The 115,343-nt window shown below is 36.6% G+C and carries 121 protein-coding genes and 1 tRNA gene (1 of these 122 running past the window's edge); 83 read left to right on the top strand and 39 right to left on the bottom strand.

Translation table 11 applies throughout. The features are described 5' to 3' along the window. From H0173_RS14900 to H0173_RS14865, 8 genes are all read left to right on the top strand, one after another. Positions 1–817 carry the 3' portion of an ABC transporter permease gene (locus H0173_RS14900; protein ID WP_221847323.1) on the top strand. Its footprint begins 101 nt before the window's first position, so only the last 817 of its 918 coding nucleotides appear in the window; its start codon lies off the left edge, out of view; the stop codon is at positions 815–817. A gap of 8 nt (positions 818–825) precedes the next feature. Next, positions 826–1,734, top strand: coding sequence for an ABC transporter permease (locus H0173_RS14895; RefSeq protein ID WP_221847322.1), 909 nt, complete (start codon positions 826–828; stop codon positions 1,732–1,734). A gap of 2 nt (positions 1,735–1,736) precedes the next feature. Next, complete coding sequence (locus H0173_RS14890) at positions 1,737–2,726, top strand: ABC transporter ATP-binding protein (RefSeq protein WP_221847321.1); 990 nt, start codon at positions 1,737–1,739, stop codon at positions 2,724–2,726. Further along, positions 2,726–3,733 carry an ABC transporter ATP-binding protein gene (locus H0173_RS14885; protein ID WP_221847320.1) on the top strand — a complete coding sequence of 336 codons (1,008 nt, stop codon included), beginning with the start codon at positions 2,726–2,728 and terminating at the stop codon, positions 3,731–3,733. The genes H0173_RS14890 and H0173_RS14885 overlap by 1 nt, the downstream gene beginning before the upstream one ends. Continuing rightward, positions 3,714–4,892, top strand: a complete 1,179-nt coding sequence (locus tag H0173_RS14880; protein ID WP_221847319.1) for a M24 family metallopeptidase — start codon at positions 3,714–3,716, stop codon at positions 4,890–4,892. The genes H0173_RS14885 and H0173_RS14880 overlap by 20 nt, the downstream gene beginning before the upstream one ends. 70 nt (positions 4,893–4,962) lie before the next feature. Further along, positions 4,963–5,808 carry a M55 family metallopeptidase gene (locus H0173_RS14875; protein WP_221847318.1) on the top strand — a complete coding sequence of 282 codons (846 nt, stop codon included), beginning with the start codon at positions 4,963–4,965 and terminating at the stop codon, positions 5,806–5,808. Between the two features lie 404 nt (positions 5,809–6,212). Beyond that, positions 6,213–6,332, top strand: coding sequence for a DUF4023 domain-containing protein (locus H0173_RS14870; RefSeq protein WP_221847317.1), 120 nt, complete (start codon positions 6,213–6,215; stop codon positions 6,330–6,332). 248 nt (positions 6,333–6,580) lie between these two features. Beyond that, positions 6,581–8,305: a sulfate adenylyltransferase gene (locus tag H0173_RS14865; RefSeq protein WP_221847316.1), complete on the top strand. Its 1,725-nt coding sequence runs from the start codon at positions 6,581–6,583 to the stop codon at positions 8,303–8,305. Positions 8,306–8,447: 142 nt separating this feature from the next. On the opposite strand, the gene H0173_RS14860 is transcribed toward H0173_RS14865, so the two are convergent. Further along, the gene (locus H0173_RS14860) at positions 8,448–8,840 is read right to left on the bottom strand and encodes a nuclear transport factor 2 family protein (protein ID WP_221847315.1); all 393 of its coding nucleotides are present in this window, start codon (positions 8,838–8,840) and stop codon (positions 8,448–8,450) included. 737 nt (positions 8,841–9,577) lie between these two features. On the opposite strand from H0173_RS14860, the gene H0173_RS14855 reads away from it, so the two are divergent. Then, on the top strand, positions 9,578–10,813 hold the full coding sequence (locus tag H0173_RS14855) for a PAS domain S-box protein (RefSeq protein ID WP_260631201.1): 1,236 nt from the start codon (positions 9,578–9,580) through the stop codon (positions 10,811–10,813). A gap of 15 nt (positions 10,814–10,828) precedes the next feature. Beyond that, positions 10,829–11,008 carry a cupin domain-containing protein gene (locus H0173_RS14850; protein WP_221847314.1) on the top strand — a complete coding sequence of 60 codons (180 nt, stop codon included), beginning with the start codon at positions 10,829–10,831 and terminating at the stop codon, positions 11,006–11,008. A gap of 81 nt (positions 11,009–11,089) precedes the next feature. On the opposite strand, the gene H0173_RS14845 is transcribed toward H0173_RS14850, so the two are convergent. Together H0173_RS14845 and H0173_RS14840 are read right to left on the bottom strand one after the other, a co-directional pair. Next, complete coding sequence (locus H0173_RS14845; protein ID WP_396021242.1) at positions 11,090–11,383, bottom strand: HNH endonuclease; 294 nt, start codon at positions 11,381–11,383, stop codon at positions 11,090–11,092. 17 nt (positions 11,384–11,400) lie between these two features. Then, positions 11,401–11,541 (bottom strand): hypothetical protein, encoded by a 141-nt coding sequence (locus H0173_RS14840; RefSeq protein WP_221847337.1) that lies wholly within the window; start codon positions 11,539–11,541, stop codon positions 11,401–11,403. 31 nt (positions 11,542–11,572) lie between these two features. Here H0173_RS14840 and H0173_RS22780 point away from each other — a divergent pair, with 31 nt between their 5' ends. Beyond that, positions 11,573–11,818, top strand: a complete 246-nt coding sequence (locus tag H0173_RS22780; RefSeq protein ID WP_396021241.1) for a CPBP family glutamic-type intramembrane protease — start codon at positions 11,573–11,575, stop codon at positions 11,816–11,818. A gap of 80 nt (positions 11,819–11,898) precedes the next feature. On the opposite strand, the gene H0173_RS14830 is transcribed toward H0173_RS22780, so the two are convergent. Beyond that, on the bottom strand, positions 11,899–13,314 hold the full coding sequence (locus H0173_RS14830) for a LysM peptidoglycan-binding domain-containing protein (RefSeq protein ID WP_221847311.1): 1,416 nt from the start codon (positions 13,312–13,314) through the stop codon (positions 11,899–11,901). Positions 13,315–13,521: 207 nt separating this feature from the next. Here H0173_RS14830 and H0173_RS14825 point away from each other — a divergent pair, with 207 nt between their 5' ends. Both H0173_RS14825 and H0173_RS14820 read left to right on the top strand, forming a co-directional pair. Then, on the top strand, positions 13,522–14,460 hold the full coding sequence (locus H0173_RS14825) for a 3-hydroxyacyl-CoA dehydrogenase family protein (RefSeq protein ID WP_221847310.1): 939 nt from the start codon (positions 13,522–13,524) through the stop codon (positions 14,458–14,460). Between the two features lie 499 nt (positions 14,461–14,959). After that, positions 14,960–15,033: transfer RNA gene (locus tag H0173_RS14820), tRNA-Gly, on the top strand. 75 nt (positions 15,034–15,108) lie between these two features. Here the strand turns inward: H0173_RS14820 and H0173_RS14815 are convergent. Beyond that, entirely contained in the window at positions 15,109–15,777 is a 669-nt protein-coding gene (locus H0173_RS14815; RefSeq protein ID WP_221847309.1) for a B3/B4 domain-containing protein, read from the bottom strand. Positions 15,778–15,886: 109 nt separating this feature from the next. Between H0173_RS14815 and queG the strand changes: the two genes are divergently transcribed. The 6 genes from queG (at position 15,887) to yhbH (ending at position 23,575) form a co-directional block, all read left to right on the top strand. Then, positions 15,887–17,014 carry a tRNA epoxyqueuosine(34) reductase QueG gene (gene queG, locus H0173_RS14810; RefSeq protein WP_221847308.1) on the top strand — a complete coding sequence of 376 codons (1,128 nt, stop codon included), beginning with the start codon at positions 15,887–15,889 and terminating at the stop codon, positions 17,012–17,014. A 182-nt stretch (positions 17,015–17,196) separates the two neighbouring features. After that, the gene (locus H0173_RS14805) at positions 17,197–18,075 is read left to right on the top strand and encodes an amidase domain-containing protein (RefSeq protein ID WP_221847307.1); all 879 of its coding nucleotides are present in this window, start codon (positions 17,197–17,199) and stop codon (positions 18,073–18,075) included. A 109-nt stretch (positions 18,076–18,184) separates the two neighbouring features. Further along, a complete protein-coding gene (gene trmL / locus H0173_RS14800; RefSeq protein WP_221847306.1) occupies positions 18,185–18,664 on the top strand; it encodes a tRNA (uridine(34)/cytosine(34)/5-carboxymethylaminomethyluridine(34)-2'-O)-methyltransferase TrmL in 480 nt (159 codons plus the stop codon). Positions 18,665–18,744: 80 nt separating this feature from the next. Beyond that, the gene (gene nfsA, locus H0173_RS14795) at positions 18,745–19,494 is read left to right on the top strand and encodes an oxygen-insensitive NADPH nitroreductase (RefSeq protein ID WP_221847305.1); all 750 of its coding nucleotides are present in this window, start codon (positions 18,745–18,747) and stop codon (positions 19,492–19,494) included. A gap of 369 nt (positions 19,495–19,863) precedes the next feature. Further along, positions 19,864–21,759, top strand: coding sequence for a PrkA family serine protein kinase (locus H0173_RS14790; protein WP_221847304.1), 1,896 nt, complete (start codon positions 19,864–19,866; stop codon positions 21,757–21,759). Positions 21,760–22,405: 646 nt separating this feature from the next. Beyond that, positions 22,406–23,575 carry a sporulation protein YhbH gene (gene yhbH / locus H0173_RS14785; RefSeq protein ID WP_221847303.1) on the top strand — a complete coding sequence of 390 codons (1,170 nt, stop codon included), beginning with the start codon at positions 22,406–22,408 and terminating at the stop codon, positions 23,573–23,575. An 80-nt stretch (positions 23,576–23,655) separates the two neighbouring features. Here the strand turns inward: yhbH and H0173_RS14780 are convergent, their stop codons facing one another. Then, a complete protein-coding gene (locus H0173_RS14780) occupies positions 23,656–25,251 on the bottom strand; it encodes a glutathione ABC transporter substrate-binding protein (protein WP_221847302.1) in 1,596 nt (531 codons plus the stop codon). A gap of 305 nt (positions 25,252–25,556) precedes the next feature. Between H0173_RS14780 and H0173_RS14775 the strand changes: the two genes are divergently transcribed. The 8 genes from H0173_RS14775 to H0173_RS14740 all read left to right on the top strand — a co-directional run bounded on the left by H0173_RS14775 (position 25,557) and on the right by H0173_RS14740 (position 32,690). Continuing rightward, positions 25,557–26,459 carry an ABC transporter permease gene (locus H0173_RS14775; protein ID WP_221847301.1) on the top strand — a complete coding sequence of 301 codons (903 nt, stop codon included), beginning with the start codon at positions 25,557–25,559 and terminating at the stop codon, positions 26,457–26,459. A 21-nt stretch (positions 26,460–26,480) separates the two neighbouring features. Continuing rightward, on the top strand, positions 26,481–27,404 hold the full coding sequence (locus H0173_RS14770; protein WP_221847300.1) for an ABC transporter permease: 924 nt from the start codon (positions 26,481–26,483) through the stop codon (positions 27,402–27,404). Between the two features lie 15 nt (positions 27,405–27,419). Then, positions 27,420–28,436, top strand: a complete 1,017-nt coding sequence (locus H0173_RS14765) for an ABC transporter ATP-binding protein (protein WP_221847299.1) — start codon at positions 27,420–27,422, stop codon at positions 28,434–28,436. Continuing rightward, positions 28,429–29,442 carry an ABC transporter ATP-binding protein gene (locus H0173_RS14760; protein ID WP_221847298.1) on the top strand — a complete coding sequence of 338 codons (1,014 nt, stop codon included), beginning with the start codon at positions 28,429–28,431 and terminating at the stop codon, positions 29,440–29,442. Before H0173_RS14765 ends, H0173_RS14760 begins: the two co-directional genes overlap by 8 nt. Positions 29,443–29,524: 82 nt before the next feature. Next, positions 29,525–30,370, top strand: coding sequence for a tryptophan 2,3-dioxygenase (gene kynA, locus H0173_RS14755; protein ID WP_221847297.1), 846 nt, complete (start codon positions 29,525–29,527; stop codon positions 30,368–30,370). Between the two features lie 17 nt (positions 30,371–30,387). Continuing rightward, complete coding sequence (gene kynB / locus H0173_RS14750; protein WP_221847296.1) at positions 30,388–31,017, top strand: arylformamidase; 630 nt, start codon at positions 30,388–30,390, stop codon at positions 31,015–31,017. 73 nt (positions 31,018–31,090) lie between these two features. Further along, positions 31,091–32,044, top strand: a complete 954-nt coding sequence (locus tag H0173_RS14745) for an MBL fold metallo-hydrolase (protein WP_221847335.1) — start codon at positions 31,091–31,093, stop codon at positions 32,042–32,044. A gap of 28 nt (positions 32,045–32,072) precedes the next feature. Next, complete coding sequence (locus tag H0173_RS14740; protein ID WP_221847295.1) at positions 32,073–32,690, top strand: NUDIX hydrolase; 618 nt, start codon at positions 32,073–32,075, stop codon at positions 32,688–32,690. A 93-nt stretch (positions 32,691–32,783) separates the two neighbouring features. On the opposite strand, the gene H0173_RS14735 is transcribed toward H0173_RS14740, so the two are convergent. Next, positions 32,784–33,683, bottom strand: a complete 900-nt coding sequence (locus tag H0173_RS14735) for a helix-turn-helix domain-containing protein (protein WP_221847294.1) — start codon at positions 33,681–33,683, stop codon at positions 32,784–32,786. Positions 33,684–33,916: 233 nt separating this feature from the next. On the opposite strand from H0173_RS14735, the gene proC reads away from it, so the two are divergent. Beyond that, positions 33,917–34,726 carry a pyrroline-5-carboxylate reductase gene (proC, locus tag H0173_RS14730; RefSeq protein ID WP_221847293.1) on the top strand — a complete coding sequence of 270 codons (810 nt, stop codon included), beginning with the start codon at positions 33,917–33,919 and terminating at the stop codon, positions 34,724–34,726. A gap of 51 nt (positions 34,727–34,777) precedes the next feature. On the opposite strand, the gene H0173_RS14725 is transcribed toward proC, so the two are convergent. Beyond that, entirely contained in the window at positions 34,778–34,987 is a 210-nt protein-coding gene (locus H0173_RS14725; protein WP_221847292.1) for a hypothetical protein, read from the bottom strand. 341 nt (positions 34,988–35,328) lie between these two features. Between H0173_RS14725 and H0173_RS14720 the strand changes: the two genes are divergently transcribed. Then, positions 35,329–36,681: an L-cystine transporter gene (locus tag H0173_RS14720; RefSeq protein WP_260631202.1), complete on the top strand. Its 1,353-nt coding sequence runs from the start codon at positions 35,329–35,331 to the stop codon at positions 36,679–36,681. A 57-nt stretch (positions 36,682–36,738) separates the two neighbouring features. On the opposite strand, the gene H0173_RS14715 is transcribed toward H0173_RS14720, so the two are convergent. Next, positions 36,739–38,637 carry a beta/alpha barrel domain-containing protein gene (locus tag H0173_RS14715; protein WP_221847290.1) on the bottom strand — a complete coding sequence of 633 codons (1,899 nt, stop codon included), beginning with the start codon at positions 38,635–38,637 and terminating at the stop codon, positions 36,739–36,741. Between the two features lie 194 nt (positions 38,638–38,831). Between H0173_RS14715 and H0173_RS14710 the strand changes: the two genes are divergently transcribed. From H0173_RS14710 to H0173_RS14700, 3 genes are all read left to right on the top strand, one after another. Continuing rightward, positions 38,832–39,542 carry a response regulator transcription factor gene (locus H0173_RS14710; RefSeq protein ID WP_313770653.1) on the top strand — a complete coding sequence of 237 codons (711 nt, stop codon included), beginning with the start codon at positions 38,832–38,834 and terminating at the stop codon, positions 39,540–39,542. 38 nt (positions 39,543–39,580) lie between these two features. Beyond that, positions 39,581–40,921: a sensor histidine kinase gene (locus H0173_RS14705; protein ID WP_260631198.1), complete on the top strand. Its 1,341-nt coding sequence runs from the start codon at positions 39,581–39,583 to the stop codon at positions 40,919–40,921. A 118-nt stretch (positions 40,922–41,039) separates the two neighbouring features. Continuing rightward, a complete protein-coding gene (locus H0173_RS14700) occupies positions 41,040–42,722 on the top strand; it encodes a DL-endopeptidase inhibitor IseA family protein (protein WP_221847287.1) in 1,683 nt (560 codons plus the stop codon). Positions 42,723–42,823: 101 nt separating this feature from the next. Here the strand turns inward: H0173_RS14700 and H0173_RS14695 are convergent, their stop codons facing one another. Further along, the gene (locus tag H0173_RS14695) at positions 42,824–43,822 is read right to left on the bottom strand and encodes an inorganic phosphate transporter (protein WP_221847286.1); all 999 of its coding nucleotides are present in this window, start codon (positions 43,820–43,822) and stop codon (positions 42,824–42,826) included. 13 nt (positions 43,823–43,835) lie between these two features. Next, positions 43,836–44,453 (bottom strand): DUF47 domain-containing protein, encoded by a 618-nt coding sequence (locus H0173_RS14690; protein WP_221847285.1) that lies wholly within the window; start codon positions 44,451–44,453, stop codon positions 43,836–43,838. A gap of 541 nt (positions 44,454–44,994) precedes the next feature. Here H0173_RS14690 and H0173_RS14685 point away from each other — a divergent pair. Continuing rightward, complete coding sequence (locus tag H0173_RS14685) at positions 44,995–45,255, top strand: GlsB/YeaQ/YmgE family stress response membrane protein (RefSeq protein WP_221847284.1); 261 nt, start codon at positions 44,995–44,997, stop codon at positions 45,253–45,255. Between the two features lie 43 nt (positions 45,256–45,298). On the opposite strand, the gene H0173_RS14680 is transcribed toward H0173_RS14685, so the two are convergent. Beyond that, on the bottom strand, positions 45,299–46,228 hold the full coding sequence (locus H0173_RS14680; protein WP_221847283.1) for an RluA family pseudouridine synthase: 930 nt from the start codon (positions 46,226–46,228) through the stop codon (positions 45,299–45,301). A 133-nt stretch (positions 46,229–46,361) separates the two neighbouring features. Here H0173_RS14680 and H0173_RS14675 point away from each other — a divergent pair, with 133 nt between their 5' ends. Beyond that, positions 46,362–46,760, top strand: a complete 399-nt coding sequence (locus H0173_RS14675; protein ID WP_221847282.1) for a YhcU family protein — start codon at positions 46,362–46,364, stop codon at positions 46,758–46,760. A 48-nt stretch (positions 46,761–46,808) separates the two neighbouring features. On the opposite strand, the gene H0173_RS14670 is transcribed toward H0173_RS14675, so the two are convergent. Continuing rightward, complete coding sequence (locus tag H0173_RS14670) at positions 46,809–47,279, bottom strand: thioredoxin family protein (protein WP_221847281.1); 471 nt, start codon at positions 47,277–47,279, stop codon at positions 46,809–46,811. A gap of 1 nt (position 47,280) precedes the next feature. Further along, on the bottom strand, positions 47,281–47,715 hold the full coding sequence (locus H0173_RS14665) for a disulfide oxidoreductase (protein WP_221847280.1): 435 nt from the start codon (positions 47,713–47,715) through the stop codon (positions 47,281–47,283). Between the two features lie 285 nt (positions 47,716–48,000). Here H0173_RS14665 and H0173_RS14660 point away from each other — a divergent pair, with 285 nt between their 5' ends. The 3 genes from H0173_RS14660 (at position 48,001) to H0173_RS14650 (ending at position 50,505) form a co-directional block, all read left to right on the top strand. Beyond that, a complete protein-coding gene (locus H0173_RS14660) occupies positions 48,001–49,122 on the top strand; it encodes a GAF domain-containing sensor histidine kinase (protein WP_313770652.1) in 1,122 nt (373 codons plus the stop codon). 12 nt (positions 49,123–49,134) lie between these two features. Next, positions 49,135–49,776 (top strand): response regulator, encoded by a 642-nt coding sequence (locus tag H0173_RS14655; RefSeq protein WP_221847278.1) that lies wholly within the window; start codon positions 49,135–49,137, stop codon positions 49,774–49,776. A gap of 201 nt (positions 49,777–49,977) precedes the next feature. Beyond that, positions 49,978–50,505, top strand: coding sequence for an NADPH-dependent FMN reductase (locus H0173_RS14650; protein ID WP_221847277.1), 528 nt, complete (start codon positions 49,978–49,980; stop codon positions 50,503–50,505). Between the two features lie 111 nt (positions 50,506–50,616). On the opposite strand, the gene H0173_RS14645 is transcribed toward H0173_RS14650, so the two are convergent. Then, on the bottom strand, positions 50,617–50,868 hold the full coding sequence (locus H0173_RS14645) for a YhdB family protein (protein ID WP_221847276.1): 252 nt from the start codon (positions 50,866–50,868) through the stop codon (positions 50,617–50,619). 207 nt (positions 50,869–51,075) lie between these two features. On the opposite strand from H0173_RS14645, the gene H0173_RS14640 reads away from it, so the two are divergent. From H0173_RS14640 to H0173_RS14595, 10 genes are all read left to right on the top strand, one after another. Further along, positions 51,076–51,384: a DUF3889 domain-containing protein gene (locus H0173_RS14640; RefSeq protein WP_221847275.1), complete on the top strand. Its 309-nt coding sequence runs from the start codon at positions 51,076–51,078 to the stop codon at positions 51,382–51,384. A 159-nt stretch (positions 51,385–51,543) separates the two neighbouring features. Next, positions 51,544–52,239 (top strand): response regulator transcription factor, encoded by a 696-nt coding sequence (locus tag H0173_RS14635; protein ID WP_221847274.1) that lies wholly within the window; start codon positions 51,544–51,546, stop codon positions 52,237–52,239. Continuing rightward, positions 52,236–53,588, top strand: coding sequence for a sensor histidine kinase (locus tag H0173_RS14630; protein ID WP_221847273.1), 1,353 nt, complete (start codon positions 52,236–52,238; stop codon positions 53,586–53,588). Before H0173_RS14635 ends, H0173_RS14630 begins: the two co-directional genes overlap by 4 nt. A gap of 76 nt (positions 53,589–53,664) precedes the next feature. Then, the gene (locus H0173_RS14625) at positions 53,665–54,393 is read left to right on the top strand and encodes a PepSY domain-containing protein (protein WP_221847272.1); all 729 of its coding nucleotides are present in this window, start codon (positions 53,665–53,667) and stop codon (positions 54,391–54,393) included. A gap of 108 nt (positions 54,394–54,501) precedes the next feature. Continuing rightward, a complete protein-coding gene (locus tag H0173_RS14620; protein WP_221847271.1) occupies positions 54,502–55,065 on the top strand; it encodes a PepSY domain-containing protein in 564 nt (187 codons plus the stop codon). 107 nt (positions 55,066–55,172) lie between these two features. Further along, the gene (locus H0173_RS14615; protein ID WP_221847270.1) at positions 55,173–56,588 is read left to right on the top strand and encodes a SpoVR family protein; all 1,416 of its coding nucleotides are present in this window, start codon (positions 55,173–55,175) and stop codon (positions 56,586–56,588) included. Positions 56,589–56,882: 294 nt separating this feature from the next. Further along, positions 56,883–57,821, top strand: coding sequence for a ring-cleaving dioxygenase (locus H0173_RS14610; protein ID WP_221847269.1), 939 nt, complete (start codon positions 56,883–56,885; stop codon positions 57,819–57,821). 107 nt (positions 57,822–57,928) lie between these two features. Next, positions 57,929–58,888: a ring-cleaving dioxygenase gene (locus H0173_RS14605; protein WP_221847268.1), complete on the top strand. Its 960-nt coding sequence runs from the start codon at positions 57,929–57,931 to the stop codon at positions 58,886–58,888. Further along, the gene (locus H0173_RS14600) at positions 58,872–59,483 is read left to right on the top strand and encodes an alpha/beta hydrolase (protein WP_221847267.1); all 612 of its coding nucleotides are present in this window, start codon (positions 58,872–58,874) and stop codon (positions 59,481–59,483) included. Before H0173_RS14605 ends, H0173_RS14600 begins: the two co-directional genes overlap by 17 nt. A 358-nt stretch (positions 59,484–59,841) precedes the next feature. Next, the gene (locus H0173_RS14595; RefSeq protein ID WP_221847266.1) at positions 59,842–60,375 is read left to right on the top strand and encodes a hypothetical protein; all 534 of its coding nucleotides are present in this window, start codon (positions 59,842–59,844) and stop codon (positions 60,373–60,375) included. Positions 60,376–60,403: 28 nt separating this feature from the next. Here the strand turns inward: H0173_RS14595 and H0173_RS14590 are convergent, their stop codons facing one another. Together H0173_RS14590 and H0173_RS14585 are read right to left on the bottom strand one after the other, a co-directional pair. Beyond that, the gene (locus tag H0173_RS14590) at positions 60,404–61,300 is read right to left on the bottom strand and encodes a YitT family protein (protein ID WP_221847265.1); all 897 of its coding nucleotides are present in this window, start codon (positions 61,298–61,300) and stop codon (positions 60,404–60,406) included. A 327-nt stretch (positions 61,301–61,627) separates the two neighbouring features. Further along, positions 61,628–62,257: a hypothetical protein gene (locus tag H0173_RS14585; RefSeq protein ID WP_221847264.1), complete on the bottom strand. Its 630-nt coding sequence runs from the start codon at positions 62,255–62,257 to the stop codon at positions 61,628–61,630. Between the two features lie 184 nt (positions 62,258–62,441). Between H0173_RS14585 and H0173_RS14580 the strand changes: the two genes are divergently transcribed. Both H0173_RS14580 and H0173_RS14575 read left to right on the top strand, forming a co-directional pair. Beyond that, entirely contained in the window at positions 62,442–63,146 is a 705-nt protein-coding gene (locus tag H0173_RS14580; RefSeq protein WP_221847263.1) for a response regulator transcription factor, read from the top strand. Then, the gene (locus H0173_RS14575) at positions 63,136–64,545 is read left to right on the top strand and encodes a sensor histidine kinase (protein WP_221847262.1); all 1,410 of its coding nucleotides are present in this window, start codon (positions 63,136–63,138) and stop codon (positions 64,543–64,545) included. Before H0173_RS14580 ends, H0173_RS14575 begins: the two co-directional genes overlap by 11 nt. A 176-nt stretch (positions 64,546–64,721) precedes the next feature. On the opposite strand, the gene H0173_RS14570 is transcribed toward H0173_RS14575, so the two are convergent. From H0173_RS14570 to H0173_RS14560, 3 genes are all read right to left on the bottom strand, one after another. Next, a complete protein-coding gene (locus H0173_RS14570; protein WP_221847261.1) occupies positions 64,722–66,065 on the bottom strand; it encodes a hemolysin family protein in 1,344 nt (447 codons plus the stop codon). 62 nt (positions 66,066–66,127) lie between these two features. After that, entirely contained in the window at positions 66,128–66,529 is a 402-nt protein-coding gene (locus H0173_RS14565) for a MerR family transcriptional regulator (RefSeq protein ID WP_221847334.1), read from the bottom strand. 356 nt (positions 66,530–66,885) lie between these two features. After that, positions 66,886–68,187, bottom strand: coding sequence for a hemolysin family protein (locus H0173_RS14560; protein ID WP_221847260.1), 1,302 nt, complete (start codon positions 68,185–68,187; stop codon positions 66,886–66,888). A 247-nt stretch (positions 68,188–68,434) separates the two neighbouring features. Between H0173_RS14560 and H0173_RS14555 the strand changes: the two genes are divergently transcribed. Together H0173_RS14555 and H0173_RS14550 are read left to right on the top strand one after the other, a co-directional pair. Next, the gene (locus H0173_RS14555) at positions 68,435–68,830 is read left to right on the top strand and encodes an ArsR/SmtB family transcription factor (RefSeq protein WP_221847259.1); all 396 of its coding nucleotides are present in this window, start codon (positions 68,435–68,437) and stop codon (positions 68,828–68,830) included. Then, complete coding sequence (locus tag H0173_RS14550; RefSeq protein WP_313770651.1) at positions 68,799–70,928, top strand: heavy metal translocating P-type ATPase; 2,130 nt, start codon at positions 68,799–68,801, stop codon at positions 70,926–70,928. The genes H0173_RS14555 and H0173_RS14550 overlap by 32 nt, the downstream gene beginning before the upstream one ends. A 757-nt stretch (positions 70,929–71,685) precedes the next feature. Here the strand turns inward: H0173_RS14550 and H0173_RS14545 are convergent. Continuing rightward, positions 71,686–72,225 (bottom strand): GNAT family N-acetyltransferase, encoded by a 540-nt coding sequence (locus H0173_RS14545; RefSeq protein ID WP_221847257.1) that lies wholly within the window; start codon positions 72,223–72,225, stop codon positions 71,686–71,688. Positions 72,226–72,373: 148 nt separating this feature from the next. Further along, positions 72,374–73,507 (bottom strand): histidine kinase N-terminal domain-containing protein, encoded by a 1,134-nt coding sequence (locus H0173_RS14540; RefSeq protein ID WP_221847256.1) that lies wholly within the window; start codon positions 73,505–73,507, stop codon positions 72,374–72,376. 258 nt (positions 73,508–73,765) lie between these two features. On the opposite strand from H0173_RS14540, the gene H0173_RS14535 reads away from it, so the two are divergent. The 11 genes from H0173_RS14535 (at position 73,766) to fumC (ending at position 82,410) form a co-directional block, all read left to right on the top strand. Further along, complete coding sequence (locus tag H0173_RS14535; protein ID WP_221847255.1) at positions 73,766–73,990, top strand: FeoA family protein; 225 nt, start codon at positions 73,766–73,768, stop codon at positions 73,988–73,990. Next, positions 73,990–75,993, top strand: coding sequence for a ferrous iron transport protein B (gene feoB, locus H0173_RS14530; RefSeq protein ID WP_221847254.1), 2,004 nt, complete (start codon positions 73,990–73,992; stop codon positions 75,991–75,993). The genes H0173_RS14535 and feoB overlap by 1 nt, the downstream gene beginning before the upstream one ends. Then, the gene (locus H0173_RS22775) at positions 75,900–76,181 is read left to right on the top strand and encodes a FeoB-associated Cys-rich membrane protein (protein WP_396021238.1); all 282 of its coding nucleotides are present in this window, start codon (positions 75,900–75,902) and stop codon (positions 76,179–76,181) included. The genes feoB and H0173_RS22775 overlap by 94 nt, the downstream gene beginning before the upstream one ends. A 118-nt stretch (positions 76,182–76,299) precedes the next feature. After that, positions 76,300–76,761 (top strand): helix-turn-helix transcriptional regulator, encoded by a 462-nt coding sequence (locus tag H0173_RS14520; RefSeq protein WP_221847252.1) that lies wholly within the window; start codon positions 76,300–76,302, stop codon positions 76,759–76,761. A gap of 148 nt (positions 76,762–76,909) precedes the next feature. Further along, positions 76,910–78,955, top strand: coding sequence for a transglycosylase domain-containing protein (locus H0173_RS14515; protein ID WP_221847251.1), 2,046 nt, complete (start codon positions 76,910–76,912; stop codon positions 78,953–78,955). Positions 78,956–79,136: 181 nt separating this feature from the next. Beyond that, positions 79,137–79,661 (top strand): RNA polymerase sigma factor SigY, encoded by a 525-nt coding sequence (sigY, locus tag H0173_RS14510; RefSeq protein ID WP_221847250.1) that lies wholly within the window; start codon positions 79,137–79,139, stop codon positions 79,659–79,661. Further along, positions 79,654–80,001, top strand: coding sequence for a YxlC family protein (locus tag H0173_RS14505; protein WP_221847249.1), 348 nt, complete (start codon positions 79,654–79,656; stop codon positions 79,999–80,001). Before sigY ends, H0173_RS14505 begins: the two co-directional genes overlap by 8 nt. After that, on the top strand, positions 79,998–80,204 hold the full coding sequence (locus H0173_RS14500) for a sigma-Y antisigma factor component (protein ID WP_221847248.1): 207 nt from the start codon (positions 79,998–80,000) through the stop codon (positions 80,202–80,204). The genes H0173_RS14505 and H0173_RS14500 overlap by 4 nt, the downstream gene beginning before the upstream one ends. A 14-nt stretch (positions 80,205–80,218) precedes the next feature. Further along, on the top strand, positions 80,219–80,422 hold the full coding sequence (locus H0173_RS14495) for a hypothetical protein (protein WP_221847247.1): 204 nt from the start codon (positions 80,219–80,221) through the stop codon (positions 80,420–80,422). Beyond that, a complete protein-coding gene (locus H0173_RS14490; protein WP_221847246.1) occupies positions 80,403–80,717 on the top strand; it encodes a YbjQ family protein in 315 nt (104 codons plus the stop codon). The genes H0173_RS14495 and H0173_RS14490 overlap by 20 nt, the downstream gene beginning before the upstream one ends. 310 nt (positions 80,718–81,027) lie before the next feature. Then, entirely contained in the window at positions 81,028–82,410 is a 1,383-nt protein-coding gene (fumC, locus tag H0173_RS14485) for a class II fumarate hydratase (RefSeq protein WP_221847245.1), read from the top strand. 72 nt (positions 82,411–82,482) lie between these two features. Here fumC and H0173_RS14480 read toward each other — a convergent pair whose 3' ends face one another. Next, positions 82,483–82,701 carry an alpha/beta-type small acid-soluble spore protein gene (locus H0173_RS14480; protein ID WP_221847244.1) on the bottom strand — a complete coding sequence of 73 codons (219 nt, stop codon included), beginning with the start codon at positions 82,699–82,701 and terminating at the stop codon, positions 82,483–82,485. A 279-nt stretch (positions 82,702–82,980) separates the two neighbouring features. On the opposite strand from H0173_RS14480, the gene H0173_RS14475 reads away from it, so the two are divergent. Further along, positions 82,981–83,223, top strand: a complete 243-nt coding sequence (locus H0173_RS14475) for a hypothetical protein (RefSeq protein WP_221847243.1) — start codon at positions 82,981–82,983, stop codon at positions 83,221–83,223. A gap of 52 nt (positions 83,224–83,275) precedes the next feature. Here the strand turns inward: H0173_RS14475 and H0173_RS14470 are convergent, their stop codons facing one another. Further along, on the bottom strand, positions 83,276–83,458 hold the full coding sequence (locus H0173_RS14470; protein ID WP_221847242.1) for a hypothetical protein: 183 nt from the start codon (positions 83,456–83,458) through the stop codon (positions 83,276–83,278). Between the two features lie 62 nt (positions 83,459–83,520). Beyond that, entirely contained in the window at positions 83,521–83,733 is a 213-nt protein-coding gene (locus H0173_RS14465; protein ID WP_221847241.1) for a YheE family protein, read from the bottom strand. Positions 83,734–83,871: 138 nt separating this feature from the next. On the opposite strand from H0173_RS14465, the gene H0173_RS22360 reads away from it, so the two are divergent. Beyond that, positions 83,872–83,997: a hypothetical protein gene (locus H0173_RS22360; RefSeq protein ID WP_260631196.1), complete on the top strand. Its 126-nt coding sequence runs from the start codon at positions 83,872–83,874 to the stop codon at positions 83,995–83,997. 22 nt (positions 83,998–84,019) lie between these two features. Here the strand turns inward: H0173_RS22360 and H0173_RS14460 are convergent, their stop codons facing one another. Genes H0173_RS14460 through H0173_RS14445 form a run of 4 tightly spaced genes read right to left on the bottom strand, consistent with a single transcriptional unit; the run spans position 84,020 to position 89,036 of the window. Then, positions 84,020–85,195, bottom strand: a complete 1,176-nt coding sequence (locus tag H0173_RS14460; protein WP_221847240.1) for a YheC/YheD family endospore coat-associated protein — start codon at positions 85,193–85,195, stop codon at positions 84,020–84,022. After that, on the bottom strand, positions 85,192–86,550 hold the full coding sequence (locus tag H0173_RS14455; RefSeq protein WP_221847239.1) for a YheC/YheD family endospore coat-associated protein: 1,359 nt from the start codon (positions 86,548–86,550) through the stop codon (positions 85,192–85,194). Before H0173_RS14455 ends, H0173_RS14460 begins: the two co-directional genes overlap by 4 nt. Further along, on the bottom strand, positions 86,528–87,619 hold the full coding sequence (locus H0173_RS14450; RefSeq protein WP_221847238.1) for a YheC/YheD family endospore coat-associated protein: 1,092 nt from the start codon (positions 87,617–87,619) through the stop codon (positions 86,528–86,530). The genes H0173_RS14455 and H0173_RS14450 overlap by 23 nt, the downstream gene beginning before the upstream one ends. Before the next feature lie 46 nt (positions 87,620–87,665). Next, a complete protein-coding gene (locus H0173_RS14445; RefSeq protein WP_221847237.1) occupies positions 87,666–89,036 on the bottom strand; it encodes a YheC/YheD family endospore coat-associated protein in 1,371 nt (456 codons plus the stop codon). A gap of 119 nt (positions 89,037–89,155) precedes the next feature. Here H0173_RS14445 and H0173_RS14440 point away from each other — a divergent pair, with 119 nt between their 5' ends. Together H0173_RS14440 and H0173_RS14435 are read left to right on the top strand one after the other, a co-directional pair. Beyond that, a complete protein-coding gene (locus tag H0173_RS14440) occupies positions 89,156–90,304 on the top strand; it encodes a DUF445 domain-containing protein (protein WP_260631195.1) in 1,149 nt (382 codons plus the stop codon). A gap of 94 nt (positions 90,305–90,398) precedes the next feature. Beyond that, positions 90,399–90,749 (top strand): YlbF/YmcA family competence regulator, encoded by a 351-nt coding sequence (locus H0173_RS14435; RefSeq protein ID WP_221847236.1) that lies wholly within the window; start codon positions 90,399–90,401, stop codon positions 90,747–90,749. Positions 90,750–90,820: 71 nt separating this feature from the next. Here the strand turns inward: H0173_RS14435 and H0173_RS14430 are convergent, their stop codons facing one another. Continuing rightward, positions 90,821–91,021 carry an alpha/beta-type small acid-soluble spore protein gene (locus tag H0173_RS14430; protein WP_221847235.1) on the bottom strand — a complete coding sequence of 67 codons (201 nt, stop codon included), beginning with the start codon at positions 91,019–91,021 and terminating at the stop codon, positions 90,821–90,823. Between the two features lie 188 nt (positions 91,022–91,209). Between H0173_RS14430 and H0173_RS14425 the strand changes: the two genes are divergently transcribed. The 4 genes from H0173_RS14425 (at position 91,210) to H0173_RS14410 (ending at position 96,668) form a co-directional block, all read left to right on the top strand. Further along, positions 91,210–92,076 carry a Cof-type HAD-IIB family hydrolase gene (locus H0173_RS14425; RefSeq protein WP_221847234.1) on the top strand — a complete coding sequence of 289 codons (867 nt, stop codon included), beginning with the start codon at positions 91,210–91,212 and terminating at the stop codon, positions 92,074–92,076. Between the two features lie 400 nt (positions 92,077–92,476). Continuing rightward, complete coding sequence (locus H0173_RS14420) at positions 92,477–93,988, top strand: coproporphyrinogen III oxidase (RefSeq protein WP_221847233.1); 1,512 nt, start codon at positions 92,477–92,479, stop codon at positions 93,986–93,988. A gap of 145 nt (positions 93,989–94,133) precedes the next feature. After that, positions 94,134–95,759 carry a long-chain fatty acid--CoA ligase gene (locus tag H0173_RS14415; RefSeq protein ID WP_221847232.1) on the top strand — a complete coding sequence of 542 codons (1,626 nt, stop codon included), beginning with the start codon at positions 94,134–94,136 and terminating at the stop codon, positions 95,757–95,759. A 123-nt stretch (positions 95,760–95,882) separates the two neighbouring features. Next, the gene (locus H0173_RS14410) at positions 95,883–96,668 is read left to right on the top strand and encodes an enoyl-CoA hydratase (RefSeq protein ID WP_260631194.1); all 786 of its coding nucleotides are present in this window, start codon (positions 95,883–95,885) and stop codon (positions 96,666–96,668) included. 44 nt (positions 96,669–96,712) lie between these two features. Here the strand turns inward: H0173_RS14410 and H0173_RS14405 are convergent, their stop codons facing one another. Beyond that, positions 96,713–96,898 carry a YhzD family protein gene (locus H0173_RS14405; RefSeq protein WP_221847230.1) on the bottom strand — a complete coding sequence of 62 codons (186 nt, stop codon included), beginning with the start codon at positions 96,896–96,898 and terminating at the stop codon, positions 96,713–96,715. A gap of 147 nt (positions 96,899–97,045) precedes the next feature. Here H0173_RS14405 and H0173_RS14400 point away from each other — a divergent pair, with 147 nt between their 5' ends. From H0173_RS14400 to H0173_RS14375, 6 genes are all read left to right on the top strand, one after another. Continuing rightward, entirely contained in the window at positions 97,046–97,945 is a 900-nt protein-coding gene (locus H0173_RS14400) for an ABC transporter ATP-binding protein (protein WP_221847229.1), read from the top strand. After that, complete coding sequence (locus H0173_RS14395; RefSeq protein WP_221847228.1) at positions 97,938–99,191, top strand: ABC transporter permease; 1,254 nt, start codon at positions 97,938–97,940, stop codon at positions 99,189–99,191. Before H0173_RS14400 ends, H0173_RS14395 begins: the two co-directional genes overlap by 8 nt. 74 nt (positions 99,192–99,265) lie before the next feature. Further along, positions 99,266–100,486 (top strand): metallophosphoesterase family protein, encoded by a 1,221-nt coding sequence (locus tag H0173_RS14390; protein ID WP_221847227.1) that lies wholly within the window; start codon positions 99,266–99,268, stop codon positions 100,484–100,486. 11 nt (positions 100,487–100,497) lie between these two features. Beyond that, positions 100,498–103,503: an AAA family ATPase gene (locus H0173_RS14385; RefSeq protein WP_221847226.1), complete on the top strand. Its 3,006-nt coding sequence runs from the start codon at positions 100,498–100,500 to the stop codon at positions 103,501–103,503. 97 nt (positions 103,504–103,600) lie between these two features. After that, positions 103,601–104,545: a 3'-5' exoribonuclease YhaM gene (gene yhaM, locus H0173_RS14380; RefSeq protein WP_221847225.1), complete on the top strand. Its 945-nt coding sequence runs from the start codon at positions 103,601–103,603 to the stop codon at positions 104,543–104,545. A gap of 102 nt (positions 104,546–104,647) precedes the next feature. Continuing rightward, positions 104,648–104,830: a sporulation YhaL family protein gene (locus H0173_RS14375; protein WP_221847224.1), complete on the top strand. Its 183-nt coding sequence runs from the start codon at positions 104,648–104,650 to the stop codon at positions 104,828–104,830. A gap of 122 nt (positions 104,831–104,952) precedes the next feature. Here H0173_RS14375 and H0173_RS14370 read toward each other — a convergent pair whose 3' ends face one another. Further along, a complete protein-coding gene (locus H0173_RS14370; protein WP_221847223.1) occupies positions 104,953–105,822 on the bottom strand; it encodes a peptidylprolyl isomerase in 870 nt (289 codons plus the stop codon). Positions 105,823–106,118: 296 nt separating this feature from the next. Here H0173_RS14370 and H0173_RS14365 point away from each other — a divergent pair, with 296 nt between their 5' ends. Both H0173_RS14365 and H0173_RS14360 read left to right on the top strand, forming a co-directional pair. Continuing rightward, on the top strand, positions 106,119–106,202 hold the full coding sequence (locus tag H0173_RS14365) for a YjcZ family sporulation protein (protein WP_064503397.1): 84 nt from the start codon (positions 106,119–106,121) through the stop codon (positions 106,200–106,202). A 36-nt stretch (positions 106,203–106,238) separates the two neighbouring features. Beyond that, positions 106,239–106,334, top strand: coding sequence for a YjcZ family sporulation protein (locus H0173_RS14360; RefSeq protein WP_221847222.1), 96 nt, complete (start codon positions 106,239–106,241; stop codon positions 106,332–106,334). Positions 106,335–106,417: 83 nt separating this feature from the next. On the opposite strand, the gene H0173_RS22355 is transcribed toward H0173_RS14360, so the two are convergent. After that, entirely contained in the window at positions 106,418–106,600 is a 183-nt protein-coding gene (locus H0173_RS22355) for a hypothetical protein (RefSeq protein WP_313770650.1), read from the bottom strand. 206 nt (positions 106,601–106,806) lie between these two features. Next, positions 106,807–107,349, bottom strand: a complete 543-nt coding sequence (locus H0173_RS14355) for a DUF3267 domain-containing protein (protein WP_221847221.1) — start codon at positions 107,347–107,349, stop codon at positions 106,807–106,809. Positions 107,350–107,617: 268 nt separating this feature from the next. On the opposite strand from H0173_RS14355, the gene H0173_RS14350 reads away from it, so the two are divergent. Beyond that, positions 107,618–107,953 (top strand): DUF1878 family protein, encoded by a 336-nt coding sequence (locus H0173_RS14350; RefSeq protein ID WP_221847220.1) that lies wholly within the window; start codon positions 107,618–107,620, stop codon positions 107,951–107,953. A 3-nt stretch (positions 107,954–107,956) separates the two neighbouring features. Here the strand turns inward: H0173_RS14350 and H0173_RS14345 are convergent, their stop codons facing one another. Then, positions 107,957–108,532, bottom strand: coding sequence for an HTH-type transcriptional regulator Hpr (locus tag H0173_RS14345; RefSeq protein WP_221847218.1), 576 nt, complete (start codon positions 108,530–108,532; stop codon positions 107,957–107,959). A gap of 285 nt (positions 108,533–108,817) precedes the next feature. Continuing rightward, complete coding sequence (locus H0173_RS14340; RefSeq protein ID WP_221847217.1) at positions 108,818–109,186, bottom strand: YtxH domain-containing protein; 369 nt, start codon at positions 109,184–109,186, stop codon at positions 108,818–108,820. A gap of 174 nt (positions 109,187–109,360) precedes the next feature. Between H0173_RS14340 and yhzF the strand changes: the two genes are divergently transcribed. Further along, positions 109,361–109,552, top strand: coding sequence for a membrane protein YhzF (gene yhzF / locus H0173_RS14335; RefSeq protein ID WP_221847216.1), 192 nt, complete (start codon positions 109,361–109,363; stop codon positions 109,550–109,552). Positions 109,553–109,578: 26 nt separating this feature from the next. Here the strand turns inward: yhzF and H0173_RS14330 are convergent, their stop codons facing one another. From H0173_RS14330 to H0173_RS14320, 3 genes are all read right to left on the bottom strand, one after another. Beyond that, the gene (locus H0173_RS14330; RefSeq protein ID WP_221847215.1) at positions 109,579–110,115 is read right to left on the bottom strand and encodes a tryptophan transporter; all 537 of its coding nucleotides are present in this window, start codon (positions 110,113–110,115) and stop codon (positions 109,579–109,581) included. A 129-nt stretch (positions 110,116–110,244) separates the two neighbouring features. Further along, entirely contained in the window at positions 110,245–111,327 is a 1,083-nt protein-coding gene (gene serC, locus H0173_RS14325) for a 3-phosphoserine/phosphohydroxythreonine transaminase (protein ID WP_221847214.1), read from the bottom strand. Positions 111,328–111,543: 216 nt separating this feature from the next. Next, a complete protein-coding gene (locus H0173_RS14320; RefSeq protein WP_221847213.1) occupies positions 111,544–111,972 on the bottom strand; it encodes an HIT family protein in 429 nt (142 codons plus the stop codon). A 618-nt stretch (positions 111,973–112,590) separates the two neighbouring features. On the opposite strand from H0173_RS14320, the gene H0173_RS14315 reads away from it, so the two are divergent. From H0173_RS14315 to H0173_RS14305, 3 genes are read left to right on the top strand one after another with little or no spacing between them, the layout of a single operon-like run. Next, positions 112,591–113,331, top strand: a complete 741-nt coding sequence (locus tag H0173_RS14315; protein WP_221847212.1) for an ABC transporter ATP-binding protein — start codon at positions 112,591–112,593, stop codon at positions 113,329–113,331. Then, entirely contained in the window at positions 113,324–114,538 is a 1,215-nt protein-coding gene (locus tag H0173_RS14310) for an ABC transporter permease (RefSeq protein ID WP_221847211.1), read from the top strand. The genes H0173_RS14315 and H0173_RS14310 overlap by 8 nt, the downstream gene beginning before the upstream one ends. A 56-nt stretch (positions 114,539–114,594) precedes the next feature. Continuing rightward, positions 114,595–115,317 carry an EcsC family protein gene (locus H0173_RS14305; RefSeq protein ID WP_221847210.1) on the top strand — a complete coding sequence of 241 codons (723 nt, stop codon included), beginning with the start codon at positions 114,595–114,597 and terminating at the stop codon, positions 115,315–115,317. Positions 115,318–115,343: the final 26 nt, after the last annotated feature.

Raw genomic sequence — 115,343 nt, 5'->3', positions numbered from 1 at the left:
AGTTCTGTTTTTACCTCCTGATGCACCTAGAGAACAAATTGAACAATATAGTGAGATGTTAGGGTTTAATCGTCCTCTTTATATTCAATATGGAGAATTCATGTTAAATGCAGTACAGGGTGACTTTGGTCAATCCTTACGAAGTCGAGATGATGCACTACCTCTAGTGTTAGATCGTTTACCTGCAACATTTCAGTTGGCCATATCAGCATTAATTCTATCTTTACTGATCTCCATTCCTTTAGGAGTACTTACTGCCTTTAAAAGAAATTCAATTTTCGACCGTATTGGCGTAGCTCTTACCGTGGTAGGGCAAGCTGTACCAAGTTTTTGGCTGGGCCTATTACTCATTTTTTTATTTGCTGCTCAACTAAATTTTCTTCCTTCCGGAGGCGGGGGTTCACCTGTTCATCTAATTCTTCCTACGATTACACTTGCTGCTTACAGCATAGCAAGATTTACTCGTTTTACAAGATCCACGATGTTAGATGTGTTAAGAAAAGATTACATTCGTACCGCAAAAGCTTCTGGAGTTCCAACATTTCGGTTAGTTTCACGATATGCACTTAAAAATTCATTAATTCCTATTATCACCTTAGTAGCTCTTGATTTAGGCACATTACTTGGGGGTGCTGTTATAACAGAAGTTGTTTTTGCATGGCCGGGAATTGGCAGGCTATTAATGCAATCTCTTTTGAATCGTGACTTTCCAATAGTTTTAGCTGGTGTATTTATCATTGCTCTAATTTATGCGGTTATTAATTTTATTGCGGATGTTTTATATGCATATGTTAATCCGCAAATTCGAGTGAAGTAGGTGAGAGTATGACAGTTAATGTTCCGAAAGTACTTCACGACCAAAATAAAGTCCATTTGAAATCTATTAAACAATCAGCAATATCTACTTTATTCTCTAGTTTGATGAGAAGTTGGACGGGGATGATCGGGTTTTTAATTATTATTTTTTTACTCTTAATTAGTATTTTTGGTCAGTTGATTACTCCTTACGATCCACTTTATGCAGATTTTAGCAAGAAACTTACGCCTCCAATGACAGATGGTCATTTTTTAGGAACAGATCAATTAGGGAGAGATATTCTTTCACGAATTATTATGGGTGCAAGAATATCTGTAATAATTGGCATTACTACAGTGTTAATTGCAGGAACATTCGGAACAATAATAGGAATTATTTCAGGCTATTTCAGAGGATGGATAGATGCTATTTTAATGCGTATTGTTGATGTTCAATTAAGTTTTCCTTTTATCCTTTTAGTCCTGGTCATTAATGCCATTATCGGTTCGGGTCTTCGAAATATAATCATTTCATTAGCAATTGGAGGATGGGTGATTTTTGCACGCGTTATTAGAAGTGAAGTTCTGGCACTGCGTGAGAAAGAATTTATTACTGCCTGTATAGCAACAGGTGTTTCAAGAGTGGAAATATTATTCAAACATATTCTTCCTAATTTATTTACACCTATAATTATTCTTTCTTCACTTCAAATCGCGACATATATTATTGCAGAAGCCTCAGTAAGCTTTTTAGGATTTGGAGTTCAACCTCCCGAACCGGCATGGGGTAACATGTTGAATGAAGGTAAAGATTATATTTTTAGTTCTTGGTGGTTAATAACATTCCCTGGAATCGCTATTATGATTACTGCTCTTGGTGTTAATCTTTTCGGAGATTGGCTACGTGATACGTTAGATCCAGAATTGAAGGGGGAATGATAATGACTCAGGAAATTCTAAAAGTCAAAAACCTACGAATTCAATTTAATAGTAGCAAGGAAAAAGTCCAGTCCATACGTGGTGTGAATTTTCACGTTAATAAGGGAGAAACTCTAGGTATTGTAGGTGAGTCTGGGTGTGGAAAGAGTGTAACTTCTTTAGCAATTATGGGGCTTCTACCGGAGAAAACAAGTGAAATAGTTTCAGGAGAGATTTTATTTAATGAGAAAGATTTAACGAAATCAAAAGAAAAACAATTTCGTAGACTTCGAGGAAATGATATTTCTATGATTTTTCAGGAGCCTATGACTTCTCTAAATCCTGTATTTACAATAGGCGAACAATTAAGTGAGCCATTAAGGCAACATAAAAAAATGACAAAATCCCAAACACGGAAAGCAATTATTGCCATGTTAAAACAGGTTGGCCTTCCAAGGGCTGAACAGATAATTGATGAATACCCTCATCAATTATCAGGTGGGATGAGGCAAAGAGTGATGATTTCACTTTCTTTATTATGCCAACCAAAACTGATGATTGCAGATGAACCTACAACAGCATTAGATGTTACAATTCAAGCTCAAATTTTGGAGTTATTGAAAGAAATAAAAAATAAAAATGATATGAGTTTGATGCTGATAACACATGATTTAGGTGTTGTTGCTGAAATGTGTGATCGTGTAGTAGTAATGTATGCTGGAGAAGTAGTAGAAGAGGCAGAGATAAAAAGATTATTTGATCAACCTCTACATCCATATACACAAGGATTAATGAAATCATTACCTTCAAATAATGCTCGGAAGAGTAAGCTATTTTCTATAAACGGACAAGTTCCTAGACCGTCAGAAATTAGTGAAGGCTGTGCATTTGCTAATAGATGCACATTTGCATTTGAAAGATGTTTCAAAGAAGATCCACCATCTTTTAATAAGGAAATGCATATTTGTAAGTGTTGGTTATATAATTCTACCTCTGAGGAGGTAAAGCATTAATGGAAAACCAAGTTTTGTTACAAGTTAAAAACTTAAAAAAATATTATGAAATTCCCCAGGGCATGTTCAAAGAAAAGATTATTGTAAGAGCTGTTGATAATGTTAACTTTTCAATTATTAAAGGTGAAACCTTTGCGTTAGTGGGAGAATCAGGATGTGGTAAATCTACAACAGGTAGAACAATTTTAAGATTGACTGAACCAACGGATGGGGAGGTCATATTTGATAGGCAAGATATAACTACTTTACCTTATGAACGAATGCGATCTCTGCGAAGTAGGATGCAAATGGTTTTTCAAGATCCATATGCTTCACTTAATCCGAAGAAAACCATTCGTCAAATCTTAATGGAACCATTGAGAGTTCATAATAAATTTGATAAAGAAGAAAGACTACAAAAAATTATCTCAATGCTTCAGATTGTAGGGTTATCTGACTTTCATTTAAATCGCTATCCTCATGAATTCTCTGGTGGACAAAGACAGCGAATAGGAATTGCAAGAGCAGTTATCCTTCAACCCGATTTCATTATCGCTGATGAACCAGTATCCGCTTTGGATGTATCAGTACAATCACAAGTAATAAATTTAATGCTAGAGCTACAGAAAGAGTTTGATTTAACTTATTTGTTTATTTCGCACGACCTCAGTGTGATCCAACATATGACTGATCGCGTAGCTGTAATGTATTTAGGGAAAATTGTGGAAGTTGCTAAAACAGAAGATTTATTTTTAAATCCAAAACATCCATATACACAGGCTTTATTATCTGCTGTACCTATCACCCATCCGGATGAAAAGAAAGAAAGAATTATATTAAAAGGAGATGTTCCTAGCCCAGTAAATCCACCATCAGGCTGTACATTTCATCCTAGATGTCAGTTTGCGATGGATATTTGTCGCAAGGAAATACCCAATTTGACAGAATTCGAAAGAGGCCATACGGCAAATTGCCATTTATATTCCCAATACAAGGAGGAAGATTCACATGCTATTAGCTATTCCTAAAAATGAGTTTAAGGATCGTCAGAAAAAATTCTTTGAAAAGTTAAGTGAAAATAAATGTGACTCTGCAATAATTTTTGCAGTAACAGATATCTTTTATTTATCAGGATTTCACTTTTATCCCACGGAACGACCAATTGGTTTATTATTCGATACAAATCATAAAGTTCATTTATTCGTACCTGCATTGGAACATGAACATGCAGAGGAATATGGAGTAGTTGATTATGTTCACTCCTATCCAGAATATCCGGGAATTAAACATCCAATGGAGTATTTTAAAGAATTATTAAAACAATATGGTTTTGAAAATAAGAGAGTGGGGTATGATGCAATTGGTTATGGTTCATCAATGGGATATCGTGGACCTTCTATTGACAAATTAATTTCCGTTCAGGAATTTGTAACATTAAAAGGAATAGTTGAGGAGTTACGCTTTATTAAATCTGAAAATGAAATCGAACTAATAAAAGAATCATGTCGTTGGGGGAATCTAGCCCATAGATTACTACAAAAATACACTAGATCTGGGTTAAGCGAAATTGAAATTACGAGTAAAGCCTCTATGGAAGCGACAATGGCTATGATTGAAACATTAGGTCAAGATTATAAGCCTCATGGAAGCACTGCGTATGCAATTTTTAGAGGACAAATTGGACCGGAATCTGCATTTCCGCATGCTGTTACTCAAAATATTGTATTGAAAAAAGGTGACACTTTAGTCACAGGGGCTGCAGCAGATGTTTTTGGATATACAAGTGAATTGGAACGAACAATGTTTGTAGAAGAAGTAAATAAAGAACAAGAAAAATATTTCCATTATATGTATGAAGCGCAAAATGTGGCCTTTTCAGCAATTAAACCAGGTATACCTTGCTCAGCAGTTGAAGAGGCTGTTCAAAAATATTTTAAAGAAGAAGGAATAACAGAATTAACAAGCCATCATACTGGACATAATATTGGATTACTTGGCCATGAAGCTCCATTTTTTGATTTAGGTGATCATACGGTAATACAGCCAGGAATGGTATTTACTGTCGAACCAGGTATTTATGTAAAAGGATTAGGTGGATTTAGACATTCTGACACAGTTTTGGTGACTGAAAATGGGATGGAAATGTTAACTTACTACCCTAGGGATTTGGAATCTCTTATTTGTTAAACTGATTAACATTAAACACTTGGCCATTGGTCAAGTGTTTTCTACTAAACTTTATAAGGAGAATTAGTCTATGAAAATATATATTTCTGCAGATATTGAAGGGATTTCAGGTGTTGCGACCATTCAACAATTAGTAAATAATTCTGAGTATCAGCGCTTTCGAAAGCTCATGACTGAAGAAGTTAATGCAGCGATAAGAGGCGCCCATAATGGGGGGGCAAATGAAGTTGTTGTGGCTGATGGTCATGGAAATATGTCAAACATAATAATCGAGGATTTGGATCCAAGAGCACGTCTGGTTTCAGGAAATAACCGTGTAATGTGTCAGTTAGAAGGTCTTGACGAGACATTTGATGGTATTATTTTTATTGGCCATCATGGAAGAGAAAGTGCAAGCCAAGCGGTAATTAGCCATACATTAGCTGGTATTTGCGTTAAAGAAATAATGATTAACAATAAAGTTGTCGGTGAAACTGAAATGAATGCCTTGGTAGCCGGTAGTTTAAAAATTCCTGCAATTTTTATAAGTGGTGACGATCAATATGTATCTGAAGTAAAAGAAACCTTACCTGATGTAGAATCAGTGGTAGTAAAATATGCACGAGACCGTTTAGCGGCAGAGCTTATTCATCCACAAGTTGTCCATGAAGAAATTGAAAAAAGGGTAGCATGTTCACTCAAAAAGGCAAATGAAATTAAACCGATAACAATGGAAGGACCGATAACTTTTGAAATTGAGTTTAAAGGCCCTCAGCAAGCAAACATGACAACAACTCTTCCTACTGTGCAAAAAATTAGTTCAACAAGAATTAAGTTTACTTGTGATGATATGATTACAGCGTATAAACATATGTGGGGGTGTGTAATTATAGCTATGGCTGCAACTAATGGCGTTTTAGGTAGTGCTAATGCTTAAGTTTATTAGTTGTTTTATTGATTAAAAAGGAAGAATAATAGAATTAATAGATGTTTATGATTTCGCATTTAACACTTTAAATGTTGAAGAAATTCATGCTCAGGCATGGGAGAACAACGTTAATTCATGTCTATCTATGGAAAGCAATGGGTTTAAGTTAAGTAAACAGGAGGAAAAAATATTTCCAAAAAGGAATTGTACCTTTATACAGAATTACTATAAACTCTACAAAAAACACGTGGATTAATAATAATGACCTATTATCGTTAGATTAGTTATTATTAAAAGTTAACAGTTGCTTAAAACTCAAATAGTTCAATTTAGAATCTATAACTTAATTACACGAATGATTCCCTCACAATAGGAGAAATTAAAACCATGCTTACTGTAAAGGAGGGGTTATCATGGAAAGCACAAATGAATTTGTAGAAAAGCTTCATGATCGGCAGCAAAAGGATGAGCAAAACCGAAAGCGCCAAGGAAAGGGGCATCCCGAGAAAAAGCTGCCTAATAAGCAGCATTAAAAATTATATTCTAAAACAAAATTCTAAAGGCCGCGGACTTATCCTGGCCTTTTTTTAATTACCTCTTGACTAAAGTCCTCCCTAAACACTATTTAAAGGCTTGAGGATTCTTCCGTAATTTATTATCGTGATTAGAAAAGCTAACACTATTCCTATATATTATCTAATTTTTCTAAATATTAGGAGGATTTTATACGTTTATATAGAATATTATTTATGGAATATAAGTGTATTGGGAGTGTGTTTGGATGAATCACTATACTGATGTGTTGGATGAGGAAAAATTTGCGAGTTACCCACAGCAACCTCATGGTGGGAAATTAGTCAATCGTGTTCTTACGGGTCAAGAACTTGATGAAGCGATGGAGAAAGCGAAGCAGCTGCCAATGATTATGGTAGACCTGGAGGCTGTCATAACACTTGAAATGATCGCTACAGGGGTATTGTCTCCTAATGAAGGGTTCATGGTTGAAGAGGATTATAAGTCCGTTCTATTAAATGGCCGCTTAAAAAATGGAGTAGTCTGGCCAGTTCCATTGAGTTTTGCGCCAATTGGCGACCGGAATAAACAGATTATTCAGTCGTTGTCAGTTGGAGATGAAATTGCTCTCGTAGATGATTCGAGAGAGCCAGTTGCCATACTAAAATTGGATGATATTTTTCATTACGACCGTGACTTCCGTGCAACACACCTTTTCGGTACAACAGACCGCAATCATCCAGGTGTAGATGCCATTTACCGCCGCATGGGTGATACTGCTTTAGCTGGTCCCATTTCATTGCTGCGAAGAGTGCATTGGGGTCCCTTTGAGAATATAAGAATGGAGCCAAAAGAAACGTGGAAACTATTTTACGAAGATAAAAAGTTTAAAACAGTTGGAGGATTTATTACTGGAGCAAATCCTTTACACCGTGGACATGAGTATATTCATAGAAATGCGTTAGAAGAGTTAGATGGCTTGTTCGTACAGCCGTTAGTTGAGCTGGCTAAGCGTGAATATACCCGTCATGAGTTTCGGATGTTATCTTACCGAAGTGTTTTGGATACATATTACCCAACAGAAAGAACGATTCTTGCACCATTAAGGGTTACGTATATCTTTGCGGGTCCTCGTGAAGCGGTTCTTCATGCTTTAATTATGAAAAACTATGGCTGTACTCATGCGCTAATTGGACGGGATCATGCTGGCGTAGGTGACTTCTACGATAAATATGCGAGCCATACGATTTTTGATGAGTTTACTGCAGATGAATTAGGAATTGATATTCGTCTGTTCCATGAAGTATTTTATTGTACTCGATGTGATAGTTTGGCAAGTGAGCAAACGTGTCCGCATGATATGAAGTACCGGATTAATATTTCTGGTACTGGTATTAGGGAATTACTGCGTTACGGAGTACTGCCGCCGAAGGAAATTGTTCGTCCGGAATCGGCTAGAATTGCCATGCAGGGAGTTCAGCCAAAAGGTGTGGATGAGAACTTCCAAGCTATATCACCAGTTGGCAAAACAATCAAAAGTATCTTCCCATATTACTTAAATAGATCTAGATTGGGTGGGCCAGAAAGAAATACTCCACTTCAGGTTGAACAGCTAACAATAGAAGATCTAGAAACAGCTATTATGGATGTAAGGGCGAATGCCGACCAGATTTATAAAGGCATTTTTGAAGAGTTCAGCTATGTTGCTGATACGCTTCGTTCTACACAGCCTGATTGGGTGGCGGCTGCTCGTGAATCTATTTATAAGCAGCAAGAAATGGTTGTCGAGTATTTAGAAGAAAAGGTGGATAAAGCCCCTGATCAAGCATCGGATGAATTTATGTATCAAGATAAGGGCGAAGCTGAGCGCGAACTAGAAGTCGCCCGGAAAATCTTTGACGATATCCCGTCTCCGCTTCGTGCTGAGGACCTGCAATATCGTGTTTGGAATCCGCTTCCATACAAACGCTACCGAGGCAGTGACGAAGAGTAAGTTAAATTATTTAAAAGAAGTTATGATGTAAAGATTCATTATAAGTATAAAAGGATTGCACTTATGGTCTTTATGACTAAAACTGCAATCCTTTTTATATTACCACCATCTTTAAAAACAGCCTCGTTGAAGCCGTTTCAAATTAGAACACGCCATTCTCATTAGGGGAATCCTCAGGTATTGGCTGGCCAATATCCCACATTTCAACAATCTTATTGTTTTGGAATCGAAAAATATGTACCACAGCGCCTCCAACATCATTTGGATGTTGCTTTACATGGGAGTGAACCACAACAGTGTCTTTTTCTTGAATAGCTCGTTTAATAACAATTGTCTTGTTAGGAGATTGGGTTGCACTTTGTTCCATCGCAAGCATGAGTGAATCTGCATCTCCTCGAAAAAAGGGATTGTGATGTCGAAAGTTATGCCCTATGTATCTACTGTATGCTTCTCGAACATTTCCAGATGCTGAGAGTTGAAGAAATGACATGGCAATTTCTTTTAGAGAAGCCGGTGACTTAATTTGCTGATCCATATTAATTTCAAAACATCCTTTCATTTCAAATGTTTTCATTTCTGAATTAATAGGAGTTTATAGTATAAGCAATTCTATGTCAATTGTTGGAATGCATATTGAAACTGATATTCTTAATTCATCAGTAAGAAGACATTTAATAGTTTGCAAACAGAAATAAAATTGGGATTTAAAAACAAAAGGCAACCGATAGTTGGTACTGGAGAAATATTGAGTATTGATGAAAGGCTTGTTATTTAATAAATAAAAATACGTGACCATTACATTTTTTCAATAATAAATATGCCATCGTTTTCATTTTCTTTAGAAGAAGGTAGAAGTTAAGTAATATGCACTTCTATTTTTCAATGAAAACGGTGTTTTTTTATTCTCTTAAATAATTTTTGAAAGTAGGAATATTTAGAAAGATATTGTAAGAATATTTAGGAATAAATGTTAAAATGAGTTAATGGGGGGAATTCATTTTATAAATTTTCTTCCTAATGAAGGATTAAACAATTGTTGATCTTTATAATAAAACTCAAAATAATTGGATGTTAATGTAGGTGGTGAGCTTTTTGAATAATACAGAATTGAATGCGATTCAAATACTAGAGAGGATAACAGATGGTTTTTTCTCGATAGACCATGAGTGGAATTTTACATATGTAAATAAAGAGGCGGCAAGGCTGTAGTTTCGAGACCGTGAAGATCTAATTGGAAAGCATATATGGAGTGAGTTTCCAGAAGCGATACAATTGCCATTTTATTATATGTATCATAAATCTGTGAACGAACAGAGTTCGGTAACCTTTGATTCATATTTTCCCCCTCTACAAACATGGTTTGATGTAAGAACTTATCCATCAGAAAATGGATTATCCGTATTTTTCCAGGATATTACCGATAAGAAGCAAGCTGCATTAAAAGATGAACAGCATTATAAGTCGTTGTTTGATAATCATCCTGATGCAGTATTCTCATTGGATCTTGAAGGGAAATATTTAAGCGTTAATCAAGGTATGGAAAGATTACTAGGCTATACTGCTCGTGAATTTTTAACATTGTCCTTCGCACCATTAGTAGCCGAAGGATATTTGGAACAAACAAATACATACTTTGCAAAAGCTACTGATGGAATTACTCAGCACTATGAGACGATTGCTTTACATAAAAATGGTCACCAGGTCCCGGTGAGTGTAACAAATATTCCAATAGTCGTTGATAATAAGGTTGTCGGTGTATATGGAATTGCAAAAGATTTGACACAGCAGAAGAAGTCAGAAGAAATGCTAATTCGTTCAGAGAAATTGTCAGTTGTTGGAGAACTATCGGCTTCCATCGCACATGAGATAAGAAATCCTCTAACTTCTCTTAAAGGTTTTCTACAATTGCTTAAATCCTCAATGGACCAAGTTCCCGCATATTTTGACATAATGACGGATGAAATATCAAGAATAGAAAGCATTACAGGAGAATTGTTATTGCATGCAAAACCACAGGCACATCAATTTCAGGAAGAGAGCATTACAGAAATCACGAAACAGGTTGTTGTTCTCCTTAGTTCTCAGGCTTTAATTAATAATATAGTGATTAATACTAGGTATGATGATTTTCCTAAAATTCGCTGTATCGATAGTCAAATCAAACAAGTTTTGATTAATATCATAAAAAACTCCATTGAATCAATGCCAAAAGGCGGGGAAATAAATATTCACCTAAAGAAAATCTCAGAACAGGAAATTTGCATACATATTGCTGATGAGGGATGTGGAATCCCTGAGGAACTATTGAATAAAGTTGGTCTTCCTTTCTATACAACAAAGGAAAAAGGAACAGGACTTGGAATGCTGACGACCTTAAAGATTATAGAAACCCATGGAGGCAGATTAGATATTGCCAGTGAGGTAGGAAAAGGGACTGTAATTGATATTTATCTCAATAGAGAACCTCTAGTATCTGAATATATTTCAAATATATTCATAAATAAATAGAAGATCCTCAAAAATGTGATTCAAGGGAAAATGAAGGTGGCTTTAGGGGAGGATGAGATTTTCCTTCAAGCTGGTGATAGTATTTACTTTCAGAGTTCAACTCCTCATAGATATGTAAATGTTGGGGAAGAGAAGGTTGTGTCTCTTTGGGTAATGAAAGAAGCAGAAGTTTCATTTTTGCAAAACGGACAATGATCAACAAGGTTTATTCATACACTATTCTTTTATGAGCCTGTCCTATACTTCGCCTTTTTTAAAAAGGTAAGGACAGGCTTTTTAATGTTTCCTCCTACGATTATTAGATTTTTTTATTTTCATTAATTTCGTTGAAGGCTGCTTGCGAATCCATTTGAGGAAGCTAGAAATTTGTGCATCTCCTTTTAATTCTAGTATTGTCGTTAATCGTGCCGCAATTTCTTGATTTGTGTAAAGAGCATGGATTTGTTTATGGCATGGAATACATAAATTAGCAGTCGGTCCAAATGTACCACCCATCTCTTTTGGGACTAGGTGATGAACAGTTGTCTCAACATCCTCTCGCTCACAAAGCTCACATGTATCCATAATCATTCCTCCTGACTTTTTGATCACTTATATACAATATCTTGAACCTTCATTATATATAAAAGGGTGATTTCTATTTTTACTTTAGATACAACAAGGAATAGAACAATCGTCTTATTGTCCCCCATATTCATTATTTTCATCGTCCATTGGTTAGCCACCATTACTTATCAGTACTCCCCTAACTTTTGCTGGGTGATCACAGCTATAATCTATTTATTTTTTGTCTTGAGTCACCCTTTCATGTGGGGAGTCTTTTCAATAGCAAACCGGTCATATCAAATGTATATTAGTTTATTTGTAATGGGGGTCATTTGGTCACTTATTCGTTATAGAACTAAGAGTTTAAGGTGGTGTGTTTATTCCCATATGCTTGTCGACTTTGGGAATTTATCTGTATTTGTTTTCTTAAATTTGTATATTCCACCAGGGATGTCTTAGCTTATTGAAGATTATTAAAATAGTTTGCATTTCTTATTAATAGGTAATCCCTTAGCTTGACAATGCTAAGGGATTATTACTTATATAAGCTTTAGTACTCTGAAATTCCACTCTTGTACAAGCCAATTTTGAGGAAATGGACTTCCTAATACCCAGTAACTAACACCTCTTAACCCATATCTCTTTACCGTATCGAATTTTGCCTGAGCACTACGGGCATCTTCGAACCAGACTTCATGCTGCTGGCCAGTTTCATCAGTATATCGGAAAAACGGGGATTGGTAGGTTTGGTCGTACTGAATGGCTACTCCATATTTAGCAGCAAGACGGGTGGCTTCTTGCGGGCTGACTGTCCGAGCGAAGGTGCCTTGTACCCATGGGATATTCCAATCTCGTCCGTATAATGGGAAACCCATTATAATTTTATTTCGCGGGATGACTGTAACTGCATAGTCAAGCACCCTTTGAACCTCATTTATTGGGGCAATTGCCCATGGTTTTCCACCAGCCCATCCCCATTCGTAAGTCATTAACACAACGAAGTCACAAATTTCTCCATGTGCCTGATAATCATGTGCCTCGTATAATAGTCCTTTTTGATCTCCGCTAATTTTCGGAGCTAGGGCTGTTGAGAGAGATAAACCTTCAGGCCGTAGTCTTGCTGCAGCCCGTCTTAAAAAGGCATTATAGTTTTCGCGATCCTCAGGATAAACATATTCCAGGTCCAGGTTCAAGCCAGTATAGCGTTTTGCTCTTATAGTATTAAGGACATTCGTTAATAGAGTTTCTTGAAGATTAGGGTTGCGTAAGATCGTTGCTGCCAAATCAGAATTAAACTTATTACCGGAAAAATTCGTTAGAACAAGCTTCGGAGCTACATGTCTTGCGCGTGCTGCTTCAATAATGGCTTCTTCATTTCTTGTTGTGATCGTGCCATCTTCCTTCATTGAATAAGTAAAGGGGGAAAGATAGGTAAAAAATCTTCCTAAATTAAGTACTTCTTGCCGGCCTGATTCTGAGGATGAGGTCGTATAGGAGTTGACTTCAATAATAGGCCGTGCTCTTTCGGGGATTCTTAATATCAAGCCAGGATAAATAAGGGAAGGATTTGTAATCTGATTGGCTTCAGTAATGGCTTCGATTGTGGTCCCGTAGTTTCTAGCAATTTGCCAAAGGGTTTCGCCAGTTTTTACAGTATGAAAAATAACAGGAATGGTTAACACTTGACCAATATAAATAATAGATGGGCCGGAAATTTGATTTGCCTCTGCTATTGCTTCAATGGTTGTTCCATAACGCCTTGCAATGGCTGCAAGAGTATCACCGAGTTGAACCAAGTATGTTTGATAAGGTGTGGGAATGACCAACGCTTGGCCGACGACTAAAAAATTGGGATTATCCAACTGATTAGCCAAAGAAATTTGATTAAAATTCACACCATAACGCTGCGAAATTATCCAAAGGCTTTCTCCAGGCTGCACGACATGTATTTGCATAGATAGCCTCCTTTATTTATGTTCTTTACACTTTATTCCATGAAATGGTGATTATGATTGTTTACGCTATACCCTATGAATGTACGGAACTGCTTATCAAATGGTGGATTTTCAGATAATTCCTTAATTGAATATGGTAACCTATAATTAACAACTTTTGCTAATTTCATAGAAAGAATGAAAATTTGTCCAGTGGGAGGGAAAGTAGTGATAAAAAAAATAGCAGTTATTGGATCAGGTGTAATGGGGAGCGGTATTGCTCAAGCATTTGCGGTCAGAAGCTATACGGTTACACTCAATGATGTAACAAATGAGTTCTTATCTAAAGCGCAGGAAAGAATCATAGACAATTTAACTTTGCTTGCGAGTGAAGGTGTAGTAAATGAGGAGAAAAAACAGGCAGCATTAGACAATATTTATTTCACACAAGACCTAAGGACTGCGGTTCAGGAGGCAGATTTCATTATAGAAGCGATCCCAGAAGTGATCGAGCTAAAGTGGGAGCTTTTTGAAAAATTAGAGCTAATGATGAAACGAGATGCGATTGTTGCCTCTAATACATCTACTCTATTAATTTCACGATTAATGGAAAAAGCGGGCTTTGCTGAGCGCATGGTAATCACTCATTTTTTCAACCCAGCCCATTTAGTACCATTAGTTGAAATTGTTCAGCATGAGAAAACAAAGCCGGAAGTGGTTAAAACAACAATTGAGCTTATTCGCAGTATTGGTAAATCACCTATTCTGCTAAAAAAAGAGATTAATGGCTTTATTGCTAATCGATTGCAAACCGCATTAATGCGTGAAGCCTTTTATTTATTAAAAGAAGGGGTCGCCAGTGCAGAAGATATTGATACAGCAATTACAGCGGGCCCTGGATTTAGATGGGCGTTTACTGGCCCAATTGAAATTGCCGATTTTGGAGGATTAGACACATGGCAGCGAGTTTTCGATAATATTGCTCCGGAATTGGATGACAGTAATGGTGCTCCGGCGATTATTCAAGAATTAGTCAGTAAAGGAAATTTGGGTACTAAAACGGGTAATGGAATTTTTACATATGAGGAATCAACAGCACTAGAAAAAATAAACAATCGGGATCGTCGATTTATCCAGCTGCAGAAAATAAAAGCAAATATGGATTAAGTGGAATTGAAATGGAAAATGCAATTAGAATGGGCACTTCGTAAGCGAAATTGGGGAGAAGTGTCCGTTTTTTTGGATGATGACGGTCAAGTGGGTAGAAAGAGTAGTCGGATGTGTCCATCATCGTGGTGATGACGGTCAAGTGGAAGGGAAAAGTAGTTGAATGTGTCCGTCATCGTGGTGATGACGGTCAAGTGGAAGGGAAAAGTAGTTGAATGTGTTCGTCATTGGTGATGACGGTCAAGTGGGTAGAAAGAGTAGTCGGATGTGTCCGTCATTGAGGTGATGACGGACAAGTGGAAGGGAACAGTAAATAAGATGTCCGTCTATAACTAGAATTCGACTAATTTCAGTTCAAAAGACCTACTCAGGTAAGAAAAAGCGAAAAAAATGTCGAAAAAACCTTGACCTTATATAAAAAAGATTATATTATGTAATAGTTGTTATTATTCAGTAACAAAATTTACAGGGTAACCTGTTTTTTTATTTATTCTAATATGCGGGTGTAGTTTAGTGGTAAAACTACAGCCTTCCAAGCTGTTGTCGTGGGTTCGATTCCCATCACCCGCTCCATACATATCAACGCAGTGTTTCGTTTCACAGATTAAACGAGGTATTGCGTTTTTTTATGTAAAAAAAAGGTGCATGCTAGCACCCGACTATACTTACTTCGCCTTGACCGCCATGAATTTGATTAAACATGTTCATTAATGATGCCGTCATTTCATTTGCTTCTTCTAATCCTAGGGAAGGACGTAAATAAATAATATGTAAGGCGTTCTTGGTTGCTTCGGATACACACGTTCTTTCTGAATCAACGAAAGGACTGCCGAAAGGACCTTGATCGTCACTTGTAATAATTAAATTTTGTAATGAATTTGGTCTTCCGTTAAGTCCAAGGTATTCTTCACTTTCTTCACCAACCCTCATTATTATATTTCCTTCAAGCTTGTCCGCGTCATAAATGCCAATCGGCACTTGATACTGTAAGGAGAAAAAATTATTCAAATCAGTTGCGCTGTTGACGGGTTGTAGATAGTTTTGTTTTTTTACCCTACGGTATAGCGCTTCAGCCGAATGGCGGTAACGGTTTGGATCTTTTCCCCCTGTTTTAAAGATCTGTCTCCACTCTTTTATACCTTCTAAGTCGGTTACATTTTTATCTTCTAAATCAAAATAAAGCGATTCTTGAAATAGTTGCAGACGTCCTTTTACCATTTGTGGGGATTCGCCTACTTCTATATTTGTATAACGAATAACCCCTATTTTAAAATTGGGAACAAGCTCGCAAAGCTTTGAAGAAATTTGAATTTCCAAGCTTTCCACCTCCAAAATGAATTAAAAATAGTTTATCATAAGAAGCGATGATTCAATAATATTATAAACCTTAATTATAGATACCCCATTACAGAGAGGAGGGTTTAATATGAATACGTCTCAATTGAAAAAAGAACTCATCCAGTACAGTAAACAAATTGGAATCGATAAAATCGGTTTTACAACCGCTGCTCCTTTTGAAGAAATGAAAAATCGTCTCATTCGGCAGCAGGAACTTCAATATCAATCAGGATTTGAAGAGAAGGATATCGAAAAAAGAGTAAATCCTTCTTTGTTAATGGAAAAGCCTCGTTCTATTATTTCTATTGCCCTTGCTTATCCTTCTAAAATGAATGAAAGAGTGATTAGTAAAAAAGGAGAAAGACGAGGAATTTTCTGCAGAGCTTCCTGGGGAGTCGATTATCATCATATCTTAAGAGAACGCCTCAACATGCTGGAAGAATTTATTAAAGAAAAACTTCCAGGATCCAAATGCAAGTCAATGGTTGACACAGGCGAATTGGTGGATAGGGCCGTTGCCGAGCGTGCTGGCATAGGCTGGAGCGGAAAGAATTGTTCTATAATTACGCCCGAGTTCGGTTCTTACGTTTATTTAGGCGAAATGATTACATCAATTCCCTTTGAGCCCGATCAGCCAATGGAGGATCGATGTGGAACGTGTAATAAATGCATCGAGGCTTGTCCGACCGGCGCATTAGTTCAAGGGGGACAACTTAATTCCCAAAAATGTATCGCTTTCCTTACCCAGACTAAAGGGTTTCTTCCCGAAGAATTTCGAGACAAATTAGGTAACCGGTTATATGGCTGTGACTCTTGTCAAACGGCTTGTCCTGAAAATAAAGGGAAGGATTTTCACTTCCATGAAGAAATGGAGCCAAATCCTGAAGTTGTGAAGCCTTTGCTTAAGCCTCTCCTAAATCTGGGCAATCGAGATTTTAAAGAAAAATTTGGTCCAATCTCAGGATCTTGGAGAGGAAAAAAGCCGATTCAGCGTAATGCCATCATTGCGTTAGCTCATTTTAAAGACGAAACTGCAGTTGATGAACTTATTCAATTATTGAAAACAGATTCTAGGCCAGTTATTCGTGGAACAGCTGCATGGGCTCTAGGGAAAATTGGCGGAACTAACGCACGTCTTGCATTGGAAAAAGCGAGACAAGAAGAAAAAGACGAAGCAGTTTTGAATGAAATAAATGTAGGATTAAGTTTTTTATAGAAAAATATTTATTTTTTGGAAAAAATCCCAATAATAGTCATCATTTTGTATTCGACTTTTTTTCTACAAAAGAAGAAAGACAAATTTTCTAGTTACGAGCAACGCATGTGAAATTCTCCAAATTTAATATGAAAAACATCTAACTCCTTTCATATATATATAGATGAAAGGAGAGGTTGCAAGTGAGAGAGCAGCTTCAAGAGCTTTTAGAAAAAAGGACTCAGCAATGTGTTACTCAAAAATATAGGGGCTCAACTCATTTCTGCCCGAAAATTGAACAAAAAAAAGAGAGTCTGACAAAGCGAACTGGTGAAATCGTTAAAGCTTTGGCTACGGGAAAAGTAAAGTCCCTTGACCATGGAGAGGACCAAAAGAGTGCTGTTCACTACCATGTTCACTTTAAATATTTAATTAATCATAAGGGTATTCTTTTCTTGGAGGAAGAAATTGAGGAGCGAAGAGCTGAATTTTATAAAGGTATTTTGGTGGAAGATAAAGAGATCCTTCGTCTTGAAGAAGCTGTTAATGAAAATGAGATAAGAATTGAAGTTGAAGACTCGGATGAAAGAATAACGTATCAATATGACCGTCTGAAAGCAATTCAATATGCTGAAAGATGGTGGAACAGCTACAATCCAGCTTATAAAACGTTTGAAGTTGATTGTACGAATTATATTTCACAGTGTCTCCATGCTGGAGGGGCTCCTATGAGAGGATACCCAAACCGGAGCGGGGGCTGGTGGATGATGAATCAGAATTGGAGCTTTAGCTGGTCGGTCGCTAATTCTTTAAGATCGTATTTGCCGGGCTCGAAAAGAGGGCTTCGAGCAATAGAGGTTTCAAGTCCTGAGGAATTGCAGCTCGGAGATGTCATCTGCTATGATTTTCAAGGCGATGGCCGTTTTGACCATACGACTATTGTTACCGCTATGGATGCAGATGGAATGCCTTTAGTTAATGCGCACACAACAAACAGCCGGATGAGATATTGGGCCTATGAAGACTCGACCGCTTATACTCCAAATATTAAATATAAATTTTTAACGATTAAGGATGACTAAAATAGAAGAACCATATTTTTAATAACGCGAAGAGTCACCTTTTCCTGTAGAGAGATAATAATCAGTGCTATAATAACGAATATAGTTAATTTATTTAGAGGTGAAAAACGTGGCTTTGCATGTAGTATTATATCAACCAGAAATTCCGTCAAATACAGGAAATATTGCCCGTACTTGTGCGGGGACAGATACGACTTTGCACTTAATCCGTCCACTTGGCTTTTCGACTGATGATAAGATGTTAAAACGTGCCGGCTTAGACTATTGGCAATTTGTAAATATTATATATTACGATTCAATAGATGAATTTTTTGAAAAAACAGCTGGCGGGGAATATTTTTATTTAACGAAATTTGGCACAAAGCCTCATTCATCTTTTGACTATAGTCAAAAGGAAAAGGATTATTATTTTATATTTGGCAGAGAAACAACAGGCTTGCCTAAAGATATTATCGAAAATAATAAGCACCGTGCTTTGCGGATCCCGATGAACGATAATATACGTTCATTAAATCTGTCGAATACTGCAGCGATTCTAATATATGAAGCATTGCGCCAGCAGGATTATATACATTTGCGTAAGGAATAGGACCTGTATACTCAGGTCTTTTCTTTTGGAGAATTTAGGGAATTTTGGTTACAATGGATGTAATGAAAGGAAGGGAATGTATGAATCCAAATATAGAGCTTCTTCTGAATCATCGATCCGTTAGGAAATTTGAAGACAAGCTTTTGACAAGAGAACAGATTGAGACGATTGTTGAATGTGCACAAGCTGCTTCTACTTCAAGTTTTATTCAAGCATACTCCATTATAGGTGTAACAGACCAGGAAAAGAAAAATAAATTGGCTGAGCTCGCAGGTGAACAAAGCTATGTTGCCAAAAATGGGCATTTCTTTGTGTTTTGTGCAGATTTATCAAGGCACGAGCTAATTGGAGAAATGGAAAATAAAGATGTCATTCCATCCATTGAAAGCACTGAAAAGTTTATGGTTGCTTTAATAGATGCGGCTTTAGCGGCTCAAAATGCAGCAATTGCGGCAGAATCAATGGGTCTTGGAATTTGCTATATTGGCGGTTTACGCAATAATCTTGAAGAAGTATGCAAGCTGCTTAAAACTCCTATACGTGTGCTTCCATTATTCGGCTTGGCTGTTGGATATCCTGCTCAGGATACTGCAAAAAAGCCAAGATTGCCGCTTAAATCTGTCTATCATGAAAATGAATATACACAAAATGAGGACGAAATTCGCCAGCTGCTTGAAGAGTATAATCAAGGAATATCAGAGTATTATTTCGAAAGAACAAATGGTAGAAGAAATGATACGTGGACAGGCCAAATGGCAAATATGCTTGAAAAGCAAACAAGAATGTATATGAGGGATTTTGTAGAAAAATTAGAAATGAACCTCAAATAAAAAAAGCTGCCGCGGCAGCTTTTTATTTATTACTTGTTCCTGGCTTGTCTTCGTATCCAGCTGTGAAAATTGCAGCAAGGAATGCAACCATAACACCGAGAATAATTACTAAACCCATGTTTATGTATTCCTCCTTAATTTTTTAAGTAAAATCAAGCATATAAATATATTATAGCCCAATAAAATGAAAGTGTGAACAAAATCTGTGGAAAATTTTTAACACTTTAAGTTTTCTATTGATAATTAAACTTATACATTATTTGATTTGTAAAAAGGACAACTCAATCTAATCTCTCGTTAGCATGTTCATTTACAGGAGCGCATACAGTATATTAATCGTCTCTGATAATGCGACAAGGGGAGGTCCTTATGGATATTCTAAAAAAAATTGAGATGTATCGCCATGAAGAGGAAAAGCTTAAATGGGAAGGGACATTTGGAGAGTATCTAGAAATTATTAAAGAGAAGCCATGGGTTGCCCAGTCCGCGCACTCCCGGGTATATAATATGATAAAAGATGCCGGTGTAGAGGATGTGAAGGGGCAGAAACGATATCGTTTTTTTAGCAACCAATTGTTTGGTTTAGAGGAAGCGTTAGAAAGGCTCGTTGAGGAATATTTCCATCCGGCAGCTAAAAGATTGGATGTTCGAAAAAGAATTCTCTTATTAATGGGACCTGTCAGCGGAGGTAAATCAACTTTAGTGACGATGTTAAAAAGAGGGTTAGAAGCTTATTCTCACCAGGAAAGGGGTGCCGTCTTTGCGATCAAAGGCTGTCCAATGCATGAAGATCCTCTCCATCTTATTCCGCATCATTTAAGACAGGACTTCTTTGAAGAATACGGTATCCGTGTTGAAGGAAATTTATCGCCATTAAATATGATGCGTTTAGAGCAAGAATATGGCGGCAGAATTGAGGATGTACTCGTCGAGAGAATTTTCTTTTCAGAAGACCGCAGGGTAGGAATAGGGACATTTAGTCCGTCAGACCCGAAGTCACAGGATATTGCAGATTTGACGGGAAGCATTGATTTCTCAACCATTGCGGAATATGGATCTGAATCTGATCCAAGAGCATATCGATTTGACGGAGAGTTAAATAAAGCTAACCGCGGAATGATGGAATTCCAGGAAATGCTGAAATGTGATGAAAAGTTTCTATGGCATTTATTATCCTTAACACAGGAAGGGAATTTCAAAGCGGGTAGATTTGCGCTCATTTCAGCCGACGAATTGATTGTCGCTCATACGAATGAAACAGAATATCGGTCCTTCATTTCGAATAAGAAAAATGAGGCACTACACTCAAGGATTATTGTAATGCCGATTCCATATAATTTAAAGGTTACAGAAGAAGAAAAGATTTATGATAAAATGATTCGCGAAAGTGATGTTTATGATGTTCATATTGCTCCGCATACATTAAAAGTAGCTGCGATGTTCACAATCATGACTCGCTTGAAGGAGCCGAAAAAAGGCGATATTGATTTAGTTAAGAAGATGCGCTTATATGATGGGGAAAATGTTGAAGGCTATAATCGTGCTGATGTCGAGGAGCTGAAGAAAGAATACCCAGATGAAGGCATGAGTGGAATTGATCCGCGATATGTGATTAACCGAATTTCTTCTACAATTATTCGTAAAGAGGTTACCTCGATTAATGCATTGGATGTCTTAAGATCATTGAAAGAAGGGCTTGATCATCATCCATCCATTACGTCAGAATTAAGAGAAAGATATCTGAATTTCATTTCTCTTGCCCGGAAGGAATATGATGAAATTGCCAAAAAAGAAGTACAGAAGGCATTTGTCTATTCCTATGAAGAATCAGCGAAAACCTTAATGGATAACTACTTAGATAATGTAGAAGCATATTGCAATAAATCTAAACTTCGTGATCCATTAACAGGTGAAGAAATTAATCCAGATGAAAAGCTGATGCGCTCTATAGAGGAACAAATTGGCATCTCTGAAAATGCGAAAAAGGCATTCAGAGAAGAAATTCTTATCCGTATATCAGCTTACGCACGCAAAGGGAAGAGGTTTGATTATAATTCCCATGATCGCTTGCGTGAAGCAATACAGAAAAAATTATTTGCCGATCTCAAGGATGTCGTAAAGATAACTACATCCACTAAAACACCAGATGAACAGCAGCTGAAGAAGGTTAATGAAGTTGTAGCACGCTTAATTGATGAGCATGGCTACAATTCAACATCTGCAAATGAATTGCTTCGTTATGTAGGAAGCCTATTAAATAGATAAAATAGAAAGGACTGACATTTGTCGGTCCTTTTTCCTTCAAAAAAGAAGGGATTCTCATCAATTCGATGTTAATCCCCAACTTATTACTATTTACCTTTTAATCACTTCACAACGGGTAGATTGTATTACTAAGTTATTTTCTTTTTGACAAGAAACGCAAACAGGTTTGTCATTAATATAAACAACTACCGAAAACATTGAGAGCTCCCCACACTGATCACAACAAAGAAATTCGCTCATGAAATCACCTCAAAAATGAATAATTATTAAAGTTTATTATGTTTGGTGTCTGTATATGAGAGATTTATTTGTCAGCAGGCTTGTCCACTATATTTACGTGAATTTATCTATTATCAAAATTATTTGTAAATTATTTTTAGTTGTTGCATAGGATAAAGTAATAAACATTCTTAACCCTAAGTTGTCCAACAGGAGTTGGGGATAAGATGGTTACTGTCAATTGGATTTGTAGAAAAGCAGAACGTTTAGTTTATTAGCTCATTTGTCCACTGTTTAGATGCAAGGTGAATTTAGCTACTATGAAATTATTTTTGAAAAGCTAAGTCGCCATTCTTTTGACACTCTCGATATTGTATGTTGTTTCGTACGAAATGTGCGCTAAAAATTTAATAAAGGAGGGCTTAATATGACCGATATGAATAACCATCAGTTTGTGATTTCTCAAGAAGATTGGTCCCTCCATCGCAAAGGCCATGATGACCAGCAGCGCCATCAGGAAAAAGTACAGGATGCCATCCGTAATAATTTACCTGATCTAATAACAGAAGAGAGTATTGTAATGTCGAATGGAAGGGAAGTAGTGAAAATCCCGATTCGATCACTGGACGAATATAAAATTCGCTATAATTATGATAAGAATAAACATGTTGGCCAAGGAGATGGAGACAGCCGGATTGGTGACGTTGTGGCCCGTGATGGATCAAGCAGTCAAAAAGGACCTGGAAAAGGTCAAGGAGCAGGCGATCAGCCAGGTGAAGATTACTTTGAAGCAGAAGTTTCATTAATGGAAATTGAAGAGGCACTCTTTAAACAGCTGGAGCTGCCAAATATGAAAAGAAAAGAACAAGACGAATTGCTCATCGCAAATATTGAATTTAATGATATTCGAAAAACTGGATTAATGGGGAATATCGACAAAAAACGGACGATGATGACGGCCTTCAAAAGAAATGCGATGGCCGGAAAACCGAGCTTTCATCCAATTTATAAGGAAGATTTGAAATTCAAAACTTGGAATGAAGTTGTTAAGCCGGAATCAAAAGCAGTCGTTTTAGCGATGATGGATACGAGCGGCTCTATGGGAATATGGGAGAAATATATGGCAAGAAGCTTTTTCTTCTGGATGACCAGGTTTTTAAGAACAAAATATGAATCAGTCGAGATCGAATTTATTGCTCACCATACAGAAGCAAAAGTTGTTACAGAGGAAGACTTCTTCTCGAAAGGAGAAAGCGGCGGCACCATTTGTTCCTCGGCCTACCGTAAAGCACTTGAACTCATCGAAGAAAAATATAATCCACGACGATTTAATATTTATCCATTCCACTTCTCAGATGGTGATAACTTAACTTCTGATAATGCCCGCTGTGTCAAGCTTGTTGAGGAGTTAATGAAGGTATCGAATATGTTCGGGTATGGAGAGGTAAACCAGTATAACCGTCACTCCACCCTTATGTCAGCCTACAAAAACATCAAGCATGATGACTTCCGCTATTATATTCTGAAACAAAAGTCGGATGTGTTCCATGCGATGAGGAGCTTTTTCAAGAAGGAAGAGGATAAGATGTACGCCTAAAAAAGAGGGGGAAACCTCTCTTAAATTATTTTAATAGAACACCCCCATTTCCAATGAAATGGGGGTGTTCCTAGTTGATATTATTTTAATTTAATATCTTTAAAGAATGGAGTTCCACTGAAGTTTACGAATAAACCAGACTCAACTCCGTTTGTAGCATGAACGAAGTCAGGATGATGCAGGTATACCATTGGTGCTTCTTCTACAAGAATTTCAGAGATTTCTTTGTATGCTGCATTACGATCATCTTGATTTGTGCTTGTACGTCCTTTGTCAAGTAACTCATCCACTTTAGGGTTTGTGTAAAATGAACGGTTACCAACTGATCCATGATTAGCAGAATGGAATAATGCGTATAAGCCGTAGTCAGCATCACCTGTTACAGTAGTCCAGCCAAGAACGAATAATTCGTGCTCGCCAGCAGCTGTTTTCTCTAAGAATGTACCCCACTCAATAACTTCGATATCTACTTCGATATTAAGTTCAGCTAATTGAGCTTGAACTAGTTCAGCGATATCTGCTCGCTCTTTACTTCCTTCGTTTACATAGATTGTTGTTTTGAAGCCATCAGGATAACCAGCTTCAGCAAGAAGCGCTTTAGCTGCTTCTACATCATATGGAAGCGGCTTTAAGTCTTGGGAGTTACCAACAACATTAGGAGCTAGTGGACCAACAGCTGGAACCCCTTGACCATCTAGAATTCCGTTTACGACATCATCTTTGTTAATAGCCATTGCAATCGCTTGACGAACTTTAACGTTGTCATAAGGCGCTTTATTCAAGTTGAAACTTACGTAGTCCATACGAGTACCGCGAACACGGTCGATTGTAATGCCGTCCATTGCCTCTACACGAGAAACATCAGAAGCACCGACAAGCATAAGATGAGCTTCGCCTTTTTCAATCATTGCTACACGTGTAGCTTGCTCTGGTACAACTTTGATCGACACTGTTTCAATTGAAGGTTTTTCTCCCCAATAGTCATCATTTTTAACAAACTTAAGTTCTGCACCACGGTTCCAAGATTCAAATTTGAAAGGACCTGTACCGATTGGATTTTCGGCAATCGTCTTACCGCCATCGTTTTCTGCTTTAATTGCAGCAGGAGCGATGATAGAACCAGCGTTATGTGCTAAGTGAGCTGGCAGCGGAGCAAAAGGCTTCTCTGTAATGATTTGTACTGTGTAATCATCAATAACCTTAATTTCAGAAATCATGTTAAGAATAACCGCTTTTGGTGAAGCAAATTCTGGATCGATTATTCTCTCAAAACTCATTTTGACAGCTTCAGCAGTGAAATCTGAGCCGTCATGGAATTTAACTCCTTCACGAAGCTTGAATTCCCAAGTAGTATCATCTACTGATTTATATTCAGTAGCAAGTAAAGGAACAACAGATCCATCTGCTGCATAATCTGTCAAACGCTCATAAAGCTGAGTTGTTGCAGTATTAGATGCAGTGTCATTCACTCCATGCGGATCTAAAGTTGGTGCATCTGATCCTGTAACATAGACAAAGTCCTTGCTCCCAGTTGATGGCTCTTCTGTTTTAGGTTTTTCGCCTTCTTTTGCAGGAGCTGCTTCTTCAGCAGTATTGCTGCTTTTTCCACTGCATGCTGATAGCACTAACACAAGTGAAAGCGCTAACATGAGTAGAAGATTTTTCCTTTTCTTCAAAAAAATGACCCCCTTGTTTAGTCGTACAATTTTTATAATAGTTTAAAAATTATTAATTTACAAGATTCTTTTTGGAAAAATTTAATTTATATGTTAATATTGTCATAAAAATGTAATCTATCTCCATCAATTCTATCATTTTCCATTTAATGGTGAAAGCGGTGATAAAAGCGCATTTTGATTTAAGGATATTAAAATCCCGCTAATTAAAAGGCAATGCAAAATAAAACTAAACTATATTTAATATTTTTAAGGTTTCTGAATTTACAAAACGTAAATCTATTGTGAAAGGATGATAATAGGATATGAATCAGCAGCCGCAGCTACAAACGACTACAGCTATTCCTGTTGAAGAGTACAACCATAAGATCGCAAGAGCAAAGGCTTTTTACAAAAAACTGGCGAAAAATAAGTCAGCAATGTGTGGAGCAGCCATTGTTATTATCATTATTTTATTAGCCATTTTTGCACCTCTGCTTGCACCGTATAATCCAACGGAAATTGTCATGAGCAAAAAATTGCAAGCGCCTTCATCTGACCACTGGCTTGGAACAGACGATAAAGGACGAGACATTTTAAGCCGTCTATTGTATGGAGCGAGAGTGTCATTAATAGTTGGATTTCTATCTACTATTTTAGGAGCTTTTGTAGGTATTTTGTTAGGACTCATTTCCGGGTATTACGGCAGAGGGATGGATTCTTTGATTATGAGAATTTGCGATGTAATATTGGCATTTCCTGGTATTTTACTGGCTTTAGCCATTGTTAGTGTGCTTGGAGCTAGTACTACAAATGTGATTATTGCTGTGGCGTTTTTTGCTGTACCGACTTTTGCAAGGATTGTTCGCGGCTCAACTTTAAGTGTGAAAAAGCTCGAATACATTGATGCGATCAAAGCAATGGGCTCAAGTGATTTTAGAATTTTATTTAAACATATTCTTCCAAATATCCTTTCGCCAATTATTGTACAAGCTACTCTTTATATTGCATCAGCTATTATTACAGCCAGTGCGCTTTCCTTCCTTGGTTTGGGGACAAAGCCTCCAACACCTGAATGGGGATCGATGCTAGCGCAAGGAAGATCTTATCTAGCCCAAGCACCACATGTTACTCTTATTCCTGGATTTGCAATTTTACTAGTAGTTGTGGGCTTTAACTTATTTGGTGATGGATTACGTGATGCACTTGATCCAAAATCTAAGAAATAATCTGAGAGAAGGTGAGCCGATATGTTTATATATATTTTGCGAAGAATTATTCAAACAATCCCTGTCATGATTGGGGTAACACTGGCAGTATTTTTATTGATGCATCTTATTCCCGGGGACCCTGCACAAATTATGGCAGGGGAGAATGCAAATCCAGAGCAAGTTGAAATAATGAGAGAAAAGCTTGGATTGAATGATCCATTATACGAGCAATATTTTAGATATATTGCCAATGCGGTACAAGGTGATTTAGGAACATCAATTAGAACGAATAGGGATGTAACGAAGGAAATCTTTGAAACACGATTTGGCATTACTGTTCAGCTGGCGGTCATTGGTACCGCATTAGCAGTTATCGGAGGATTAATTGCCGGAATTGTTTCAGCAACTAGAAAAGGTTCATTTCTTGATTTAATTTTAATGCTAATTGCATTAATAGGCTTCTCAATGCCCAATTTCTTATTAGGGATCCTGCTTATATATCTTTTTGCTGTTAAAATAGGCTGGCTTCCAGTTGTTGGATGGGGTTCTTTTGAACATATTATTCTGCCGGTCATTACATTAGGAACCGTCGGTGCAGCAATAATTGCCCGGATGACTCGTTCCAGTATGCTAGAGGTTATTGATCAGGATTATATCCGTACAGCCTATGCAAAAGGTGTCAACGATCGATTAGTTATTTATAAGCATGCTTTGAGAAACGCTTTAGTTCCTGTTGTTACGGTTGTCGGACTTCAGTTTGGGAGTCTTTTAGGAGGAGCGGTTATCACAGAAACCGTTTTTGCTATTAACGGTTTGGGGCGTTTAATTGTTGATTCCATAAGGGCGCATGATTTCCCAATGGTACAAGGAACCATTCTTGTATGTGCGGTGCTATTCGTATTCGTTAATACACTTGTAGATATTACATACCGTTTTATTAACAAACGGATTGATTTGAATTAAGGCTGGTGAGGACTTATGACGACTGAAAATATTTTAGAAGTAAGAAATCTTCGAACATCTTTTTTTACCGATGAAGGCGAAGTTAAAGCAGTAGATGGTGTTGACTTTTCAATCGAAAAAGGCAAGACACTTGGGATTGTAGGGGAATCAGGATCAGGAAAAAGTATTACATCTCTTTCCATTCTCCGCCTGCTTCAAGAGCCAATAGGTAAAATTGTTGGTGGTGATGTCCTTTTTAAAGGAGAAAATTTATTAGAAAAAACGAAGAAGCAGATGATGAACATCCGTGGAAATAATATCTCGATGATTTTCCAAGAGCCGATGACTTCATTAAATCCAACATTAACATGTGGCGAACAAATTGCTGAATCCATTCGTATTCATCAAAAGCTGAATCGAAGAGAAGCATGGATAAAAGCGATTGATATGTTAAGTTTAGTAGGAATTCCATCACCTGAAAAACGAGCGAAACAATATCCATTTGAACTTTCTGGTGGAATGCGTCAGCGTGTTATGATCGCTATCGCACTCGCTTGTAATCCAGAATTGCTAATTGCAGACGAACCGACTACTGCACTTGATGTAACGATACAAGCGCAAATTCTTGAGTTAATTAAAAAACTTCAGCGTGAGCTTGGAACTTCATTGATGATTATTACACATGATCTTGGTGTAGTCGCAGAGATGTGTGATAAGGTAGCGGTTATGTATTGTGGAAAAGTTGTTGAATATGCTGATATTCAAACAATCTTCACTGATCCAAAGCATCCATACACTATTGGTCTATTAAACTCTGTTCCAAAGCATGATGAAGATATTGAAGGAGATTTATCAGTTATTCGGGGACAAGTGCCGAGCCCATTTAATTTGCCGCTTGGCTGCCGATTTGCTCCAAGATGTCCTCACGCCAAGGAAATTTGTCATTCACAACTGCCTGAGCTACAGGAAATTAAGGACGGAGATAAAGTCCGCTGCTGGATATATACAGATAAATGGGAGAAACAAGAGGGGGTTGAAGCTAGCCATGAGTGAGCAAGCATTATTAGAAGTAAAACAGCTAAAGCAGTATTTCCCAATTAAAGGCGGTATTCTTGGACGGACAGTTAATCATGTAAAAGCAGTTGATGATATTAGCTTCAATATATTTGAAGGAGAAACGGTCAGTATCGTCGGAGAGTCAGGCTGTGGGAAATCTACGACTGGCAGAGCGATCCTTCGTTTGGATAATCCTTATTCTGGTGAAGTATATTTCCAAGGTGAAAATTTACTTTCTCTAAGCAAGTCTCAAATGAGGAAAAAACGTAAGGACCTGCAAATTATTTTCCAAGATCCTTATGCATCATTAAATCCTCGTCAGACTGTGAGTCAGATTTTAGAAGAAGCACTTGAGATACAAAATGTTGTACCTCCAAAAGAGAGAAGACAAAAAATAACTGAACTTTTGGAAACTGTAGGAATAGGGGCTCACCAAATTGATCGTTATCCACATGAATTTAGTGGAGGACAGCGTCAGCGCATTGGAATTGCTCGTGCTCTATCTGTTAATCCAAAGCTTATCATTTGTGATGAAGCAGTTTCGGCACTTGATGTGTCCATTCAAGCTCAGGTGCTGAATCTTTTAAAGGACTTACAAAGAAAATTCAAATTAACTTATTTATTTATATCTCACGACCTTGGGGTTGTTCGACACATATCTGATCGAATTATCGTTATGTACCTTGGGAAAATTGTTGAAATCGCTGATAAAAAATCTTTGTTTGATAATCCTCAACATCCATATACGAAGGCATTATTATCGGCTATTCCGAGTACGAATATATTAGAGAAGAAAGAGCGGATTATTCTTAAAGGGGATGTTCCGTCACCGATTAATCCGCCAACAGGCTGCCGTTTTCATACGCGCTGTCCTTATGCATTTGATCGCTGTGCGAAAGAAGAGCCTGCTTTGCATACGTTTCCAGGACAAAATCATCAGGCAGCTTGTCATTTAGCGCAAGACGGTACGATAGATTTCTCTAAAATAAAAGCAAATTATTGATCTTTTTCAAAAAAGCCTTCTCTTCGAGAGGGCTTTTTCAACCGCTAATAAGCTAAATATAATAGAAGGAAAGAGGGGTTCAATGGAAAAAGAAAATAAGCACCAACCAGATTTAGAAAAGGAAATTAAAACAGAGTTTCAAAATGATATGTCATATGGTGATTATCTTTGCTTAGAAAAAATCTTATCCAGTCAGCATCGTTTATCCGATCATCATGATGAAATGCTATTTATTATAATCCATCAAACGAGTGAGCTTTGGATGAAGCTAATCATTCATGAGCTTTCAGCAGCGACCGAATGTATCCAAAACAACCGCTTAGACTCTTCCTTTAAAATGCTTTCCCGTGTATCTAGAATCCAGCATCAATTAATACAATCATGGCAAGTCTTATCAACATTAACTCCAGCCGACTACTTACAATTTCGCTCGAAACTTGGTCATTCCTCAGGTTTTCAATCCTATCAAAATCGGCTTATTGAATTTTTGCTTGGACAAAAAAATCCACAAACACTCCTAGTCTATCAGCATAATAAAGAATTATATTCACAGCTTCAGAATTCCCTTAATAAACCTAGTATTTATGATGCATCTATTCAAGCCTTAGCAAATCGCGGTTTTTCCATAAATGATTCCTCCCTAAACAGAGACTGGTCACAGCCGTATGAGCTGAATGAACATGTAGAGGCAGCATGGCTAAAGGTATATCGCAATGTCGACCAATATTGGGATCTTTACGAGTTAGCTGAGAAGCTAGTTGATATTGGAAGCCAGCAGCAGCTCTGGCGATATCAGCATATGAGTACAGTCGAAAGAATTATAGGAAATAAGAAAGGAACAGGCGGGTCTTCAGGAGTAACCTATTTAAAAAGACTGCTAGAATATCAATTCTTTCCAGAGTTATGGAGCTTAAGAACAAAACTTTAAGAATGGAGATAATGTAAATGAACAAGTGGATCGATATTTCACAAAGGCTAGATAATGGACTTGCTGTTTGGCCAGGTGATACTCCTTTTTCTCTTCAAAATAAATGGAGTATTGCATCAGGTTCATCTGTTAACGTCGGGGAACTAACGATGAGCACACATTCTGGGACACATATTGATGCACCATTTCATTTTGACAACTTAGGGAAAAAAGTCATCGATCTTGATATTAATTTGTACATTGGACCGGCACGTGTGATTCATTTACAGGACGTGTCTAGTATAGGGGAAAAGGAGTTAAGCAACTATGAATTATCAGGAGTAACTCGTCTATTAATTAATACAGGTGCATGGGGAAACCGGACAGTGTTCCCAGACAAGATCCCCTATCTTGAAAAAGATGCAGCCCAATATCTCTCAACTATAGGTGTGAAGTTACTAGGTTTGGATTTGCCTTCCGTTGATCCATTAGACAGCAAAGAATTGCCTGCCCATCATGCACTTCATCATTGTGAAATACATATTTTAGAGGGGCTAGTCTTGGACTCAATTAGCGAAGGAGATTATGAACTTGTTGCATTGCCTTTACCAATTGTAAATGGGGATGGCAGTCCTGTGCGTGCCGTTTTGAAAAAAATAGGTGTTTAGAATAGAGGATTTTCCTCTGAAAAAATCGAACCATTCAATATAGTTATTAATAGAGTTTTGAAAGGCGTGTTAACTGATGCAAGTCATTGATTTAGGTTTCAATATTTCTCTTATTGATACGTTTGATCTTGGAAAAGAAAGAAGAACAGGCTCTTATGTTCTTCACGCAGAAGAATTAACCATTATTGAAACAAGTGCGAGTCCTTCGATCCCATATGTGTTAAAAGGGTTAGATCAGCTAGGAATTGATTTAGAAAAAGTAAAAAATATCATCGTCACACATATACATCTGGATCATGCAGGCGGAGTTGGGCTGCTGCTAAAGCATTGTCCAAATGCAAAAGTCATTGTCCATCCAAGGGGGAAACGGCATCTTGCCGATCCAGCTAAGCTCATTCTTGGAGCACAGGCCGTATATGGAGATAAATTTAAGGAATTATTTGATCCCATCTTACCTGTTCCAGAAGATCGATTAATGATTAAAGAGGACGGAGATATTATAAAAATTGATGAAGAGCGAACGCTAACTTTTTACGATACACCAGGTCACGCTAAGCATCATTTTTCAATTCATGATTCCTTAAGCAATGGAATTTTTACAGGGGATACGATTGGTGTTTACTACCCGCAGCTTATTGAACATGGAATGGAATTATATCTTCCCTCAACTTCACCAAATCAGTTTGATCCTGATGCCATGCTCCAGTCAATAGATAGAGTTTCTAAACTTCATGTAGATAGGATCTATTTTGGCCACTATGGTATGACAGAACATCCAGCTCATGTATATGAGCAAATTCAGTATTGGCTTCCTATTTTTGTGGCTGCTGGGAAAAAGGTGTGGGAAGAATATGCAAATGCTTCCTTCGATGCTAAGCAACATGCTCTTTTCCAATTATTATTTTCAGAGGTTAGCCGTTATGCTGAAGAAAATAATATTGTTTTAGAGGGGGATATTTTAGACATTATTGGGCTGGACTTAAATGTTTGCTCGATGGGAATGCTGGATTATTTAGCTAAATTATAATAAATAATAAAAAATGGAGGTGTGGATCATGGAGCTAAAGAAAATCATGAATAAACTTGAAAATCGTACACCTGCCATTTTAGGAAGTGATAAGTTCTCTAAATATGCCATTTTAATCCCATTAATTCAAAGGGATGATGGCCTTCATATTTTATTTGAGGTCCGCTCTCTACAGTTAAGAAGGCAGCCTGGAGAAATTTGTTTCCCAGGAGGACGAGTCGATAAGACAGATAAAGATGAACGTCATACTGCTATTAGGGAGACTTCTGAGGAACTTGGGATTAGTGAGAGTTCGATTGATGATGTTTATCCGTTAGACTATATGATATCACCATTTGGAACTATGATTTATCCTTTTGTCGGACTAATTCGAGATTCTGAGGAGATTGAATTCAATCGGAGTGAAGTGGAAGAGATTTTCACTGTACCGCTTTCGTTTCTAAAGAATACGAAGCCTGAAACTTTTCAAATTCAATACCGGGTAGAGCCCGAAAAAGGTTTCCCTTTCAGCCAGATTGCAGGAGGCGAAAATTATAATTGGCAAATTCGCAATATGGAGGAATGTTTCTATTATTATGAGGACAGGGTAATTTGGGGATTAACAGCAAGAGTACTTAAACATTTTATCGAAATCGTCCAATCCTGATAGGCTAACTAAATAAATAAGGTCCCGACTGTAATTTTTTCACTTCAAAGAAATAAGAGATGATGCATTGCAGGCATCATCTCCTTATTTAGATTAACTTAGAGAAAGTTCAATATTTAAACTCTTAAGCTTGTTACAAAGATCCTCGTAATTTTTATGATCATTGCTGTTTTCAAAAACCCATAATGCCTGCTTGTAATTCATTATTACATCGGCTGTTACTTGCTGTTCAAGGTCATATAGAATTTGAGCCTTTTGATAATATAGACTGCCTAATAAGTAATAAGTTTTTATTTCCTTACACATCGTTATGCCTTTATTGCAAAGATAAAGAGCATGGTCATAGTTTTTTATTTTAGCAGAGGCTTGTGAAAAATTATAATAAATATTGATGAAGATCGTTCTGTCAGTTAAATAAGGAAGTTTGTCCGCATAGTTTAATATTTTCGTATATAACTCACGAGCTAGCTCCCATTGATTTAATTCCCCATAAATAATTGCTTTGCTAATTAAAATATCAAGTTCGCGTAATGAGTATATTTTGTCACCAGTTTTTGAATAAGAAAGAGCCTCATTAATTAGCTTTAAAGCTTTTTCTTTATCTTTTTCCACATAGTTAATACAAATGGCTTCACGCCATAATAAGAATTGTTTTAAATGAGGTTTTTTCTCGAAACTAGGATTATTTTTTTGCAGTTTAACATATGGATAGGCTTCTTCATATTGTTTAGAGCGAATCAGTTCCGTTATCTGATCGCATATGTCATTAATATAACTAAGTCTTGGCAGATCAGATTCGAGGAAGAAGTATTCAATAGACACACCTAGCCGTTGGCTAATTTGGTGCAGAAGCTGGGCTGATAAATGAATTTCTTCATTTTTTTCAATTTTGCTGATTAATCCTTGAGAACAGATTCCGTCAGCGAGCTCTTCCTGTGTCATATGCCAATACTTTCGCAATTCTTTTATTTTCTTGCCTATTTGATACTCCATTTGAATCCCCCTGTAACCTTTGTTCTTTCGTATTATGGGTGATCATGATAAACTGAAATCTTAGTTATTAGTAGTAGAGGTACTTAGTCTACATTAATTATTTATGACTATAATAGCACAATATGGAGTTAGATTATAATAGCGCTTTCAATAATTTCATTACTAGAAGCAACTCTATATTGCTTTACTTGTTGTTATATTATAATAGTTTAAAAAGTCAGGATGTGAAAGTTTTGAGTAAAAAAATTGGCTTTATAGGTGCAGGAAAAATGGCTCAGGCAATTATAGGAGGGATAATCCACGCAGGAACTGTCTCGTCTGAAGATCTGGTGGCCAGTGCAGCTTCAAATGAAACTATTTCAAAAGTTCAACAAAAATTTTCAATTGATACAACAACAGATAATAAAATAGTCGCGGAGCATGCTGATATCCTTATTCTTGCTGTTAAACCGAATCTTCACATGGCTGTAATTGAAGAAATTAAAGAGTTCATTAAACCACATACAATAGTTATTACAATAGCAGCAGGAATTAGCTTGAAATTTCTAGAAGAAGCATTTGCCCGTAATATTAAGGCAATCCGTTCAATGCCAAATACTCCTTCGTTAATTGGGGAAGGAATGACTGTTCTTTGTGCAAACAAGTTTGTAACGGAGGAGGAGCTAAGAGAGGTAGTTGACATCCTTTCATGCTTTGGTAAAGCAGAAGTTGTGCAGGAAAGCCTAATGGATTCAATTCCTGCAATTAGTGCTTCATCACCAGCTTATGTCTATATGTTCATTGAGGCATTGGCTGATGGCGGAGTGAAAAACGGATTAACACGTGATCAATCATATACATTAGCAGCACAAGCCGTTTTAGGAGCTGCAAAAATGGTCCTTGAAACTGGGAAGCATCCTGGAGAACTGAAAGATGAAGTTTGTACACCAGGAGGAGCAACGATTGAGGCTGTTGCAGAGCTCGAGAAAAAAGGCTTTCGTGCAGCAGTTTTATCTGCAATGGAAAAGTGTACAGAAAAGACAAAAGCACTTGGAAAAGATTAATCGTACATAAAACAGGAGGAGCAGTGAATAAAAGCTGCTCCTCCTGTTTTATTATAGGGATGAATTTCCGCCAATATTTGTTTTGACTAAAGATTGATTTAAGCCTGAGTATAGATCTTTCATTTGAACAGTAACAATTTTAGCACCAATTTGGACGTGTACCATGTTGTCAAAAACAGCAGTAACAAGACCATTAAGGGATACTTTTGAACCAATATTTACGTGTTCCTTTTCGTTTTTATCCTTTTTGCTATCTGCCATTATTACACCATCCTTTTCATGAATAAATTTTTAATATTATAAAAAGAATATATCCTTTTAATTGTAAAATAAACCTCAAAATAAAAAAAGTATTATGCAATGTAAAAATGGGGAAAAATAATAAATGAGAAAAAAATAAAAACTTGTTATTAAACCCCAGTATATTACTAGGATAAAAGGACATTCAATTAGCTAAATAGCATGATAGAATCATACAAAATAAAAATATCATTAATTCCTACTTGACTCATAGGATTACATGATATATATTTTTATCATTATCGATTTTCAAGGAGGATTTTAAAGTGACAACAGGGCTTGTTATTGTGAATATTGCAATTATGTTATTAATTATTATTGGCCTGTTCTTCATGCAGAAAAAGCATGTATCATTTTCTAAACGTGTATTTACTGCTCTAGGACTAGGAATTGTTTTCGGTTTTGCACTACAGTTCATTTATGGTCCAACATCTGAGGTAGTAACGAAGTCTTCAGATTGGTTCAATATTGTTGGCGGAGGCTATGTGAAATTTCTACAAATGATCGTTATGCCTCTTGTATTTATTTCGATTTTGACTGCATTTACAAAATTGAAATTAAGCAATAATATTGGCAAAATTAGTACACTTATTCTTGGTTTACTGCTTGGAACAACGGCTATTGCAGCAGCAGTCGGTATTGCGACTACAGTTGGATTCCATTTAGAATCTATCCAGATAAACCAAGGGGATGCTGAAGTAGCTCGTGGTCAGATGCTTGAACAGAAAAATCTAGAAATGGGAGGAAAGAATTTCCCACAGCAGATTATTGAATTACTGCCTGCCAACCCATTTTTAGATTTAACGGGGGCTCGCCCAACATCAACCATTTCTGTCGTGATTTTTGCGGCATTTATTGGATTTGCGTTTTTAGGTGTTAGAAAGAAGGCGCCTGAGCAAGCGGAGCTTTTCTCGAAGATTGTTGATGCTTTATATACAGTCATTATGCGTGTTGTAACGATTATTTTACGTTTAACTCCATATGGTGTTCTAGCGATTATGACGAAGACTGTTGCATTGAGTGATATTGATGCTATTCTTAAGCTCGGTAAATTTGTTCTTGCATCATATACTGCCTTGATCATTATGTTTATCATCCATTTATTATTGCTGACGATTGCTGGACTAAATCCAGTAACATATGTGAAAAAGGCATTTCCTGTTTTAACATTTGCCTTTACTTCTCGTACAAGTGCGGGGGCTCTGCCATTAAATATCAAAACGCAAAAGTCTCTTGGTGTTCCGGATGGAATTGCCAACTTCTCTGGCTCATTCGGCCTTTCTATTGGGCAAAATGGATGTGCTGGTATTTATCCGGCAATGCTTGCAGTGATGATAGCACCAACAGTAGGTATTGATCCTTTAACTCCATCCTTTATTGCGACTGTTATTGCTGTTGTAGCAATTAGCTCCTTCGGTGTTGCCGGTGTTGGTGGCGGTGCAACCTTTGCTGCAATCTTAGTATTATCAGCGCTAAATCTTCCTGTTGCTTTGGCTGGTCTATTAATTTCTATTGAGCCACTAATTGACATGGGACGTACCGCTCTTAATGTAAGCGGGTCTATGACTTCTGGAATTTTAACTAGCCGCATTACGGGTGAAATTGACTCAAATCTATATAGCAATATGAACGAGAAAGTTGAAGCTGAAGTATAATAATATAAAAAAAATCGGCAAATGCCTTCGAAGGGCATCTGCCGATTTTTATATTGTTTAATAAGATTTTTTTATTCTTTCAGGCATGTAAATAGTGTCTCTTTTTTCATTAGCTTGTAAAAAATCTTTCGATAGAATTAGTCCCAAAATATAAATAACTAAGGCAAAGTAAGCAGGCAGAAGGTGGATAAAAGTTGTATAACCAATAAAAAAGTGTGTTAATATTCCGGCACAAAATGCTGGAATGCCTCCAAATAATAATGTATTCCATATCCATTTAGCACCTTCATTATATCCCCACAAGGCGGTCATTAGAACTAGTAATCCTACACTAAATAAAGCACTGCCAAAGCCTGCTCGATCATGGGCAATTACCGGAATAAGACGGTTATTGATTTCACTTAGTATTTCAGGAGGGATACATATATAGTCAATATCAGTCGGTACAAAAATACTTGTTGTACCAATTATTGAGATCACAATTCCTCCAATAACAAATGAAAAACCAAGAATGACAAAGCAAAGTTGTCCCCACAGAGCACGTTTCCATTCAGACGTATTTCTGCGATTTTTCGAGATTGGTGAATCGAAGACTCTATTTGTTTTGATAAACCCCACAATAAAAAAGGGAAGAAGAATTAGCCAAAACAACCCATGAAGCCAATCAAAATATCCATAACCGATAAATAGGAGAATCCCCAAAAATCCAGAAATTGCCGCAATATTAATGGCCTTCCTTGTCCAATGCAAACCAAATCGTACACCATTTTTGGCTAGCTGCATATAAAGAATTGACCCGGAAATCATAGTGCCTGCAAGGGTCATTCGATCATGTGCCATAAATTTAATTATACTTGGATTTATAGCAAATAATTCATCTCTTGTCATTTTTAAAAATGTTTCATCGTACTGCAGAATTACTCTTGTCATACTGAAAAAAAGAGCAAGAAGACCTCCGCAGAAAATGATCATCCCAAATAGCCAATACCATTTCCAGCCAAGAATTTCATCTTTCCCATATGTTGGGGTAATAGAATCCAGTAGTGCCTCATTTATCCGTTTTGGGAGACCAGGACCAGAAGAAACATAGCCATCCTCTAACATAATTAAATCGGCTCCTAATTGCTGAAGAACAACAGCATCTTCAGGTTCATATACTCCGCCAGAGATAATTATTGGAATTCCTGTCAGCCCGTTTTCATAGAGTATCTTTACTGAAGCAGTTAATTCATCTGTTTGCTTACTTTCAAACGAAGCTTCCTGGGCCAGTTCAACTAATAATCCTTTTAGTGATTGTGAGCTAATTAGTGATTGAATGGAGGGAAGGTGATCCAAAATTTTATGATGACTAACAGCCAGAATAACTGGTCTACTGCTTTCTTCTGCTACTAAATTAAGGAGATCTATACAGTTGTCTAGGTTATTTAACTCTATAATAAATGCTTCGGCAAAGGGGCTCAGCAGATTTGTTAGCTTCTTTAATTCTTCTGATCCTTCATCTTTATGAATCCTCAACCGAAATAATAATGGGATAGTCGGCTGCTGTTTTTTTATTCTTATTATTGTTTCCTTAAGACCTATTGATTCTGGCATTTTTGGATAGTGAATCAACCCTTTTTTACGATTAAATCGGGCTGCTTCTTTTGAATTAGAAGGCTTGAGTGTGACAGGGCCGACTTCAATAAACCCAAAGCCCAGATAAGAAAAAGCCTTTGTTCCAGATAGTAATGGATCAATTTTTCCACTTAAACCGACCGGGCTGGCAAAGGTACAGTTAAATAGCTGCTTGCTAATTGCCGGGGAAGGCTTCATATGGCCTAAAAATTCAATCATTTGTTTTCCACCAGGCAACGCTGAAATGATATTCATTCCCCGATGAATAAACTCTCTGCCTGCAATACCTGGCAGCGCAGTAATCCAATGCTTAAATAACGGGTGATAGGACCAGTCAGGCATTATGAATATCCTCCCTCATGTATATCTTTCATTTTCTATTCTACAGGAAGTACATGTAAATAAAAGGGGAAAAAGGGAGGTCAAGAGGGAATTTTAATTACATAAAAATATTAATGGGAAGTTGTTACATTATTGGTGTTTCTTACGTCTAATATAAGATGTCAAAAATTTAATAAATTACAGGGTGAAAAATGATGACAACAAACGGAAAAATATTAATTGTTGAAGATGAGCTGTCTATACGTAAATTAATTGCATTTAATTTGCAGAGATCTAATTTCGACGTAATAGAGGCAGGCGAAGGAAAACTTGCTATTAAGCTTGTCGAGGAGCATAATCCTTTACTCGTGATAATTGATCTAATGCTGCCGGATATGGATGGATTTGAGATTTGTACAACAATTAGAGAAAAGAATCCTCAGCTGCCGATTATTATCGTTTCAGCTCGAGGACAGGATATGGATAAAATAATGGGTCTTGAATTAGGTGCAGATGATTATATTGTTAAGCCATTCAATCCGCTGGAGCTAGTAGCTAGAATTAGAACTGTATTAAGACGCACAACCTTTTTATCTAAGCAAGATAAAGAGACAAAATTAGAAGTAGGTCCTTACTCTTTAGATTTAATAACTCAAAGAGTATACAAATCTGGGAAGCTGTTAAAATTAACACCTCGTGAATTTCAAATTATGAAATTCTTCTTTGAAAAAATAAATATTCCTATTACCAGGGATGAATTTCTTGATGAAGTATGGGGTTTAAACTACTTTGGAGATCCTAAAACCGTGGATGTTCATATTAGAAGATTAAGAGAAAAGATAGAAGATGACCCATCAAATCCATTATATTTAAAAACGATATGGGGATTTGGGTACTGCTTTGAGGAAGGCGAGAAACTTGGATGAAAAAAGGAATAAAAAAGCGCCTCGTATGGAGTTATTTATTGTTAATCATATTTACAGTTGTTCTATATGAAACGATCATTCTTTCAGCTCTTTACACCTATTATATGGGGGGAGTAAAACAAGTTCTTCGGGATCAAGGAAAGATGTTTTCTTCTTTTTACGAGCAGTATTTCGAGACGGGCATGCTATCAGATCAAGCTGAAGGGCTACTAAGGCAGTATCACTTTAATGTAGGGGCACAGGTGCAAATTATTGATATGGATGGAAGTGTTTTGGCGAACACACACGAACAAGGGCCGCTCATTTTGACGGCTCTTGAGGATGTAAAGGCAGCTTTGGGAGGAACAACCGGATATTGGACAGGAAGTAATGGAAAAGAAAAACTGCTTGCTGTCACAGAGCCTTTATTCGTTCATGATGAGCCTATTGGTGCCATTCGCTTAATTTCTTCAATTGACAATTTATATTCAGTATTTATACACAACTCTTTGATATTAGCTGGAATCGGATTCATTGTCATCGTGCTTGTTGCTATTTTTAGCTTTTTCCTTGCTGTTTCGATTACAAAGCCGATAAGTGAAATTACGTTCGCTGCAGAGCAAATGGCAGCTGGATTTTTTTCAACTAGGATTCCGAAGAAAAAAGATGACGAAATTGGCAAGCTAGCTGATACGTTAAACTTCATGGCCCGAGAGGTAGAAAAGCATGAACAGTTGAAAAATGAGTTTATTGCATCTGTTTCTCATGAATTGAGAACACCGTTAACATCAGTGAAAGGGTGGGCAGTTACTTTGCATTCCCTATCAGAAGATCAAATGTTTAAAGAAGGTCTTGAGATTATTTCAAATGAAAGTGACCGGCTCAATATGATGCTAGGGGATTTGCTTGATTTGTCCAGTTTATCAACTGGTAAGGTGGAATATGTCTTTGCTGAAGAAGATTTGTCGAAGTTGGTAACTGAAGTAACTGGACAGATTATCCCTCGTGCTAATAGGCAGAAGGTTAGCTTGGAAACAATGTCTATGCCTGATTCATTAATCGTTAAGCTGGATCGAAACCGAATGAAGCAAGTTTTAATCAATATTTTGGATAATGCTCTTAAATTTACGCCCCAGTATGGCAAGATCACAGTTAAGATTTATACAAAAGAAGCTTTTACGATGATTGAAATTGCTGATACAGGAAAAGGTATTTCCCCAGAAGACCTGCCAGAAATAACGAAAAAGTTTTATAAAGGAAAGCTACGTGAGTCAGGAACAGGTCTTGGACTAGCCATTTGCAATGAAATAATTCAAGCCCACGGTGGAACTCTTGAGCTAAAAAGTGAATTAGGAAAAGGAACAACAGCGGTCATTTCCTTGGATAATGGCAAGAAGTAAACCTATATTATTCTATTAGATTTGTAATCATTTTTAATCATTTAGTAACCAGTAAATAACAATTTTCGGAGCTATCTATTGTAATGTAGGATTTAACAGAAGGGAAAGGAGTGGAATAATGGGAAAAGGCGGCTTGCGTTTTTATACTCTGCTTCTTTGTAGTGTGTTTATGATTGGAGGATGTAATTTTCTACAAGAACCTGTTACGTTAATACAGGCACCACAATATGCAGAAGCTGCAAGTGAATTAGAAAAAACATTGCTAATAAAATCAAAAGATTTATTGCCAATAGGAGCTGTCTTAACGACCGCCAGTCAGCCCGCAGGAAGTGAAGCTGTTATAAAAGCCGATCTAAATGGTGACGGTACAAATGAAATGATATATCTATACCAGTCTATTGGGAATAAAGAGCAAATTGGCGCCTTTATATTAATGAATGATAAAGGAGAATGGAACAAAGCTGCAGAAATTAAAGGGACTGGATATGAAGTAAGCTGGGCAAGCTCTGCAGATATAACGGGTGATGGCAAGCCTGAATTATTATTAGGATGGAAAATTGGTGCTTCAGCGGGAAATGTTCTTGATATTTTTTCATGGGGCGAATCTGGACTGGAGAAGTTAGCTCAGCTTAATTATCATGAACTGGAAGTGCTGTTACCAGAAGACAAAAAGGATTCACAGGCTAGACTTGCTATTTGGAACAGGGAGATGGCAGACGTCTATAAGACAGATATTTTGAAGTGGGAACAAACAGCTTTTCATTCTGATTTAGACTATTATCCGGCTTATTTTGCTAACGTTTCTGATTATTATGAAGAACGAGCGAAGCATGTTCCCAGTGCACCTTATTATTGGTATTATCTTGCAGACGCAAGGCTAAAAGAGGGATATCCAGAGCTTGCTTTACAGGCCATTGAAAATGGAATGAATTTAAAAATAACTTTTCCATCCAGAACAGAGTTTGAAGATTTGAAGCTGAAGATAGAAGATAGACTTAAAAACAACGGGACGGTTCCTTTCTATAATAAAGAAGCTGATTTTACTATGGATATTCCGAGAAAATTTGCCAATAATCTCATGATAAATGGGGTTGAAGGAGTGAAGAGTAATTATATCATTGGAGTAAGCAAAGCCATGGAAACGGGACAAACAGATTTATTATTCACGATTGAAGTATATCCAAAAGAATGGATTAGCAGCATAGAAGATTACGGATTAACTCCGTTATTAGAGACTGAAAAATTATCTTACGGCATTCGTAAGGAGAATATTAAAGATCCTAAAGATTTAGAATTAGCAAATCAAATTATAGCAACTATTAGACCTGGAGCATATTTCCCGAAATTAAAAAGCCAAGAAGAGCAAATCTTGCTTAAACTGATTCAATTAGCAGTAAGGAAATACTGGTATGTGACTAGCGGCGGAAAAATGGAAGAAGGTTTAATTGAAAACTTTCCAATCAATGATATGGATTACCGTTATATGGGCAGCGATTTGGATACGAAAGAAAAATTAATTGAATATTTATCAAGTGCGTATTCAATTGATGCAATAAATCAATATATGGAGAGTGCAGGAATCGTTGAACATAATGGTAAGCTTGCTCAGCCTAATGCTGACGGCGGTTCAATAGCAAGTTATGAGAAATCAGCAATTTATTTAACAAAGGATGTCGGTTCAGAGAAAGAATTTGACCTAAAGATTCCTTTAGGTGATAGTTTGGTTACGGTAATGGTGCATGTAGTATTAAAGAAGACAGATAAAGGATGGAGAATTGACTCCCTTCCAGGAAGCTTTTAATTTATTGCAGGCAGAATGAGCCTGCTATTTTTTTGTAAAAAAAATATGGTTTTAAGAAGCATGGAAGTATTCCGAACTTCTTAAAACCAGCCATTTGGGTTCTAGAATATTGCATTTAATAGTAAATAAATAAGCCCAGCAATTGTTGCTGAAATAGGTAAAGTAATAACCCATGTAATTAACATTCTTTGAGCGGTGCCCCATTTAACTCCTTTTAGTCTATGAGCTGAACCAACCCCTAAGATTGATGAAGAAATAACATGTGTTGTACTTACCGGCAAATGAATAAAGGTAGCACCAAAAATGATCATTGCTCCTGTTATATCAGCAGCTACTCCGTTTACTGGACGGATCTTCATTATTTTTCCGCCAACGGTTTTAATGATCTTCCAGCCCCCAACAGAAGTTCCTAGACCCATTGCAAGTGCACAGGAGAATTGTACCCAAAATGGAATATCTGTACTTGTAACATAATTATTGGCAATTAATGCCATAGTGATAATCCCCATTGCTTTTTGAGCATCATTCGTTCCATGAGTATAGGATTGCAAAGCGGCTGTGAAAATCTGGAATAAACGGAAATTTCGATTTGTTTTCGGTAAGTTATTATGCTTGAAAACGACTTTAAAAATACTATATACAATATATCCAATGACAAATGCAAGGATTGGCGAGAAAATGAGTGCTTCGAGAATTTTGAGAAATCCTTGATAATGAATTGCAGAAAACCCTGCAGCTGCAATGGCGGCACCTGCAATCGACCCAATAATTGCATGAGAAGAACTGCTAGGAATGCCATAATACCATGTAAGTAAGTTCCAAAAGATAGCTGAGATAAGTGCGGCCAGGATAACTAAAGATCCATTTTGCAGTGTAAATGGGTCAACGATATCTTTTGTAATGGTTTTTGCAACACCTGTAAATGTCATGGCTCCAGCAAAGTTCATGAATGCAGCTAAGATAATAGCATGTCTAGGCTTTAAAGCTTTCGTTGATACAGCTGTAGCAATGGCATTAGCCGTATCATGGAAGCCATTAATAAAATCAAATGCCAAGGCTCCGATGACAATCAAGACTGTAATAATAAATATTCCATCCATATGTTATGGCTCCTTACGCATTCTTCATGATGATGGTTTCAAGAGTATTGGCAACTTCTTGGCAGCTATCTGCAATCTCTTCCATATTCTCATAAATCTCTTTATACTGAATAATTCTGATAGGATCCTTCTCCACAGAGAACAGATGTTTAATTGATTGGCGAAGTATGATATCGCATTGTGATTCGTAATCTTTAATTTTTATGGCATGCTCACGCATTTGCAGTAATTTTTTATTTGCTAGCAGCTCGATTGATTTTTCGATCTCGTATGAGCAATTTTTTATAGCATCAACAAACTTCAGCATATAATCATCTGCCTGAGTTATCGAGTACATTTCAAATAAAGCGGCACAATGTTCAATTCCATCAATTACATCGTCCATACTCATAGCAAGAAGAAGAATATCTTCGCGTTCAATAGGTGTAATAAAAGCATTATTTAATTCTTTTATTACTTCGTGAACATATGTATCTCCCTTTGATTCATACGCCTTCATTGTTTCAGCAAATGGTTTTAAATCACTTACATTGTTTAGTTTATAATCGGCAAAATAATTTGCTCCCTCTTTCACATTTACGGCGATGTTACTTAACAGTGTATTAAATTTATCTTTCTTTTTAAAAGCCATTCTTTAACCTCCATTTGAAAAAATATCACCCAAACGAAATCATTTTATACGAAAATTGGCGAATTAGATAGTTTTAAGTCGTAAAAAGATAAAAAATTATTATAAATCAGCAAAATACTTGTTTTTTATTACAAATTTGGGAGCTGATTAATGTTTAGGCTGATTTTAATTGTTTTTTTTAGTATGCGAAACTTAACCAATTATAATCATTTTAGTGAATGCCCAGTTTTGGACAAATGCTTCTCGGGTATTAGATATATAAATCCCGGCAGTAGCCGTTTATATAGATTTGAGCGATTGCATGAAGGCAATCGCTTTATTATTTTTTACATATATGGAAGTGTTATTTATGCAACTGATTCTTCATGAGGATCAGTTGTTTTCAAATTTTTTTAAAGAAAAAAGTGTAATTTACTCAGAACTGGGTACCTTACATATAAAGCTTCAAGCTTGTACAAAGTAATATTTGGTCACAACATTAAGCTGAATGAAAGAGACAATTTAGAGCAAAACTACACTAAAAAGTAAGGAGAGTGTAATTATGTTTAGTTTCTTATGGTCACTAATTATTGGTGGAATTATTGGTTGGATTGCCGGAATGATTGTTGGAAAAGATATTCCTGGAGGAGTATTTGGTAATATTATTGCTGGATTTATTGGGGCATGGCTAGGAACTGCTATCTTTGGTAACTGGGGTCCAGAAATTGCGAACTTTGCCATTATTCCTGCGATAATCGGTGCAGTCATTCTAGTCTTTTTACTAAGCATGGTTATGAGAGCATTTAGAAAAACAACTGATTAATTATATTTTAAGGCCGTCTCAGCAGATGAGGCGGCCTTTATTTTTATTTCAAATCAATTGGTGCGACATTTAGAAAATCAGCTAGCTTTGCATCATCGGAAACTTTTGCGTAGCAGATAATTTTTTCCATTGTAAAAGGATGTGGGAACTCAAGCTTTGCTGCATGCAGCGCCTGACGATTGAAAATGGGCTTGCCCCCGTATAAAAGATCACCTGCTAACGGATGGCCAATATGGCTTAAATGAACACGGATTTGGTGTGTTCGACCAGTCTCTAAACGGCATTGAATTAATGATAAATTCTGTTTTCCGTATGTTTTTATTAATTTGTACTGGGTAATAGCCGGCTGACCGCCAGAGGATACTCGACGTCTTGTAGCATGATGGCGATCTCGTCCAATTGGCTCATTAATCATTCCACTCTTTGTTTCAATGATACCGTGAACAAGTGCTACATACGTTCGTTTAATAATTCTCTCCTCCAGCATTCTATCCAAGATACTGCCTGCAAACGGATGCTTAGCAAAAAGAACAGCACCAGATGTATCACGGTCTAGCCTATGAACATGCCTTATTCCCTGAATTTCTCCTTGTGATTGCAGATGATAGGCAGCAGCATTCAAAAGCGTGTTAGATTGTTCAGGGGCGTTTGGATGAGTATCCATCCCTGCAGGTTTATTAAAAACAATAAGATGATCATCCTCGTACAAAATCTCCACGTCATGAAAGGCTGGAATGACCCCAAATTCCTCATGGGCAAAAAATTTTAGCTGCAATTTATCTTTTTCTTTTAATGGTGAGGTCCAGCTAATATGATCTCCATTTATTTTTACTTGTTTTTCCATTCGCATAAAATGTATTTGTTTCTTTGGTAATTTCCAAATATTCCTAAGAATATAATCGATAGTAAAACCTTCCCATTCATGGGGCAAAGTTAATTCAAACCATTCTCCGTACCTCTTGGTCTTTATCATGTTTCATCTCCTTCTTTATTGCAAAAATGGAAGCTGTTTGGGTTTAATTACCACCCTAAATTACCTATTAAATATGATATTCTAATTCTATATATTACGAACAGGTTACAATGATTAAAAGGTGGTCATCCATGTGAAAGTTGTTTTTGCATCAACTCCTGAACAAGAACAGAAAATACAAGAACTGATTCAAAAAATCTATTCAAAAGTGTTTCCTCTCTATTTTTTTGATGAAGAAATAAAGGAATTTGAGCGCAAGCAAGTATTACATACAACAACACGACATATAGAATATTTTGGAACATTAAAAGAAGCATATCAAGTTATAGCTAGTTTACAAACAATTATTGCAATATTAGAACTTTCTCACTTAGATCTTAAATATGAAGGCTTGTTTGAAAAAAATGTTTACACTTTACATGATTATGGTTTGACTTTCCCATTTTCTTTCAGACATTTTTGCAAAGACAAAATTATGAAGAGTGATGTCCTCAGCATTTATACAAAAGCAGCTAATGAGATTTTAATCTAATACAATGAAAACGCCTGCAAAATGGATCCGCAGGCGTTTTTTTATTTCTTATTGGCTATTTTCTTTAAACCATTGTTCAAAAACTTCTTTATCCTGGTAACCAGTAATACGATTTACTTCTTTCCCAGCTTTATATTGTACAATCGTCGGTGTTTCTGTAATTAAGTATTGATCCCAGCCTTTGTCAAATTCAAGCAAGTTAAATTGAACAAGATCCACCTTCATTTTCGTTGCTAATGGCGCTACCACGGGCGTTGTTCTTTGACAGTGGGGGCATGTAGGGCTGTAGAAATAAACCGTTACATCTTCTTTATTGTCTAATTTCTTTTTTAATTCCTCGGGCAGGATCAGATTTTGATAATTAGGGTCATTTAGCTGGGCAATCGTTTCAGGGTGAAGAGTATCCTTCCCATATGGATTTTCCTCAGATACTTTTTCCTCATTTTGCATTTTTGTGAGAAATCCAACTGCCACAAAAAGGACTATAATAACAGCAAGAAAAATAATAACCTTTTTCATCCTATTTAACCTCTTTCGTTTTTTTCCATAATAACAAGCTGCAGATAAAAATAATGATAAATGCAATTAACGCTAAAAAAGGAATGGTAATAAAGCCTAACCAATTTATGTACTCTCCTGTACATGGTACTCTCCCGCATGATGCAGCATGATCTGCAAGAAATGACACCTTCTGAATGGAATAATGATAAAGTGAGATACAGGCACCTATTCCAGATAGAATCATGGAATATAGGCTAATTCTATAATCCTTCGTAATGACGGCTATTCCTAAAATTATGACGAAAGGATACATAGCAATTCGTTGGTACCAGCATAATGCACAAGGCTCATATTGGCGAATTTCTGAAAAATAAAGGCTTCCAAACATGGCAATAACAGAGGCAGCCCAAGCAATAAATAAAAGGGATTCTCGATTATCTTTCGTATTATTCATAAAGTACTCCTTAATCTTAGATACCTAAGAAAATTATAGGGCCATCTGTTTGATTTTGTAAATTAACAATTAAACTTTATCATTGTTTGTTCTAAATTTCGTCATAGTTTAGCCATCTTCTAGGTTCTTTTTTATCTTAAAGAAAAGACGAATAATATTCAAATTTATTGCCATTTAACATGTTTCTACAACTTTAGTCGGAGAGGTTTTCAATCTATTTGCTAAGGCTGCAAAAGTATAAAAGTATTATAATAATGGGAGAAGCATCCATTGGGAGGAATAAAGGTGGCTTTAGAGAATCATCATTCAGAAATTTGGATCTTAAAAGAAATTGCTGAATTATTAAATGAAGGAACGGAAATAAAAACAATCCTATCAGAGGTTCTTGCAAAATTGCTGCATGTCACTGGTTTGGAAACAGGATGGATTTTTTTAATAGAGCCTGATGGAAATTATAATCTTGCTGCGTATGAAAATTTGCCTCCTGCTTTATCTTCCAAACATAATGAGCCAATGTGTAAAGGAGACTGCTGGTGCATTGACCGCTTTAATAATGGGCGGTTGCATAAGGCGATAAATATTATTGAATGCAAAAGAATTGAAGATGTCATACTTGAAAAAAGAGCTGGCACCAATGGACTCACTCACCATGCCTCTGTTCCACTTCGGGCAGGTGAGGAGAGGTTTGGTATATTAAATGTCGGTTCTCCTAATAAGACCCATTTTTCAAATGAAGAATTGGCACTTCTTGAATCTATTGCCTTTCAAATTGGCACAGCCTTAAAGCGAATCAAGCTGACAGAGCGAGAGCAGGAGAACGCATTAACTGCTGAAAGAAACAGGCTTGCCAGAGATTTGCATGATTCGGTCAATCAGCTTCTTTTCTCTTTAAGTTTAACAGCTAGAGGCGGTGCCGAAATGGCAAACGATATAGAAATAAAAGAAACGTTTTCATACATTCAAGACTTAGCGCAGGAAGCTTTGAACGAAATGAGAGCATTAATCTGGCAGCTCCGTCCAAGAGGGCTCGAGAATGGGATAATTAGTGCATTATTGAGCTACGGAGAAATGCTTGAATTGGATGTGAAATCAAAGGTAAAGGGCGTCATTTCACTCCCGGGCAAGGTAGAAGAAGCTTTATGGAGAATTGGCCAAGAAGCACTTGCGAATTGTAAGAAGCATTCTGGCCAATCTAAGGTTGAATTTACATTAGCGATAGAAAATAATCAAGTAATGATGGTGATTTCTGATTTTGGCTGTGGTTTTTATTATGATGGGAATGTAAGAAATATACCTTCTTTAGGATTAAGGAGCATGCGTGATCGGACAGAGTCATTAAATGGACAATTCAAGCTGGAAAGCTCTGAACAAAACGGAACAAAAATAGAAATTATTATTCCGATATAGGGGGAAAAGAAAATGGCCATACGTGTTCTCATTGCAGATGACCATCATGTTGTAAGACGCGGACTTGTTTTTTTTCTAAAAACTCAGCAGGAAATTGAAATAGTCGGGGAAGCAAAAAATGGACAAGAAGCAGTGGAATTGGCAGTAAGCTTGAAGCCGGAAATTGTTTTAATGGATTTGGAGATGCCGGTTTTAAATGGTATTGAGGCAACACGCGAAATAAAAAAACTTTGTCCAGAAATTAAAGTCATGATGTTAACAAGCTTTTCTGACCAGGATCATGTAATCCCTGCTTTAGAAGCTGGGGCGTCTGGCTATCAGTTAAAGGACATTGAACCGGATGAGCTTGTCAAAGCAATTAGGCATTTAATGACAGGAGAAAATCAGCTTCATCCAAAAGCAACAACCCATTTACTATCTCACTTATCTGGAAAAAACAGTTCTGAAAAAAAATCCATCGATGAGCTTACAAAAAGAGAAATTGAAGTTTTACAGGAAATTGCAAAGGGGAAAAGTAATAAAGAAATTGCCGCTGATTTATTTATTACTGAAAAAACAGTGAAAACACATGTTTCCAATCTCCTATCCAAGCTTGAGCTTGCAGACCGGACTCAAGCAGCCCTCTTTGCAGTAAGAAATGGTATAATGAAATAATGCTGACAAGAACAAAGTTCCTATTGCCTGTTCATCTAATCGTAATAATACTTATACTTATACTTACTTTAAAATGAAACACAGCATTATTATTATTTAAGTAATATTAACAAAACAATGGACATAAACGACGATGATAAAGTACAATCTCTTCCATACTAAAAATGCGGCATTCAATAAGATTCGATAGGAGAGATACAATTGAAATTGACAATCATTAATGGCAGTCCCAGAAAAAAAGGAAGAACTGGGATTGCTTCAAGATATATTGCGAAGAAATACGGAGCAGAATTAATTGATTTAAGTAAAGGAGATCTTCCATTATACAATGGGGAAGAGGAACAGCATCAATTACCTGCAGTTAAAGCCTTGCGTGAAGCAGTTTCACAGTCCGATGGAATTATTCTTGCATCACCAGAATATCATAGCGGCATGAGTGGTGCGCTAAAGAATGCGCTGGATTTCCTTGGGAATGAGCAATTTGCTAACAAGCCTGTTGCCTTACTTGTAGCAGCAGGAGGAGGAAAAGGCGGAATTAATGCTTTAGGAAATATGAGAACCGTTGGCAGGGGAGTATATGCCAATGTAATTCCTCGTCAACTAGTCTTGGACCCGCACTGCTTTGATTATGAAAATGACTGGCTGCATGAAGAACCGGCAAAACAAGTTGATCAATTAATGAATGAGCTGCAAATGTATATGAATATGTATGTCCAAATAAAGGGCTGATTTTGAAGAATTGTTCTTATCGCCGTTAGAGAAATGGGTTTCGAAAGAAATAATCTGTCAGCAAAAGGAAAACACGGTTGTGAAAAACCGTGTTTTTTTTGGTGGAATTCATTATGGTAACTGGTATAAATCTTCAGGCAGGTCAATCGCATTGTAGGCATTTGCATGGTCGATGTATCTAAGTAAAGAATATAAGTGTTTCTCAATGACGGAGTAATCTTTCTCAAAGTTATACGAATGAAGGAAATGCTCTATTTTTTTTGAAAGAAAATGGTCTTCTGTTCTAACCATTAAGATGAGCAAATTGTCCCACTCTGATCGGTGAACATAGTATAGAGCTCGATCATAATCTAATTTATTCATTTGTCCTTTTCCTCCTCTTCAAGGAGTTGATTATAGCTTATGTGTTTGAAAAAATAATTTACACTGTAAATGTTGGACATGCTGATATGATCGTGTTTTCATCTTTTACCTGTATAACATAAGACATTTGCGTATGAATTTCAGAGGTACATAAAAATCAGCTACAAACAGATAATAAGAAAAAACTCTCAAACTGGGGGAAAAGTAATGAAAAAATTGCTGTATCTTTTTGTAACTGCTTGTTTATTCTTGCATGTTCAAACTTTAGCGTTTGCGGAAAATAATGCTGATGAATACGAAAAGTATGGCCGCATAGCCATTGCAGTTGTTAAAGAAGATTATCCTGGAGAAAATGTAGTTGAATATCAATATGCAGGCAGACAAAATATTTCTGAAACAGATGTAGTGGATTCTTTTATCTTTAATGTAAAAGAAAACAATCAACTGAAAAAAGTAACAGTTAAGGTTTCACATAGCTTAACAAACAAGAAGCTTCTTCAGTTGACTGTTGAATAAGGCACTGAAGCTAGACAGTAACTGGGATAAGAGAGTACGACGCTCCTTATCCCTTCTTTATGCCTATTTTTAAAAAGTCAATTCTTTATATAATGAATTAGTTTAATATTTTTGCTAATCTTGTTAAATAATTGGTGATTAACCAAAAGGAGGAATACTGTGAATAAAGAATCGATCTTAGTTGTCGAGGATGAAGAAAAAATTGCCCGCCTCCTTGAGCTGGAATTAGAATATGAAGGCTATCATGTAACAAAGGTAATGGACGGGATATCTGCTCTTGAGCAATACCGAATGAATAAATGGGATTTGATTTTATTAGATGTAATGCTGCCGGGCTTAAGCGGAATTGAAATACTACGGAGAATTCGAATGAATGACAGCTATACACCAGTTTTATTATTAACTGCGAAAGATTCAGTTGAGGATAAAGTCTCAGGGCTCGATTTAGGAGCAAATGATTATATAACAAAACCATTTCAAATAGAAGAATTGCTTGCAAGGGTACGGGCTGCATTAAGAAATAAAGCGATAGAAAATATCGAAGAAGAATCAGATTGGCTTCAGCTTGCTGATTTAAAGCTAAATGAAAAAACAAGAGAAGTCTTACGCGAAGACGAAAGCATTGAATTAACGCCAAGAGAATTCGATCTTTTAGCGTATTTATTAAAGAATAAATTACAAGTGTTAAATCGGGATCAAATATTAGAGACAGTATGGGGCTACGACTTCTTTGGCGATACGAATGTAGTAGATGTATATATTCGATATTTACGGAAGAAAATTGATCTCCCCGAAAAACAGACGTTAATTCATACAATCCGTGGCGTCGGTTATGTATTGAAGGAAGTAAAATGAAACTGCGCAATAAGATTAATTTAAATACTGCTGTTATGTTTACTGCCCTGTTAGTATTAATGAATCTTTCCATTTATTTTTTGTTTAGTAATTTAGTAATAAATAGTGAGCTTGAAACGGCTCAAGATGAAATGGCAATCTCAGCAAAGATGATTAACCAATATCTTGGTACTATTCCCGAAGATGATCTCCTAAGAACCTATCTGCCCGTGGAAGGAATGATTCGAATTGTCAGCCCTGACAAAAAAAAGACTCGTTCTTCTATAACCTTACATGAGCAAGAATTAAGGAATGAAAAGATTGAGTATTTCTCAGGTGAGGTCAATAAGAAAATGATCATACATAAGCGGATATACGCTTTTAATTCCATGCCTATTATTTTGCCTAATGGAAATATCGCCAATCTGCAAATTACAAAAAGCTTGGGGAAATCAATAGAAAATTTACATACACTCAGGGCTGTTCTTATTATCGTAACTTTACTTGCCCTAATACCAGTATTTATATCAAGCAGACTGCTTAGCAATCTCATGATTAATCCAGTAATAAGCATGATTAAAACAATGACTGAGATACGGGAGAGCGGTCAATTCAAGCGTCTGCCCTTAGAAGAAAACTCAAAGGATGAGCTTCACCAAATGGGTGAGACATTTAATCATATGATTGATTTGCTGGAGACCAATTTCAAAAAGCAAAAACAATTTGTCTCAAATGCATCTCATGAGCTTAAAACCCCCTTAACGGTAATTGAAAGTTATGCCAGTCTTCTAAAGCGAAGAGGACAAAAGGAGCCTGAGCTATTTAATGAGTCGATTGAAGCAATTCTTTCAGAGTCTATCCGTATGAGAGAAATGACTGAGCAATTATTACTGCTGGCAAAACATCATGAACAATGGAATTTAAAGCTTTCCAATGTGAACTTAATGGATCTTATTAAGCAAACAGCCAAGGGTTTTCAAAATGCGTATAACCGAGAAATAATCATTGAAGGTGATCATGTAAATTCTCTGGAAGTTGAAACAGACCAGCAAAAGCTAAAACAGCTTCTATTCATTTTTCTTGATAATGCAAGAAAATATAGTGAGTCTCCTATTACGATTTCTGTTGAGAACGAAAGGGAAAGAGTGATTATAAAAATTATTGACAAGGGAATGGGTATTCCTGAAGCTGATTTACGAAAGGTATTTGATCGTTTTTATAGAGTTGATAAGGCAAGAAGCCGTAAAAGCGGCGGTTCTGGGCTTGGTCTTTCGTTAGCAAAAGAAATTGCTGAGGCAATACATATACAGTTATCTCTTGATAGTAAAGAAGGTATTGGAACAATCGTGAATCTGTATATAAAAAAATAATAAATTTCCTTTTTCTCATCTTATTCTCATTTTCATATAGGAAAATAGAGGGATGAAAAGGTGGGGGGTGACATGATTGAATAACAAACGAGTGCTATGGATATCCATCGTTTTATTAGCTCTTTTAATAATATTTATAGGTTTTAAAGCATTTGGACCTCGGCTGTCTACTTCAGCTGAAACTCTTTCCCAAGAAAAAGCGAAAGCTTTAATGGAAGAAAGATACAATGGAGTTGTGACTGATATTGGGATGGAGAATAATCACTATGTAATGGAAATGGATCGGAACAAAACGAACTATGAAATAATATTAGATGCGGGGAGTGGAGAAGTCATCTCCTTTACTAAAAAAGTCGCATCAGCAAACATAGGGAATAGCGTAAAGGAAGAAACTTCAGACTCAACACAGACCAAGTCTTTAACAGAAAATGAAATTAAAAAAAATCTTCTTTCGGAGTTTCCTGGTGAGATTGCTTTATTTATTAAAATAAATGAACAAGGAAGAGAGTTATACAAAGTAATCATACAGGGAAAAGAAAAGAAAACAATCTTAAAGGCTGACACGGTTACAGGAAGTATCGTTTTTCAAAAATCCGAAAAAGAAGCAAAAGTAATTATTACCGAAGATGAAGCTAAACAAATTGCATTAAAACATGTAAAGGGACAAATCGATGATGTTGATTTAGAAACAGATAATGATTTAAGCTATTACCTCGTTGAAATAGACACACCTGATGAACGGGAAGCGACAGTCCAAATTCATGCTTTAACAGGGGAAGTATTGTCGATAACATGGGATGACTAAGATTCAATTAGCAATTCTCATCAATTTTTAATCTTCCTATTCTTTTTCTCTAATATTGCAGGTCTATATTGTAGATGTACAGGGAAAAGAATAAAGGAGGAAATAATAATGAAACATAAATTAATAATTGGAGCGGTTTCTGCAGCTGTTATTCTTGGAGGGGCAGTAGCTGCTGGAGCTGCAAAAAATGATTTGCCAAAGGTAGAAATGCAAACTAACAGTCAAAAAACAATAACTCACGATGAAGCCATTAAAATTGCTCTATCAAAGGCTGTCGGCCAAGTAGAGAGTGTGGAATTAGAAAATGGAAATGGAAAGCAATTCTTCGAAGTTGATATAAAAGGAAAGACTAAGGATGTAGAAGTTCGCATTGATGCTCAAACAGGGAAAGTGCTTTCAGTAAAAGCAGATGCCGATGATAGTGATGATTTTGAGAAGGGAGCTTCAGTTATTCAAAAAAATTACTTGTCCGTACAAAAGGCAATTGAAATTGCCCAAAAAGAAGTAAATGGAAAAGTGATTGAAATCAAACTTGATGAAGACGACAATAAAATGATATATGAAATTGAACTGAAAACAAGCAAAGGTGAAGCCGAACTTGAGCTTGATGCGGTTACAGGTAAAGTACTGGATATTGAATATGATCATGCCGATGATGATAACGATAAGTAAAGCAGGGAGCGGGGGATTCGATCTTCCGCTTTTTTGTTATAATTCAAGACACATCATTCCGCCTGTTTTTTCATAGATTGTGATAAGAACAAAAAGGGGGAATGGCTATGATGGAAGAGGATCGAAAGCAGCTGCATTATGCGATCGAAGAAATTACGGAAATCGCAAAAGGTTTTGGCCTCGACTTTTACCCGATGCGTTATGAAATATGCCCGGCAGATATTATTTATACATTTGGTGCTTATGGAATGCCAACCCGTTTTTCTCACTGGAGCTTTGGAAAGCAATTTTATAAAATGAAGCTTCATTATGATTTGGGGCTCTCCAAAATTTACGAGCTCGTTATAAACTCTAATCCATGCTATGCCTTTTTGCTCGACTCCAACTCATTAATTCAAAACAAATTGATCGTTGCCCATGTACTGGCACACTGTGATTTTTTCAAAAATAATGTTCGTTTCCAAAATACAAAGAGAGATATGGTTGAAAGTATGGCGGCAACTGCGGAACGAATTAGACAATATGAAATACTGCATGGAAAAAAAGCAGTCGAAACCTTCTTAGATGCAGTCCTCGCTATTGAAGAGCATATTGATCCTTCATTAATGAGGCCAAAGCTAGCGTGGAATTTAGATGAACAAGAATATGAAGATGAAGAACAAACCCTATCCACGCCATATGATGATTTATGGGGTTTAGATGAAAAGAATCGAAGAAAGCCTGACCCAATAAAAAGGAAGAAAAAATTCCCTCCACAGCCTGAAAAGGATTTATTACTCTTTATTGAAAGCTATAGTCGAGAGCTTTCTGATTGGCAGCGTGATATTCTAACGATGATGCGGGAAGAAATGCTCTACTTCTGGCCTCAACTCGAAACAAAAATCATGAATGAAGGCTGGGCATCGTATTGGCATCAGCGGATTCTTAGAGAAATGGATCTAACAAGTGCTGAGGCATTGGAGTTTGCAAAGCTAAATGCGGGAGTTGTTCAGCCATCTCGCACGAGCATTAACCCCTATTACCTTGGTTTAAAAATCTTTGAAGATATCGAAGAAAGATATAATGATCCAACAGATGAAATGAAGAAGCGCGGAGTACAGCCAGGATCTGGGCGAGAAAAAATGTTCGAGGTTCGTGAAATTGAATCCGATATTTCTTTCCTTCGCAACTATTTAACAAAGGATTTAGTAATGAGAGAAGATATGTACCTTTTCCAAAAGCAAGGGAAGGATTATAAAGTAGTTGATAAACAATGGGAGAATGTTCGGGATCAGCTCGTAAGTATGCGTGTGAACGGAGGATTCCCTTATTTAACAGTAAATGATGGGGATTATTTGAAAAATGGTGAGCTTTACTTAAAGCACGGGTTTGAAGGTATCGAACTTGACCTGAAATATTTGGAAAAGGTGCTGCCGTATGTTCATCAGCTTTGGGGAAGAAGTGTCCACATGGAAACAATTGTAGAAGGAAAAAATATGCTGTTTACGTATGATGGGAAAGGGATTCATCGAAAGTATTTATAATTTAATCTAAATACATGAGAACGGCAAGCTGAGATGCTTGCCGTTCTATTTGAGATAATTATTGACATAAATAACATTAGGTATTAAAATTATCTTTAATTCAAGATATTTTAATTAAATATAATTGCACTGTATTTAATTGATTAGAAAGTAAAAATAGATGCTTATGATCACAATAAATAAAGAAATGAGAGAATGAAGAAAACCACTCGGGACTGTTATACAGGGCTGGAATATGTCCCCTATTTATAAATCGAAAGTATATTTCATTTAAAAGAAAAGGGAGTGAGAAAATTGAAGAAAAAAACTATGGGCATTCACCATATAACTGCAATCGTAGGTAATCCCCAGGAAAATGTAGATTTTTATGCTGGAATTTTAGGTTTACGCTTAGTTAAACAAACAGTTAACTTTGATGACCCAGGCACATATCATCTGTATTTTGGTAATGAAGCTGGTCAGCCTGGAACAATCATTACGTTTTTTCCATGGACGAATGCCTACAAAGGAAAAATCGGAGCAGGCCAAGTTGGAGTTACATCCTATGCTGTGCCAATCGGTGCCATAGTGTTCTGGGAACAAAGATTGAATAAGTTTAATGTTTCCTACACTAAAACAGAGCGTTTTGGAGAGCAGGCATTGGCATTTGAGGATCCACATGGTCTACGTTTAGAAATTGTTGAGCGAGAGGAAGGGGAGGTTAACTTCTGGACATTTGGCGATGTAACCCCTGAAGTTGCGATTAAAGGTTTTGGGGGAGCTACTCTATTATCTGCTGAGCCAAACAAAACTGCTGAATTATTGGAAAAGATTATGGGATTAGACCTTGTTGGCAAAGAAGGAGATTATATTCGTTATCGCTCTTCAGCCGATATTGGAAATGTAATTGATCTAAAAGTAAATTCAAATGGACCCGGACAAATGGGTGTAGGAACGGTACATCATATTGCCTGGAGAGCTAGTGATGATCAGGACCAATTAGATTGGCAAAAATATGTTTCTGATTATGGATATGGTGTGACATCAGTACGTGATCGTAATTATTTTAATGCCATATACTTCAGAGAACATGGCGAGATTCTTTTTGAAATTGCCACTGATCCCCCTGGATTTGCACATGATGAATCACAAAATACAATGGGAGAGAAATTAATGCTGCCAAGCCAATATGAGCAATTTAGAGGACAGATTGAGAGAGAGTTATTACCAATTGAAGTGCGTGAACTTGACTAGTTTTTAGGAAACAGATTTATTTGCATGGCAAGTACTCTTTATTGCAGTAATATAGGCACAATTTCTAATATGTCTTTACAATTCTCTTAAGAATAGGGATGATACGGTTGCTTAAAACAGCAGGGATTCATCATATAACAGCAATGGTAAATGATGCCCAAAGGAATATTGATTTTTATGCTGGGGTACTTGGTTTAAGACTCGTGAAAAAAACTGTAAATTTTGATCGTCCGGAAGTATATCATCTTTATTTTGGAAATGAAACAGGTAATCCGGGAACAGTCATTACTCTCTTTCCATGGGAAAAGCAGTTAAAAGGACGAATCGGTACTGGTCAGGTTGGTGTGACAAGTTACATGGTTCCGATAGGATCTATTGAATTTTGGAAAGCTCGCTTGGATCAATTTGGTATTGATTATCGTTTATCCTTCCGCTTTGGAGAAGAGTATTTGACATTCAGCGATCCAGACGGTCTGCAAATAGAATTAACAGAACGAAATGATGGGTTAAATAATCATTGGAATGTTGGAGGCATCCTTCCCGACTATGCGATTAAAGGATTTAGCGGTGCAACATTAATCTCAACACAGCCTCATAAAACAGCAGATGTATTGGAAAATATTTTAGGTCTTCAGTGCTTAGGTGACGAAGATGGAATTCTTAGATTTAAATCTGATGTACAGCATGGAAATACAGTAGATATTAAATTAACACCATCGGTTAGGGGACTTATGGGAGCAGGAACTGTTCATCATATAGCATGGAGGGCAAGTGATGAGGATGAGCTTAATAGGTGGAAATTATCTCTTCAAGAAAAAGAATTTTATCCGACTGAAGTTCTTAATCGTAAATATTTCCAGTCCATTTATTTTCATGAAAAAGGCGGCATTCTTTTTGAGATAGCGACAGATCAGCCTGGTTTTACAGTGGATGAACCGGTTAACAGGTTAGGTGAAAAATTGATGCTGCCGTCGTGGTTAGAATCAAAAAGGGGAGAGTTGGAAGAGACCTTACCGAATGTAGAGGTTCGTAATATGGAGGATGATAAAAATGAAACATATTTTTAACAAAGGCAAAGATCTAACAAAGCCAACGTTTCTGCTATTACATGGAACTGGGGGAAATGAATTAGATTTGTTGCCTTTAGCAGGAAGAATCGATGGGGAAGCCTCGGTATTAACCGTTCGAGGGAATGTACTGGAAAATGGAATGCCGAGATTTTTCCGTAGAGTTGCAGAAGGAGTGTTTGATGAAGCCGATTTGATTTTTCGAACGACTGAATTAAATCAGTTCCTTGATGAAGCAGCACAAGAGTACGGATTTGATCGTGATAATATAATAGCAATTGGCTATTCAAATGGGGCTAATATAGCGGCTAGTTTATTATTTCACTATAAAAATGCTTTAAAGGGTGCAATTCTTCATCATCCAATGGTTCCAAGAAAAGGAATAGAGCTTCCGGTCTTATTAGGTAAGGAAGTGTTTATTGCTGCAGGAACGAATGACCCGATTTGTCCTCCTGAGGAATCTGAGGAATTGAAATCATTACTTGAGGAAGCTAATGCAAGCGTTTCTATTTATTGGGGAAATAGAGGACATCAACTGACTATTGAAGAGGTAGAAGCAGCTGCGCTATGGTATAAAGAAAGATATGTCAGGTAACCGGAAGTCAAAAAAGGTTCACCGCTCAAAAGACGAATTAGACTTTTAAAAAGGCTAATTTCTAAAAGATTGTAGTTTTTTTTCATTATTGAAAGCTAGAGTGGATTGGAGCGAAAGGCACTTGACTCCTGCGGGAAATAGAGGAAAGGTCGAGACCCCGCAGACGGAACGGCGAGGAGGCTCGACTTCCTCCCCGCGGAAAGGAAGTGCCTGTAGCGGAAAGGAACGGTCCACGGGTTAGTCTAAAAAACAAAGTTTACGAATACAACCTTTTAAAACAACGGCATAGAATGTACCGTTGTTTTTTTGCACTGAATATTTCTGATGAACACTGGAAAAATACACATGAGGTGAAAGTATGAAGAAGTTACGATTTATTCTTAGTATCTTAACCATTCTGTTTTTTTCAGTGAACATAAACACAGCTCTAGCATTAAACTCTGACAAGCAAGCAGTTGACTGTGCACAGAAGAAAGATATGAGAAATAAAGCATATAATGAAGCAGTCATGAAAGATATCTTTTCAAGCTTTGGACATAAGTATGAAGAGATTATTGATCAAAGTATGTATTTGAATTTTATCGATCTAATGAAATATAGCGTCATTACAGGAAAACGGGATGTACAAATGGAAAGCTTAAAAGACCATATGGGCGGAGATTCGAATGGGGAAAAAAGAATTTACTTCTTCCATGGCAATCCCGAAGCCGCATATATTTTCTATAAAAATTTAGATCATCAAAATATTGCTATTCAATTAGAACGCAGCAATAATGAATGGGTTGTTAAGGACAAAAAAATCAAAAAGGGTAAAAAAATCCCGTTTATACGAGAAAAGTGTGAGGATGATTATTTCATGAAACGGATGTTTAATAATCTATATCAAAAATAAAGGTGCCGTATTTGGCACCTTTTCTCCATCAATGAATCGATTTTTTCTTAAATCGGCCACCGCGCACTTCAGTAATATTGGCAATGGCTAAAAATGCTTGAGGATCAAGCTCTTCGACGATTGTTTTTAATTTTGCTTCTTCAAGTCGTGTAATTACACAGAAAATGACCTTCTTATCATCTCCAGTGTAAGCACCTTCACCGTTTAAATACGTCACTCCACGGCCAAGTCTAGCAAGGATTGCATCCCCAACAATTTTATGATTCTCCGAAATGATCCAGACTGATTTCGATTCATCCAAACCTTGGATCACGATGTCAATCGTTTTATATGCAATAAAATAGGCAAGAACTGAATACATGGCTCGATTCCAGCCAAATACAAATCCAGCAGACGTGAAAATAAATAGATTAAAGAACATTACAATTTCCCCAACTGAAAAAGGAAGCTTCTTATTAACAATAATAGCTAGTATCTCTGTTCCATCTAGAGATCCGCCATATCGGATGACGATTCCTACACCTGCGCCTAAAATAATACCGCCAAAAACGGTTGCCAGCAGGGGATCAGTCGTAAAAACTGGAACATCATGAAGAAGTGCGGTTGAAACAGAAAGAACAGTAATTCCTAATAAAGTGGACAAAGCGAAGGTTTTACCAATCTGTTTGTAACCTATATAGAAAAAGGGGATATTTAAGATGAAGATAAATAAACCTAATTTCATGCCGGTTAAATGTGAAAGGATGATCGAGATACCAGTAATTCCTCCATCCAAAATTTTATTTGGAACGAGAAATTCTTCAATTCCTACCCCCATAAGGACAGAACCAAAACAAATAAAGAAAATAATTTTTACTAATTTAGTTTTTGACAAGCCTTTATGTACAGCGGCTTGAACTCCAATATTTTCTGTCGAATCAATCATATAGTTTCCCCCAATTACTTTGTTGGATTCTAGTATTAAGTCATAGCATGAGCTGTCAATACAGTTAATTATAACATTCTTCGACTTATTTCTGTGAAATGCAGCTTGAAAAAGTTCGAAAGTCTTCCATATTATATGGAAATTACTCAAATGAAGGAACATGAAGGGAAAAATTCACCGAAGGGATCTGTAAAATACAGAAGATATTTATTTTATTATGTAAAAAATATGCAAAATATATATGTTAGATTCTAAGGAATAATGCATATAGAAATGTAAATGCGAAAAAAAACTGCCATATTTACACGGCAGCCAATTGGGGTATGATTAGTCCTTTATATCTTCTTTAATTTTTTTCATTAATGATCTTTTTTCTTCACGGAGTTTTTCTCTATCAATCATTAAGCTTTCTTTTATTTCTCTAAAGGATTTTCCTTCCTTTTTCATTTGAATTAATTCTTCTAAGTTTTTATTGCTAACCTTTGCCATAGCTGCACCCATTACGATAAAACGTAAGGGGATGCCGTCATTCACCCATTGCTCAATATCTTTTTCCTTTTTACCGGAGTACTCTGCTACATTTTCGATGACTTCTTCTTTATGCTCCTGGAGAAATTTTTCCTTGTGCTCACACATTTCTTTTCTAAGTTTTTTCATATCTAACCCGTAATGCTCAGCGGTTTTGTCCCATGACGAGTCATTTTTCTTATAAACGTTTAGAACATCATCAACCTTATTGTTTGTATATTTTGCAATATGTGCAGCCTTTAAAATCTCCTTTTTGGAAAATCCTTGATCTAACAGACGTTCCATATCTTGTTCACTAATAAACTGGTGGTGATGCTTTCCTTCATGTTGCGGATTTACTTCTGCATATGTAATGTGGGATGCTTGAACAAGCAGGAAACCGGCTACCATTACCCCGATTATCCATTTTCTTAATAAATTTCTTTTCATTCTTACGCACTCCTTTATCATTTATTCGTTTATATGCTTAGCATGTCCATAAATTATAAATGAATGTGGTAAAAAATGGACTGAAGGGTAAAAACGAAGGTATTAAGATATATTTATTGTAAAATAGGAGAAGATTCGATTACATTTAAGAAAAAAGTATTTAATATCGGTAGGTGCATTTTAAATGAGGATTCTCGTTGTTGAAGATAATGAAAGTGTTTGTTCTATGCTAGAGATGTTCTTTATGAAGGAGGGGTATGAAGGAGTTTTTGTTCATAATGGACAAGATGGCTTTGATCGATTTAATAAAGAAAAATGGGATTTAATTATTGTAGATTGGATGCTTCCAATAATGGACGGTGTCACGCTTTGCAGAAAAATTCGTGAGCTTAGCGGGGTGCCAATTATTATGCTGACTGCAAAAGATAGTGATTCTGATCAAGTCCTCGGCCTTGAAATGGGTGCTGATGATTATGTCACTAAGCCTTTTAGCCCGCTTGCCCTAATGGCAAGAATTAAGGCTGTAACGAGACGCTATCAAACAGATATCTTTGAGAATAAAGAAGAAGGGGATGTGATTACGAGTCAGTATTTTAGAATTAGCAAGGATTCACGCGAGGTTTATTTTAATGGGCTTCCTCTTCAAAATTTAACTCCAAAGGAATTTGACTTGCTCTATTATTTTGTGAAAAATCCAAAGCAAGTATTTTCACGGGAGCAGCTATTAGATCGAGTATGGGGCTATCAATTTTATGGAGATGAACGAACAGTAGACGTTCATATTAAACGATTAAGAAAAAAAATCGGTACCCCAGATCAGCCATTTATTCAAACCGTTTGGGGAATAGGCTATAAATTTGATGAAACGGTTGCTCGTAATGAGGATTAAGTTTTTTTACCAGCTGTTAATTAGCCATATTAGTATCCTAATACTAGCTTTTCTTATTTTGAGTGTGTCCTTTTCACACTTTGTTGAGAGCTATATTTTTCAAAATAAGGTTGAAGAGCTTGAAGGATATGGAGAGCAAATCTTAACGGATTTAACAGTAAGAATTGAGGGGGATGAACAATTCCTTAATGAATATAGTCAGCTGTTAAATACGAGGCATATTAAATATATTCTTTTTAACTATGATGGGAAGGTCGTTTATCCCAAATTGCAAAGCTCTCCATTAATTCAATTAACAGAATCAGAATGGGCTGAAATCTCTAAAGGGAATACAGTTTCCGTTAAACATGATATTAAACGTTTTGGTCAGGAAGTTTCACTTGTAGCTGTCCCATATATGCATGGTGAACATTTAGGCGGGGGGATTCTCTTGCTCGCCCCTATCACTGGAACAATGAAAATGATCAGTCAATTAAACAAGTTTTTATTGTATACAATTGTGATATCTTTGTCGGCTTCTATCCTGATCAGTCTTGTATTTTCAAAAAGTTTGATTAAACGCATTAAAGATATTCGTAATGCGACTTCCATGATTTCTGCAGGGAATTATAATGTTCATGTTCCTGAATCATCGATAGATGAGATCGGACAGTTGGCTAGAGATTTTAATCATATGGCAGCCAAATTGAAGGAATCACATGAAGAAATTGAAAGACTTGAAAACAGGCGGAGAAAATTTATTGCAGATGTATCACATGAGATGAGAACGCCGCTAACAACCATTAGCGGTCTAGCGGAAGGAATAAAAAATCACTTAATACCTGAAGAGGGTATTGAACAGGGCATGAACCTTATTGATCGTGAAGCAAAACGACTTATTCGTCTTGTTAACGAAAATTTAGATTATGAAAAAATCCGTTCAAACCAGCTAAAGCTAAATAAGGTAGAAATCAATCTATTGGAAGTGCTTGAAATAGTTAAAGAACAGCTGATCATGCAAGCTGAGCAGAAAAAAAATCATTTAGAAATTTATTGCGATGAACGAATTAATGTGATTGCAGATTATGATCGGCTCATCCAAATTCTCATAAATATTGTAAAAAATAGCAATCAATTTACGGAAAACGGAAAAATATATTTAACAGGCTATGAGAAAGAAAATGAAACGGTGATTGAAATAGAGGACACAGGGATTGGAATTGACCCGGATGAAATTGAAGCGATTTGGCACCGCTTTTATAAAGCAGATGTTTCAAGAACAGGTGAGGCATTTGGTGAATTTGGCATCGGTTTGTCAATCGTAAAGCAGCTCGTACAGCTTCATAGCGGACGAATAGAAGTAAGCAGTAAAAAGGGAATCGGAACAAAATTCACTATTTACTTTCCGAAAAACAATTAAAAATCGGGTCAGCTCCTTTTCAGGGGCTGACCCGATTCATTTTGAGAACTGGCTAGCTCCAGCGCCTACCCCCTCGAGGTCACAAGCCGTTCCTCCCAGAAAGGTAAAGAACACCTTTCCGTGAGGACCGTCTTGTGCTTGTCGGGGGTGAGCAAGGCGCTTGCGCTTTTCTTGTCTTATACAACTTGTGATTCAGTTAATGGAAGTGTCTGTGGTTGTTCATTTTCATTAAGCTTTGTCACTTCAATATACTTAATGTGATGTTCTTCCATGTCAATGATCTTAAAGGCATAGGAATCTAAGCAAATGACGTCACCTTGCTTGGCTTCGTAATTTTCTGTAAGAATCCATCCGCCAATCGTATCAACATCTTCATCATTAATATCAATATTCAGCAGTTCGCTTACTTCACTGACAAGTGTTTTAGAGTCGATAATATAGTGCTCATCGTTAATCTTTCGAATTTCTGGCACTTCATCCATATCGAATTCATCGCGAATTTCACCAACGATTTCTTCGATAATATCTTCAACCGTTACAAGCCCGGAGGTACCACCATATTCATCCATGAGGATCGCCATATGAATTCTTTCCTTCTGCATTTTAAGAAGCAGATCATGAATTGGAATTGTATCAATAACGCGAATAATTGGACGAGTATAAGCTTCGAGCTTATTTGAAGTCAACTGTTTGTTTTTAATCAGATCAGTCATAACTTCTTTAATATTAACTAAACCAATAATATGGTCTTTATCGCCATCAATAATTGGATAGCGTGTAAATTTCTCTTCATAAACCGTTTGCAAAAAGCTTTCAAGCGTGTCATCTTTTGAGAATGAAACAATCTCGGTCCGTGGAACCATAATTTCTTTCGCAATCCGGTCATCAAAATCAAAGATTTTATTTACATACTTAAACTCAGATTGGTTGATTTCGCCACTTTCATAGCTTTCAGATAAAATGATGCGAAGTTCTTCTTCAGAATGGGCTAATTCGTGTTCAGAAACAGGCTTTAATCCAAATAACCCAGAAAATAGGCGAGCTGATCCATTTAATGCCCAAATAGCCGGATACATGATCTTATAGAATAAGATTAATGGACGGGCAGTCAACAATGTAACTTTTTCTGCCTTTTGAATTGCTAGAGTTTTTGGCGCCAATTCCCCGACAACAACGTGTAGGAAGGTAATGATCCCAAAGGCAATTCCAACCGAAATAATATGTGATGCTGAACTTGGCACATGTAAGCTATTAAAAACGGGGCGAAGCATATGGGCAATTGTTGGTTCTCCAAGCCAACCGATTCCAAGAGCCGTAATGGTTATCCCTAATTGGCATGCTGACAAATATTCATCCAAATTGCTAATCACTTTTTTTGCTGGGATTGCACTTTTATTTCCTTCTTCGATTAATTGATCAATTCTTGAACTTCTTATCTTAACGATGGCAAATTCTGAAGCAACAAAAAATGCCGTCAAAGCAATTAAAATGGCTATAATAACCAAGTTTAATATGTCCAAATAATTTCCTTATCCCGATTAGATTCGGGTAAGGAGTCACCTCCTGAAATAGTAGAAAATTGTTAACTTGTTAAGCTGACAAGAGATTTTATTAATGTATTGCCCTCAGTATTAAGCTTTTTTGAGAGGTCATCTTTTTGTTCTTCATCTAGACGGTTGATCAGTGGCAGCAATACAGCAATTTCATTATGAAGCTGCTTAATTTGCTGTGTAACTGCATCAATTTGTCTCTCAACATCCCTTGTATGCATAACAGTGTTTGATCTTAATTCTAGTTTTCTCTTAATCTCGTCTAATGGAATATGCATCGTTTTGCATTCTTCAATAAATCTTAAATCGGAAAGCACCTCTTCAGAATACATCCGATAATTGGATTTTGTTCGCTGTGCTACAATAAGCCCAATGTTTGTATAATAATCTATAGTACGTTTTGACACGTTTGCAAGCCTAGCTAATTCACCGATGCGATAAACTGCCCCATCCTATCACCCCATCAATAATTAATAAACTGCTGAGATTTTCGGGTTTAATTAACATTAAAGTCCAGCTTTTAAAAAATCTGGATCTGCAGCTGCATCTAATAAAAGTGAAAAAACCCATCTCTAACATTCTAGTACATTTAAAATTGAGTACAGCTCCCTAAGCTTATTATATGTTAGGGAAAACCATACAGTCAAACGTAACAGTTTAATAACATTTTATTACTTTAATTTATTTACAACATATCACAAATATGTATTTGAATTTTCAGAAAATAAATAAAAGAACAGACCGCAATTAGGAAACAAAGTAAACATTAGCGTTCCTAATGGTCTATTCATCAAAGTGCTGTTATTGATTTCTTCACTTCAATATAAAGAATATGATGACCTTCTATTTCTTTTATAATAAATTCATATCCATCATGCGCAATGCTGTCCCCTGGCTCAAGATCAAATTTTTGTGTAAGAATCCACCCTCCGATTGTATCTACTTCTTCCTCGTTGATATTAGTTCCTAATAAATCATTCGTTTCAGATATAAGAAGCTTAGCATCCAATATATAATGATCCTTGTCCAGCTTTTGGACGAAAGGAAGCTCATCGGTATCAAACTCATCACGAATTTCACCGACAATCTCCTCAAGAATATCCTCGGCTGTAACCAAACCTGCTGTTCCGCCATACTCATCAAAAAGGATTGCCATATGAGTCCTTTCTTTCTGCATTTTTAACAGCAGGTCATGAATGGGAACCGTTTCAATGACTTTAATAACTGGCTTAATGTATTGCACGACTGTTTTTTCTTCTTGGCATTTATTGCGAATACAGTCAGTTAAAATTTCTTTGACATTAATAAGGCCGAGAATGGTGTCTTTATCACCTCCAGTAACCGGATATCTTGTGTATCGTTCATTCATAATGATGTCCAGTACTTCAGAAAGAGTGGCATTTTCATCAATGCTTACGATTTCAGTACGAGGAACCATAATTTCCTTAGCAATTCGATTATCAAATTCAAAAATATTATTTACATATTTATATTCTGACTGATTAATTTCTCCACTTTTCAAGCTTTCCGAAAGAATAATTCGCAGCTCCTCTTCAGAGTGTGCTATTTCATGTTCTGAAACAGGCTTTAAGCCAAACAGACTCGAAACAAATCTTGCTGAGTGATTTAATGCCCATATAAATGGAAACATGATTTTGTAAAACCAAATTAGCGGCTTTGAAAAACTCAATGTAATAGCTTCTGCTTTTTGGATGGCAAATGTCTTTGGAGCCAATTCGCCAATAACGACGTGTAAGAAGGTAACAAGAGAGAACGCTATAATAAACGATATGATATTTGTAAGAGACGTTTGTAAATTGAGCTTTACAAAGATTGGATGAAGCAAGCTTTCAATTGTTGGTTCACCAAGCCAGCCCAGCCCTAAAGCAGTTATAGTAATTCCAAGCTGACAAGCAGATAAGTATTCATCAAGATTGGAGGTTACTTTTTTTGCAGCTTGAGCCTTTGGATTCCCTTCCGCAATCAATTGGTCAATTCGGGAAGAGCGAACTTTAACCATAGCGAATTCGGAAGCAACAAAAAAAGCTGTTAGTGCAATTAATAAAAATAGAAGAAAAAGATTAAGCAGCATAAAATAGGTCCCTACAATATGTAAGGAGCGTTCACCTCCTTTGAAATTTACTTTTCCCGAAACGAACTATATTTATTAGAAAAAGGAGCCATTCTAGATATATACCTATATGTACAATGAAAATAAACATATCATCGTGCTTTACTATCTTTTTGAAATAAATAAAAGATTTTGCAAATTTCTTTGACAGTAATCGAAAGTATAGAATAAACTAATATTCAAATATACATTTGAATGTTGGTGAGAAATGAATACAGAACAGGATGTTTGTGAAATTACTTGCGTGGATGAGGAGAAGGTGGAGCGGTTAAAAATAAAGATAACCGATCAGAATACAAAAGATGTAACGAAAATTTTCAAGGCTCTTGCTGATGTTACTCGTATAAAGATTGCATATGCATTAGTCCTAGAGGAGCCTTTATGTGTATGTGATATGGCTAATATTGCTGGATGTTCTATTGCATCTGCATCACATCATTTGCGAACACTTAGAAAACTTGGCCTCGCTAAGTATGAGAAAAAAGGCAAGCTAGTCTATTATTCGCTAGATGATGATCATGTCCGCCAGCTCATCAAAATTGCATTTATCCATCAAAAGGAGGTGGCTTTGCGTGGAACAGGCAATCGAAAAGGAATCGAATAAGACTGTTTACCGTGTTCAAGGATTTTCTTGAATTAGCTGCGCCCAAAAGTTCGAAAAGAACGTTAAGCACCTGGATGGTGTGATTGATGCGAATGTTAATTTTGGAGCTTCGAAGCTAACGGTTTATGGTGAAACAACAATACAAAAGCTTGAAGAGGCAGGTGCCTTTGAAGGTATTAAGCTTATTCCTGAGAAAGAAAAGGTGGAATTTGTAAAAGTCCCTTTTTATAAAAAGAATTGGAATGTGCTGCTTGCATGTGTTTTCCTTTTAGCTGGCTGGCTAATTCAATCTAATTATGGAGAAGGATATATCGGGTCTGTTATCCCATATGCTTTATCCATAATTATTGGCGGCTTCAACCTTTTTAAGACAGGAATACAAAATCTCTTCAGACTGCAATTCGATATGCGAACATTAATGACGATAGCGATTATCGGCGCAGCACTTATTGGAGAGTGGGGAGAAGGGGCAACTGTTGTTATTCTATTTGCGATTAGTGAGGTGCTTGAGGCTTACTCCATGGATAAAGCTAGAGCATCGATAGGAACGCTGATGAATATTGCCCCGAAGGAAGCACAGATCAAACGATACGGAAGGGAAATGTTCATCCCTGTGGAGGATATTCTTATTGGGGATATTATGATCGTAAAGCCGGGGCAAAAAATTGCGATGGATGGAACAGTTCTAACCGGAACTTCGACTGTTGATCAGGCTCCGATTACAGGAGAGTCCATTCCTGTTAACAAATCGATTGGTGATGAAGTATTTGCCGGCACGTTAAATGTTGAAGGACTACTAGAAATTACAGTAACAAAAACGATAGAGGATACGACACTTGCAAAGATTATTCATCTTGTTGAAGAAGCCCAGGGAGAACGAGCTCCATCCCAGGCGTTTGTCGATAAGTTCGCTAAATATTACACGCCTGTCATCATACTGATTGCCTTCCTAGTCGCAATTATTCCTCCGTTATTATTCAATGGAAATTGGGATAAGTGGATTTATCAAGGCTTAGCAGTTTTAGTCGTCGGCTGTCCTTGTGCACTTGTTATTTCAACGCCAGTATCAATTGTGACAGCAATAGGAAATGCCGCGAGAAACGGTGTTCTTATTAAAGGCGGTATTCATTTAGAAGAGGCGGGAGCATTAAGAGCGATTGCTTTTGATAAAACTGGCACATTAACTAAAGGAATTCCAGCAGTTACAGAAATCCTCACGTACCATCATGCGGGAAAAGGAGAGCTATTGAGGGTTGCAGCCGCATTAGAGAAAGGCTCTCAGCACCCACTTGCAAAAGCGATCATGAATAGGGCTGACCAGGAGGAAATTTCTTATAAAAGCATTGAAGTGTTTGATTTTACTTCAATAACAGGAAAAGGAATTAAAGGTCAGATCGATGAAGTGAATTATCTGCTTGGCAGTCCAAGGCTATTTGACGGGCATCCTGACATTAAATCTGTTTCTGCTGACATTTCAAGATTAGAAAATGAAGGTAAGACGGTTGTGATACTAGGGAATGAGGATACAATGATCGGAATAGCTGCAATCTCTGATGAAATAAGGGAGAGCAGCAGAGGGGTCATTCGAAAACTTCACGAATTAGGTATTGAAGAAACAATTATGCTGACAGGCGACAATCATGGAACTGCCAATGCGGTAGCTGAGCATATTGGAGTCAAAAGTATCGCAGCTCAATTGCTTCCAGAGGATAAATTAACTTATATCCACGAGCTTCGTTCTAAATATGTGAATGTTGCTATGGTGGGGGACGGTGTGAACGATGCACCAGCACTTGCTGCTGCTACCGTCGGTATTGCAATGGGCGGTGCAGGGACAGACACTGCACTTGAAACCGCTGATATTGCCTTAATGAGTGATGATTTAACGAAACTGCCGTTTACTATAAAATTAAGCAGAAAAGCACTAACTATCATTAAACAGAATATTATTTTTTCGATTGGTATTAAGCTCCTGGCATTAATGCTTGTCGTTCCTGGCTGGCTCACCTTATGGATTGCCATATTTGCTGATATGGGGGCTACTCTAATTGTCACATTAAATGGTTTAAGACTGCTAAGAGTCAAGGGAACAAAATAATATGCAATTTTCTAAAAAATAAGTAGTTCCTATAAAATGGAGGAAATCTAAAAACGCAGCACAAATAACATAAGATTTCGTAGCATTGAATAACAAGTAAATAACAATATCAAAAGCTTGGGTTTTCCAAGCTTTTGTCTTTTTTATGCTTAAAGGAGAAGTTGTAAAAGTTCATTAGCGAGTTTGAAATAAGCGAAGAAATTTCTCTTAATTAGGAAATAGCACTGAAAATAGCTTAAAATAGACGGAAAGATTCCGACTATTGACTTGAAAAACGTGAAAATGAGTAATATTGCTTTGCTTAATCGGAAAACCTCCGCTTATATACCTCGAACCGAACTCTATTCTGCTGTCTAACCGGAAAATCTCCGTTTATTTTAATTATCTTTGGTTACTAAAAAAAAGACATCAATTACCTACTTAAGAAAAAAATCAACATAGTAAATACCAGATGAATTAACAAAGTAATTAGGACGTTGACATCAACAATTGTCAAGATATTTTTTAGTTTGCAATTTCGCTTGCTAAGTAAAGTTGTAAAATCTCATAATCGTTGATATATAAGAGGATAATAGGAAACCAAATCATATGCGATTTGGTCTGCTAATTAGCATATTATTTGGTATGTTTCTCCACCGAAACGGAACTACTTATCTAAAAGATTGTTGCTTTTTTCAATAATAAAATCACAAAGTGGATTGGAGCAGTATAAGAAAACAGCAAAATAAGAAGAAGGTCCTCTAAAATGGACCTTCTTCTATTTCCAATCCCGTGCAAGCATTCCGTAAACAACTAAATCATGATAATGATCATATAAAAATTCAACGTCTCGAATAATTCCTTCTTGAACAAATCCTAATCTCTCCGGAATAGCGCGGCTTTTCTTATTGCCGACTCCACAGCGAATTTCTATTCTATTTAAATTTAAATCTAAAAATGCATAATTTACGAGTGCTTGGACCGTCCTTGTCATGATTCCCTTACCTTCAAAGCCTTTACCAAGATAGTAGCCAATACTAGTCTGTCTATTATTCCAGTCAATGTTATGGAAGCCAATAGAACCAACAAGCTGGCCTTTATATCGGATGCCGGTATTAAACCCGTTATTATCTGCAAACTGTCTAAGCCAAATCGGAATAATCGCATGGTACTGAGCAGGGGAGGTCATATTATCCACCCAAGGGAGCCACTCTCTTAAATGATGTCTATTACTATCTACTAAATTGTAAAGCTCTTCAGAATGATGCAATTGAAATAGCTGAAGCTCAATGTCCTGATCAACTTTTAAGACGAACATGATAAAACTCCCCTTTTTTGGTAAATTGAGATTATTCCCCATTTTAATCTGAAAGTCTATAGAAGTACATAAGATTTTTCCAAAGGGGCAGGAGTTATACCTAATAAACAAAATACAAATGAACAAAAACCGACTCATATTGATAGAGTCAGCCTTGTCTACTTTTGGAGATTGGGAGGATAATGCTAAATACAGTTAAGTCTCCTTTTGTTTCACACGCTAGAGTTCCTTTATGTTTTTCAATAATTTCTTTACAAACAAATAATCCTAATCCAGTACCGAGTGATTTTGTTGTGACGAACGGCTCGAAGATTGATTTTACTAGATGTTGTGGTATTTTTGGTCCATTATTGGCTATTTCCAGCCTAATAAATGAATTCTCTTGGAAATGGCTTGATATTTTTATTAACGGTTCTGGTGAATATGCATGTAGGACATCGATCGCATTAAAAATAATATTAATGAAAACTTGACGAATTTCATCGGCATAGCCTAAAAGAAATATTTCATCATCTATATATTTCTCAACTTTTACCTTCCCGTCCAGAATACTAGGGTATAAGAAGACTAAAACTTCTTCAATGATTTCATTTAGTGAAAATCTGATTTTCTCTTTACCGATTAATTCCTTCTTTGAAAGTAAAAGAAATTGGGATATGCGAAAATTCAATTGCTCTAATTCAATTGAAATAATATCTAAATATTTCAATTCTGGATTCTCAGCTTTTAATAATTGAATGAAGCCTTGCACAGAGGTAAGCGGGTTTCGAAACTCGTGGATAAAACTAGATGTCATTTGCCCTAGCAGTGTTAGACGATCTTTATGACTCGTATCAATAAATTGAGTTTTCTCTTCTATAATTTGATTTTTGGCGTCACTATAATATGTAACTGAAAAATATAAAAACTGATCAAAACAAAATTGAACCTTCTGTGTATACTCCTTTAGTTCCTCCAAATCAAGATCCATCTTATCCAGGCTTTCTTGAAATATTGATCTTCCCAGATTGACGTTATACACAAATTCCCCAATATTAATGCCTGCCTTTAACCGTTGATCCGCTATGGAAATGGCAAATTTACGAATCATTTTTACTAAATCCTCTTCTTTGCTCGAAAAGCACTGAATAAGAAGATAAAACATTACTTCTCCATTTTCTTTCATTCGATCTTTAAAAGGATCATCTGTTGATACTTGAATATTTTCTTCCCATACATCTAACATATTTAGTTTTTCTTTGTACAGTATCTCAACAACCTGCTTACTGGATTTCGTTAACATTAGTCTCTCCATTCTTTATCAATAAAAATATCATCTACCATAGTTATATAAACTTCTACTTTTTTTGAGAATTTCCTTTGTCGAAATAAAACGAATAAAAAAACAGTTCTTCGAGACTACTCTTTCTTTGTCATAAAAGGGGAGATTGATCTAAAAATGAAAGATTTATGTATTTTTTAAAAAACCCTTTTCAGAGAGTTTTTTTATAAAGTATAATAAAGATAATCATTCTCAATTATAAAGGATCTGGTGTTTATTATGCTTGGAAATATGAAAAAAGGTGAAAAAGGCCGGATTGTAAATATATCTGATATTGATCGACTAGTGCAGCGCAGACTGCAGGACATGGGCTTTATTGAGGGGACGGAAGTTTGTGTTAAATGTGTTATGCCTTTTGGAGGCCCAGTCATGATTGAAGCTTGCGGGCAATGTGTTGGTATCCGCAAAAAGGAAGCAAGTCAAATAGCAGTGGAGAGATTATAATGGATATTGCATTAATCGGGAATCCAAATACCGGTAAGACCTCACTTTTTAATCATTTAACAGGCTCCTATGAATATGTCGGTAACTGGAGCGGGGTTACAGTAGAAAAAAAGGTAGGGGTACTAAAAAATAAAAAAGCAAAGCTAATTGATTTGCCCGGTATTTACACTTTAAATCCATTATCAAAGGATGAAGGTGTTGTAACGAAGTTTTTCTTATCAGAATCAGTAGATAAAATGCTAAATATATTAGATGCTTCTCAATTAGAAAGAAATTTGCATTTAACCATTCAGCTATTGGAGTTTGGCAAGCCGGCAGTGATCGGTCTTAATATGATGGATGTTGCCAAAAACAGGGGAATCCAAATTGATTCTGAACAGCTATCAAGAACTTTAGGAATTCCTGTTGTACAGATTACAGCTAGGACAGGAAAGGGATGTGATCACCTCGCTGATTTGGTTACAGGCGGAGTATCCCCTTACCCGAACAATCAGATTGTAGATTATGGCATCGAGTTAGAACAATCAATCAAAGAGTTGGCAGATCAAATTGAATTGAAGGGCGGAGATTTTTCTCGCTGGCTTGCTCTTCAATTGTTTGAAGGTAATCAGTATGTGAAGGAATATTTAGCAGGCTATATAGGCGATGAGGCACTTTCACATTTTGTTAGCGATGTAGAAAAGACAATATATACAAACTACAAAACAACTTTAGATCGTTTTATTTTTGAAAAAAGAAATACATTTATTCAAAAGGTCTTAAAGGAATCTAATATTACAAGAAGCGAAGAGAAGACACCGCTATCTGAAAAAATAGATGTTATTCTCACTAATAAATTCTTAGGTCTCCCTATCTTTTTATTATTTATGTATTTGTTGTTTATGCTCACATTTAATGGTCTTGGTACCCCATTATCTGACCTTTTAGACAGCTTCATAACAGGTGTATTTTCTGACAGTGTTGGACACTTGCTGCAATCTATCGGTGCGTCTGAATTTATTCAATCATTAATTCTTGATGGAATTGTTGCTGGAGTTGGAGGAGTACTTGTATTTGTACCGCAAATTTTTATCCTTTTCTTTTTCATTTCTTTCCTTGAAGATTCAGGTTATATGGCTAGAGTTGCATTAGTCATGGATCGAATAATGGAAGCAGTTGGACTAAACGGAAAGGCCTTTATTCCAATGATCATTGGTTTTGGCTGTAATGTTCCAGGAATTATGGCGGCAAGGACAATTGAAACACCTAAGGAAAGACTTCTGACAATATTGTTAACACCATTAATGTCCTGCTCAGCACGTTTGCCAATCTATGCACTTTTTATCGGCGCATTTTTTGCTAAAAATCAAGCTTTAGTTGTACTGTCTATTTATGTAATCGGTATTGCTGTTGCTCTTATTTTGGCAAAGATTTTTTCGTCAACGATTTTAAAAGGAGAGACATCAATATTTGTAATTGAACTTCCACCATATCGTCTTCCGCAATTTCGTACATTGTGGAGAAGTACTTGGGATAAAGGGAAGGGCTTCGTTAGAAAAGCAGGAACATTCATTTTTGCAGGCTCTGTTTTTATTTGGCTTTTATCCTATGCAGGACCTGGCGGATTAGCCGTTGATATGGATGATAGTTATTTAGCTTCCATTGGGGGTATTCTAGCACCGATATTTCAGCCGCTTGGGTTTGGTACTTGGCAGGCCGGTGCTTCATTAATTACTGGCTTTCTCGCAAAAGAAGCAATTATTTCAACGATGAATATCATTTATTTCGTTCCTGATGAGAGCAGCTTACAGGCTCTCTTATCCAATTATTTCACACCACTGTCAGCTTTTAGTTTCATGATTTTCATTCTATTGTATATTCCTTGTCTTGCTACAACAGCGACGATATACAAAGAAACTAGATCGAAGAAATGGACGGTTTTCTCGATTGTATATGCATTTGTTATAGCATATGTATTATCATTGATTATCTTTCATGGCGGCAAGCTGCTTGGATTTCATTAAACGGGGTGAGGGAAATGGTTATAAATATATTGATCGGACTTATTATTTTTGGATATGCAGGCTGGACCTTGTTTAAATTTATTAATAAATCGAAGCAAGGCAAATGCGCTAGCTGCGCAATAAAAAAATCATGTAAAAGCTCATGCAGTTCAGTCTACGATAACACCAATCATTCAATTGAACGATAATATTTTTTGAAACTGCTTTATTAAAAGCAGTTTTATTTTTATTTCATTTATGAATTCTTTCTTTTATAATGAAAGAGGCAGTGTAAAAATACACTTATATTAAAGGAATGAAGGCTACTTGACTCGTGAAGAAATAATTTATAAAGTTTCAGAGAAGCTGCGTCTTATCCGTACAGAAGCAGGATATACACAGGATAAAATGGCGGAGATAGTCGGTGTTTCGAAAAAAACCCTAGTACAGATCGAGAAGGGAAGAGTAGAAGCGGGCTGGTCTACAGTTGTGACTGTTTGCGCGCTATTTAGGGAAACGGAGACGGTCCGTTTTTTATTTGGGAATGAGCCTCTGGAGGTTTTGGAAACAATTGCGAGAGAAGGCATCGATTATCGAAAAGAAAAAACAATGGGCGGAAAAATTTGGTGGAGAGAAATTGAAAAGAGAAACGGTATATTGCTGCAGCAAAATTTGATTAGCCAGCATTTTCGCATAATTGATGAGGATCATTTTCGAATTTATAGTAGCTTTGATGAAGCTTCCTCAAGAGAGAGATTTGCCGAATTAATAATGGAAAAAAGCAGTTAAATAATGTAAAAGAAGGTGCAGCTTGATCCATAGGGCTGCCCTTTTTAATATTTATAATAAATTTGACCCTCATAAATGCCATCGTCTAATCGAATCCTTTTATAAATGACATTGTGATAGACATCTTAGATTGACAATTGGAGGAATTATGAGAAAGAAACAATCTGTTTTTAATAAATTCCTAAAACTATGGAAACAGAAGCATTTGACTCAAATTGCTATATTAACTGCATCAATTGCAGCATTAGCATTTTTGGGCTTTTTTTATTATTACGCTAGCAGAGCAAATATTCAATCATTAGAAGAAGGTTTTGCACAGTCGACAGTTATTTATGATGCCAATGGAGAAATTGCCAGCAAAATTTCAGCCAATAAAGTGGAAGGGGCATCCATCTCCGAAATACCAGAACATATGAAAAAAGCTGTGATTGCGATTGAAGATCATCGTTTTTACGAGCATAACGGTGTTAATTTCAAGAGTATTGGCAGAGCGTTTTTTCGCAATATAAAAGCGGGCGGAGTAGTTGAAGGTGGCAGTACGATTACACAGCAGTTAACGAAAAATGCATTATTATCATCGGAAAAAACATATAAACGTAAAATAGAAGAGTTCTTTTTGGCAAGGGAAATTGAAAAGGAATATACAAAAGATGAAATTCTGCAAATGTACTTAAATCAAATTTATTTTGGTGAAGGTGCATGGGGCATTAAGCGTGCAGCTATGAAGTATTATGGGAAGGATGTAAAGGATTTAACGATTAGTGAGTCTGCCCTATTAGCTGGATTAATTAAAGCTCCATCTGTTATTAATCCTTACAAAAATGAAAAAGCTGCACTTGAGAGGCGTGACATTGTTCTTTCAAAAATGAAAGAATATGGTTTTATTACAGAAAAACAGTGGGAAGAAGCGAAAAACGAGCAACTTGTTTTTGATGACAAAGGCGGAGACCCTTATAAAGGCAAATACCCATATTATGTTGATTTTGTTTTAGAGGAAGGGATGAAGAAATTCGGTCTATCTCTGGATGATTTATTAACAAAAGGGTATCACATCTATACAGAGCTTGATCCTTCAATGCAAAAGGGAGTAGAAGAAACGTATCAGAACGATTCGCTGTTTCCTCCTAGTTCGGATGATCGGCTAGTTCAAAGCGGGGCGATTCTAATTGATCCGAAAGACGGAGGCGTGCGGGCTTTGGTTGGAGGAAGGGGAGAGCATACACTACTTGGCCTCAACCGTGCTGTTCATCCCGTCGGCCAGCCAGGATCGACAATGAAGCCTATTGTTCCCTATACACCTGCTCTAGAGAACGGCTGGGATATTACAGATGAATTAAAGGATGAGAAGATGAAGTTTGGCGATTATGAGCCAAATAATTATAATTTCCAATTCCGAGGTAGAGTTCCAATGTATGAAGCGGTTAAGGATTCATTAAATATTCCTGCCGTCTGGCTTTTTAATGAAATCGGCATTGAAAAGGGAATTGACTCTGCCAAGAGGTTTGGTATCCCTGAGGACGCGATTAATCACAACCTCGCTCTTGCTCTTGGCGGAACAAGTAAAGGAGTTTCTCCTCTGAATATGGCTGAAGCCTATACGGTTTTTGCCAATCACGGTGAAAAATCTGATGCTCATGCTATTGTTAAAATCGTAGATTCTCATGGAAATACTGTTGGTAAATGGGAAGATAAGAAAACTCGGGTGACTACAAAAGAGGTAACAGATAAGATTACAACGATGCTGCTTGGCGTTGTAGAGCATGGATCTGGTAAGGCCGCGCAAATTCCCGGACGAGAGATAGCAGGTAAAACGGGTTCAACTCAAGTGCCAATTGAAGGAGTTAATGGGGTAAAGGATCAATGGTTTGTCGGTTACACCCCCCAGCTCGTTGGAGCAGTATGGGTAGGATATGACCGAACAGATAAAGATCATTATTTAACAACAACTGGAGGCGTAGGAACGGCACCCATTTTCAAAGATATTATGGCGAAGGCTTTGCTAAATCAAGAGGCTGTCTCCTTTGGGGTTCCGCATATAGACTCATTCATGGAAAAGAAAAAGCGGGAGGAGCAATTTGCTCCATTCAATAAAGGCTTTTTGAAAAATAATGATAAATTGCAAAAGAAAATAGAAAAAGAAAAGAAAAAATGGGAAAAGAAAATGAAGAAACATAAAGGAAAGAAACATGATTAGAGCAAAAAACTTGGCATTAAACGCCAAGTTTTTTTTATTTTTCCATACTTTTTTGGAAAAAAAATTTATAATATGAATGAACGAATTTTATTATCAAGCGTCTTATCTATAAAGCAGCTAACTTGCTGCATCTTATAAAAGTGAAGAAGCGGGATGATATGAAGGAGAGGAACCAGATCAGATGGAGGAGAAAGAGCTCATTTTAAGCGCAAAGTCTGGAGATAAACGCGCGCTTGCCTTGCTTTTTCAAAAAAATTATCCCTTTCTAGTTAAGTATTTAATTAAAGTAACGATGAATCCAGATATAGCTGAAGAGCTAGCTCAAGAAACAATGGCTAAATGTGTAGAAAAAATTCGGTTATATCAATTCAAATCAAAGTTTTCCTCTTGGCTGATTTCAATTGCTACTAATCTTTACATTGATCAGCAGCGAAGAAAGAAAAGAGAAAAAGCTTGGCAGCAAGAAGAGGGGCAATATCGGAAGTTGAAGTGGCATCTGGAGTCAAGGAATGAGGAATGGAACGATGCTCTATCTGCTTTAGGTAAATTATCAGATGATGTAAGGGTTCCTATCATTTTAAGGCATTATTATGGATATTCTTATGATGAGATTGGAGAGTTGCTGAAAATTTCCGCTGGTACGGTAAAGTCAAGAGTTCATAATGGAATCATGGCTGTCAGGAAGGAGCTGAAATTAAATGACTAATGAGAAAGACATAATAGATGATCAGGAATTAGATGAAGAATTTTTATTTACTATGAAGGAAATCCAGAGAGGTTTAGATACAGTTGATCAAGGTATTAATATGAATTCCCCAAATATAGAATGGTTTGAGAATTTAGTTGAGGAAGAAAAGCAAAAATTAAAAAAGAAACTTATTTTTGATGTATCCCTTTTTGCGATTGTAGCACTGCTTATTTTGAGTGGAATTCTCTTTGCTCTTTACAGTGTTCCAATGGTTTTCGTTGCGGTACAAGGGCTGGCTATTATCTTTATCATTGCACATGTATCTGTTCAGCATTTTAAAAAGGTGAAGGAAACATGAATGAAGAAATTTCAGTCCCAATACTTGTTTTAGTCGCAGTTATATTAATTAGTCAAAGTACCTTTCTGTTTATTAACGCGAGAAAACACGGCCATAACTACTGGCTATGGGGAATTCTTGGTTTAATACAGGCTCCTTCTCCTACTATTTTTTACCTTATTTTTGTGAGGAAAATATGGAAAAAGAAAAAAACAAAACATTAGGGGAATGATGATGTTTGGGAAATATTAAGCAATTCCTTCTTTTGCTCACTGTTATTAGTCAATTGCTTGGAATCGTAATGCTGTTCATAAATATTAAAATGGCGATATTGATATATGTTATTTATGGTGTTCTATTTATCATTATTATTATTATCTTAATAAATGAGAGACAGAAAGATAAAGAGGAGGAAAATAGAGATGATTATCGTAACTATTGATTCAGTGCCTGGAAAAGAAATTAAAGAATTAAAAGGATTTGTCCGTGGAGGCTGCATTCAGTCAAAACACATTGGTAAGGATATAATGGCTGGATTACGGACAATTGTCGGCGGAGAAATCAGTGAGTATACAGAAATGATGGATGAAGCAAGACAAAAGGCTATTGGCAGAATGGTCGATGATGCAAAATCAAAGGGTGCTAATGCAATTATTGGCATGAAACTTCAGTCATCTGCTGTTATGCAAAATGCATCGGAGATCATTGCTTATGGAACGGCTGTAATCGTGGAATAACCTATAAAAAGTTCAAAAATATGTCACTTTGTTGTCACGAATTGTTACTAACTCATAATAATCCTCTCCCTTTTTCTATGCTAATTTAAAAGTATAAACAGTTTTAGGGGGATGTAGGGATGGAACAGCTTTCAATTACATTAGTTATTGCGAGTATTATGGTATTAGGATATTTTATAGGTTATACGGTAGTAAAACACTAAAAACTGCTTGCTCATGCAAGTGGTTTTTTTTTGACCATAAAAGCTCGAAAATAGGGAATAGATTATAATGATGTATTTTTTATTTTGAAAAATGGAGGACGAAAGTGATGACCAATTTTCGGATTGAAAGAGATACACTTGGTGAAGTGAAGGTTCCAGCTGAAAAATATTGGGGAGCGCAGACGCAAAGAAGTAAAGAAAATTTCAAAATCGGGATTGAAAAAATGCCGATGGAGTTAATCTATGCATTTGCCAAAATAAAAAATGCGGCTGCGATCGTCAATAATCGGCTGGGAAAACTGTCCGATGAAAAAAAACAGGCAATTGTCCAGGCTGCAGATGAAATGACTCAAGGAAAATTTGATGAACATTTTCCACTAGTTGTATGGCAAACAGGAAGTGGTACTCAAACAAATATGAACGTTAATGAAGTGGTGGCAAGAAGAGCAAATGAATTACTCGGAACAACTGGTGAGCCTACTGTGAAAATACATCCGAATGACGATGTTAATATGTCACAAAGCTCGAATGACACGTTCCCAACTGCAATGCATATCGCAGCATATATTGAATTGGCTGAAAAGCTGCTTCCCGCACTTCGCAGTTTGAAAAAGACGATTAACGAAAAAGAAAAGGCATTCTCATCAATTGTTAAAATTGGAAGAACTCATTTGCAGGATGCAACGCCATTAACTCTAGGACAGGAAATAAGCGGATGGCGTGCGATGCTTGATAAAAACGAGAAAATGATCTCAGAAGCAATAGATCATTTACTAGATCTCGCTATTGGCGGAACTGCAGTTGGTACAGGGATAAATGCAGATAAATCATTTGGGGATGAGGTTGCTGGTGAAATATCGAAACTAACTGGACATTCATTTCGTTCATCAGCGAATAAATTCCATGCTTTAACGAGCCATGATGAGATTGTCCATGTTCATGGAGCATTGAAGGCATTGGCAGCTGATCTGATGAAGATTGCCAATGATGTCAGATGGCTTGCAAGCGGTCCAAGAAGCGGAATCGGCGAGTTAACGATCCCTGCCAATGAGCCCGGAAGCTCAATTATGCCAGGAAAAGTAAACCCAACGCAAAGTGAAGCACTGACGATGATCGCTTGTCAGGTATTTGGGAATGATGCCACGATTGGATTTGCAGCAAGTCAAGGTAATTTTGAATTAAACGTTTTTAAGCCGGTAATTATTTTTAACTTAATCCAAAGTATTCGCCTTCTTTCAGATGGCATGAATTCGTTTAATGAAAATTGCATGTCAGGATTAGAGGCAAACAAAGAGGTCATTTCTGAGCATGTAAATCGATCATTAATGCTTGTTACCGCTTTAAACCCTCATATTGGCTATGAAAAAGCAGCAGAAATTGCCAAACTCGCGTTTAATGAAAATAGCACCCTTAAAGATGCTGCACTAAAAACAGGTTATTTAACAAGCGATCAATTTGATGAGTGGGTTGATCCATCCAAAATGGTTTAGGGTTAAACAATGAAAAAGCCCCCCTAAACAGGGGGGCTTAAAGCCATCATATTAAATTGTTTTTAACAAATATTATTGTTGATAACCGCCAAGCTGTTGTTCAGCCATTTGAACAAGGCGCTTTGTAATTTCTCCTCCAACAGAACCGTTAGCACGAGATGTAGTATCTGGACCTAAGTTTACGCCAAATTCGTTTGCAATTTCATACTTCATTTGGTCAAGAGCTTGTGCTACTCCAGGTACTAGTAATTGGTTTGAGGAATTGCTTCTGCTTGATGTGTTGTTGTTCATATTGTTTCATCTCCTCATAAATTTTTTTAGTATGGTTGGGTTAGCCGGAGTTGCACCGACACAAGATTTAACTTGTTACCTCTAACTGGTCTAACCCATCGGTTAGTGGGAAAGTTGAATGTGTGTCGCGGTGTTTACTCTATATTATGGAGATTTTCTCAAGGCTTATTCGATTTTTATAGTGGAAATTGTTTCCTGTCAATCGTCACATAACTAGAAAAGGATTTAGGTACGATAAGAAGAGGAATAATAATAAGAGAATGGAGCGAGGGTCAAGGAATGGCTGTTTGTCCAATCTGCAATGGCTTTGAAGAGATCAATGAAAATTGTTCAGCTTGCGGCGGTTCTATATACGATCAGGGTAGAATTATGGATTACTATGATGATTATAGTGCATATATGCCTATTGATCTGATGAAAATGGAGAATGGCTATGGGGCTGATTACGCTAATAAAGAGTGTCCGCACCTATTGAAATGCTCAGTATGTGGCCATAATGAAGTGAAGTTTATTAAAGAATAGTCAACGTAAACAGAAAAGCACTTGCTCTAATTTTGAGAGCAAGTGCTTTTTCTCAATTATCGTTTGGAGGGGATTCTTCATGAAGGTCTCTAGCCTCTTCGATATTAGCCGAATCCTCTCTCATATGGACAGAACCGCCAGACAAACCTTCATTAATAATACGATCAACATCTAAAAATACTTTGTCTTTTCCTTCATAGTGGGAGTCTTCTTTAAATTTATACTTATCAGTCATGGATTTTGCCTCCTTTGTTTATCACAAGCTTTATTTTTCCAAAGAAAGGTGAAAACATACCATCATTGATCATAAACGTGGAAGAGCATTAATTCATGAATTTGCTCCATAAGCATCATTTCATCTTCCCTGTATGGAGCAGTTGATGTCCATTCAATTTTTCCATTTTGATGATAAATGCCGTTGAACTTTTGCTTGTTGTAGTAAAAGGAAATTTTCCATCCAGGCAATTGTTTATTTTCATATAAAGGCTTGTACTGAAAATGTGTTAACATATCACTGCCTCCTTTCCTACATCTTACACCTTCATGTTTAACAAATAAATTAAAACTCACTAATTTTCCAGTGTATTTCTTTGACATGAAGGGAAGAAGAAGTATGTACACATATTTCAATAAGGGAGGAATGCTCTTATGAGTAGAAATACTTTTGCATTAACAACTTTAGCACTAGGAGCTGCCTATTTATTACGAAACGACAAATCCCGCCAAAAGTTAAAAGAACAATTCCGTTCTTTAGCTAGTCCAGCCAAAAGATAAATAAAAGGGGGCATTTGCCCCTTTAATTATATCCTGCAAGTTCCATGAAAAGGTTTGCTAATGCTGGAAAACGTTTCTTTTCTATTTCCTGTTCATCGAATTGCATTGGCTTTGAATTAATTTCATAAATGACATATTTTCCAGTTTCAGTTAACCCTGCATCAATAGAAAACTCTCCAAAAAATCCTAATTGTTTTGATAGCAGCTTTCCAGCTTTCTTTGCCAAATTAGTTATAAATTGATCATGTTCTGTCGTTTGTAAGTGTTCGTAAGGTATCATTTTTCCACCATTTGGTATATGGGTAGTAATATCTTGTTCCTCTGATTGACGAATGCCAATTCCAGTTATTGTATACCGATTTTTACAATAATGAACGAGAATTCGAAAATCAAATCGTTTTCCCTTGTACAAAATCGGTTTTATCTCTTTTTGAGCAATATAGGATTTTTTTAATAGAATTTGGCTCCATTTCATCCAAAAATGATGAAAACTTTCATGTACTGAGGAGTTTTCAAGTCCATTCATACTAATAGTTTGATCAAGATTTAGATGAACACAGTAGATGCCCTTTCCTTTTGATCCTAAGGCTGGTTTTAAATATAACTTCCGATGCTTATACAGAAACTCTTGAAAAGAAGCCTTCCCATTAATGAGCATTGTTTCGGGAATGAGCTCCTGAAAATAAGGGTCTCGTGATAAGATCTGGTATAATTCGTATTTATCAAGAAAACATGTATTAAAAAAGGGGATATCATTATTTTTAAAAAACTGATGAACATCCTTAAAAGCTTTTGATTTTTCTAGTCTGCGAAACGGCACTCGATTATAAATAACATGAGGCAAAGGACAAATGACCGGGTACCATTTATCTCTCTCAGGCTGGTAAAGGAAGCCTTCAATTACATCATCTTTAATATTTTGCGGAGTGAAGACAACGGATAACCCGCCGCTTTTCATAATTTCTTTTTGAAGCTCTTTAAAAAGTCGGCCATTTCCAGTTACTTTATTATCTTTTTTTCTTCCAGTTAATATGCCAATTAACGTAATATCCTTTTTTCCCTCTATATGAAACGTAATACTTTTTGACGGCGAAAAACCAATGTTTTTTATAGGCTGCTTCCTTTTTCCAAAAGTAACCGAATCTATTGAAGATGTGGTTAACCATTCTTTTTGTTCTAAATCATAGATAATTTTCATCCAAAAACTTCCTCTGGTTTGATTATAGCCCTTTCAGCTAAAAAAACAGCAAAGGATAAGGAAAGTTTTCTTGTTAGAAAATCAAATTCCTTCATTTGGGGATGTTTGAAAATCGATCGTCCTGGTTTGGAATTAGCTTCGAACAACCAAACATTGCCTTTCCTGTCAATACCGAGATCAAAGCCTATTTCACCTATGATTCCTTCCATATTTTCTTCTAATGCCTTACTTAATAGCAGAGCCGCATTTGATAATTTTTCGGTGACTTGCTTTTCCTCTTCCTCAGAAGGAAACACTTCCGCAATCGTTTTAATTACGCCGCCGCTTCTCACATGAGTGGTAACACTTCCAGCACCAGCTACCTTAGCGGCAATTGCTGTAACAACCCATTCACCATGATTATTTTTATTCGTATGAATTCGAAAATCGATTGGGCGCTGATCTATTCGAAGAAGATGGATGCCTTGCTGAACGAGCATCCGATTTAATCGTTTTCCTGCAAAAACTTGCTTCATTAATCCTTCAAGGGTGTTAAATTTCAGCAGCTTATTTTCTCCTTGATGATTGCGATAACGGCAATAATAATAGCTATCTGACTTTTCGTATAGGATTTGATGAATTCCTAGCCCAAGGCTCCCATGTATCGGTTTCATATAGACATGCCCATATTCACTAAGCATTCTTTCAATTTCTGAAAAAGATAGAAAAGGCAAAGTTTCGGGCAAAAATTTAGCAATCCGATCATCCTGAATAAGCCGATCGTAAATATCTAATTTATTAAAGAAACCAGGATTATACCAAGGTATTAAATATTCTGATTGCAGACGTTCTTTAATATTTTTTTGCTCAGCTTTTCTTTCGCTTTTTCGGTTTGGGAGTCTATCATATACGACGTTTGGAAAAGGAATCTCAAAGTTTTTCCAGCCTCCATCATAAAATAATCCATTTATCGTTCCTAGATCCCAATTAATATGCTGCTCCCCGAATACGAAAGGAATGGCACCGACTGATTTTTTTACGGAAAGCAGCTTTGCAAAAAATAGGCTTCGTTCCCCAATCGGCCGCATCTGGAAGGGAGTAAATCCCGATGTGAATATTCCAACAAGCGGCCCGATATACAGCGATTCCTGATCACTAAAAATATGAAGAGGCACCTTTAAATCAGGAAATTTCAGCTTATCTGCTACATCATGGCTCAGACTGATTAATGGTTTTTCGTGAATTTCGATTGAAGCCTCAATAGATTGAGATCCAAAAGCGACTTTGGATAATGGCGTTTCTAGATTTGCTGCCGCTGGAATATAGACTTTTTGGGAGAGATCATGAAGAATTTCAACTTGATAATGTTGTCTCATTTTTCTTTCTCCTTTCAAAATCTAATCGTTTACCGTAAAGAAGTGGGGAAGAATATAAATAATCTTCAAGAAAAGGATTAATCGTTAAAGCTACCTTTCGTCCGGGTTTTGAGTTGACATCAAGTATCCAGATAGATAAATCCTCGCTTACCCCGAGATCAACGCCTATTTCAAATAGCGGCGGGAAATGCTTTTCTAAAATTTGCGGTAAAGAGCGGAGAATTTCGTTCATTTCATTCCTTAAATAATCTCTTTTTGCCGATGGATAAGCTGCTAACCAATCCTGGAAGGGAGAAATTGTTCCGCCGGCACTAATATTCGAAACGATCCCTTTATCCTTGCCGGTTCGTATCCCTTTTGCAACTTCCTTCCAGTCGCCGTTTTCATCCTTTTGGAGAAGGACTCTTATATCAAAAGGCTGGTTTTTTTTATTTGTTAGTTTTTTGTATTCCTGGATTAGATAATCTCTGTCTTTAATCAGGTAATTGATTAAGGAAATTGCTTTTTCTTTATAGGCAAATGTTCGTGTGACAGTTTTATTTTGTTTATCTGTTTGAACAATAATTTCATTATTATGCTTCTCTAAATAATAGACCCCTCTTCCTTGTGAGCCGTTTACTGGTTTTATGATAAAAGGCTTATTGGAGTTTAGCTCATCTATGACACTCTCTCCTGAGGAAACAAGGGATGATTTTAGTACGTAAGGGGATAGTTCTGAATCGGCCAGCTTATTGTAAAGCTCCATTTTATTAGGAAGTCCATACCCTAAAAAGATTAAATCCTCCTTCGTCTTTAGCCACTTAACTATAGCTTTACATTGTTGTGAATGAGGATCCTCTTTATAGAAACACCGATCGTAGAGGATCTTAGGAAGTGGAAATTCACTAGTTTCCCATTCATTTGTCTGGGGATTAAAGTAATCTCCTTTTACATTTTCAGTCATTGGATTAATATTTGAGGGAACAAATCGATAACATGCCATTTCATGTAAATGCGCTCTTTTCGCTATTTCATGAAAATACATTTGTTCGCTAGTTGTTTGCAGTGCCATTAGTCCAAATGAAAGCATCGTTTTACCTCCTTAAAGTAAGACATTGCTCTAAAGGAGCGGTTTTTTATTTTTTCTTGGAGAACGCTAAATAGGTGCAGTATTGTAATAAAGCCTTAGAGGAGGGGCGAATTTTATTCGTATGTTCCTCAAAGTTTTTCGAAGGTTTAGCATTGACTTCAATAATCCAGAGCTTTTCATTATCATCTACCCCGATATCAATTCCTAGCTCGCCAATTAATCCATCCATCCTTTGACTAATAATAGATGACGTTTCCACAGCAAGCTCTTTCATAAGAGCGAGCTGCTGAATAGCTGTTTTTCGGCTAGAGAGATTAGAAAGTACATGAATAGGCTTCATTATCTCTCCGCCTCTCGCAATATTAGAAACAAACTGGTCTTCAGCAGAGATTCTGGCAACAGCTGAGGTTGCCATCCAAGAATTATGCAAATTTCGATGGCAAAGGATGCGGAAGTCAAGCTGATTATTTTTGTATTTCACTAAAGGTACCCCTTGCTGAGCAATATAGGTTCTTTTTTTTAGAAAAGGAGAGATCCATTTGGAGAATTGATCGAATGAATTGAAATTATGAATGTGTTCATTTTTTCTGGCGGTAGACAGTTCTGCTTGGATTACATGATTGGATCGAGAAACCTTAATTATATTTCTCCCTTGACTCCCGTGAACTGGTTTTATATAAATGGAATCATATTGGTTCATCAAATCTTCTATCGTCTTCTCTGATGCAGAAACCGTTTTTGGGAGGTAGAGGTGTAAATATTCTTCAGCAGCTAATAGGTTGTGGACGATATCTTTAGAGAGAAATTGATCATTAAATATAGGAATATTGTTCTCAAACATATTAGCTTTGAATTTTTGAAAAGATATACTTGCCTCGAGTTTTCGTGAATGGATACGATTGTATATCACATCAGGCAATGGGGCACTGAATTTAATCCAGTTATCATGATCGAAGTAATATCCATTTATCGTCCCATCAGAGTAGTCCATAAATGAGAAAACATAGAAAAAGCCGCCTATTTGTGAGATTACATCATGCATCTCTTTGCAAAAGCTGTGTATTGAGCGAAAATGAGGTTGTGTATTTTCTAAATATTCGATTTCAGTCAGAAGTCCAATAATAGGCCCGAATGTAATGCGATGTTCTTTATGTGAAAAACTAGTGATTAAACGCGTTTCTTTTGCAGGAAGCTCTAGTTCCTCGAAAATGGACTCACTGATAAATATTTCTTCTTTAGAAATATGCGCTGCCTCAATATTGGCTATTATTTGTTTTTTGCCTGCCACCAGAACTACAGGTTTTGCAGTATTCAGCCTCCAATATTGAATAAGGGGATGGCTAATTTTTATCGTATTGTCCGTTTTTTGAAACACTTTCGCTGGAACAATCGTAATAGGTATTAATGATAAAGTCATGATCATTCCTCATTTATTAAAGATTATAATGCATTAATAATGAAAAAATAGGCAAAAGCTGATAAAGTATCGTATGTAAAAAAGGTTAAATTGGTGCGCAAGTCCAGAATGGAAGAGAGATGTTTATTCATATGCAAATTTTACTAACAATTTTATTAATGATCACAATTGGAGCTATAATTGGAGGGTTTACAAACTTTCTTGCTATAAAAATGCTCTTCAGACCTTATCGAACACTATATATTGGAAAATGGAGAGTTCCATTTACACCAGGCTTAATTCCGAAACGAAGGGATGAGCTAGCAGAACAAATGGGGAAAATGGTTGTTAACCATCTGCTAACACCAGAAAGTATTCAGCGGAAATTTCTAAATGAAAGCTTTCAAAAGGAAATGACGAATGTTGTGCAAAATGAATTGGGTAATTTCTTACAATCAGAGAAAACTCCTGCACAATTATTAGATACTCTTGGAATAGAAAATCTCCAAAATAAATCAGAACAACGATTAAATGACATCATAGAAAAAAAATATGAAGGGCTGATGGAGAATTATCGTCATAAACCTTTAAAAAATATTATTCCAGAGCCTATGATAGAAAAGGTTAATGGAAAAATCCCTGAAGTAAGTAAGTTTATCCTTCAAAAAGGAATTGATTATTTTTCAAGCTTTGAAGGATATACGAGAATCCAGAAAATGGCCGATGACTTCTTAAAGGAAAGAAGCGGTGTTCTTGGAAGCATGATGCAAATGTTTATGGGCAATATCAATATTGCCGAAAAAATTCAGCCAGAAATTATTAAATTCCTAAAAAATGAGGGAACTGCCGATATTATTACTTCTCTTCTAAGTAAAGAATGGGAAAAGATTTTAGAGTGGGAAGGTGCAAAAATTGAAGAGTTTATTAATCAAGAAGCTTTTCTCACTTTTTTGAAAGAAAAAATTCACGACATATTAAAACTGGACCAACTATTCCAAGCTCCACTTTCTAAATTGAGTGAACCTTTCCGTAAAAATATAATTGAAAGCATTGTGCCAAAGAGTATTGAGCTTTTCGGAGAATGGTTATCAAGCCGCGTAAATATGCTAATGGAAAGACTTCGTCTGCAGGAAATTGTTCAGGAACAAGTGGAGACTTTTTCTGTTGAAAGACTGGAAGAAATGGTGTTATCCATAACAAAGAGTGAATTAAAAATGATTACTTATTTAGGGGCATTGCTTGGAGGTCTAATCGGGCTATTTCAAGGAATTATCGCGGTTATTCTCTAGCGTAAGTGAAATATTTTTTCAAACACGCCTCGCATTGGATTGCATAGTTTGATATAGTGAAGTGATTACCCAAATAGGGAGGAGTATATGAACTATGCCAGTAAACTTATATGATGCTGCCTATGAATTAGAAAAAGCTGTTAGACAAAGCAGTGAATACAGTACTTTGAAGCAAGCGTATGCTGAAGTGAATGCGGATCCAACTGCAAAAGCAATGTTTGAAAACTTCCGTCACATTCAAATGCAGCTTCAGCAAAAACAAATGATGGGGCAAGAAATTACTCAAGCTGAAGTTCAGCAGGCGCAACAAACTGTAGCACAAGTACAGCAAAACGCCAAAATTGCGAAGCTAATGGAAGCCGAACAAAGAATGAGCATGATCATAGCAGAGCTGAATAAAATTATTATGAAGCCGCTTGAGGAGTTATATGGACCTTTAGGCTAAATTGATACGTATATATGGGAAAACCGCTCCGATGATTGAGAGCGGTTTTCCTATATAAACTTTAGTTTTCTTTAAAATCTTCCGCCAAGCTGCTGCTCAGCCATTTGCACAAGGCGCTTCGTAATTTCTCCACCAACTGAACCATTTGCTCTTGAAGATGTTTCTGGGCCAAGGTTTACACCGAATTCTGTTGCGATTTCGTACTTCATTTGCTCAATTGCCTGAGACACTCCTGGTACTAAAAGCTGATTTGAATTGTTGCTTCTTGCCATGTAAATCATCTCCTTTGGTGTATTAAATATTACAATTATATTTTTTATTGGTTAAGAGAAAATTATTCAACAGAATAATTGGTAATTATTCCAAGTTGTGAAGTTTTTCCAAGGATTGTTCTATTCCTTTTTTTCTTTTCATAAAAGTGTAGTAGGACAATTTTACTCTCGCGTAAGGGGGAAATATGATGATATACAAGCTGTTGGCAATCAATATTGATGGCACTCTTCTACAATCAAATGGAAGACTTCATAAATCAACGAAAGAAGCAATTGAATATGTCCAGCAAAAAGGGATATATGTTACATTAGTTACATCCAGGAGCTTTCCATCTGCGAAAAAGGTGGCAAAGGCATTAAAGCTGGGTTCATTAATTGTTGCTCATAGTGGAGCCTATATTGCCAGCTCAAGAGATAAGCCTATTTTTGTCCGGCGGATTGCAGAGGATATTACGTATGAAATTGTTAGGCTGCTCGAAGGGTTTTCGTGCCAAATTCGCTTGGTTCATGAAAAATTTGCGCTTGCGAATAAGTCGAGGCTAAACAACAATATGCTCGCTAAAACTGTTTTTTCATCGGGTGATCCGATCTTTTACTCTCAGCAATTTGTTGATTCCTTAAGCGATACCATTCTTGATGATCCGGTCAATCCTCCAAAAATTGAAGTATATTTTGAAGATGAAACGGATTTGCAGGATGCAAAGGCAGCAATGAAAGGAATGTTTACGGAAATAGATATTCTCCAGCTGAACAATCTCCGTATGGATATTTTGCCTGCAGGTGTGTCAAAGCTTAATGGCTTATTGTATTTAGCAGATCATTTAGAAATTGCACGCAGTGAAATGGTAGTGATTGGCGACGGTATCGATGATCTTGGCATGATTGAGTCAGCAGGGCTAGGTGTTGCAATGGGAAATGCACCAGCAGAGGTAAAAAAAGCAGCTGACTGGGTAACTCGTCCAAATAATCAGCATGGTGTTACTTATATGGTAAAAGAGCATTTTAGAAAGCAGCAACCAATTGAATTTCTGCGAAAAATGAACTTATTAAAATAATTCCTTACATTGAGCGGGATCCTATTGATTCGGCTCTTTTCTGTGTCATAAAAAAATCAATGTTTTCCACTATATTGACCTTGTTTAGCCATTTCTGTACACTTAAATAAGTTCTGAATAAAGACTATTTCAGCTGCCATCCAGGCAGTTTTATAAAAAGGCTCTTTTCGTAAACTTTGTTGTTTTAAACAGGGAACCGTTCCTTTCCGCTACAGGCACTTGCTTTCCGCGGGGAGGAAGTCGAGCCTTCCTCGCCGTTCCGTCTGCGGGGTCTCGACCTTTCCTCTATTTCCCGCAGGAGTCAAGTGCCTTCCGCTCCAATCCACTCTGCGTTTCCAATGTTATTAAAAGCAACAATCTTTTAGAAAACAGACATAAATAAAAATAAAAGGTGATTGTATTGCATATTTCAGTGACAGGTTTACAAGATGAGCGGTTTCATCGTCCGCTTCAGCTCATAGCGAATTTATTTTTTGAAGAATGTAAAGTAACCCTAAATCCAGTACAAGATGTGGATCTAACAATAAATATTATTTTACAGGAAAAAGAAACGATCTCTGTTCATGCTCAATTAACAGATCAGGACGGAAATAAAAAAATAGCAGTTTATGAGACTGCCTCAATCGCAGCAGAATCAGAAAAGGAACATTTTAAACGGGTTAAATATGCAATCTCTCATGTGTATTTAAAGGTACTGCAAGATTGGACCGGCATGATTCAAAAATGGGGGATATTAACGGGAATTCGTCCAACAAAGCTTATGCACCGTCATATGCAAAATGGAACTCCGATCGATACTGCCCACAAGCAATTAAAAGAAGACTACTTAATTACGGATGAAAAAATCCAGCTCATGCAGCATATCGTTGATCGCCAGCTATCCGTTGTCCCGGATTTATACGAGCTTCAAAATGAGGTTAGTATTTATATTGGTATTCCTTTCTGCCCAACAAAATGTGCCTATTGTACATTCCCAGCCTATGCGATCAACGGGCGGCAAGGATCAGTAGATTCCTTCCTCGGCGGTCTTCACTATGAAATGAGAAAGGTAGGAGAATGGCTGAAGGAAAACAATGTTAAGATTACGACTGTTTATTTTGGTGGCGGTACACCGACAAGCATTACCGCAGAAGAAATGGATATGCTCTATGAAGAAATGTACACTTCTTTCCCAGATGTGAAAAATATCCGAGAAATTACTGTTGAAGCTGGCAGACCTGATACGATTACACCAGAGAAGCTAGAGGTGCTGAAAAAGTGGAATATTGACCGAATCAGTATTAATCCCCAGTCCTATATTCAAGAAACATTAAAAGCGATAGGCAGGCACCATACAGTTGAAGAAACAATTGAAAAATTTCATCTTGCACGAAGTATGGGAATGAATAATATTAATATGGATTTAATTATTGGGCTTCCAGGCGAAGGTGTTCCAGAATTCACACATACCCTTAACGAAACGGAGAAACTGTTGCCTGAATCGCTTACTGTTCATACATTATCATTCAAGCGTGCGTCTGAAATGACAAAGAATAAAGAGAAATACAAAGTAGCCGAACGCAGTGAAATTGAAAAAATGATGGAAATGGCTGAAAATTGGACAAAACAGCATAACTACACTCCATATTATTTATACAGACAAAAAAACATTCTTGGAAACCTTGAGAATGTTGGCTATTCACTACCTGGCCAAGACAGTATCTATAACATTATGATTATGGAAGAACAGCAGACAATTATTGGTCTAGGATGCGGAGCCGCGAGCAAATTTGTCCATCCGCAAACAGGAAAAATAACGCATTTTGCCAATCCAAAGGATCCGAAAACCTATAATGAAAGCTTCGAAAAATATACAGATGATAAATTAAAGCTTCTTAGTGAATTATTCGATAAACAACAATCCCTTGCATAAGCAGGGGATTTCTTTTGAAAATAAAATTTTGAATATTATGAAAAATAAAAGGGTTTTTTCGAGATAGATAGAATGTTTTAGGTACAAACGATCATACACTTCTTTGATAGGATGTAAAGCGCACTTTGAAAGGGAGGAATTGGATATGATGATGCAAACACCTTTGACAATGACGCAAATGATCAAGAGAGCAGAAAAGTTTTTTCCTAAGAAGCAAGTAGTATCGAGAACAGCTAGTGGTATTCAGCGATTTACATATAAGGAAATAGCTGAACGGACGAGAAAACTCGCTCAAAGTCTGCAAAAGCTAGGAGTTGAGAGAGGAGATAAAGTAGGAACACTTGCATGGAACCATCATCGCCATTTAGAAGCGTATTTTGCAATTCCGTGCAGTGGTGCAATCCTTCATACGATTAATATTCGTCTTTCTCCGCAGCATATTGTTTACATCATCAATCATGCTGAAGATAAGGTATTATTAATAGATTTGGATATTTTGCCTTTAATTGAAGCAGTGAAGGATAAGTTACCAACTGTTAAGGCATTTGTGATTATGACAGATGACCAAGAGCTGCCGGAAACAAGTCTGACAAATGTATTCCACTATGAAAAATTGCTTGAAGAAGCATCAGGAGACTATGAATATCCAGATGATCTCGATGAAAATGCACCAGCGGGGATGTGCTATACATCTGCCACAACTGGGAATCCGAAAGGGGTTATTTATTCTCATCGCGGAATCGTTCTTCATAGTATGGCATTGGGAATGGCTGATAGCGCAGGAGTTAGTGAAAAGGATATTGCGATGCCTGTAGTTCCAATGTTCCATGTAAATGCATGGGGGTTGCCATTTGCAGCTGTATGGTTTGGAACGAATTTAGTAATGCCAGGACCTTATTTTACACCAAAGCTCATAGCTGAGTTAATCCAGGAAGAGAAGGTAACGATCACAGCTGGAGTGCCAACGATTTGGCTAGGGTTATTAAAAGAGCTTGAAGAAAATAGCTATGATATGAGTTCGCTTCGTGCTGTACTATGCGGCGGATCTGCAGCGCCAAAGGGAATGATTAAAGCTTTTGAGCAAAAGCATAATATTCCATTCATGCATGCATATGGTATGACGGAGACAAGTCCGTTAGTTGTCATTTCAACTTTAAAGAGTTATCAAGAAGAGCTATCTTATGAGGATCGTCTCGAACTGAAGGCTATGCAGGGGATTCTTGTTCCGGGATTGGAAATGAAAATTGTCGGAAAGGATGGAGAAGCAGCCTGGGATGGGAAAGAAATGGGCGAGCTTGCGATTCGTGGCCCATGGATTGCTTCCGAATATTATAAAGATGAACGGACAACAGAGGCTTTCCGTGACGGCTGGCTATACACCGGAGATGTCGTTACCATTGATGAGGAAGGTTTCATGAAAATAGTTGATCGGACAAAGGATTTAATTAAAAGCGGCGGTGAATGGATTTCTTCTGTAGATCTTGAAAATGCGCTCATGGCTCATGAGGCTGTCTTTGAAGCAGCCGTAGTTGCAGTTCCACATGAAGAGTGGCAAGAGCGTCCAGTAGCATGTGTTGTATTAAAGGAAGCATACCAAGGGAAAGTAGACAAAGGGGAACTGCTTGAATTTCTAAAGCCGCAATTTGCCAAATGGTGGCTTCCAGATGAAATCCTATTTCTTAATGAAATTCCCAAAACATCTGTAGGGAAGTTTCTGAAAATGGCATTAAGAGATGTAGTGCAAAAGGATCTATCGGAGACGAAAAAATGAATAGAAAAATAGCAGCCGTAATCATTTGACGGCTGTTATTTTTTATAAAATTATGAATAGATGTTCATTTTTGTTTTTAAGTATAATATAAGCCATTATAATAAGTTTATGGGAGGGGATAAATTGGAATTTTTAACAGAAACAGTAAATATGGAGATTGAAGGGCGAGTTGCAACGATAGAGTTGAATCGGCCAGATTCATTGAATGCCTTGAACATAGAAATGCTAAATGAGCTATCTGGTGTATTAAAGAACATTAGCTCTAAAGAAGAAGTGGATATAGTTATTTTAACAGGGAAGGGCCGTGCGTTTTGCTCCGGCGGAGACATTAAAACAATGCTGGCTGCAGCAAATGAAAATGACTTCCCAGCTGTTATGAATAGCATTAGTGCAGCTGTCACAGAGCTCTATACAATGCCAAAATTAACTATAAGTGCAATATCAGGTGCAGCGGCAGGGCTTGGCCTTAGTCTAGCTTTAGCAACTGATTATCTCATTGCAGAGAAGTCTAGTAAGCTCGCTATGAATTTTATTGGAATAGGATTAATTCCGGATGGGGCTGGACATTATTTCATAGAAAAGCGTCTTGGAGAGGATCGAGCAAAGCATTTAATTTGGGAGGGAAAGCCATTAACTGCTGAGGAGGCTTACAAAATAGGGTTAATCCACGAAGTAGCTGAAGGAGAGTTAAATAGTGCTCTAGAAGAAATATTAATAAAATGGCTGAACAGCCCAATTAAAGCGATGATTGAAACGAAAAAAATTTACGCTGAAAAGAATCTGCCCCAATTATTAAATGTGCTTGAGCTTGAAAGGGCTGGACAGTATAAAATGACACAAACAAAGGATCACCAAGAAGGCATTCGCGCTTTTATGGAGAAAAGAAAACCTGTGTTTACAGGAAAATAAGAAAAAGCAAAGATATTTTTCTTTGCTTTTTTCTTATTGCTTTTTTAGGAATGAAATAAGATTAGTTTTCCAGCGGGTGATGTACAGCGGTATGTTTTATCTTCTAAGCCCTTTTCCTTTAGCACTTGCTCCCCGATACCTTTTGCATCGGTATCATCATTAGCCTGAAATGCTTCGTCCAGCAGCTTTTCCCCATTTTTTTCGAAAACAGTCAGTTTATATGTTTTCATTCGAGGTGCCCCCCTTGTTCTAAGATTCAGATTATAATGTTATTTTTCCATAATTCTACTGATTGTGCAAAGATTTTATAAAACCTCATTTTTTTGAACCTTTTTTCATTTATACTCGTATTATTAGGAAGAGTGGAGGAGTTACTAATGGGATTAAAATTAGAACATATAACAAAACGTTTTGGAAAGTTTACTGCCGTAGATGATTTATCGCTCTCGATTCCAGATAAAGAAATGTTCGGATTTCTAGGGGCAAATGGAGCAGGAAAAACGACAACCTTTCGGATGATTCTTGGTTTGATTGATGCAAGCGAAGGAAGCATTACTTGGAATGGAAAAAAGATTGATTATTCAACAAGTCCGCTAATCGGATATTTACCTGAAGAAAGGGGACTGTATCCGAAGCTGAAGGTAAAAGATCAAATTGTTTATTTAGCAAGATTAAGAGGCATGCAAAAACAGGAAATAGTAAAGGAGCTAGACTATTGGCTGCAGCGTTTTAAAGTACCTGAATATGCAAACAAAAAAGTAGAGGAGCTATCAAAGGGAAATCAGCAAAAGATCCAATTTATTACAGCTGTTATTCATAAGCCGAAATTGCTTATTTTGGATGAGCCGTTCAGCGGGCTGGATCCAGTAAATGTTGAACAGCTTAAGGATGCTGTAATCGAATTGAAAAATCAAGGAACTACTATTGTTTTTTCCTCCCATCGAATGGAGCATGTGGAAGAAATGTGTGAGCATTTATGTATTATGCATAAAGGAAAGCCTGTTGTTCAGGGAGCATTAAAGGAGATTAAACGTTCCTTCGGGAAGAAGAATTTGGTAATTCACGCTGACTTTGATTTGGAGTTTCTAAAGAGTTACCCAGGTGTTACAAAGGCGAGGCAAACAACGGAAGGTATTCATCTGCAAATTGAAGGCGAAAAAATTGCAGAAGGCGTTTTAAATGAGATCGTAGGTAAAGGTTTTATTCGAAAATTTGTCCTTGAAGAACCTTCTTTGAATGATATTTTTATTGAAAAGGTAGGTGCTTCTTATGAGTAATTTTTGGATTATCCTTTCTCATACATATTTGTCTAAACTGAAAACAAAATCATTTATTATTACGACTTTGATTACTTGTTTATTTATGATTGGCTTAACGAACATGTCTAAAATTTTCGACTTTTTTAATAGTGATGATTCAGGAGAAAAGATTGCTGTAATAGACGAGACGAAGGAACTGTTCAATCCGCTAATGGAGCAGCTAAAAATGAATAATAGCGAGATAGTGCTTGAGGCTTTTAGCGGCTCTATTGCAGAGGGAGAAAATGCAGTAAAGTCTGCTGATTATAATGGATTGCTAATCCTCTCTAATAATCAGGATAATCTGCCTCAAGCAGTTTATAAGGCAAGAAGTATCGCTGATTCTTCACTTCCATCTGAAATTCAGCAATCTTTGCAGCAAATAAAGACGCAGATGGCCGCATCCAAAATAAATTTAACACAGGAGCAATTAGGCAAGCTGTATGAGCCTGTTTCCTTCAGTAAAGTAGCCCTTGAAGAAAACGCGAAAACAGAGGAAGAATTGAACCAGGCAAGAGGGCTTGTCTATGTTCTTCTTTTCATCATTTACTTTGCTGTACTCATGTATGCGAATATGATTGCAATGGAAGTGGCAACAGAGAAATCTTCACGAGTGATGGAAATTCTGATTTCAAGTGTAGCTCCAGTAAAGCAAATGTTTGCAAAAATTCTTGGAATCGCTCTGCTAAGCTTAACGCAAATGGGTGTTATCCTATTAGTAGGCTATTATTTTGTAAAAAGTAATTTGCAAACGATGCAAGGCGGCGTTTTTGAATTTTTCGGATTCAGTGATATTCCTATTTCAACGATTATTTATGCTCTAGTATTTCTGTTACTAGGCTATTTCTTATATGCAACATTAGCTGCTTTTCTTGGCTCGCTTGTCAGCCGGATTGAAGATGTTCAGCAAATGATCATGCCAATGACTATGGTAGTTGTGGCAGGCTTTATGATCTCCATGTTTGGACTTAGTCAGCCGGATACTTCCTTCATAACGATTGCGTCCTATATTCCTTTTTTCACGCCAATGCTTATGTTTATGCGTGTTGGAATGCTGACATTGCCAATGTGGGAGCCTTTATTAGGGATTGCAATTCTCATCATTACGATTGTTATTCTCGCCATATTTGGTTCAAGAGTATATAAAGGCGGAGTTCTTATGTACGGAAAATCAAATTCGTTTAAGGATATTAAAAAAGCACTGCAAATAACGAAAAATGAATAACAAAATAAAAGATAAGAACGTGCATTCGTATTTGAAATAGGTTAAAATAGGAAAAAAGAGAAGGAGGGTAGAATATGAAAAAGGTGACTTTCATTCATGCAGCAGATTTGCATTTAGACAGTCCAATGATCGGCTTAAAGAACTTGCCCCCAATTATATTTAAGAGGCTACAAGAGAGCACATTCGAAGCTTTAGCTAGAATTGTTGATGCTGCAATTTTTCATGGAGTGGATTTTGTAATTTTTGCAGGAGATTTATTTGATGGCGAAGACCGAAGCATACGAGCACAGATTAGATTCCGTAATGAAATGGAGCGCTTGGCAAACAGTAATATTGCGGTATTTGTCGTCCATGGAAACCATGATCATTTGGGAGGGAGCTGGGCACATATATCATTGCCAGGTCATGTCTATACTTTTTTACATGAGGTTGAGGTGTTTCGGTTTTGTAATCTGGATGGCATCTCTGTTCATATATATGGATTTAGCTATCCTAGACGGCATGTATTCGAACGAATGATTGCTGATTATAAGAAGGAACAGGGAGCTGATTTTCATATAGGCATCCTGCACGGAAATCTTGAGGGCAGCACTGAGCATGATAAATATGCTCCATTTTCAATACGAGAGTTAAATGAAAAGGGGTTTGATTATTGGGCGCTAGGACATATACATAAACGCCAAACTTTACAAGAAAATCCCCCAATTATTTATCCAGGAAATACCCAAGGCCGACATCGAAAAGAGACTGGGGAAAAGGGATGTTATTTAGTTCAATTAAACGATGAAGGAGCAAATATAAAGTTCATTGAAGCCTCCTCTATTGTTTGGGAAGAACAATCTTTAGATGCCTCCAATGCTGCTTCCTTTCAAGAAATTTATGAGCTATGCAAAAACAGTATTCAGTCGGTACGAAAGGAAAACAAAGGAATAATTCTCTCGCTTTCGATTGATAATATTGACCTGGCTGATCATGATAGAAGGATTATCGCGAATGGTGAATTATTAGAAATCCTTCAGGAAGAGGAAAAAGATGAGGAAGCTTTTGTATGGGTTTCTAATCTAAAGATTAATGAAAAATGGCGCTGGGATCGGGAGCAATTTGCGAAGGAATCTGATTTTTATTCTGAGCTATTTCATACAGTAATGGACTATAGCGTTGAAAAAGGCAGTATATCCGCTTTATATCATCACCCCGGAGCCAAAAATCTTCTTCAGTCTATATCAGAAGAAGAAAGAAATGTGCTTATTGAAGAGGCTGAAAATCTCTTAGTTCATTTATTGAATAAGGAATAGGAGGTGAAGTCATGAAAATAGTCGCCTTACATATTTATGGTTATGGGAAGCTTTACAATTATAAAATGACAAATCTTAATGATTTTCAAGTTTTGTTTGGCGAAAATGAAGCAGGAAAGTCTACAATCATGTCGTTTATTCACAGTGTATTATTTGGCTTTCCTACAAAACAGCAAACAGAGCTTAGATATGAACCGAAGGATGGCACGAAATATGGGGGGCAGCTTACTGCTATTTTTCCGGAAAAGGGCAGAGCTCTAATTGAGCGGGTTTTTAAAGGAAAGGCCACAGGAGATGTAAATGTCATATTAGAGGATGGAACAAAAGGCGGAGAGGACTTATTGAAAAATCTCCTTAATCATGTTGATAAAGCCTTGTTCCAATCTATCTTTTCTTTCAATATACATGGTCTGCAAAATATTCATCAAATGAAAGGTGAAGAAATTGGCCGGTATTTATTCTCAGCTGGTGCATTAGGAACAGACAAGCTTGTACAGGCAGAAAATGTACTTCAGAGGGAAATGGATAGCCGATTTAAACCGAGCGGGAAAAAACCAATTATAAATGAAAAACTGAAGGAACTCAAACAGCTTCATACTGAATTAAATAAAGCGGCAGGGCAAAATGAACAATATTGGGTCCTCCTAGAGGAAAAAGCAAGCATAGAAAAAGAGATAGAAGAAAAACAAAAGGAACAAGCTTATCTGCAGCAGTTAAAGGTGAAATTGGAGGAATGGCGAAAAATTAAGCCGCTCAAGCTCGAAGAAAAAGGACTCATCGATGAGTTAAATCAATTTGATGATTTTGTATTCCCAGTCGATGGTCTTACTAGATTAGAACGATTAGAAGATACGCTAAAACCATTAGAAGGGCAGATATCAAGTCTGCAGAAAAGGATTCATTTGATAAAGGAAGAGATTAGCCAAAATACACCTAATATGTATTTGCTAAACAGAGAGCATGAAATTATTGCTGCAGTTGAAGATCTTTCGTTATTAGAAAATCTAAATCAGGAAGATAAGGAACTTCAACACAAGCTTTTGCAAATAGAGCAGGAAGAATTAATATTACGTGAAAAGCTACACCTATCAATTGAAGAAGAGCAAGTGAACTCCATTAATACTAGTATTTTCCTAAAGGAAGAAATTATTAATGCACAAGATAAATACCGGCGCCTGCAAACAAAAAAACTGGATCTAGATGACAGATTTAATGAAGATAAGAAAATGCTTGAAGAAATTGAAGATAGCATAAAGGATCTTGAACAGCAGCTCCTTCCGGAAAAGGAAAGACTAAGACTTGAAGATGTATTATGCATGAATCTTGGAATAAAGGAGTTAGAAAAAGAGGCCGAACAGATTGAAGAGAGGCTCGAGCGTTTATATCGGAGCCAAAAACAGCAAAAACAAAACTCGAGAAGTAGAAAAGCTCAGGAAAGAACTCAATTTACAATGATTTCACTCCTTTTTGCAGCAGTAATGGGATGGGGAATTATTGAATTAAGCTGGCCAATTATAGTCATAGGCGGACTTGGGATTATTGTTTCTATTTATTTGTTTTTGAAAAGGTCTGCAAAATCGGACCAAGATATTCTTAAACAGGAAATTATCGATTTAGAAGAGAAAAAACAAATTTTGGTGCAGAAAATAAAAGATCCAGAAAACGACAAATACGTTAAGATTGAAGAAAGTCTTCAGAAGAATAAAGAAATACTGGAACAATTGCATCATCTCAAAATTAAATGGAACGAAAGAAACAACCAATATGAAAAAGTATTACTGAATTTCGAGTCATGGGAACGAGAATTTGTTAAAGAAGAAAAAACCTTAATCGAGATAGGCGGAAAATTGTTTTTACCAAAAGCAGTTGCACTTGCTCACTTATTAGATGCCTTTGATCTAATCGAACAGTTAAAAAAGCTATTCCGTGAAAAAAGAATAATAGCGGAGCGTCACAGTCTAATAAAGGAACGCCTGCAGAAAATAATTCAGGCTTTTGAGCTGTTCAACCATGAGTTTCTAGGAAATATGCAATTAAGCATTCAGGAGATTGCTTATAAGCTGAAAGGATTATTGAAGGAAGAAACAGAGAAGAAAATGATGCTAGATGGGAAAGTAGCAAAGGTAGCTGACCTAGAAGAAGAATGTCATCAATATGAGCTAGAGATTAAGCATTTTGAATTAGAGAAGAAAATGCTCTTCCAGCTTGCTGGCGTATATGATGAAGAGAAATTTAGAGAACTTGGAAAGCTCGGTGAAAAAAAACTGGAGTTGCAGGAAAAGCTGAATATTTTGCAGCGTCAGTTGAACATGTCTTCAATTAATGAGGAAGAAATAAAGGGTTTTGAAACCATTATCAATCTCGAGGATCTTATTTCCACTCATACTGAAAAACTGGAGAGTCTAAAAAAGACACTCCCTGCTTGTCAAAGCCTCCTTGCCGAAAAAAAATATGAAGTTCATATATTGGAGGAAGGCGGGACTTACACGGAGCTTTTGCATGTATTTAAACAAAAGAAGGCAGAGCTTGAATTAGAGGCAAAAGAATGGTCAAGGTTTGCCATAGCTCAAGATATTCTTAATCAGACGATTGAACGTTTCAAAAATGAACGGCTACCGCGATTATTAAAAAAAGCAGAAGAATATTTACATTTATTAACAGATGGAAATTATATTCGCATATTCCCTAAAAATGAAGGAAGCGGCTTTCATATTCAAAGCAGGGATCAAATATTATTTGAAGCAAATGAGCTTAGCCAGGCTACGGCTGAACAAGTATATGTTGCGATTAGGCTCGCGTTAGCGGTTACAGTATACGATAAGTTTCCTTTTCCGATTATTATTGATGACAGCTTTGTTAACTTTGACCAAAAGAGAACAAATAAGGTAATAAGCCTCCTTAAGAGCATAAAAGGGCGGCAAATTTTCTTTTTAACTTGCCATCAGCATTTATTGCCGCATTTTACAGAGGAGCAAATTATTAGTGTGGCTAATACAGAAAAAATTACATTAATATAGAGGCGGAATAAGATAATCCAAATCCTCCTTGATTTTCTGACCAGAAGAGATTTTGAGTGTGATATACTATTTTAATAGAAAGGAGCGTCAGCCACTTATGTCTAAAGGAATTGTCTATTATGATGTTGGTGAACATATTGAACAATTTTTACTTATCAAAAATGCAACAAAGGGAATAGCAAGCAATGGAAAGCCTTTTCTAACCTTAATTTTTCAAGATCAGAGCGGAGAAATTGAAGCAAAGCTATGGGATGTATCAGATGGGGATGAGAAAATTTATCTTCCGGAAACAATCGTTAAAGTTTCTGGTGATATATTAAACTACCGGGGGCGCAATCAGCTTAGAATTAAACAAATTCGCGCTGCGTCGCCAAGTGATCCAGTTAAGCTGGCTGATTTCCTTGAAACAGCTCCATTAAGCACGGACGAGATGATGAGTAAAGTTACGCAATATATTTTTGAAATGCAAAATCCAAATCTCCAAAGAGTCACTCGCCACTTATTAAAGAAGCATCAGCAGGCATTTCTAGAATATCCGGCAGCTACGAAAAATCATCATGAATTTGTATCTGGTCTAGCTTATCATGTTGTGTCAATGCTCGACCTAGCGAAAGCAATAGCTGGTCTATATCCAAGCCTTGATAAAGATCTTTTGTATGCTGGCATCATTCTGCATGATTTGGGTAAGGTCATTGAATTATCAGGACCTATTTCTACGGTGTATACGGTTGAAGGCAATTTGCTTGGACATATAACAATTATGGTGAATGAAATAGGTAAAGCAGCGGATGAGCTCTCTATTGCGGGTGAGGAAGTAGTTATTTTGCAGCATCTAGTGCTTTCGCATCATGGAAAGGCTGAATGGGGTAGCCCTAAGCCTCCATTAATCAAAGAAGCGGAAATCCTTCATTATATTGATAATCTTGATGCAAAGATGAATATGCTTGATCGTGCCCTTGAGCGAGTAAAACCGGGAGAATTCACAGAAAGAGTTTTTGCATTAGATAACCGGGCATTCTATAAACCTATTTTTCATAAATAAAAAAATCGTCCTTTGGGGCGATTTTTTTACTAGTTGTTCATATTTTTCATTTGAAAACATAGTTATTAAATAGGACAACCAGTTTAGAAGGGGGAAACGGTCATGATCATCCCACTATGGATTTATTTTGTGGCTGTGGGCATTCTGCTCAGTGCCTATATGGCGATTAAATCGGGCAGGGAAGAACGAAAAATTGAAAATGAAAGCATTGAACTAGAAGGTAGAGTGTATATGGAAAGAATTGAGAAGGAAAGAGAATTAAGAAGAACTAGTAATCAGATATAGCAGAGAGTTTTTTACAATCAAAACCCCGCATAGCTTTAAAGCTGTACGGGGTCTGTTTTTACAAGGCAAGAAAGCATAACTCTTCGAGTCTGAGAAATGCTTAGCTCCTAGCGCATTTATACTTACTTACCGCTATCAGAGCTCTTTAAAACATCTTTTAAATCTTTATCATTTATTTTGATGTCAGCAGCTTTTAATTCACGATCCATCGCTTTTTGAATTTTATCAGCATCAAGCTTAGATACCTTTAATTCATACTCCATTTGGTCTTTCATTTCATCAAAGGATTTTTTCTCTTTTTTATCAGTTACTTGAATAATATGGTAGCCGTGCTCGGATTTTACTGGTTCACTAACTTCATTCACTTTTAGTGCATAAGCAGCCTTTTCGAATTCTGGAACCATTCTTCCAGGACCAAACCAGCCAAGATCACCGCCATTAGCAGCTGAACCTGGATCTTTTGAATATTCCTTCGCTAAATCCTCAAATTTAGCTCCTTCATCAAGCTTCTTCTTGACCTCTTTAGCTGTTTTTTCATCGTCTACAAGAATGTGTCTAGCTTTAATTTGCGGCTTATAATTATCGTAGTATTCTTTTACTTCTTTATCTGTAACCTTAACATCTTTAATAGCCGCCTTTTCTTGCATTAAGCCTGTACGGAATGTATCTTTTAATTCGTCTTCATTTTTATAACCATACTGTAACAGCGCCATTTCAAAATTAGAACCAAGCTGTTCCTTAAGGTCAGCAATTTTTTGGTCAATTTCTTTGTCGGTCACTTTATAATTTTTGCTTAATACCTTTTCATAAATAAGCTCACGGAGAACATCTTCTCCAGCCTTTGCTTTCATTGCATTGTAGAGCTCGTCCTTTGAAATGTCTCCAGCCTTTGTTTGTACGACTACATCGGAGCCGTTGGCATTATTACCGCTGCAAGCACTTAAAGCTAATACGCCAGCTGTTAAAGTGAGGGAAACGATCAATTTTTTCATGTTGAACACTCCTAGAAAATTTATTTCAATACACCAATTTCATAAACCTTACTATACCACAAAAGAAATATAGAACAAAAATAATAACCCATGGAAGGGAAAAATAATTTAAGGATTTTGACAAGAAATTAGGTAGGATACTAAGCCAATAAAAGAGCGTGGCATATTATACCAAGACACTTTTTAAATAAAACAAAGACATAGGCGAATTATTTTAAGAAATGAATGTTAAATGCCTATTCGAATAAAGTGTTTTTTGAATAGTATATGTTAGCAACATGAAAGGAGGGTAACTCATGGGTGCTGGTTACGGTGGAGGATTTGCACTAATTGTAGTGCTTTTCATCTTATTAATTATCGTTGGCGCTGCTTGGCTATAAAACAATAAGATTGTCAATAGGAAAGGAGGAAACAATATGTCAGCAGGAGCTGGATTCGGTTACGGCGGAGGCTTTGCTTTAATTGTCGTACTGTTTATCTTATTAGTCATCATCGGAGCATCTTGGCTGTAGAGTGACATAAAGATTCATCCATCCTAATAGTGCAATTAAAATAGCGACGGGATTGCTTCCCGCCGCTTTTTCCATGTAATTAATTACGTATAAAGAATTTCTACGAATGATGAAATAAGAAGTATCGTTATCAAAATATTTATAGTGCGAAATACCTTAGGCTGTCGTTCCTCAGGGATTTCCTTCTGGAGACATAGTGAATAGGTCATTTTGTTAATATTAAAAAGGATAAAGACGGCAAAAATAATGAAAAAAATGGAGATCACCGAAGATTCCCTCCTTTACTTTTATGAAAAAAGGTAGGGTCTGTGCTATAAAGCATACATAGCATTTCAGACAGCCTAATCCAACTGTATGTTAATTACAATAACAAAATTTACAGAAAAAAGATAGTCTTTAAGATTTGTAATACTTGGATTTATGATTTCACGAAAAAGGCATCCATTTTAAGGATACCTTATCGTATAGTTGTTTAATTTTTGTGCAGTAATATTTGAATACCATCATCGTCTTCTTCAATATATGAAGAATTTGGTGCGAAGAGCACATTCTTTGCACAAATTAAATCTGGAAGGCAAAGTCCAACATGGAAAGCCAGCATGATTGTAAAATAATGCAAGTAATGAGGATAAATATAACAGGCAAAAATCAGCATACTATTAATAACGATAAAAGGAGTAAAAAGAGCCAAAATAAATTGCCATTTTGAAATCGGTTCAAAAACCGTTACATGAATTTTAGGTACAAAACCATATCTAAAAGAAAGTCCTTTTTTTACTTTATTCACATGATGTGCGATCGGTAAATAATGCAGTAGTTTATGAAGCGGATAGATTAGCCAAAGCCCGAATATAAACAAAATAAAATAGTTGTCATAGAACGTATAAGCGTTAAAAAGAAACTGGGCAGGCACATAAACAAAAATAAATGTTAGCAACATAGTTAAGGAAGACAAAATGAAAAGTCTCTGGGAGCCATACTGTCTAGAAAAGTTAATCGTCTTCCATGAATTCATGGTATCATACCTCCAAAAGGAGAAAATTTACTTATTATCAAATTTAGCTGTTCATATACAAAAACAAGAATCTGCTATCCTTTTTTTCTCCAAACTTACTAAGATACTTTACGACGAAAGAATAAAAAAATCAATAGGAAATAACCATGGATTTTGTCGAATATGTGATATAGTTTATTTTTGAGGGAAATTGATTCTACTAATGCTAAAACAGTAAAATATAAGTGGATGTATATTCAAATAGGTGATGTATTTGGGGGAAAAGGCTATGGATATAAAAGATATGATGAACAGAATAAAAATGTTAGAGTATCATCAAAAGCTGCTGCTCAAGCTAGTTGATAATAAGAATTTGGAATTTTATAAATTAATTGTGGGAAAATCGATTGATGAAAAGGAAGTAAGAGGATTCGAAAAAACTTGTGAAATACTGAGCATGGAATTAGAAGAACAAAAAGCGGAAGGCTTTGTATATTTTCATCCGCTTTACAACAAATTTAAAGATTCTCTTCCTGAGGAGATTGAGCCTAGGGAAGCCATACAGGCATGCCTAAAACAAGGATTATATAAACCCCTTATGAGTGAATTTGTGAAATATCTGTAAGGATCATAATGATTCTTGAAGATAAGTTTCTTTCTTCAGAAGTTTTCCTTCTTTCTCCACAAAATCATTTTCGATATTATTAAATGATTTTTCAAAAATCTCCATAAAATCATCTCCATAGATATTTCTGACTATGGCCATAATTTCAATAATTTCAGGGAACTTTCCGTAAAGATCTCTTAAAGGCATTGCACCAGAGAATACAGCATTCTGGTCAGGCTCATATGCCTCCATTAATTTCAGTAATACATTTTCTCCCTCAGCAGTAATCTGGATATAGGTATTTCGCTTGTCACTTTCTTTTTTTGAAAATTTTAGATAACCGCGTTCCTCCAGTTTTTTTGAAAAGTTAAATGCTGTTGAAACATGCATAACCCCAAACTTTGCGACATCAGAAATAGAGGCCCCTTTTAAATGATAGGCAATCCATAAAATATGATGTTCATTAATGTTTAAGTCGTAGGGTTTAATCCATTGCTGCCAATCTTTTTCTATTGATTTCCATAGTGCCTTACTCAATTGTGCTATTCTTTGGCTGAAAAGCATCGCTTCTTTCATCGTATACATTTTGTCTGACATAAAACTATTCACCTACTTTTCTAGTTCTCTAATTTCATTATGCCAATAAAGTAAAAATTAATAAAGAAAAAAATTTACTAAATTTTTAGAAATTATTTCATATGGCTATTTTCCTTGAAAATTTTGAAACAATTTACGAGGTTTGAAAATTACTCTACAATGCAGTATGTACAATTGAAAAAATTATGATTGGACAATGTCACTTTATTAATATATTTATTTTCGGCTTAAAAAGTAAAAATCCTTCTTTTATTTGCATAAAGAAGGATTTTTTTTATGAATTTTTTATTTTTTCTCATTCTTTATATCTAGGCTTTTTTCAAGATCAGAAATGGCTGCTTCAATTGCATGAATTTCCATTTGCAGAGTTTGCTGGTGGGGAAGAATATCACGCTTCCATTCACTAATGACGACTTTCATATCGGAGGAAAATGCTGCAATCATATTTTTTCCTTCCTTTGAAGCTTTAACAGCGGCATTTTTTATATCCAATATTTGATCCTTTAACTCTGTCATTTGTTTTTTCATTATGTCCGTGCTTTCTTTTAAATTTTTCCTAGTTTGTACTCCGGAATTCGGGGCTGTTAATAAAGTAGTAATTCCTGCGGCAGCACCACCTATTAAAAACCCTAATAGCAATGATTTTGTCTTCATTTAATCACCTCGTCCTTATCGTTATACCAATATTACTATGAATGTAAACGATTCTTCAAAAAATATTTGGTATATGTTGTTCTATATTTTATAAATCCTTCATTTTCATATGATTGCACATGGCCGCATAAAAATAAATAAAAGGATTAATCGTAAAAAGGGAGGGGGGTCCGTATGTCAGGAATATCAGCGTTTTTTTTTACAATCGGGACCTTACTGATAGCCGGAGGAATTTATTTTATGCTAGCCATAAAAAAGCCAGGATTTTACCCGCCTAAATATATTTTAAAGAAGCGAGCTGCTTCATTTGGAGCGATAGGAATTGTCTTATTACTGATGGGAGCATTTATGTATAGTCTAAAGTAAAAAACCCGCATTCGCGGGTTTTTAAATTATTTAGAGATATAGGTTGCCTGCTGATTTGATAATTTCGTTCTTTTTACAATTGAAAGTGCTACTGGATAGAGAATAACCATTGCAATTGTATTAACTGCTGCTGCTGGAATAACTACTGCTCCAAAAAGGGCTGTGAACGGTCCGGGCAGGCCAACAATTAATAGGGCAGATGTTAAAAATACGATGCCTGATACAATGGTGCCAACTGCAGTTAAAATGGCCACACTAACAATTGATTTTTGGAACTTTTTAAACGCTAAGAACAAACCTAAGAATACAAAAGCAGTAACCGGTTTATCAATAATATTTGGAATTAATCCGCCAGGGAATGTAGTTGTTAAACCAGAAATTAAGCCTGTGACTAAGCCAAGCAGCAAGACACTCTTCTTATCTGGAAAAAGAACAATCCCTAAAAACATCATCGTTAACATCATGTCTGGCTTCATTCCTAAGAAAAATCCGGGAACTACCGCATGCAAGACTGCTCCCATCCCTACTAATAAGGACAACGCAACAAGGTTCTTCGTATTCATTTCTCATCTACTCCTCTGCTATACTAAGCTATTAAAATTTGCTTCTTCTGCAGTGCACTCATTGCCTGCAGCAAGAAACTTTCATTTATTATATCATACTTTAGTCTTTAATAAAGAATAAATTTTCTGTCAATAGTTGTTTCTGAAGGCTTTCATGAAGGCTGCCAGCTGTTCAATTTGTTCAACTGGAATGGCGTTATAAATAGACGCGCGGCATCCGCCGACTGACCGGTGTCCGTTTAAGCCGACAAAGCCCGCTTCTTTCGCTTGTGCAAGGAATTGCTTTGAAGTTTCTTCATCTTTTAGATTAAAGGTTACATTCATATTGGATCGGCTGTCTTTTTCAGAGTGCCCGATATAGAAGCCATTACTTTCGTCGATGCAGTCGTAAAGAATTTTTGCCTTTTCTTCGTTTCTTTTTTCGATTACAGATAGTCCGCCTTCTCCTTCAACCCATTCAAGAACAAGCTTTAATAAATAAATGGCCAGGGTAGGGGGGGTGTTATAAAGAGAATTGTTTTTTGCAAATGTATTGTAGTTTAACATAGTCGGCAATGAACTTTTTGATTTGGCCAAAAGATCTTTTTTAATAATCACAACTGTAACGCCAGATGGTCCAAGGTTTTTTTGCGCACCAGCATAGATGAGATCAAAATTCTCAATATTAATGTTTTTACTTAATATATCGCTCGACATATCTGCTATTAAAGGGACTTTTCCGTTTGAAGGGAAATGACTCCACTGTGTGCCATATATAGTATTATTGCTTGTAATATGAAGATAAGCAGCATCCTTTGATAGCATGTCTTCATTGAAGACAGGAATTGAACGATAGTTTTCTTCCTTGCTGGAGGAGACAATATAGGTTTGTCCGATTTTTTCAGCTTCCTTTAACGCCTTTTCGGACCAAACTCCGCTTAATACATAGTTTCCAGATTTTCCCTCTGATAACAGATTCATCGGAATCATTGTAAATTGAAGGCTTGCTCCGCCTTGAAGGAAGAGGACGTCATAGCTGTCTGGGATAGAAAGGATGCTTCGTAATAAATCCTGTGCTTTTTGATGAATTGCCTCATATTCCTTACTTCTATGACTTAATTCCATCACAGCCATACCGCTGCCGTTATAATCTAGCCAGTTTTTTTCAGCTTCTTTTAGAACTGATAACGGCAGAGCAGCTGGTCCTGCATTAAAGTTTAGTGCTCTATTCATGTTAGCCCCTCCAAACTAATTAGCTAAGGCAATTTCGCCTTAACGCTGTAATGAGATAAAAGATATTCTTATGGTAACAAAAAATATCTTTTTGTACAGAAGGAATTAGAACTTTTTGAAAAAAGTTATGAATAACTCCTTTTTGTAAAAAGTGCCCAATTTAAAAGACCTCTCTAAAAAAGAAAGGTCTTTACATCGGTTATGTATTGAATGTAATTAATTTGAACTTAATTTACTGCTGATTCCTTTAGCAATTTCCTGCAAATCTTGCGGCGTGTATTCTGAGTTATGAGTTTTCCAAACGGCTCCAAAGCCATCGCCATTTCCATATCGCGGGATTAAGTGCAAATGGAAATGAAATACTTCCTGGCCAGCATCCTTGCCGCTGTTCTGCAGGATGTTCATACCTAATGGCTCAAGATCCTTTTTAATCGCATTTGCAATTTGTGGAACTGCTTCAAAGACGTTTTTTGCTATATCAGCACTCATATCAAAAATATTCTCATGATGTTGTTTTGGAATGACTAGTGTATGCCCTTTTGTTACCTGACTAATATCTAAAAAGGCTAACACATGTTCATTTTCAAAAACTTTTGCTGAAGGTATTTCCCCATTAATAATTTTGCAGAAAATACAATTGCTCATTGTGAACACTCCTTCTCCCAATACATATTTTTACCTATACTACCATAATTAATAAAAGGATAAAAGGCAGGATCCGCATGGGAATCCCGCCTTCCTGAAGGGGAATGCTTCTATAGATACGTCTATTTCAGGTTATTCCCTTTGATAAACACCTCATTTATTGAATGTTGTGTTTACTTCTAGAGATTTCTGATCTTTGTTCAAGCTGACCATCCCCTAATCTTTATAAGTTTTTACTAAACGTATAAAGCAGGATATTGTCTTTAACAAACACCTCATTTCAGAGTGTTGTTACTTGTTAGATCTTCTTGGTCGATTAGTACATTGCCCAATGCAACCATCCCCTTATCATTAGAACGTGTGAAGCAGCTTATATTGAAATGTTAATTGTCTGCGACAGACACCTCATTTCAAAGTTTTGATAATCTTGCGGTTATCAAAAAGCTTGTTTCCCCTTCAAAGATTAGAATACCCGCTTTAAGATTTCATATACATGATTTGAAAAGAATTTTTACAAACCTTAGTAGAATTTTTTAATAAATAGACAAGCTTATTGGACAATTAAGTACAGTGTTTTTTACAATGGTAGTAGTAAATAGGGAAGGACGTTAATAAATCATGGCTCTTTTGAAAATTGAACACGTTACAGGCGGATATACAAAAAATCCGGTGCTAAAAGATATTTCTTTTGAAGTAAGGGAAAACGAATTGGTTGGTTTAATTGGGTTGAACGGTGCTGGAAAAAGTACGACAATTAAGCATGTGATTGGATTAATGGAGCCGCATAGCGGTCATATCACAATAAATGGAAAAAGTTTTTCCCAGGATAAGTATGCATATCGAAAGCAATTTACGTTTGTACCGGAAACACCTATTTTATATGATGAATTGACTTTAGAAGAGCATTTAAAAATAACAGCCATGGCGTATGACCTAAAGCCAGACGAGTACAATGAAAGGGCAAACAGGCTATTAAAGGAATTTCGCATGGAAAAACGCCTAAAATGGTTTCCGGCTCATTTTTCAAAGGGAATGAAACAAAAAGTCATGATCATGTGTGCTTTTTTAGTTCAGCCAGCCCTATATATTGTCGATGAGCCGTTCGTGGGGCTTGATCCATTAGGAATACAATCACTGCTGGATTTGATGAAAAAAATGAAAGAAAACGGTGCAGGAATATTAATGTCAACTCATATTCTGGCAACTGCGGAAAGATATTGCGACAGATTTGTTATATTGCATGAAGGAAAGATTCGTGCGAAAGGAACACTTCATGAACTAAGGGAGCAATTTTCGATGCCGGATGCAACACTTGATGACATATATATTGCGCTGACAAAGGAAGAAAATTATGTTTGATGAGAAAAAGTTATGGAGAGAGCGGGTTAATCAAAGAATAAAGGAGCTTGCTCGATATTCGCGTTATATTTTTAATGGACATATCGTTATTGTTTTAGTATTTCTGCTTGGAACTGCGGCTTATTATTATCAGGAGTGGCTAAAAACGGTACCAGAGCAGTTCCCGGCAGCGGCTATCATGGCGCTTGTGCTTGGTTTGCTGTTAACCTATAGTCCAATTAGCACTTTTCTATCTGAAGCAGATAAAATATTTCTGCTTCCGTTAGAAAGCAGGCTATCCGGGTATTTTGGAAAGTCAATCATTGTAAGTTTTGTGATTCATGCTTACCTTCTATTTCTTGGGCTTGGCGTGTTTATGCCTTTGTATGCGAGAGTCAATGATGGTGACTTTAAAAAGTATTTGCCTTTTTTATTCGGAATTCTCATTATGAAGGGTATTAATGTCTTTATTCGCTGGAACGTTCAGTACATTGTTGAAAATAGAGTGCATATTATTGACTCTTGTGTAAGATATGCGATTAATATTGTATTCCTGTTCTTGCTATTTTCGAATGCGGGTATTATGTATCTAATTCCTGAAGCAATTTTATTAGTTGTTTTACTGCTGTATTATCGAAAAAATACAAAGAATAAAAGCTTGAAATGGGAATATTTAATTGAGCTTGAAGAGAGAAGAATGACTTCCTTTTATCGTCTGGCCAATTTATTTACCGATGTTCCAAAGCTTAGGGACAGTGTAAAGAGGCGGAAATGGCTTGACTGGGTGTTCGGAAAGCTCACTTTTGGACAAGACCAGACCTTCAGCCATCTTTATATAAGAACCTTTCTTCGTGCTGGTGATTACTTCGGTTTATTTATTCGGCTGACTCTTATTTGTATCGTTGTTATGTACTTCGTTTCATATGGGCTGGGGCAAGCTTTTGTTGCATTGCTGTTTATTTATTTAACAGGATTTCAGCTTATCCCGTTATGGAATCATCATCAAAATAAGCTTTGGATAAGATTATATCCGATAGATGAGAAGCTAAAAGAAAAAGCATTTAAGCGTTTGCTCTCTCAGATTTTATATATCCAGACGCTGCTATTAGCGGTTGCGGTTTTCACATTAGGTGAGGGGATGGCAGCATTAATTACCCTTATTGCCGGATTTGGCTTTGCATACTTTTTTATTCATATGTATATTTCGAAAAGACTTAATATGAAGTGAAACTATTCATGAAGGTTACCGTATTAAATAGCAGAAACCAAAAGGATGGGTAGCTAATGAATGAATATGAATTAAGAGCATATAGCGAAATAGCCGAGTGGAAGAATAAAATGGTTAAGAAATCAGGTATTCTGAACCGTTTATCAAAGAAGGCACAATCGAAAGTTAATAGCTTTTTTCCTGAAAAGGCTCATCAAATTTTAACAGATAGTATTAAAAATATGGTAAAGGCCACACTTGTCGGATCAAATTTAACGACAAAAAAGGGACAAGAGGCTGGCTCTCTTGAGCAAATGGATAAGAAGTTTGCTGAGAAGCTATCAGCCTATAAAAAAACAGCGATTGTAGAGGGAGCAGGGACAGGTGCAGGGGGCTTTCTACTAGGGTTAGCAGATTTTCCTCTATTGTTAACGATTAAAATGAAATTTCTCTTTGAGGCAGCAGCTATTTATGGTTTTGATACAAATGAATATGAGGAACGCTTATTCCTTCTACATGTATTCAAGCTCGCATTCTCAAGTGATGAGAAGAGAAGGGAAACTCTTGAAATTATAGAGGAATGGGAAGCAAGAAAAGCAGTCATTTCAGAAATGGACTGGAGAGAATTTCAGCAAGAGTATCGTGATTATATTGATTTTGTCAAAATGCTTCAGCTCGTGCCTGGCATTGGAGCAGCGGTAGGAGCGTACGCAAATAATAATTTAATGGAGCATCTCGGTGAGACTGCGAAAAATGCATATCGGATGCGGATATTAAAAACAGCCCCAAAGCTATTTTGATATGCTCCCCATTAGGTAGACAGATT

It is taken from the genome of Bacillus sp. S/N-304-OC-R1, assembly GCF_019749375.1.
GTDB lineage: Bacteria > Bacillota > Bacilli > Bacillales > Cytobacillaceae > Cytobacillus.
Note: the sequence above shows the minus strand (reverse complement) of the source record. Positions and strands in the feature narration are given on the sequence as shown.

Coding starts and splice junctions, on each gene's coding strand:
- H0173_RS14895 (WP_221847322.1), top strand. CDS start 826: ATGACAGTTAATGTTCCGAAAGTACTTCACGACCAAAATAAAGTCCAT.
- H0173_RS14890 (WP_221847321.1), top strand. CDS start 1,737: ATGACTCAGGAAATTCTAAAAGTCAAAAACCTACGAATTCAATTTAAT.
- H0173_RS14885 (WP_221847320.1), top strand. CDS start 2,726: ATGGAAAACCAAGTTTTGTTACAAGTTAAAAACTTAAAAAAATATTAT.
- H0173_RS14880 (WP_221847319.1), top strand. CDS start 3,714: ATGCTATTAGCTATTCCTAAAAATGAGTTTAAGGATCGTCAGAAAAAA.
- H0173_RS14875 (WP_221847318.1), top strand. CDS start 4,963: ATGAAAATATATATTTCTGCAGATATTGAAGGGATTTCAGGTGTTGCG.
- H0173_RS14870 (WP_221847317.1), top strand. CDS start 6,213: ATGGAAAGCACAAATGAATTTGTAGAAAAGCTTCATGATCGGCAGCAA.
- H0173_RS14865 (WP_221847316.1), top strand. CDS start 6,581: ATGAATCACTATACTGATGTGTTGGATGAGGAAAAATTTGCGAGTTAC.
- H0173_RS14860 (WP_221847315.1), bottom strand. CDS start 8,840: ATGGATCAGCAAATTAAGTCACCGGCTTCTCTAAAAGAAATTGCCATG.
- H0173_RS14845 (WP_396021242.1), bottom strand. CDS start 11,383: ATGATTATGGATACATGTGAGCTTTGTGAGCGAGAGGATGTTGAGACA.
- H0173_RS14840 (WP_221847337.1), bottom strand. CDS start 11,541: ATGGTGGCTAACCAATGGACGATGAAAATAATGAATATGGGGGACAAT.
- H0173_RS14830 (WP_221847311.1), bottom strand. CDS start 13,314: ATGCAAATACATGTCGTGCAGCCTGGAGAAAGCCTTTGGATAATTTCG.
- queG (WP_221847308.1), top strand. CDS start 15,887: ATGAATACGTCTCAATTGAAAAAAGAACTCATCCAGTACAGTAAACAA.
- nfsA (WP_221847305.1), top strand. CDS start 18,745: ATGAATCCAAATATAGAGCTTCTTCTGAATCATCGATCCGTTAGGAAA.
- H0173_RS14790 (WP_221847304.1), top strand. CDS start 19,864: ATGGATATTCTAAAAAAAATTGAGATGTATCGCCATGAAGAGGAAAAG.
- yhbH (WP_221847303.1), top strand. CDS start 22,406: ATGACCGATATGAATAACCATCAGTTTGTGATTTCTCAAGAAGATTGG.
- H0173_RS14775 (WP_221847301.1), top strand. CDS start 25,557: ATGAATCAGCAGCCGCAGCTACAAACGACTACAGCTATTCCTGTTGAA.
- H0173_RS14770 (WP_221847300.1), top strand. CDS start 26,481: ATGTTTATATATATTTTGCGAAGAATTATTCAAACAATCCCTGTCATG.
- H0173_RS14765 (WP_221847299.1), top strand. CDS start 27,420: ATGACGACTGAAAATATTTTAGAAGTAAGAAATCTTCGAACATCTTTT.
- H0173_RS14760 (WP_221847298.1), top strand. CDS start 28,429: ATGAGTGAGCAAGCATTATTAGAAGTAAAACAGCTAAAGCAGTATTTC.
- kynA (WP_221847297.1), top strand. CDS start 29,525: ATGGAAAAAGAAAATAAGCACCAACCAGATTTAGAAAAGGAAATTAAA.
- kynB (WP_221847296.1), top strand. CDS start 30,388: ATGAACAAGTGGATCGATATTTCACAAAGGCTAGATAATGGACTTGCT.
- H0173_RS14740 (WP_221847295.1), top strand. CDS start 32,073: ATGGAGCTAAAGAAAATCATGAATAAACTTGAAAATCGTACACCTGCC.
- H0173_RS14735 (WP_221847294.1), bottom strand. CDS start 33,683: ATGGAGTATCAAATAGGCAAGAAAATAAAAGAATTGCGAAAGTATTGG.
- H0173_RS14725 (WP_221847292.1), bottom strand. CDS start 34,987: ATGGCAGATAGCAAAAAGGATAAAAACGAAAAGGAACACGTAAATATT.
- H0173_RS14720 (WP_260631202.1), top strand. CDS start 35,329: ATGTTATTAATTATTATTGGCCTGTTCTTCATGCAGAAAAAGCATGTA.
- H0173_RS14715 (WP_221847290.1), bottom strand. CDS start 38,637: ATGCCTGACTGGTCCTATCACCCGTTATTTAAGCATTGGATTACTGCG.
- H0173_RS14710 (WP_313770653.1), top strand. CDS start 38,832: ATGACAACAAACGGAAAAATATTAATTGTTGAAGATGAGCTGTCTATA.
- H0173_RS14700 (WP_221847287.1), top strand. CDS start 41,040: ATGGGAAAAGGCGGCTTGCGTTTTTATACTCTGCTTCTTTGTAGTGTG.
- H0173_RS14695 (WP_221847286.1), bottom strand. CDS start 43,822: ATGGATGGAATATTTATTATTACAGTCTTGATTGTCATCGGAGCCTTG.
- H0173_RS14690 (WP_221847285.1), bottom strand. CDS start 44,453: ATGGCTTTTAAAAAGAAAGATAAATTTAATACACTGTTAAGTAACATC.
- H0173_RS14685 (WP_221847284.1), top strand. CDS start 44,995: ATGTTTAGTTTCTTATGGTCACTAATTATTGGTGGAATTATTGGTTGG.
- H0173_RS14680 (WP_221847283.1), bottom strand. CDS start 46,228: ATGATAAAGACCAAGAGGTACGGAGAATGGTTTGAATTAACTTTGCCC.
- H0173_RS14670 (WP_221847281.1), bottom strand. CDS start 47,279: ATGAAAAAGGTTATTATTTTTCTTGCTGTTATTATAGTCCTTTTTGTG.
- H0173_RS14665 (WP_221847280.1), bottom strand. CDS start 47,715: ATGAATAATACGAAAGATAATCGAGAATCCCTTTTATTTATTGCTTGG.
- H0173_RS14655 (WP_221847278.1), top strand. CDS start 49,135: ATGGCCATACGTGTTCTCATTGCAGATGACCATCATGTTGTAAGACGC.
- H0173_RS14645 (WP_221847276.1), bottom strand. CDS start 50,868: ATGAATAAATTAGATTATGATCGAGCTCTATACTATGTTCACCGATCA.
- H0173_RS14640 (WP_221847275.1), top strand. CDS start 51,076: ATGAAAAAATTGCTGTATCTTTTTGTAACTGCTTGTTTATTCTTGCAT.
- H0173_RS14630 (WP_221847273.1), top strand. CDS start 52,236: ATGAAACTGCGCAATAAGATTAATTTAAATACTGCTGTTATGTTTACT.
- H0173_RS14620 (WP_221847271.1), top strand. CDS start 54,502: ATGAAACATAAATTAATAATTGGAGCGGTTTCTGCAGCTGTTATTCTT.
- H0173_RS14615 (WP_221847270.1), top strand. CDS start 55,173: ATGATGGAAGAGGATCGAAAGCAGCTGCATTATGCGATCGAAGAAATT.
- H0173_RS14600 (WP_221847267.1), top strand. CDS start 58,872: ATGAAACATATTTTTAACAAAGGCAAAGATCTAACAAAGCCAACGTTT.
- H0173_RS14595 (WP_221847266.1), top strand. CDS start 59,842: ATGAAGAAGTTACGATTTATTCTTAGTATCTTAACCATTCTGTTTTTT.
- H0173_RS14590 (WP_221847265.1), bottom strand. CDS start 61,300: ATGATTGATTCGACAGAAAATATTGGAGTTCAAGCCGCTGTACATAAA.
- H0173_RS14585 (WP_221847264.1), bottom strand. CDS start 62,257: ATGAAAAGAAATTTATTAAGAAAATGGATAATCGGGGTAATGGTAGCC.
- H0173_RS14580 (WP_221847263.1), top strand. CDS start 62,442: ATGAGGATTCTCGTTGTTGAAGATAATGAAAGTGTTTGTTCTATGCTA.
- H0173_RS14575 (WP_221847262.1), top strand. CDS start 63,136: ATGAGGATTAAGTTTTTTTACCAGCTGTTAATTAGCCATATTAGTATC.
- H0173_RS14560 (WP_221847260.1), bottom strand. CDS start 68,187: ATGCTGCTTAATCTTTTTCTTCTATTTTTATTAATTGCACTAACAGCT.
- H0173_RS14555 (WP_221847259.1), top strand. CDS start 68,435: ATGAATACAGAACAGGATGTTTGTGAAATTACTTGCGTGGATGAGGAG.
- H0173_RS14545 (WP_221847257.1), bottom strand. CDS start 72,225: ATGTTCGTCTTAAAAGTTGATCAGGACATTGAGCTTCAGCTATTTCAA.
- H0173_RS14540 (WP_221847256.1), bottom strand. CDS start 73,507: ATGTTAACGAAATCCAGTAAGCAGGTTGTTGAGATACTGTACAAAGAA.
- H0173_RS14535 (WP_221847255.1), top strand. CDS start 73,766: ATGCTTGGAAATATGAAAAAAGGTGAAAAAGGCCGGATTGTAAATATA.
- feoB (WP_221847254.1), top strand. CDS start 73,990: ATGGATATTGCATTAATCGGGAATCCAAATACCGGTAAGACCTCACTT.
- H0173_RS22775 (WP_396021238.1), top strand. CDS start 75,900: ATGGACGGTTTTCTCGATTGTATATGCATTTGTTATAGCATATGTATT.
- H0173_RS14515 (WP_221847251.1), top strand. CDS start 76,910: ATGAGAAAGAAACAATCTGTTTTTAATAAATTCCTAAAACTATGGAAA.
- sigY (WP_221847250.1), top strand. CDS start 79,137: ATGGAGGAGAAAGAGCTCATTTTAAGCGCAAAGTCTGGAGATAAACGC.
- H0173_RS14505 (WP_221847249.1), top strand. CDS start 79,654: ATGACTAATGAGAAAGACATAATAGATGATCAGGAATTAGATGAAGAA.
- H0173_RS14500 (WP_221847248.1), top strand. CDS start 79,998: ATGAATGAAGAAATTTCAGTCCCAATACTTGTTTTAGTCGCAGTTATA.
- H0173_RS14490 (WP_221847246.1), top strand. CDS start 80,403: ATGATTATCGTAACTATTGATTCAGTGCCTGGAAAAGAAATTAAAGAA.
- fumC (WP_221847245.1), top strand. CDS start 81,028: ATGACCAATTTTCGGATTGAAAGAGATACACTTGGTGAAGTGAAGGTT.
- H0173_RS14480 (WP_221847244.1), bottom strand. CDS start 82,701: ATGAACAACAACACATCAAGCAGAAGCAATTCCTCAAACCAATTACTA.
- H0173_RS14475 (WP_221847243.1), top strand. CDS start 82,981: ATGGCTGTTTGTCCAATCTGCAATGGCTTTGAAGAGATCAATGAAAAT.
- H0173_RS14470 (WP_221847242.1), bottom strand. CDS start 83,458: ATGACTGATAAGTATAAATTTAAAGAAGACTCCCACTATGAAGGAAAA.
- H0173_RS14465 (WP_221847241.1), bottom strand. CDS start 83,733: ATGTTAACACATTTTCAGTACAAGCCTTTATATGAAAATAAACAATTG.
- H0173_RS22360 (WP_260631196.1), top strand. CDS start 83,872: ATGAGTAGAAATACTTTTGCATTAACAACTTTAGCACTAGGAGCTGCC.
- H0173_RS14460 (WP_221847240.1), bottom strand. CDS start 85,195: ATGAAAATTATCTATGATTTAGAACAAAAAGAATGGTTAACCACATCT.
- H0173_RS14455 (WP_221847239.1), bottom strand. CDS start 86,550: ATGAGACAACATTATCAAGTTGAAATTCTTCATGATCTCTCCCAAAAA.
- H0173_RS14450 (WP_221847238.1), bottom strand. CDS start 87,619: ATGCTTTCATTTGGACTAATGGCACTGCAAACAACTAGCGAACAAATG.
- H0173_RS14445 (WP_221847237.1), bottom strand. CDS start 89,036: ATGACTTTATCATTAATACCTATTACGATTGTTCCAGCGAAAGTGTTT.
- H0173_RS14440 (WP_260631195.1), top strand. CDS start 89,156: ATGTTTATTCATATGCAAATTTTACTAACAATTTTATTAATGATCACA.
- H0173_RS14435 (WP_221847236.1), top strand. CDS start 90,399: ATGCCAGTAAACTTATATGATGCTGCCTATGAATTAGAAAAAGCTGTT.
- H0173_RS14430 (WP_221847235.1), bottom strand. CDS start 91,021: ATGGCAAGAAGCAACAATTCAAATCAGCTTTTAGTACCAGGAGTGTCT.
- H0173_RS14425 (WP_221847234.1), top strand. CDS start 91,210: ATGATATACAAGCTGTTGGCAATCAATATTGATGGCACTCTTCTACAA.
- H0173_RS14415 (WP_221847232.1), top strand. CDS start 94,134: ATGATGATGCAAACACCTTTGACAATGACGCAAATGATCAAGAGAGCA.
- H0173_RS14405 (WP_221847230.1), bottom strand. CDS start 96,898: ATGAAAACATATAAACTGACTGTTTTCGAAAAAAATGGGGAAAAGCTG.
- H0173_RS14400 (WP_221847229.1), top strand. CDS start 97,046: ATGGGATTAAAATTAGAACATATAACAAAACGTTTTGGAAAGTTTACT.
- H0173_RS14395 (WP_221847228.1), top strand. CDS start 97,938: ATGAGTAATTTTTGGATTATCCTTTCTCATACATATTTGTCTAAACTG.
- H0173_RS14390 (WP_221847227.1), top strand. CDS start 99,266: ATGAAAAAGGTGACTTTCATTCATGCAGCAGATTTGCATTTAGACAGT.
- H0173_RS14385 (WP_221847226.1), top strand. CDS start 100,498: ATGAAAATAGTCGCCTTACATATTTATGGTTATGGGAAGCTTTACAAT.
- yhaM (WP_221847225.1), top strand. CDS start 103,601: ATGTCTAAAGGAATTGTCTATTATGATGTTGGTGAACATATTGAACAA.
- H0173_RS14375 (WP_221847224.1), top strand. CDS start 104,648: ATGATCATCCCACTATGGATTTATTTTGTGGCTGTGGGCATTCTGCTC.
- H0173_RS14370 (WP_221847223.1), bottom strand. CDS start 105,822: ATGAAAAAATTGATCGTTTCCCTCACTTTAACAGCTGGCGTATTAGCT.
- H0173_RS14365 (WP_064503397.1), top strand. CDS start 106,119: ATGGGTGCTGGTTACGGTGGAGGATTTGCACTAATTGTAGTGCTTTTC.
- H0173_RS14360 (WP_221847222.1), top strand. CDS start 106,239: ATGTCAGCAGGAGCTGGATTCGGTTACGGCGGAGGCTTTGCTTTAATT.
- H0173_RS14355 (WP_221847221.1), bottom strand. CDS start 107,349: ATGAATTCATGGAAGACGATTAACTTTTCTAGACAGTATGGCTCCCAG.
- H0173_RS14350 (WP_221847220.1), top strand. CDS start 107,618: ATGGATATAAAAGATATGATGAACAGAATAAAAATGTTAGAGTATCAT.
- H0173_RS14345 (WP_221847218.1), bottom strand. CDS start 108,532: ATGTCAGACAAAATGTATACGATGAAAGAAGCGATGCTTTTCAGCCAA.
- H0173_RS14340 (WP_221847217.1), bottom strand. CDS start 109,186: ATGAAGACAAAATCATTGCTATTAGGGTTTTTAATAGGTGGTGCTGCC.
- yhzF (WP_221847216.1), top strand. CDS start 109,361: ATGTCAGGAATATCAGCGTTTTTTTTTACAATCGGGACCTTACTGATA.
- H0173_RS14330 (WP_221847215.1), bottom strand. CDS start 110,115: ATGAATACGAAGAACCTTGTTGCGTTGTCCTTATTAGTAGGGATGGGA.
- serC (WP_221847214.1), bottom strand. CDS start 111,327: ATGAATAGAGCACTAAACTTTAATGCAGGACCAGCTGCTCTGCCGTTA.
- H0173_RS14320 (WP_221847213.1), bottom strand. CDS start 111,972: ATGAGCAATTGTATTTTCTGCAAAATTATTAATGGGGAAATACCTTCA.
- H0173_RS14315 (WP_221847212.1), top strand. CDS start 112,591: ATGGCTCTTTTGAAAATTGAACACGTTACAGGCGGATATACAAAAAAT.
- H0173_RS14310 (WP_221847211.1), top strand. CDS start 113,324: ATGTTTGATGAGAAAAAGTTATGGAGAGAGCGGGTTAATCAAAGAATA.
- H0173_RS14305 (WP_221847210.1), top strand. CDS start 114,595: ATGAATGAATATGAATTAAGAGCATATAGCGAAATAGCCGAGTGGAAG.